At 53.0% G+C, this 114,802-nt stretch carries 105 protein-coding genes, 6 tRNA genes and 4 pseudogenes (2 of these 115 only partly in view); 40 read left to right on the top strand and 75 right to left on the bottom strand.

The genetic code is table 11. The annotated features are described in order from the left end of the window. On the bottom strand, window positions 1-634 hold the 5' portion of the coding sequence (fepB, locus tag ACE15A_RS16140; RefSeq protein ID WP_264165272.1) for a Fe2+-enterobactin ABC transporter substrate-binding protein. The gene continues 287 nt to the left of window position 1, outside the view; the window shows 634 of its 921 coding nt (coding positions 1-634); its start codon is at window positions 632-634; its stop codon lies beyond the left edge, outside the window. A gap of 219 nt (window positions 635-853) precedes the next feature. Here fepB and entC point away from each other — a divergent pair, with 219 nt between their 5' ends. The 7 genes from entC to ACE15A_RS16105 all read left to right on the top strand — a co-directional run bounded on the left by entC (window position 854) and on the right by ACE15A_RS16105 (window position 8,239). Beyond that, window positions 854-2,029: an isochorismate synthase EntC gene (gene entC / locus ACE15A_RS16135; protein WP_064055896.1), complete on the top strand. Its 1,176-nt coding sequence runs from the start codon at window positions 854-856 to the stop codon at window positions 2,027-2,029. Between the two features lie 9 nt (window positions 2,030-2,038). Further along, window positions 2,039-3,649, top strand: coding sequence for a (2,3-dihydroxybenzoyl)adenylate synthase EntE (gene entE / locus ACE15A_RS16130; RefSeq protein WP_023246782.1), 1,611 nt, complete (start codon window positions 2,039-2,041; stop codon window positions 3,647-3,649). 13 nt (window positions 3,650-3,662) lie between these two features. After that, entirely contained in the window at window positions 3,663-4,520 is an 858-nt protein-coding gene (locus ACE15A_RS16125; protein ID WP_023246783.1) for an isochorismatase, read from the top strand. Next, window positions 4,520-5,275 (top strand): 2,3-dihydro-2,3-dihydroxybenzoate dehydrogenase EntA, encoded by a 756-nt coding sequence (gene entA / locus ACE15A_RS16120; protein ID WP_053508450.1) that lies wholly within the window; start codon window positions 4,520-4,522, stop codon window positions 5,273-5,275. Before ACE15A_RS16125 ends, entA begins: the two co-directional genes overlap by 1 nt. Before the next feature lie 2 nt (window positions 5,276-5,277). Further along, on the top strand, window positions 5,278-5,691 hold the full coding sequence (gene entH, locus ACE15A_RS16115) for a proofreading thioesterase EntH (protein WP_023246785.1): 414 nt from the start codon (window positions 5,278-5,280) through the stop codon (window positions 5,689-5,691). A gap of 181 nt (window positions 5,692-5,872) precedes the next feature. Then, on the top strand, window positions 5,873-7,978 hold the full coding sequence (gene cstA, locus ACE15A_RS16110; protein WP_023246786.1) for a pyruvate/proton symporter CstA: 2,106 nt from the start codon (window positions 5,873-5,875) through the stop codon (window positions 7,976-7,978). A gap of 63 nt (window positions 7,979-8,041) precedes the next feature. Then, window positions 8,042-8,239 (top strand): YbdD/YjiX family protein, encoded by a 198-nt coding sequence (locus tag ACE15A_RS16105; protein ID WP_000460619.1) that lies wholly within the window; start codon window positions 8,042-8,044, stop codon window positions 8,237-8,239. Window positions 8,240-8,274: 35 nt separating this feature from the next. On the opposite strand, the gene ACE15A_RS16100 is transcribed toward ACE15A_RS16105, so the two are convergent. Beyond that, window positions 8,275-9,363 (bottom strand): oxidoreductase, encoded by a 1,089-nt coding sequence (locus ACE15A_RS16100; protein WP_053508446.1) that lies wholly within the window; start codon window positions 9,361-9,363, stop codon window positions 8,275-8,277. A 126-nt stretch (window positions 9,364-9,489) separates the two neighbouring features. Here ACE15A_RS16100 and ACE15A_RS16095 point away from each other — a divergent pair, with 126 nt between their 5' ends. Next, entirely contained in the window at window positions 9,490-10,650 is a 1,161-nt protein-coding gene (locus ACE15A_RS16095) for a pyridoxal phosphate-dependent aminotransferase (RefSeq protein ID WP_053508445.1), read from the top strand. Here the strand turns inward: ACE15A_RS16095 and ACE15A_RS16090 are convergent, their stop codons facing one another. The 4 genes from ACE15A_RS16090 to dsbG all read right to left on the bottom strand — a co-directional run bounded on the left by ACE15A_RS16090 (window position 10,651) and on the right by dsbG (window position 14,610). Beyond that, a complete protein-coding gene (locus ACE15A_RS16090; RefSeq protein WP_053508443.1) occupies window positions 10,651-11,268 on the bottom strand; it encodes a ParB/RepB/Spo0J family partition protein in 618 nt (205 codons plus the stop codon). Further along, a complete protein-coding gene (locus ACE15A_RS16085) occupies window positions 11,241-12,476 on the bottom strand; it encodes a phosphoadenosine phosphosulfate reductase (protein ID WP_053508441.1) in 1,236 nt (411 codons plus the stop codon). The genes ACE15A_RS16090 and ACE15A_RS16085 overlap by 28 nt, the downstream gene beginning before the upstream one ends. A 165-nt stretch (window positions 12,477-12,641) precedes the next feature. Then, window positions 12,642-13,547 (bottom strand): LysR family transcriptional regulator, encoded by a 906-nt coding sequence (locus ACE15A_RS16080; protein WP_053508439.1) that lies wholly within the window; start codon window positions 13,545-13,547, stop codon window positions 12,642-12,644. A gap of 316 nt (window positions 13,548-13,863) precedes the next feature. Continuing rightward, the gene (gene dsbG / locus ACE15A_RS16075) at window positions 13,864-14,610 is read right to left on the bottom strand and encodes a thiol:disulfide interchange protein DsbG (RefSeq protein WP_053508437.1); all 747 of its coding nucleotides are present in this window, start codon (window positions 14,608-14,610) and stop codon (window positions 13,864-13,866) included. A gap of 440 nt (window positions 14,611-15,050) precedes the next feature. Between dsbG and ahpC the strand changes: the two genes are divergently transcribed. After that, complete coding sequence (gene ahpC, locus ACE15A_RS16070) at window positions 15,051-15,614, top strand: alkyl hydroperoxide reductase subunit C (RefSeq protein WP_000052802.1); 564 nt, start codon at window positions 15,051-15,053, stop codon at window positions 15,612-15,614. Window positions 15,615-15,855: 241 nt separating this feature from the next. After that, on the top strand, window positions 15,856-17,421 hold the full coding sequence (ahpF, locus tag ACE15A_RS16065) for an alkyl hydroperoxide reductase subunit F (protein WP_053508435.1): 1,566 nt from the start codon (window positions 15,856-15,858) through the stop codon (window positions 17,419-17,421). A gap of 76 nt (window positions 17,422-17,497) precedes the next feature. Here ahpF and uspG read toward each other — a convergent pair whose 3' ends face one another. Next, entirely contained in the window at window positions 17,498-17,926 is a 429-nt protein-coding gene (gene uspG / locus ACE15A_RS16060; protein WP_000278499.1) for a universal stress protein UspG, read from the bottom strand. 223 nt (window positions 17,927-18,149) lie between these two features. Between uspG and ACE15A_RS16055 the strand changes: the two genes are divergently transcribed. Then, window positions 18,150-19,388 carry a zinc-dependent alcohol dehydrogenase gene (locus tag ACE15A_RS16055; protein WP_053508433.1) on the top strand — a complete coding sequence of 413 codons (1,239 nt, stop codon included), beginning with the start codon at window positions 18,150-18,152 and terminating at the stop codon, window positions 19,386-19,388. 82 nt (window positions 19,389-19,470) lie between these two features. Here ACE15A_RS16055 and rnk read toward each other — a convergent pair whose 3' ends face one another. The 9 genes from rnk to citC form a co-directional block, all read right to left on the bottom strand. Next, a complete protein-coding gene (rnk, locus tag ACE15A_RS16050) occupies window positions 19,471-19,881 on the bottom strand; it encodes a nucleoside diphosphate kinase regulator (RefSeq protein ID WP_000089752.1) in 411 nt (136 codons plus the stop codon). Window positions 19,882-20,115: 234 nt separating this feature from the next. Further along, window positions 20,116-20,922, bottom strand: a complete 807-nt coding sequence (gene rna / locus ACE15A_RS16045; RefSeq protein ID WP_053508431.1) for a ribonuclease I — start codon at window positions 20,920-20,922, stop codon at window positions 20,116-20,118. A gap of 109 nt (window positions 20,923-21,031) precedes the next feature. Next, window positions 21,032-22,495, bottom strand: a complete 1,464-nt coding sequence (gene citT, locus ACE15A_RS16040; RefSeq protein ID WP_023246796.1) for a citrate/succinate antiporter CitT — start codon at window positions 22,493-22,495, stop codon at window positions 21,032-21,034. Window positions 22,496-22,532: 37 nt separating this feature from the next. After that, window positions 22,533-23,429 (bottom strand): triphosphoribosyl-dephospho-CoA synthase CitG, encoded by an 897-nt coding sequence (gene citG, locus ACE15A_RS16035; RefSeq protein ID WP_053508428.1) that lies wholly within the window; start codon window positions 23,427-23,429, stop codon window positions 22,533-22,535. Continuing rightward, entirely contained in the window at window positions 23,401-23,952 is a 552-nt protein-coding gene (gene citX, locus ACE15A_RS16030) for a citrate lyase holo-[acyl-carrier protein] synthase (RefSeq protein WP_053508427.1), read from the bottom strand. Before citX ends, citG begins: the two co-directional genes overlap by 29 nt. Window positions 23,953-23,955: 3 nt before the next feature. Continuing rightward, on the bottom strand, window positions 23,956-25,485 hold the full coding sequence (gene citF / locus ACE15A_RS16025; RefSeq protein WP_064055894.1) for a citrate lyase subunit alpha: 1,530 nt from the start codon (window positions 25,483-25,485) through the stop codon (window positions 23,956-23,958). A gap of 9 nt (window positions 25,486-25,494) precedes the next feature. Next, window positions 25,495-26,403 carry a citrate (pro-3S)-lyase subunit beta gene (gene citE / locus ACE15A_RS16020; protein ID WP_053508425.1) on the bottom strand — a complete coding sequence of 303 codons (909 nt, stop codon included), beginning with the start codon at window positions 26,401-26,403 and terminating at the stop codon, window positions 25,495-25,497. After that, window positions 26,400-26,696 carry a citrate lyase acyl carrier protein gene (gene citD / locus ACE15A_RS16015; RefSeq protein ID WP_023246801.1) on the bottom strand — a complete coding sequence of 99 codons (297 nt, stop codon included), beginning with the start codon at window positions 26,694-26,696 and terminating at the stop codon, window positions 26,400-26,402. The genes citE and citD overlap by 4 nt, the downstream gene beginning before the upstream one ends. Further along, window positions 26,693-27,769: a [citrate (pro-3S)-lyase] ligase gene (gene citC / locus ACE15A_RS16010; RefSeq protein WP_053508423.1), complete on the bottom strand. Its 1,077-nt coding sequence runs from the start codon at window positions 27,767-27,769 to the stop codon at window positions 26,693-26,695. Before citC ends, citD begins: the two co-directional genes overlap by 4 nt. Window positions 27,770-28,153: 384 nt before the next feature. Here citC and dpiB point away from each other — a divergent pair, with 384 nt between their 5' ends. Continuing rightward, complete coding sequence (dpiB, locus tag ACE15A_RS16005; protein ID WP_023246803.1) at window positions 28,154-29,815, top strand: sensor histidine kinase DpiB; 1,662 nt, start codon at window positions 28,154-28,156, stop codon at window positions 29,813-29,815. Continuing rightward, on the top strand, window positions 29,784-30,464 hold the full coding sequence (gene dpiA, locus ACE15A_RS16000) for a two-component response regulator DpiA (protein ID WP_000138786.1): 681 nt from the start codon (window positions 29,784-29,786) through the stop codon (window positions 30,462-30,464). Before dpiB ends, dpiA begins: the two co-directional genes overlap by 32 nt. A gap of 55 nt (window positions 30,465-30,519) precedes the next feature. On the opposite strand, the gene dcuC is transcribed toward dpiA, so the two are convergent. After that, window positions 30,520-31,905 carry an anaerobic C4-dicarboxylate transporter DcuC gene (gene dcuC, locus ACE15A_RS15995; protein ID WP_023182931.1) on the bottom strand — a complete coding sequence of 462 codons (1,386 nt, stop codon included), beginning with the start codon at window positions 31,903-31,905 and terminating at the stop codon, window positions 30,520-30,522. 379 nt (window positions 31,906-32,284) lie between these two features. Here dcuC and pagP point away from each other — a divergent pair. Both pagP and cspE read left to right on the top strand, forming a co-directional pair. Beyond that, window positions 32,285-32,856 (top strand): annotated as a pseudogene (pagP, locus tag ACE15A_RS15990) (lipid IV(A) palmitoyltransferase PagP). A 187-nt stretch (window positions 32,857-33,043) separates the two neighbouring features. Further along, entirely contained in the window at window positions 33,044-33,253 is a 210-nt protein-coding gene (gene cspE, locus ACE15A_RS15985; protein WP_000034826.1) for a transcription antiterminator/RNA stability regulator CspE, read from the top strand. 56 nt (window positions 33,254-33,309) lie between these two features. Here the strand turns inward: cspE and crcB are convergent, their stop codons facing one another. Beyond that, window positions 33,310-33,693 carry a fluoride efflux transporter CrcB gene (gene crcB / locus ACE15A_RS15980; RefSeq protein ID WP_000939753.1) on the bottom strand — a complete coding sequence of 128 codons (384 nt, stop codon included), beginning with the start codon at window positions 33,691-33,693 and terminating at the stop codon, window positions 33,310-33,312. Window positions 33,694-33,783: 90 nt separating this feature from the next. On the opposite strand from crcB, the gene ACE15A_RS15975 reads away from it, so the two are divergent. Then, a complete protein-coding gene (locus ACE15A_RS15975; protein ID WP_053508417.1) occupies window positions 33,784-34,572 on the top strand; it encodes a deaminated glutathione amidase in 789 nt (262 codons plus the stop codon). A gap of 94 nt (window positions 34,573-34,666) precedes the next feature. Here the strand turns inward: ACE15A_RS15975 and istB are convergent, their stop codons facing one another. Together istB and istA are read right to left on the bottom strand one after the other, a co-directional pair. Next, window positions 34,667-35,464: an IS21-like element IS21 family helper ATPase IstB gene (gene istB / locus ACE15A_RS15970; RefSeq protein WP_000544830.1), complete on the bottom strand. Its 798-nt coding sequence runs from the start codon at window positions 35,462-35,464 to the stop codon at window positions 34,667-34,669. Further along, window positions 35,464-36,636, bottom strand: coding sequence for an IS21-like element IS21 family transposase (gene istA / locus ACE15A_RS15965; protein WP_000952373.1), 1,173 nt, complete (start codon window positions 36,634-36,636; stop codon window positions 35,464-35,466). The genes istB and istA overlap by 1 nt, the downstream gene beginning before the upstream one ends. A gap of 199 nt (window positions 36,637-36,835) precedes the next feature. On the opposite strand from istA, the gene tatE reads away from it, so the two are divergent. Beyond that, on the top strand, window positions 36,836-37,039 hold the full coding sequence (gene tatE, locus ACE15A_RS15960; protein WP_000503937.1) for a twin-arginine translocase subunit TatE: 204 nt from the start codon (window positions 36,836-36,838) through the stop codon (window positions 37,037-37,039). 85 nt (window positions 37,040-37,124) lie between these two features. Here tatE and lipA read toward each other — a convergent pair whose 3' ends face one another. From lipA to ACE15A_RS15905, 11 genes are all read right to left on the bottom strand, one after another. After that, window positions 37,125-38,090, bottom strand: a complete 966-nt coding sequence (lipA, locus tag ACE15A_RS15955) for a lipoyl synthase (protein WP_023246807.1) — start codon at window positions 38,088-38,090, stop codon at window positions 37,125-37,127. 204 nt (window positions 38,091-38,294) lie between these two features. Next, the gene (locus ACE15A_RS15950; RefSeq protein ID WP_023246808.1) at window positions 38,295-39,248 is read right to left on the bottom strand and encodes a YbeF family transcriptional regulator; all 954 of its coding nucleotides are present in this window, start codon (window positions 39,246-39,248) and stop codon (window positions 38,295-38,297) included. A 301-nt stretch (window positions 39,249-39,549) separates the two neighbouring features. After that, window positions 39,550-40,191, bottom strand: coding sequence for a lipoyl(octanoyl) transferase LipB (lipB, locus tag ACE15A_RS15945; RefSeq protein WP_023246809.1), 642 nt, complete (start codon window positions 40,189-40,191; stop codon window positions 39,550-39,552). Window positions 40,192-40,290: 99 nt separating this feature from the next. After that, window positions 40,291-40,554, bottom strand: a complete 264-nt coding sequence (gene ybeD / locus ACE15A_RS15940) for a DUF493 family protein YbeD (RefSeq protein ID WP_000850547.1) — start codon at window positions 40,552-40,554, stop codon at window positions 40,291-40,293. 107 nt (window positions 40,555-40,661) lie between these two features. Beyond that, window positions 40,662-41,873 (bottom strand): D-alanyl-D-alanine carboxypeptidase DacA, encoded by a 1,212-nt coding sequence (gene dacA, locus ACE15A_RS15935; RefSeq protein WP_023246810.1) that lies wholly within the window; start codon window positions 41,871-41,873, stop codon window positions 40,662-40,664. Window positions 41,874-42,012: 139 nt separating this feature from the next. Beyond that, window positions 42,013-43,107, bottom strand: coding sequence for an endolytic peptidoglycan transglycosylase RlpA (gene rlpA, locus ACE15A_RS15930; protein ID WP_053508415.1), 1,095 nt, complete (start codon window positions 43,105-43,107; stop codon window positions 42,013-42,015). A 10-nt stretch (window positions 43,108-43,117) separates the two neighbouring features. Further along, on the bottom strand, window positions 43,118-44,230 hold the full coding sequence (gene mrdB / locus ACE15A_RS15925; RefSeq protein ID WP_000131713.1) for a peptidoglycan glycosyltransferase MrdB: 1,113 nt from the start codon (window positions 44,228-44,230) through the stop codon (window positions 43,118-43,120). Window positions 44,231-44,232: 2 nt separating this feature from the next. Beyond that, the gene (gene mrdA, locus ACE15A_RS15920; RefSeq protein ID WP_000828702.1) at window positions 44,233-46,134 is read right to left on the bottom strand and encodes a peptidoglycan DD-transpeptidase MrdA; all 1,902 of its coding nucleotides are present in this window, start codon (window positions 46,132-46,134) and stop codon (window positions 44,233-44,235) included. 30 nt (window positions 46,135-46,164) lie between these two features. Next, entirely contained in the window at window positions 46,165-46,632 is a 468-nt protein-coding gene (gene rlmH / locus ACE15A_RS15915; protein WP_000776099.1) for a 23S rRNA (pseudouridine(1915)-N(3))-methyltransferase RlmH, read from the bottom strand. A gap of 3 nt (window positions 46,633-46,635) precedes the next feature. Continuing rightward, entirely contained in the window at window positions 46,636-46,953 is a 318-nt protein-coding gene (gene rsfS, locus ACE15A_RS15910; protein WP_001161670.1) for a ribosome silencing factor, read from the bottom strand. Between the two features lie 329 nt (window positions 46,954-47,282). Further along, window positions 47,283-47,891 (bottom strand): adenosylcobalamin/alpha-ribazole phosphatase, encoded by a 609-nt coding sequence (locus ACE15A_RS15905; RefSeq protein ID WP_023246814.1) that lies wholly within the window; start codon window positions 47,889-47,891, stop codon window positions 47,283-47,285. Window positions 47,892-47,988: 97 nt separating this feature from the next. Between ACE15A_RS15905 and cobD the strand changes: the two genes are divergently transcribed. Further along, a complete protein-coding gene (cobD, locus tag ACE15A_RS15900) occupies window positions 47,989-49,083 on the top strand; it encodes a threonine-phosphate decarboxylase CobD (protein ID WP_053508412.1) in 1,095 nt (364 codons plus the stop codon). Here the strand turns inward: cobD and nadD are convergent. From nadD to leuS, 4 genes are read right to left on the bottom strand one after another with little or no spacing between them, the layout of a single operon-like run. Continuing rightward, window positions 49,058-49,699, bottom strand: a complete 642-nt coding sequence (gene nadD / locus ACE15A_RS15895; RefSeq protein ID WP_023246816.1) for a nicotinate-nucleotide adenylyltransferase — start codon at window positions 49,697-49,699, stop codon at window positions 49,058-49,060. The genes cobD and nadD overlap by 26 nt on opposite strands. A 1-nt stretch (window position 49,700) precedes the next feature. Beyond that, window positions 49,701-50,732 carry a DNA polymerase III subunit delta gene (gene holA, locus ACE15A_RS15890; protein WP_023246817.1) on the bottom strand — a complete coding sequence of 344 codons (1,032 nt, stop codon included), beginning with the start codon at window positions 50,730-50,732 and terminating at the stop codon, window positions 49,701-49,703. Further along, on the bottom strand, window positions 50,732-51,322 hold the full coding sequence (gene lptE / locus ACE15A_RS15885) for an LPS assembly lipoprotein LptE (RefSeq protein WP_053508410.1): 591 nt from the start codon (window positions 51,320-51,322) through the stop codon (window positions 50,732-50,734). Before lptE ends, holA begins: the two co-directional genes overlap by 1 nt. 14 nt (window positions 51,323-51,336) lie before the next feature. After that, the gene (gene leuS, locus ACE15A_RS15880; protein WP_053508408.1) at window positions 51,337-53,919 is read right to left on the bottom strand and encodes a leucine--tRNA ligase; all 2,583 of its coding nucleotides are present in this window, start codon (window positions 53,917-53,919) and stop codon (window positions 51,337-51,339) included. A 287-nt stretch (window positions 53,920-54,206) separates the two neighbouring features. Here leuS and ACE15A_RS15875 point away from each other — a divergent pair. Further along, a pseudogene (locus ACE15A_RS15875) lies at window positions 54,207-54,395 on the top strand (D-galactarate dehydratase); the annotation flags it as partial. Between the two features lie 135 nt (window positions 54,396-54,530). Continuing rightward, a complete protein-coding gene (locus tag ACE15A_RS15870; RefSeq protein WP_023246821.1) occupies window positions 54,531-55,004 on the top strand; it encodes a zinc ribbon-containing protein in 474 nt (157 codons plus the stop codon). Window positions 55,005-55,089: 85 nt separating this feature from the next. Here ACE15A_RS15870 and rihA read toward each other — a convergent pair whose 3' ends face one another. The 10 genes from rihA to miaB all read right to left on the bottom strand — a co-directional run bounded on the left by rihA (window position 55,090) and on the right by miaB (window position 65,411). After that, window positions 55,090-56,025, bottom strand: a complete 936-nt coding sequence (gene rihA / locus ACE15A_RS15865) for a pyrimidine-specific ribonucleoside hydrolase RihA (protein ID WP_053508406.1) — start codon at window positions 56,023-56,025, stop codon at window positions 55,090-55,092. A gap of 116 nt (window positions 56,026-56,141) precedes the next feature. Further along, window positions 56,142-56,867: a glutamate/aspartate ABC transporter ATP-binding protein GltL gene (gene gltL, locus ACE15A_RS15860; RefSeq protein WP_000631371.1), complete on the bottom strand. Its 726-nt coding sequence runs from the start codon at window positions 56,865-56,867 to the stop codon at window positions 56,142-56,144. Next, on the bottom strand, window positions 56,867-57,541 hold the full coding sequence (gene gltK, locus ACE15A_RS15855; protein ID WP_000272799.1) for a glutamate/aspartate ABC transporter permease GltK: 675 nt from the start codon (window positions 57,539-57,541) through the stop codon (window positions 56,867-56,869). Before gltK ends, gltL begins: the two co-directional genes overlap by 1 nt. Beyond that, the gene (gltJ, locus tag ACE15A_RS15850) at window positions 57,541-58,281 is read right to left on the bottom strand and encodes a glutamate/aspartate ABC transporter permease GltJ (RefSeq protein ID WP_000020930.1); all 741 of its coding nucleotides are present in this window, start codon (window positions 58,279-58,281) and stop codon (window positions 57,541-57,543) included. The genes gltK and gltJ overlap by 1 nt, the downstream gene beginning before the upstream one ends. A 160-nt stretch (window positions 58,282-58,441) precedes the next feature. Further along, window positions 58,442-59,350, bottom strand: a complete 909-nt coding sequence (locus ACE15A_RS15845) for an amino acid ABC transporter substrate-binding protein (RefSeq protein WP_053508403.1) — start codon at window positions 59,348-59,350, stop codon at window positions 58,442-58,444. 352 nt (window positions 59,351-59,702) lie between these two features. After that, the gene (lnt, locus tag ACE15A_RS15840; protein WP_053508402.1) at window positions 59,703-61,241 is read right to left on the bottom strand and encodes an apolipoprotein N-acyltransferase; all 1,539 of its coding nucleotides are present in this window, start codon (window positions 61,239-61,241) and stop codon (window positions 59,703-59,705) included. A gap of 19 nt (window positions 61,242-61,260) precedes the next feature. Continuing rightward, window positions 61,261-62,139 (bottom strand): CNNM family magnesium/cobalt transport protein CorC, encoded by an 879-nt coding sequence (corC, locus tag ACE15A_RS15835; RefSeq protein ID WP_053508400.1) that lies wholly within the window; start codon window positions 62,137-62,139, stop codon window positions 61,261-61,263. A 132-nt stretch (window positions 62,140-62,271) separates the two neighbouring features. Next, on the bottom strand, window positions 62,272-62,739 hold the full coding sequence (gene ybeY / locus ACE15A_RS15830; RefSeq protein ID WP_053508398.1) for an rRNA maturation RNase YbeY: 468 nt from the start codon (window positions 62,737-62,739) through the stop codon (window positions 62,272-62,274). Further along, window positions 62,736-63,782 (bottom strand): PhoH family protein, encoded by a 1,047-nt coding sequence (locus tag ACE15A_RS15825; RefSeq protein WP_053508396.1) that lies wholly within the window; start codon window positions 63,780-63,782, stop codon window positions 62,736-62,738. The genes ybeY and ACE15A_RS15825 overlap by 4 nt, the downstream gene beginning before the upstream one ends. Before the next feature lie 204 nt (window positions 63,783-63,986). After that, window positions 63,987-65,411 carry a tRNA (N6-isopentenyl adenosine(37)-C2)-methylthiotransferase MiaB gene (miaB, locus tag ACE15A_RS15820; RefSeq protein ID WP_053508394.1) on the bottom strand — a complete coding sequence of 475 codons (1,425 nt, stop codon included), beginning with the start codon at window positions 65,409-65,411 and terminating at the stop codon, window positions 63,987-63,989. Window positions 65,412-65,554: 143 nt separating this feature from the next. On the opposite strand from miaB, the gene ubiF reads away from it, so the two are divergent. After that, window positions 65,555-66,730, top strand: coding sequence for a 3-demethoxyubiquinol 3-hydroxylase (ubiF, locus tag ACE15A_RS15815; RefSeq protein ID WP_053508392.1), 1,176 nt, complete (start codon window positions 65,555-65,557; stop codon window positions 66,728-66,730). A gap of 132 nt (window positions 66,731-66,862) precedes the next feature. On the opposite strand, the gene ACE15A_RS15810 is transcribed toward ubiF, so the two are convergent. The 11 genes and pseudogenes from ACE15A_RS15810 to nagB all read right to left on the bottom strand — a co-directional run bounded on the left by ACE15A_RS15810 (window position 66,863) and on the right by nagB (window position 73,715). Continuing rightward, window positions 66,863-66,937: transfer RNA gene (locus ACE15A_RS15810), tRNA-Gln, on the bottom strand. A 94-nt stretch (window positions 66,938-67,031) separates the two neighbouring features. Continuing rightward, window positions 67,032-67,108: transfer RNA gene (locus tag ACE15A_RS15805), tRNA-Met, on the bottom strand. Window positions 67,109-67,123: 15 nt separating this feature from the next. Then, a tRNA-Gln gene (locus ACE15A_RS15800) sits at window positions 67,124-67,198 on the bottom strand. A gap of 35 nt (window positions 67,199-67,233) precedes the next feature. Then, window positions 67,234-67,308: transfer RNA gene (locus tag ACE15A_RS15795), tRNA-Gln, on the bottom strand. A 23-nt stretch (window positions 67,309-67,331) separates the two neighbouring features. Continuing rightward, window positions 67,332-67,416, bottom strand: a tRNA-Leu gene (locus ACE15A_RS15790). Between the two features lie 8 nt (window positions 67,417-67,424). Continuing rightward, window positions 67,425-67,501 (bottom strand) — tRNA-Met (locus ACE15A_RS15785). A 221-nt stretch (window positions 67,502-67,722) separates the two neighbouring features. Beyond that, a complete protein-coding gene (gene asnB / locus ACE15A_RS15780; protein ID WP_053510829.1) occupies window positions 67,723-69,387 on the bottom strand; it encodes an asparagine synthase B in 1,665 nt (554 codons plus the stop codon). Window positions 69,388-69,675: 288 nt separating this feature from the next. Next, window positions 69,676-70,428, bottom strand: coding sequence for a ribonucleotide monophosphatase NagD (gene nagD / locus ACE15A_RS15775; RefSeq protein ID WP_000153143.1), 753 nt, complete (start codon window positions 70,426-70,428; stop codon window positions 69,676-69,678). 46 nt (window positions 70,429-70,474) lie between these two features. Then, window positions 70,475-71,695 carry a DNA-binding transcriptional regulator NagC gene (gene nagC / locus ACE15A_RS15770; RefSeq protein ID WP_053510831.1) on the bottom strand — a complete coding sequence of 407 codons (1,221 nt, stop codon included), beginning with the start codon at window positions 71,693-71,695 and terminating at the stop codon, window positions 70,475-70,477. A gap of 4 nt (window positions 71,696-71,699) precedes the next feature. Then, window positions 71,700-72,855, bottom strand: a pseudogene (gene nagA, locus ACE15A_RS15765) (N-acetylglucosamine-6-phosphate deacetylase). Window positions 72,856-72,914: 59 nt separating this feature from the next. Next, window positions 72,915-73,715 (bottom strand): glucosamine-6-phosphate deaminase, encoded by an 801-nt coding sequence (nagB, locus tag ACE15A_RS15760; protein WP_023248887.1) that lies wholly within the window; start codon window positions 73,713-73,715, stop codon window positions 72,915-72,917. Window positions 73,716-74,041: 326 nt separating this feature from the next. Between nagB and nagE the strand changes: the two genes are divergently transcribed. From nagE to chiQ, 4 genes are all read left to right on the top strand, one after another. Then, on the top strand, window positions 74,042-75,994 hold the full coding sequence (nagE, locus tag ACE15A_RS15755) for a PTS N-acetyl glucosamine transporter subunit IIABC (protein WP_023248886.1): 1,953 nt from the start codon (window positions 74,042-74,044) through the stop codon (window positions 75,992-75,994). A gap of 210 nt (window positions 75,995-76,204) precedes the next feature. Next, window positions 76,205-77,872, top strand: coding sequence for a glutamine--tRNA ligase (gene glnS / locus ACE15A_RS15750; RefSeq protein ID WP_023248885.1), 1,668 nt, complete (start codon window positions 76,205-76,207; stop codon window positions 77,870-77,872). A gap of 452 nt (window positions 77,873-78,324) precedes the next feature. After that, window positions 78,325-79,731, top strand: coding sequence for a chitoporin (gene chiP, locus ACE15A_RS15745; RefSeq protein ID WP_053510835.1), 1,407 nt, complete (start codon window positions 78,325-78,327; stop codon window positions 79,729-79,731). A gap of 49 nt (window positions 79,732-79,780) precedes the next feature. After that, a complete protein-coding gene (gene chiQ, locus ACE15A_RS15740) occupies window positions 79,781-80,113 on the top strand; it encodes a ChiQ/YbfN family lipoprotein (RefSeq protein WP_023248883.1) in 333 nt (110 codons plus the stop codon). A gap of 49 nt (window positions 80,114-80,162) precedes the next feature. On the opposite strand, the gene tcuC is transcribed toward chiQ, so the two are convergent. From tcuC to ybfF, 8 genes are all read right to left on the bottom strand, one after another. Next, window positions 80,163-81,467: a tricarballylate/proton symporter TcuC gene (gene tcuC, locus ACE15A_RS15735; RefSeq protein WP_053510837.1), complete on the bottom strand. Its 1,305-nt coding sequence runs from the start codon at window positions 81,465-81,467 to the stop codon at window positions 80,163-80,165. 50 nt (window positions 81,468-81,517) lie between these two features. Beyond that, window positions 81,518-82,657, bottom strand: coding sequence for a tricarballylate utilization protein TcuB (tcuB, locus tag ACE15A_RS15730; RefSeq protein ID WP_129382460.1), 1,140 nt, complete (start codon window positions 82,655-82,657; stop codon window positions 81,518-81,520). After that, the gene (gene tcuA / locus ACE15A_RS15725; RefSeq protein ID WP_053529329.1) at window positions 82,644-84,047 is read right to left on the bottom strand and encodes an FAD-dependent tricarballylate dehydrogenase TcuA; all 1,404 of its coding nucleotides are present in this window, start codon (window positions 84,045-84,047) and stop codon (window positions 82,644-82,646) included. The genes tcuB and tcuA overlap by 14 nt, the downstream gene beginning before the upstream one ends. 97 nt (window positions 84,048-84,144) lie before the next feature. Beyond that, the gene (gene tcuR / locus ACE15A_RS15720) at window positions 84,145-85,071 is read right to left on the bottom strand and encodes a tricarballylate utilization LysR family transcriptional regulator TcuR (protein ID WP_053510845.1); all 927 of its coding nucleotides are present in this window, start codon (window positions 85,069-85,071) and stop codon (window positions 84,145-84,147) included. A gap of 116 nt (window positions 85,072-85,187) precedes the next feature. Next, on the bottom strand, window positions 85,188-85,640 hold the full coding sequence (fur, locus tag ACE15A_RS15715) for a ferric iron uptake transcriptional regulator (RefSeq protein WP_023248877.1): 453 nt from the start codon (window positions 85,638-85,640) through the stop codon (window positions 85,188-85,190). 281 nt (window positions 85,641-85,921) lie between these two features. After that, entirely contained in the window at window positions 85,922-86,452 is a 531-nt protein-coding gene (gene fldA / locus ACE15A_RS15710) for a flavodoxin FldA (protein ID WP_001018620.1), read from the bottom strand. 150 nt (window positions 86,453-86,602) lie between these two features. Beyond that, the gene (gene ybfE / locus ACE15A_RS15705) at window positions 86,603-86,896 is read right to left on the bottom strand and encodes a LexA regulated protein (RefSeq protein ID WP_023248876.1); all 294 of its coding nucleotides are present in this window, start codon (window positions 86,894-86,896) and stop codon (window positions 86,603-86,605) included. A gap of 133 nt (window positions 86,897-87,029) precedes the next feature. Next, window positions 87,030-87,800, bottom strand: coding sequence for an esterase (ybfF, locus tag ACE15A_RS15700; RefSeq protein ID WP_053510847.1), 771 nt, complete (start codon window positions 87,798-87,800; stop codon window positions 87,030-87,032). Window positions 87,801-87,984: 184 nt separating this feature from the next. On the opposite strand from ybfF, the gene seqA reads away from it, so the two are divergent. Both seqA and pgm read left to right on the top strand, forming a co-directional pair. Then, complete coding sequence (seqA, locus tag ACE15A_RS15695) at window positions 87,985-88,527, top strand: replication initiation negative regulator SeqA (RefSeq protein ID WP_000848392.1); 543 nt, start codon at window positions 87,985-87,987, stop codon at window positions 88,525-88,527. Window positions 88,528-88,551: 24 nt separating this feature from the next. After that, window positions 88,552-90,192, top strand: a complete 1,641-nt coding sequence (gene pgm / locus ACE15A_RS15690) for a phosphoglucomutase (alpha-D-glucose-1,6-bisphosphate-dependent) (protein ID WP_023248873.1) — start codon at window positions 88,552-88,554, stop codon at window positions 90,190-90,192. Window positions 90,193-90,321: 129 nt separating this feature from the next. Here pgm and ACE15A_RS15685 read toward each other — a convergent pair whose 3' ends face one another. The 10 genes from ACE15A_RS15685 to kdpF form a co-directional block, all read right to left on the bottom strand. Beyond that, window positions 90,322-90,807 (bottom strand): pyridoxamine 5'-phosphate oxidase family protein, encoded by a 486-nt coding sequence (locus tag ACE15A_RS15685; RefSeq protein WP_053510850.1) that lies wholly within the window; start codon window positions 90,805-90,807, stop codon window positions 90,322-90,324. A 64-nt stretch (window positions 90,808-90,871) separates the two neighbouring features. Next, window positions 90,872-92,191 (bottom strand): putrescine-ornithine antiporter, encoded by a 1,320-nt coding sequence (potE, locus tag ACE15A_RS15680; protein WP_129382459.1) that lies wholly within the window; start codon window positions 92,189-92,191, stop codon window positions 90,872-90,874. Beyond that, window positions 92,188-94,386, bottom strand: a complete 2,199-nt coding sequence (gene speF, locus ACE15A_RS15675) for an ornithine decarboxylase SpeF (protein ID WP_023248871.1) — start codon at window positions 94,384-94,386, stop codon at window positions 92,188-92,190. Before speF ends, potE begins: the two co-directional genes overlap by 4 nt. Window positions 94,387-94,765: 379 nt before the next feature. Next, window positions 94,766-94,870 (bottom strand): leader peptide SpeFL, encoded by a 105-nt coding sequence (speFL, locus tag ACE15A_RS15670; RefSeq protein ID WP_015632840.1) that lies wholly within the window; start codon window positions 94,868-94,870, stop codon window positions 94,766-94,768. Between the two features lie 277 nt (window positions 94,871-95,147). Then, a complete protein-coding gene (gene kdpE, locus ACE15A_RS15665; RefSeq protein ID WP_023180512.1) occupies window positions 95,148-95,825 on the bottom strand; it encodes a two-component system response regulator KdpE in 678 nt (225 codons plus the stop codon). Further along, the gene (kdpD, locus tag ACE15A_RS15660) at window positions 95,822-98,500 is read right to left on the bottom strand and encodes a two-component system sensor histidine kinase KdpD (protein ID WP_053510855.1); all 2,679 of its coding nucleotides are present in this window, start codon (window positions 98,498-98,500) and stop codon (window positions 95,822-95,824) included. The genes kdpE and kdpD overlap by 4 nt, the downstream gene beginning before the upstream one ends. After that, window positions 98,497-99,081: a potassium-transporting ATPase subunit KdpC gene (kdpC, locus tag ACE15A_RS15655; protein WP_053510874.1), complete on the bottom strand. Its 585-nt coding sequence runs from the start codon at window positions 99,079-99,081 to the stop codon at window positions 98,497-98,499. Before kdpC ends, kdpD begins: the two co-directional genes overlap by 4 nt. An 8-nt stretch (window positions 99,082-99,089) precedes the next feature. Further along, the gene (gene kdpB / locus ACE15A_RS15650) at window positions 99,090-101,138 is read right to left on the bottom strand and encodes a potassium-transporting ATPase subunit KdpB (RefSeq protein ID WP_053510858.1); all 2,049 of its coding nucleotides are present in this window, start codon (window positions 101,136-101,138) and stop codon (window positions 99,090-99,092) included. A 20-nt stretch (window positions 101,139-101,158) separates the two neighbouring features. Beyond that, the gene (gene kdpA, locus ACE15A_RS15645) at window positions 101,159-102,838 is read right to left on the bottom strand and encodes a potassium-transporting ATPase subunit KdpA (RefSeq protein WP_053510860.1); all 1,680 of its coding nucleotides are present in this window, start codon (window positions 102,836-102,838) and stop codon (window positions 101,159-101,161) included. Beyond that, window positions 102,838-102,927: a K(+)-transporting ATPase subunit F gene (gene kdpF, locus ACE15A_RS15640; RefSeq protein WP_001670793.1), complete on the bottom strand. Its 90-nt coding sequence runs from the start codon at window positions 102,925-102,927 to the stop codon at window positions 102,838-102,840. Before kdpF ends, kdpA begins: the two co-directional genes overlap by 1 nt. 335 nt (window positions 102,928-103,262) lie before the next feature. Between kdpF and ACE15A_RS15635 the strand changes: the two genes are divergently transcribed. Both ACE15A_RS15635 and phrB read left to right on the top strand, forming a co-directional pair. Continuing rightward, a complete protein-coding gene (locus ACE15A_RS15635) occupies window positions 103,263-103,469 on the top strand; it encodes a YbfA family protein (protein ID WP_000401438.1) in 207 nt (68 codons plus the stop codon). A 111-nt stretch (window positions 103,470-103,580) separates the two neighbouring features. Continuing rightward, window positions 103,581-105,002, top strand: a complete 1,422-nt coding sequence (phrB, locus tag ACE15A_RS15630; protein ID WP_053510864.1) for a deoxyribodipyrimidine photo-lyase — start codon at window positions 103,581-103,583, stop codon at window positions 105,000-105,002. Between the two features lie 38 nt (window positions 105,003-105,040). Here the strand turns inward: phrB and ACE15A_RS15625 are convergent, their stop codons facing one another. Further along, window positions 105,041-106,522, bottom strand: a complete 1,482-nt coding sequence (locus ACE15A_RS15625; protein WP_053510865.1) for an MFS transporter — start codon at window positions 106,520-106,522, stop codon at window positions 105,041-105,043. A gap of 328 nt (window positions 106,523-106,850) precedes the next feature. Between ACE15A_RS15625 and ybgI the strand changes: the two genes are divergently transcribed. The 11 genes and pseudogenes from ybgI to ACE15A_RS15570 form a co-directional block, all read left to right on the top strand. Continuing rightward, complete coding sequence (gene ybgI / locus ACE15A_RS15620; RefSeq protein ID WP_023248864.1) at window positions 106,851-107,594, top strand: radiation resistance protein YbgI; 744 nt, start codon at window positions 106,851-106,853, stop codon at window positions 107,592-107,594. A 15-nt stretch (window positions 107,595-107,609) separates the two neighbouring features. Next, complete coding sequence (pxpB, locus tag ACE15A_RS15615; protein ID WP_001188371.1) at window positions 107,610-108,266, top strand: 5-oxoprolinase subunit PxpB; 657 nt, start codon at window positions 107,610-107,612, stop codon at window positions 108,264-108,266. Continuing rightward, a complete protein-coding gene (gene pxpC, locus ACE15A_RS15610) occupies window positions 108,260-109,192 on the top strand; it encodes a 5-oxoprolinase subunit PxpC (RefSeq protein ID WP_023248863.1) in 933 nt (310 codons plus the stop codon). Before pxpB ends, pxpC begins: the two co-directional genes overlap by 7 nt. Then, window positions 109,182-109,931 (top strand): 5-oxoprolinase subunit PxpA, encoded by a 750-nt coding sequence (gene pxpA / locus ACE15A_RS15605; RefSeq protein ID WP_053510868.1) that lies wholly within the window; start codon window positions 109,182-109,184, stop codon window positions 109,929-109,931. Before pxpC ends, pxpA begins: the two co-directional genes overlap by 11 nt. Window positions 109,932-110,239: 308 nt before the next feature. Continuing rightward, on the top strand, window positions 110,240-110,362 hold the full coding sequence (locus tag ACE15A_RS15600) for a hypothetical protein (RefSeq protein WP_044136514.1): 123 nt from the start codon (window positions 110,240-110,242) through the stop codon (window positions 110,360-110,362). A gap of 69 nt (window positions 110,363-110,431) precedes the next feature. Next, the gene (locus tag ACE15A_RS15595) at window positions 110,432-110,998 is read left to right on the top strand and encodes a tyrosine-type DNA invertase (protein ID WP_000824704.1); all 567 of its coding nucleotides are present in this window, start codon (window positions 110,432-110,434) and stop codon (window positions 110,996-110,998) included. Window positions 110,999-111,516: 518 nt separating this feature from the next. Continuing rightward, a complete protein-coding gene (locus ACE15A_RS15590) occupies window positions 111,517-112,257 on the top strand; it encodes a transport protein (protein WP_070804689.1) in 741 nt (246 codons plus the stop codon). A gap of 159 nt (window positions 112,258-112,416) precedes the next feature. Further along, a complete protein-coding gene (locus ACE15A_RS15585; protein ID WP_164984571.1) occupies window positions 112,417-112,554 on the top strand; it encodes a hypothetical protein in 138 nt (45 codons plus the stop codon). Then, entirely contained in the window at window positions 112,544-113,695 is a 1,152-nt protein-coding gene (gene glf, locus ACE15A_RS15580) for a UDP-galactopyranose mutase (RefSeq protein WP_053510225.1), read from the top strand. The genes ACE15A_RS15585 and glf overlap by 11 nt, the downstream gene beginning before the upstream one ends. After that, window positions 113,692-114,589, top strand: a pseudogene (locus ACE15A_RS15575) (glycosyltransferase). Before glf ends, ACE15A_RS15575 begins: the two are co-directional and overlap by 4 nt. A gap of 12 nt (window positions 114,590-114,601) precedes the next feature. Then, window positions 114,602-114,802 carry the 5' end (the start) of a glycosyltransferase family 4 protein gene (locus ACE15A_RS15570; RefSeq protein ID WP_053510222.1) on the top strand. It continues 933 nt past the right edge of the window, so 201 of the gene's 1,134 nt are visible here — the first part of the coding sequence; its start codon is at window positions 114,602-114,604; its stop codon lies off the right edge, out of view.

The raw sequence follows: 114,802 nt of genomic DNA, 5'->3' as shown, positions 1-114,802 counted from the left end.
AGCCTAACTGTACCAATAGCTTGCCCTGTGCTGATTCTGGCGTCCACAGATTGGCGCTATGCGCGGCAGGGGTATACACCAGCGCGCTAACCGGCTGAGGCGGCAGGGCGATTTGCTGTTTTACCGTCGTCAGTTGCGCCTCAAATTTCGCTATTCGCGCGGCGGCCTGTTTCTCCTGACCGGTGATCTCGCCAAGCTGAGTGAGCAAACTCTGCCAGCTTTTATCGTCATAATTGATGACGAGCGTCGGCGCGATAACGGAGAGCTGATCGTAAAGCGCCAGCGCCGAATCGCCGCCAGTGGCGCTAATCAAAATGAGATCCGGCAGTTGCGCGGCGATTGCTTCGGCATTCGGTTCGCCGATGTACAGACGGGCGACATGACGAGCCTTTGCTACGTCACTCCACTGGCGCATAAACCCTTGATCGTCAGCAAAGCGGTTATTCGGGGTAGTGGCACCGCTGGCGACGACGGGCGCATCAATCGCCAGCAGCGAGCCTGTTAACGTCACGCTGGTAGAGACGATACGCGCGGGCTTGTGGTCCAGGGTATGAACGCCGCGGTTGTCCTGGATTTGCCGGGGCCAACCCGCATCCTGGGCTAAGGATATTCCTGAAACAGATAAACCAACCATTAGAAGCAGCAAACGATGAAAGGCGGGAAGTCTCACAATAGCGTCCTGTTATTAATAAAGTTAATGCTTCTCATTTTCATGTTAGCGGCAGCGAGATGCAAGCCTTAGCGCCATTTAAGTCATGACCAGAGTTGACAGAGCGACGTTTTACTCTTAGGTTAGCGCACTAAAAATAGAAATGATAATCATTATTATAAGCCTTTATCATTGGAGGATGATATGGATATGCCACTGGCCGAGGACGCTCAGGAGACAATGGCAACGCTTGCTCCCGACTGCTTTTTCTTCATGTCGCCGTATCGCAGTTTTACCACCTCTGGGTGTTTCGCCCGTTATACCGAGCCTGCGGCCGCCGGGGATTCGCCGGATAGCCCTTTCCAGCAGAAATTGCGCCAGCAGTTTACCGAGGCCAAATCGCAGGGCATCGCCAACCCTATCCTGGTGGGGGCGATCCCCTTTGATACCCGCCAGCCGTCGTCGCTATTTATTCCGATGGAGTGGCGCTGCTTTTCCCGCCAGGAAAAGCAGCGCACGGCGCGTTATTTTACCGACCATCAATCGCTGACGGTGACGGCGCGAAAGGCGATTCCGGAGCAGGATGCTTTTGAAGCGATGGTCGCACGCGCGGCTATGCTGACCGCCACGCCAGATGTCGATAAAGTGGTGCTTTCCCGGCTGATAGATATCACCACTGACATGGCGGTGGATAGCGGAGCATTGCTGGAGCGGATGGTTGCGCAGAATCCAGTTAGTTACAACTTCCATGTGCCGCTGGCGGATGGCGGCGTTCTGCTGGGTGCCAGCCCCGAATTGCTGCTACGCAAAGAGGGCGATAGGTTTAGTTCGCTGCCGTTAGCAGGCTCAGCGCGCCGACAGCCGGATGACGTTCTGGATCGCGAGGCGGGAAACCGACTGCTGGCTTCACAAAAAGATCGCCATGAACATGAGCTGGTGACTCAGGCGATGAAGCAGATCCTGCGCGATCGCAGCACGGAACTGCAATTACCTTCCTCTCCGCAGTTGATCACCACGCCGACGCTATGGCATCTCGGTACGCCGTTTGAGGGCAAGGCCAACGCCGGAGAAAACGCGCTGACGCTGGCCTGTCTGCTGCATCCGACGCCTGCGCTAAGCGGTTTCCCCCATCAGGTCGCGAAAAAGCTGATCGCTGAACTGGAACCGTTCGATCGGGAACTGTTTGGCGGTATTGTCGGCTGGTGCGACGCCGAAGGAAACGGCGAGTGGGTAGTGACGATTCGTTGTGCGAAATTGCACGGTAATCAGGTGCGCCTGTTCGCCGGCGCCGGGATTGTCCCCGCCTCTTCGCCAGTCGGAGAGTGGCGGGAAACGGGCGTCAAACTCTCTACGATGTTGAACGTTTTTGGACTGCATTAAGGAACGATGATGCGTATACCTTTCACCCGTTGGCCGGATGAATTTGCCCGCCGTTATCGTGAAAAAGGCTACTGGCAAGACGTGCCGTTGACCGATATTCTGACCCGCCACGCTGACAGCGACAAGACGGCGGTCATTGAAGGCGAGCGCGCGTTCAGCTATCGCCAGCTCAACCAGGCTGCGGATAACCTGGCCTGCAGTTTACGCCGTCAGGGTATCAAACCTGGCGAAACCGCTCTGGTGCAACTGGGGAATGTTCCGGAACTGTATATCACCTTTTTCGCCCTGTTGAAGCTTGGCGTAGCGCCCGTTCTGGCGCTGTTTAGCCATCAACGCACCGAACTTAACGCCTATGCGACGCAGATCGCGCCGACGCTGGTAATTGCCGATCGCCAACATACGCTGTTCACCGGGGAGGACTTCCTCAACACGTTTGTGGCTGAGCACCGCTCTGTGCGGGTGGTATTATTGCGTAACGACGATGGCGATCACAGCCTGGACGCGGCGATGCGTCAGACGGAGGAAGATTTCACCGCCACGCCATCACCTGCTGACGAGGTGGCCTACTTTCAGCTTTCCGGCGGTACTACCGGCACGCCAAAGCTTATTCCCCGTACCCATAACGACTATTACTACAGCGTGCGCCGCAGCAATGAGATTTGCGGTTTCAACGAGGAGACGCGTTTTCTGTGCGCGATTCCCGCCGCGCATAACTACGCCATGAGTTCGCCGGGCGCCCTGGGCGTCTTTCTCGCCAAAGGAACGGTGGTGCTGGCGACCGATCCCAGCGCCACCCTCTGTTTTCCGTTGATCGAAAAACACCAGATTAATGCCACGGCGCTGGTGCCGCCAGCGGTCAGTCTATGGCTACAGGCTATCCAGGAGTGGGGCGGCAATGCGCCACTGGCGTCATTAAGGTTATTGCAGGTTGGCGGCGCACGGCTTTCCGCGACGCTGGCCGCCCGTATTCCGGCTGAAATTGGTTGTCAGTTGCAGCAGGTCTTCGGCATGGCGGAAGGGTTAGTGAACTATACCCGGCTGGACGATAGTCCGGAACGGATTATCAATACCCAGGGAAGACCCATGTGCCCGGACGACGAAGTGTGGGTGGCGGATGCCGAGGGAAATCCTCTGCCGCCGGGCGAGATTGGCCGTCTGATGACGCGCGGCCCCTATACTTTCCGCGGCTATTTCAACAGTCCGCAACACAATGCCAACGCTTTTGACGCCAACGGCTTTTACTGTTCCGGCGATCTGATCTCCATTGATCAAGACGGTTACATCACCGTCCACGGACGTGAAAAAGATCAGATCAATCGGGGCGGCGAGAAGATAGCCGCCGAAGAGATAGAAAACTTGTTACTGCGCCACCCGGCGGTGATCCATGCGGCGCTGGTCAGCATGGAAGATGAACTGCTGGGGGAAAAAAGTTGCGCATACCTGGTGGTAAAAGAGCCGCTGCGTGCGGTACAGGTACGCCGTTTCCTGCGAGAGCAGGGAGTGGCGGAATTTAAATTACCGGATCGTGTAGAGTGCGTTGCGTCACTGCCGCTGACGCCGGTTGGTAAAGTCGATAAAAAACAATTACGCCAGCGGTTGGCGTCACGTTCACCGCTCTGAAGGAGAAAGAGAGATGGCAATTCCGAAATTACAGTCTTACGCGCTGCCTACCGCACTGGATATCCCGACCAACAAAGTGAGCTGGACATTTGAACCGGAGCGCGCTGCGCTGCTCATCCACGATATGCAGGAGTACTTTGTCAGCTTTTGGGGCCGCAACTGTCCAATGATGGACCTGGTGATTGCCAATATCGCCGCCCTGCGCCAGTACTGTAAAGAGCATCATATTCCGGTCTATTACACCGCTCAGCCGAAAGAGCAAAGCGATGAAGACCGCGCGTTACTCAATGATATGTGGGGACCGGGACTGACGCGCTCTCCGGAACAGCAGAAGGTGGTAGAAGCCTTAACGCCGGATGAGGCGGATACGGTGCTGGTGAAGTGGCGTTATAGCGCGTTTCACCGCTCGCCGCTGGAACAGATGTTAAAAGATACCGGACGCAATCAACTCATCATTACCGGCGTGTATGCGCATATTGGCTGTATGACCACCGCTACCGATGCGTTTATGCGCGACATTAAGCCGTTTATGGTGGCGGATGCGCTGGCGGATTTCAGCCGGGAAGAGCATCTGATGGCCCTGAACTATGTGGCGGGGCGTTCAGGTCGCGTCGTCATGACTGAATCGCTGTTGCCGGCGCCGGTTCCTGCCAGTAAAACGGCGCTGCGGGCGTTGATTCTGCCGTTGCTGGATGAGACCGACGAGCCGCTGGACGATGAAAATCTGATTGATTATGGCCTGGACTCTGTACGAATGATGGGACTTGCAGCGCGCTGGCGTAAAGTACACGGCGATATCGACTTCGTGATGCTGGCGAAAAATCCGACCATTGATGCCTGGTGGGCACTGCTTTCTCGCGAGGTGCAGTAATGCCTGGTATTGATTTTTCAGACCAAACGGTGTGGGTGACCGGTGCGGGGAAAGGGATTGGCTACGCGACGGCGCTGGCCTTTGTCGACGCCGGAGCCAGGGTAATCGGCTTCGATCGTGAATTTACGCCAGCGGATTACCCCTTTACTACCGAAGTTATGGACGTGGCGGATGCCGCGCAGGTCGCTCAGGTGTGCCAGCGCATATTGCAAAAAACACCACGGCTGGATGTGTTGGTCAACGCCGCCGGTATTTTGCGTATGGGAGCGACCGACGCGCTTAGTGTCGACGACTGGCAACAGACATTTGCGGTCAATGTGGGCGGGGCGTTTAACCTGTTTTCGCAAACGATGGCGCAGTTTCGCCGTCAGCGAGGTGGGGCGATTGTCACCGTTGCCTCAGATGCGGCGCATACACCGCGTATCGGTATGAGCGCCTACGGGGCCTCTAAAGCGGCGCTGAAAAGTCTGGCGCTGACCGTAGGGCTGGAACTGGCGGGCTGCGGGGTGCGCTGTAATGTGGTGTCGCCTGGCTCGACCGACACCGATATGCAGCGCGCATTGTGGGTGGGCGAGGATGCCGAACAGCAGCGCATTCGCGGTTTCGGTGAACAGTTTAAACTGGGTATTCCGCTCGGTAAAATCGCCCGTCCGCAGGAGATAGCCAATACCATTTTGTTCCTTGCCTCCGATCTGGCCAGCCACATTACCTTGCAGGATATCGTGGTGGACGGCGGTTCAACATTGGGAGCGTGATGATGATCTGGAAACGACATTTAACGCTGGATGAATTGAACGCCACCAGTCAGAACACGCTGGTGGCGCATCTGGGCATTGTTTACACCCGTCTGGGTGATGGAGTGCTGGAGGCGGAAATGCCCGTCGATACCCGCACTCATCAACCGTTTGGCCTGCTACACGGCGGCGCATCGGCAGCGCTGGCGGAGACGTTAGGATCAATGGCGGGTTATCTGATGACCCGCGACGGGCAGTGTGTGGTCGGGACCGAGTTAAACGCCACCCACCACCGCGTCGTCTCGCAGGGGAAAGTACGCGGCGTTTGCCAGCCGCTGCATCTGGGGCGGCAGAATCAAAGCTGGGAAATTACTCTCTTTGATGAGCAGGGAAGGCGCTGCTGCACCTGTCGCCTGGGAACTGCAGTAATGGGATAGTACTGGCAAAGCAAAATGTAATTGCAGCGTTAACGAAGAAAGGAAGTGATCTGGTTAACACTGTAATGTAAAAAATGAGTAACGCTCCGGTTTTATCATGTTGTTGTGTTGTTAATTACGCTAAAGGTGTTATAGAAACAAAATGTAACATCTCTCTGGAACACGCAAACGGACAACAACTATGAATAAGTCAGGGAAATACCTCGTCTGGACAGCGCTCTCAGTATTGGGTGCGTTTGCCCTGGGCTATATTGCGCTAAATCGTGGGGAGCAGATCAACGCGCTATGGATTGTGGTGGCGTCGGTCTGTGTCTATCTTATTGCGTATCGTTTTTATGGACTCTATATCGCCAAAAAAGTGCTGGCGGTTGACCCAACGCGTATGACGCCCGCGGTACGTCATAACGATGGTCTGGATTATGTCCCGACCGATAAGAAAGTGCTTTTTGGTCACCATTTTGCGGCCATTGCTGGCGCTGGTCCGCTGGTCGGGCCGGTACTGGCGGCGCAGATGGGCTATCTGCCGGGGATGATCTGGCTACTGGCGGGCGTCGTGCTGGCGGGAGCGGTACAGGACTTTATGGTGCTGTTCGTCTCGACCCGGCGCGATGGACGTTCGCTTGGCGAGCTGGTTAAAGAGGAGATGGGCGCGACGGCAGGGGTGATTGCGCTGGTAGCCTGCTTTATGATCATGGTGATCATTCTGGCCGTCCTGGCGATGATCGTGGTGAAGGCGCTGACCCATAGCCCGTGGGGAACGTACACTGTCGCATTCACCATTCCACTGGCGATTTTTATGGGCATCTACCTGCGCTATCTGCGTCCGGGGCGCATCGGCGAGGTGTCGGTCATTGGGTTGGTATTTCTCATTTTCGCTATTATTTCCGGCGGATGGGTGGCGGCAAGCCCAACCTGGGCGCCGTACTTTGACTTTACCGGCGTGCAGCTTACCTGGATGCTGGTGGGGTACGGTTTTGTCGCGGCGGTATTGCCGGTCTGGCTGCTGCTCGCGCCGCGTGATTACCTCTCTACCTTCCTGAAAATTGGTACGATTGTCGGTCTGGCGGTTGGGATTCTGATCATGCGTCCGACGCTGACTATGCCAGCGCTGACCAAATTTGTTGATGGTACAGGACCGGTCTGGACGGGCGACCTGTTCCCGTTCCTGTTTATCACCATCGCCTGCGGTGCGGTATCCGGTTTCCATGCGCTCATCTCCTCCGGCACGACGCCGAAGATGTTGGCCAACGAAGGCCAGGCCTGTTTCATCGGCTACGGCGGGATGTTAATGGAATCTTTCGTCGCTATTATGGCGCTGGTCTCCGCCTGTATTATCGATCCGGGCGTTTACTTTGCGATGAATAGCCCGATGGCGGTACTGGCGCCAGCGGGGACTGCGGATGTCGTGGCTTCTGCTGCGCAGGTGGTCAGCAGTTGGGGGTTCGCTATCACGCCGGATACGCTACACCAGATTGCCAATGAAGTCGGCGAACAATCCATTATCTCCCGCGCAGGCGGCGCGCCAACGCTGGCGGTAGGGATGGCCTACATTTTACATGGCGCGTTGGGCGGCATGATGGATGTGGCGTTCTGGTATCACTTCGCCATTCTGTTTGAAGCGCTGTTTATTCTGACGGCGGTGGATGCGGGTACCCGTGCGGCGCGCTTTATGTTGCAGGATCTGTTGGGCGTGGTGTCGCCAGGGCTGAAACGTACCGATTCGCTGCCAGCGAACCTGCTTGCTACGGCATTGTGCGTGCTGGCGTGGGGCTATTTCCTCCATCAGGGCGTGGTCGATCCGTTGGGCGGTATTAACACCTTGTGGCCGCTGTTTGGCATCGCTAACCAGATGCTGGCGGGTATGGCGCTGATGCTTTGCGCCGTGGTACTGTTCAAAATGAAGCGTCAGCGTTATGCGTGGGTCGCGCTGGTGCCGACGGCCTGGCTGCTGATTTGTACGCTGACGGCGGGCTGGCAGAAAGCGTTTAGTCCGGATGCGAAAATCGGCTTCCTGGCCATTGCCAACAAGTTCCAGGCGATGATCGACAGCGGCAATATTCCGCTGCAGTACACCGAATCGCAGCTCGCGCAGTTGGTATTCAATAACCGTCTGGATGCCGGGCTAACAATCTTCTTTATGGTGGTGGTCGTGGTGCTGGCGGTATTCTCTATTAAGACGGCGCTGGCCGCTCTGAAGATTGATAAACCGACGGCGCATGAAACACCGTATGAGCCGATGCCGGAAAATGTGGATGAGATCGTGACGCAGGCGAAAGGCGCGCACTAATCTTTTTTCATCAATAGCCCTCTCCAGGACAAGGGGAGGGCGTTTGGATGACAGGTGACAACGATGTTCGATACGCTTTCGAAAGCCGGAAAATATCTGGGACAGGCAGCAAAAATGATGATTGGCGTGCCAGACTACGACAACTATGTTGAGCATATGCGCATAACGCATCCGGATCAGACGCCGATGACCTATGAAGAATTTTTCCGCGAGCGGCAGGATGCGCGCTATGGTGGAAAAGGCGGCGCGCGTTGCTGCTGATTGTTGCCAGGCCTGATAAGCGCAACGTCACCAGACTATACCCTGAAAAATTCAACTTTTTCAAACGCCGCACGCAGAGTTGCTGGCGTTAACGTAACCGGCAAATAGTGGATGGATTCGACCGGACGCAGGGTATGTGCGATCACTTTATCGATCTCTGCGGTGTTATGAATATCCACCTCCAGCTCGCTGAGCCGGGTCGGCAGATGAAAACGCCGGTACGCTGCAATCAATTGCGTTAGCACCTCATTTTGTCCCAGCAGCGCGCTTTGTACCAGAATGCCATAAGCCACTTTCGTTCCGTGCAGGAATTTTTCCGTTTGCGGCAGGACGGTCAGGCCGTTGTGTACCGCGTGGGCGGCGGCGACACGGGTATAGCGTTCCCCAAGGCCGCCGACCATACCGCCGCCAGCGATAATCGCGTCTACCACGTCACAAAATTCCTGTGTCAGTCGGTGTTGCTGTTTATCCGCTAATGCCTGTTCGCTGCTTGCCAGCAGGAGATCGCGAATGGCGCACGCGCTGTTAATGCCCAGTCGTACGGTTAATGGCAACGTTTCAGGCTGCGGTGCAAGCACAACGGCTTCATACCATTTCGCCAGCGTATCGCCAATGCCAGCTAACAGATAGTCATCGGGCGCCTGCAGAATAATGCGCGGTTCGACCAGCACCAGAAAATTGGCATCATCAAAAATTTCGAACTGTAACGCCTGTCCCGCGTCGTTATACCAGACGGAAAGCGGTGTCCAGGCAGCGCAGGTTGCCGCGATCGTCGGGATAGCGACAAACGGCAGCGTCAGACGGCGAGCGAGCGCTTTGGCAGTATCAAGCAGTGCGCCGCCGCCGACGCCTATCACCACCTGACGATCGTCGCCGCAGGCGTGCGCCAGTTGGGCAACCTGGCGTTCGCTGCAATGACCGGTAAACCGCAGATGTTTTGCGCCAGCACATTCAAACGCTTCCGGCAGGTAAGGCCGGGCGGCGGCAATCGCGCGTTCGCCGTATACCCAAACGGCGTGGCAAAGCTGTTCCGGCGTGAAAAAATCCGTCAATCTTCCAGGGCTGCCGGCATGGGAAAAATAATTCGCCGGGCCGGTAGCGACGCGGATTTCAGTGTGGTTCATGTTGTGTTGTCCTTAGGGGCTTCTGACTAATGTTATTATATTTAGACATCTAAACGTCTTGATTGCCAAATACTAGCACCGTGTTATAGTGTGTCAACAACCACATCACTGGCGGGTATGAAGATAATGAGAAATAACCCACTGATCCCACAAAGCAAATTGCCCAGTCTTGGTACCACGATTTTTACGCAAATGAGCGCGCTGGCGCAGAAACATCAGGCAATAAATTTATCGCAAGGCTTCCCTGATTTTGATGGTCCTCGTTATTTGCACGAGCGGTTGGCTTACCATGTCGCGCAGGGGGCGAATCAATATGCGCCGATGACGGGCGTGCAGGCGCTGCGGGAGGCCATTGCCGATAAAACGGCGGAAATATATGGTTATCGACCAGATGACGTGAGTGATATCACCGTCACGGCGGGCGCGACCGAAGCGCTGTATGCGGCGATTACCGCGCTGGTGCGGGCAGGGGATGAGGTTATCTGTTTCGATCCCAGTTACGACAGCTATGCCCCAGCCGTGGCGCTCTCCGGCGGCATGTTAAAGCGCATAGCGCTTACGCCGCCGCATTTTAACGTCGACTGGCAGGCGTTTTCGGCGTTGCTTAGCGAGCGCACGCGGCTGGTGATCCTTAATACGCCGCATAATCCCACCGCTACCGTCTGGCGCCAGGCGGATATCGAGGCGCTGTGGCAGGCTATCGGCGAGCGGGAAATTTATGTATTAAGCGATGAAGTGTACGAACATATTTGTTTTGCCGCCGAAGGTCATGCCAGCGTATTAGCGCACCCTCAGTTACGAGAGCGGGCGGTTGCCGTTTCATCGTTTGGTAAAACCTTTCATATGACGGGATGGAAGATTGGTTACTGCGTTGCGCCTGCGGCCATTAGCGCCGAAATACGCAAAGTTCACCAGTACCTGACGTTTTGCGTCAATACGCCGGCGCAACTGGCGCTGGCGGATATGCTGCGCGCCGCGCCGGAGCACTATCGCGCGTTACCCGATTTTTACCGGAAAAAACGCGATGTGCTGGTTAACGCGCTGGCGCAAAGCCGATTAAAAGTGCTGCCCTGTGAAGGTACCTATTTTCTGTTAATCGATTACAGCGCAGTGTCGACGCTAAATGACGTTGAGTTTTGTCAGTGGCTAACTCAAGAAGTCGGTGTTGCCGCTATTCCACTCTCTGTCTTTTGCGCCGCCCCTTTCCCGCATCAGCTTATACGTTTATGCTTCGCTAAACAGGAATCAACGCTGCTGGCCGCGGCAGATCGCCTGTGTAAACTGTAGTTATTTAACCGTCCACGCTCTGGAGAATCGACGGTCTGCAAAAAGCTCCTGCAGACCGTTAATCTGTTTCAGGCGCAAGACTTCATCGGCGTCCATACCTAACTCCTGACTGATTTTGCCTTCGTCCCAGCCCAACTGAGAAAGTTCGCGCACGATTTCGGACATGGCGTGGATCTGGTGGCGCCCGCGTGCGCGATTATGCCGGATGGTTGCCGCCATCCGTTCGTGACGTTCTCTGTCCAGACACGTTACCGGCAGGTAGCCTTTCAGACGCCTGTTCAGGACGGCTTTTCCTTTGCCCAGTTCATGACGGTGAAAACCATCCACAATCTCGTATTCCTCCGCATCGGCCTTTACTACCACAATCGGCTGAGTAAACCCATCTTTTTCAATCGATTTAAGCAGCAGTTTTTTCTCTGGCGGCGCAACGTTATTCGGGTTGTAGTCATTAGGCAAAATATGGTCGTTTTTCACCCACAGAACACAATCGACAGGTTCATCGCGAAAGGGACTAACGCTATGTATCGCCATTCTAAATTCATTAATGGCGGCAATCCTTTCCTCTTCTGGCAACTCAGAGAGAAAGTGAGTTATTTCGGCTGTGAGTCGGTGTTGCATAAGATCCCCCATTGCTGGCGTTTAGCTTTCATGCGTTCGTTATAGCGCTGGTAGCCCTTTGGCTTTGTCGGACTGAATGATAGCGCCCGGCACCAGTAATCATTGTTCAGTAATACTTTGCAGATCCGTCGCCACGACGGCACATCCCGCGATCCGATATCGCCCTGCTGCGTCTGCGGGATCGTGTCCATGCCTTTTTTCTTATACCACTGCAAATAAACGGCGATTTTATTACGGTAATGTTCGGCAGTTACTTCGGGCATACTGTGTAGCAAGAGCAGCGCGTATTCCTCCCAGTTAAGGTGGTCGGGTTTTAAAATTTTCCGGTGGCCGTAAAAATGGCTGTCCTGTCCGGCGTATATTCCTCCGCTAAGTACACCGCTGACTCTGGCGCACATGGCTGCCCAACGCTCAGGTTCGATAACATGATACAGCCATAATCCCTGTCGTTGTTCCGGGCCGAACGGTTCGCAGATACGCATGTAGCGGGACGGTACGCCAGCCTGATACATCAAGTTATACAAAGGGTTACATGGTTTACCTGTTTTGGCGAACCAGGTCCAGATATCTGCGGTTTTCCAGTCATAGATGGGGTAGATATACCAGGTGTGCCCCATGGGGGCTAATGTGGTCCAGGGTTTATCATCAGCAAAACGCAGCTTATGCGAGTTAGCGATAGCGACAAATCGATTATAGGATTCGTCGGAGCGAATACCAACCAGCATAGCGGCAGGGCGCTTTTCTGAAAACCAGTCGGCAAAATCGCGAACGAACTGTTCAAAGGTCATACCGTGTTGGTAAAACGAAAAAAAGGCAGGATCGGTAATCGCATCTTCTGGCGGTTGCCGTACCCAGTCGGCACCCGGCTGCCAACACTGCCACTCCGGCTGGTATTGTGAAAGGGAATTTTGTGTGGTTAAGGGTAATGCGACCCAATAAAAACGCTCAATAACGTCTGCGTAGTGTTCACGTAACGCTTCAATATAGGCGATGGTACAGGAGAATTGCGCTTCCCAGTCAATGAAAAGAACGTGGATCTTTTTATTCATTTTGCGCGCCAACGTTGCCGTCAGGTGCAGCATAAGTCCTGAATCTTTACCACCAGAAAATGAGACGCAGACCCGGGGTAAGGTTTCCAGGGTCCACATTATACGCTCTTGAGCCGCTTCCAGAACATTTTGCTCAAGCGGAACTTTATAAACCGACATCTCTGGATATTCTCCGATGTGTTAACTACAGTACATTCGAAATAATTAACATAAAGGATAAGCTGATTAGATTAACTTGCAATGCTTTATTATATTTGCCAAGTAAATAAATTATATCAATATATACATTGAATTTATATTAATGTCTGTTTGTTGACCTTCTTATTAATGCTTTTTTGTGATGTGCTCAATTAGCTCAGTAAATCCACTATTATTCATCGAAGCTCTATTATACATAAGATAGAGGGGATTAGCAGGGATAGAAAAAGGTGTGGAAATCGTTCTAAGCTTAACCGTCGATTGATAATAAGTCACAATAACCTTTGGTAAAAAACCAATAAGATCTGTCACGCTAATCGTATTGGCAATAGTGATTAGCGACTTACTTTTAAAGCCTATAGTTCTTTCTGCTAATACATGATCAAGAAAAGTCTGATGCTCTTTTACTGCGGCATCATCGGCGGCGATAAGATGAGTAAAAGTTTCTTCCAGCAGCTCTTCAACGCTTGCGCTCTCTCGCAATCGGGGATGGTTTTCACTGCAAACCAGAACGCATTCCACCTTATAAAGGTGCGTACAAACAATGGAACGATTACTGATCGGCGTCATCGAGAGGACAATATCTGCTTTACGGTAGGCGAGAAGATCTTCAGGAGGTTCTTCCGTTGCCAAAATGTCGTGATGTTCAATTTCAACCTGTGGATTTTTACCCAGATATTTAATCAGTTTCAGTAATTGTTTCGTTATCAACAGTTGTGGGCTGTAGATAATAAACTTCTTCTTCAGGCTGGACTGATTCATTATATTAATAGTTTGTTCCAGGCTGTTAAGGTTATTTTCTAAATGATAATGTAAATTAATTCCTGTTACGGTAGGCGTAATTCCTTTACCTGAACGAATAAATAGAGGGTCATTGAATTGCGTGCGCAGGCGTTGCAATGACTGGCTTACGGCAGAAGGTGTAATATAGAGTGTTTCTGCTGCTTTGCTAATGCTTAAATGTTGATAAATACATTCAAATATAACCAACAAGTTAAGATCAAATTTTTTAAGGTCGTAAAGGTTAGCCATAATATCTTCCCGGCGTTATCATGGTATCTTCCATGATTATGACTTAATCTCAATAATTCACCAGAATTATGTTTATTAAACTTAACGTAGAGTTTATTTAAACTAAAATACCACAGTTGTGAATATTTTAGCGAGTAAATAATTACAGTAAAGGCGAACGTAATTTACACACGTAACAATCATTCAGTTAGCCTAAAAAGACTGTGCCGGATGGCATTTTGGTCTGGCGTCGCGTGATGCCTGGACGTGGTGGGCCCGATAAGCGTAGCGCTATCGGGCGTGGTACGGTTAAGCTCCTGCCTTACTGAGTTCTGCGTTAAGGTTGTCCCATCATGGCGTCCAGTTGTGCCTTTTCTGGTAAACCGACGACCTGTTGCAGCGTGTTATCTTTATTCATGTAATAAATTGCCGGCGTCGCGTTAGCGCCAAGATCGTCCATTAACTGCTGATTCTGATTAATGATTTTCATCTGTGTTGGGGGGATGGACGCCGGAACCTCCAGTTTCATCTTTCCTGCGGAAGCCTCATAGTCATGCCAGGTTTTCGCCGGGTCTTTCGCGGCTAAAATCGCTGCGGCTGTGGCCGGGCTTTCCGGTTTAATCACGCCGACCAGTAGTGTGCGTAATTGTACTTTACCGGACTCGACCCACGGACGAGCTTGCTGCCAGAACTGCTTACAATAAGGACAGAAAGGGTCGGCGAAGACATACAGCACCACCGGTGCGTCTTTTTTACCGTCGAGTATCCATGACGCTTTTTCCATTTTCTGCCACATTTCACGTCCGGCTGGAGCGTAAATTTCTTTTTCGATCAAGGCGTTGCTAAGATTTTCACCTTTTTCATTATACATATAGCCGGAAATCGCGTGTTTACCGTCCGGCGTCAGGTAAATCGTGACGCCCATATCCTGATACTTCCCAAGATAGCCCTTCATGCCGCCCGGCGCCTCGAAGGATTTCAGGATAGTTATACCCTGCTTTTCAATGGCCTTAACCGGCGCAGGCAGTTCTTCCGCGTGGGCGAGAATGGGTAGCATAGCAAGCAGCAGTGTACGTTTAATCATATTTTTTCCTTTTAAGATCAAAGCGAAAAGAGTATTAATGATGATGCCTATCGCAGACATAGGTAAGAGCTGGCGTGGTAGGATTGCCCTTTCTGTGCTGGGGTGATGTAATCCTTTTCGCTGTTACAGCCTTTGTTAAGGTAATGTAGAGCGCAACACTTAGCCAGCATATACGCTATGGATTTCGAGTTGCAGGCAATACGCCTGTAATTTGCAAGACGAGTTGTATTGGCTCTGAAGTTACCTACGGGTAGTTCAGGTAATGGGGCCGCCTGTCAGGCGGCCTTTTTACTTTAGATGGCTGACAGGGCGCAGTGTTCACAATGTCGCCCGAATCGGGTTGTTAGTTAACGCTTATTGATTTGATAATGGAAACGCATTAGCCGAATCAGCACAATTTCGTTAACTTACTCCTCAATGAAAACACGGAGGAAGTATAGATGTCCTTAATTAACACCAAAATCAAACCTTTCAAAAACCAGGCGTTCAAAAACGGTGAATTCATTGAAGTCACCGAGAAAGATACCGAAGGCCGCTGGAGCGTCTTCTTCTTCTATCCGGCCGATTTTACCTTTGTTTGCCCGACTGAGCTGGGCGACGTTGCCGACCATTACGAAGAACTGCAGAAGCTGGGCGTAGACGTTTATTCCGTCTCAACCGATACCCACTTCACGCACAAAGCATGGCACAGCAGCTCTGAAACTATCGCAAAAATCAAATATGCGATGATCGGCGACCCGACTGGCGCCCTGACCCGTAACTTCGACAACATGCGTGAAGATGAAGGTCTGGCAGACCGTGCGACTTTCGTTGTTGACCCGCAGGGTATCATCCAGGCGATCGAAGTTACCGCTGAAGGTATCGGCCGTGACGCGTCTGACCTGCTGCGTAAAATTAAAGCAGCACAGTATGTTGCCGCTCACCCAGGCGAAGTGTGCCCGGCGAAATGGAAAGAAGGCGAAGCGACGCTGGCTCCATCCCTGGACCTGGTCGGTAAAATCTAAATTTCCGTCGTCTTTCGCGCCATCGCGGCGTTGGCGTCGCCTGTTCACCCCGGTCACTTACTTATGTAAGCTCCCGGGGATTCTCAGGCTAGCCGTCTTGCTCTGACACGAAATACTTAGGAAATAACCGCATCAATGGGTGCTTGTGCGCCCATTTTATTCAACACCATGATTCAAGATGCATTCAGGCACCGCAAATAAGGCAGCTTGCATGATGATGTTTTAAGCCCAGGAGATACCCATGCTCGACACGAATATGAAAACCCAGCTCAAGGCTTACCTTGAGAAACTGACCAAACCTGTTGAGCTGATTGCTACGCTGGATGACAGCGCAAAATCGGCGGAAATCAAAGAACTGCTGGCTGAAATCGCTGAACTGTCAGACAAAGTTACGTTTAAAGAAGACAATACTCTGCCGGTGCGCAAGCCGTCTTTCCTGATTACGAATCCAGGTTCTCAGCAGGGGCCGCGCTTTGCCGGTTCTCCGCTGGGTCACGAATTTACCTCGCTGGTTCTGGCGCTGTTGTGGACTGGCGGTCATCCGTCAAAAGAAGCGCAGTCGCTGCTGGAGCAGATTCGCGATATTGACGGCGATTTTGAATTCGAAACTTATTATTCACTCTCCTGCCATAACTGCCCGGACGTGGTGCAGGCGCTGAACCTGATGGCGGTGCTGAACCCGCGTATTAAACATACGGCGATTGATGGCGGCACTTTCCAGAACGAAATCACCGAGCGTAACGTAATGGGCGTTCCGGCAGTGTTTGTCAACGGTAAAGAGTTCGGCCAGGGACGTATGACTCTGACCGAGATCGTCGCTAAAGTGGATACTGGCGCAGAAAAACGTGCGGTGGAAGCGCTAAACAAACGTGATGCGTATGACGTGCTGATTGTCGGCTCCGGCCCAGCGGGCGCGGCGGCGGCGGTCTACTCGGCGCGCAAAGGCATCCGTACCGGTCTGATGGGTGAGCGCTTCGGCGGTCAGGTGCTGGATACCGTGGATATCGAAAACTATATCTCGGTGCCGAAAACCGAAGGCCAGAAACTGGCGGGTGCGCTGAAAGCGCACGTCAGCGATTACGATGTTGACGTTATCGACAGCCAGAGCGCAAGCAAACTGGTTCCGGCAGCGGCAGAAGGTGGCCTGCATCAGATTGAAACGGCGTCCGGCGCAGTATTGAAAGCGCGCAGTATCATCATCGCCACCGGCGCGAAATGGCGTAATATGAATGTGCCGGGCGAAGATCAGTACCGCACCAAAGGCGTCACCTATTGTCCACACTGTGACGGTCCGCTGTTTAAAGGTAAGCGTGTGGCGGTTATTGGCGGCGGTAACTCTGGCGTCGAAGCGGCCATCGATCTGGCGGGTATTGTAGAACACGTTACGTTGCTGGAGTTCGCACCGGAAATGAAGGCGGATCAGGTGCTACAGGACAAAGTACGTAGCCTGAAAAATGTCGATATCATTTTGAATGCGCAAACGACGGAAGTGAAGGGCGACGGTTCGAAAGTCGTGGGGCTGGAGTATCGCGACCGCGTCAGCGGCGATATTCATAGCGTCGCGCTGGCCGGGATTTTTGTGCAAATTGGCTTGTTGCCGAATACCAACTGGCTGGAAGGTGCGCTTGAGCGTAACCGCATGGGCGAGATCATTATTGACGCCAAATGTGAAACCAGCGTTAAGGGCGTCTTCGCCGCAGGCGACTGCACCACCGTTCCTTATAAACAGATTATCATCGCCACAGGCGAAGGGGCGAAAGCCTCGTTGAGCGCCTTTGATTATCTGATTCGCACCAAAATCGCATAAAAAGAAGTAGACACACCTGCAAGGTAAGAGGCTGCCCACTGGCAGCCTCTTTTTTTACCTGCTGGTCAGAAGCGAGTTAACGCACAACCAATACCGGCAGCGTCGCATGGCGTACCACGCTTGAGGCGTTAGACCCCAGCAGGTGTGTCGTGATGGACGGATTACGCGAACCGATTACCACGACATCCGCATCCAGCTCTTCGCCCATCTCATTGACGACATCGCGCACGCTACCAAAGCGAACATGCGTTTTAATCCGTGAAGGATCGATGCTGAAGTGTCCCACCATCGTTTGCAGACGCGTTTCCGCCTCATGCTGTAAATGTTCTTCAAAGCGGCGCACGTCGGCGGCAAAGCGGTGCAGGCTCATGCTTGCGGAGCCTGGCAGAACATGCAACAGATGAATGACGCCATCCTGTTGCGCCAGAAACTCAGCGTGGCGAATCGCTTTATCGCTCAGTTCCATTTCAAAAACATCAACCGGCATAATGATTGTCTTATACATACCCGTTACTCCCTGTTAATCAATACTGAACTTATTCAAACATATAATAATATTTCTTTCTGCTATTTGTCTGGCAATTTTAAATATTACGGCAACCTGGCGCTAAAAAAAGCCGTATATTTTCCAGGAAAAATCCTAAAGCCGCCTGTTTTTCCGGCAGTCACCCCGGGATAGCTACCCTTTTATAGACGAACGCGACATTCACCGTTACCCCGGAGGCTGCATGAAAGCATTGACGTATCACGGTCCACATCACGTAAAGGTTGAAAACGTACCCGATCCCGGCATTGAGCAGCCCGACGATATTATTTTGCGTATTACCGCCACCGCGATTTGCGGATCTGATTTGCACCTGTATCGCGGCAAGATCCCACAGGTAAAACATGGCGATATTTTTGGCCATGAATTTATGGGCGAAGTGGTCGAAACCGGGCGGGAAGTGAAGAACATTCAGAAAGGGGAGCGGGTTGTGATCCCGTTCGTCATTGCTTGCGGCGACTGCTTTTTCTGTCGATTACAGCAATATTCGGCCTGTGAAAACACCAACGACGGACACGGCGCGGCGTTGAATAAAAAACAGATCCCGCCGCCAGCGGCGCTGTTTGGCTACAGCCACCTTTATGGCGGCGTTCCCGGCGGGCAGGCCGAATATGTTCGCGTGCCAAAAGGTAATGTCGGCCCATTTAAGGTGCCGCCGCTGTTATCTGACGATAAGGCGCTGTTTCTTTCTGATATTTTGCCTACCGCCTGGCAGGCGGCAAAAAACGCCCAGGTTCAGCAAGGTTCCAGCGTGGCGGTTTTTGGCGCAGGGCCGGTCGGATTGCTGACCATCGCCTGCGCGCGTTTGTTGGGCGCGGAGCAGATCTTTGTCGTGGATCATCATCCCTATCGCTTACGTTTCGCCGAAGAACGTTACGGCGCGATACCGATCAACTTTGATGATGAGAATGATCCGGCGGAAAAAATTATCGAACAGACGGCAGGACACCGCGGCGTGGACGCGGTGATTGATGCTGTAGGCTTTGAAGCGAAAGGCAGTATGACGGAGACAGTGCTGACGAACCTTAAACTGGAAGGCAGCAGCGGTAAAGCGCTGCGGCAATGTATCGCGGCGGTCAGGCGCGGCGGCGTAGTCAGCGTGCCCGGCGTTTATGCCGGTTTTATTCACGGTTTTTTGTTCGGCGACGCGTTTGATAAGGGGCTAAGTTTTAAAATGGGTCAAACCCATGTTCACGCGTGGCTGGGGGAATTATTGCCGCTTATTGAGAAGGGACTGCTGAAGCCGGAGGAGATTGTCACGCACTATATGCCATTTGAAGAGGCGGCGCGCGGCTACGAAATTTTCGAAAAACGCGAAGAAGAGTGCCGGAAGGTCATCTTAGTGCCGGGAGCATCGTCGGTGGAAGCGGCGCAGAAACAGGCGACGGGATTAATCAACCCGATGCCCGGCGGCGTCGTCTGAAATAGGCAGCAATGAAAGGGCTAACGGAAAGAGGATGCGCAGGCATCCTCTGTGTAAACGCGTTAACGCTTATGCAGATGGTTTAACGCAGGAAGTCGCCCGCGGCTTCAGGCTGATATTCGAGTTCCAGCACTTCGAGATGAGTGGAGGCGCCGCCCGGCAGTTCCCAGTGAATGGTGTCGCCGACGCGCAGTCCCAGCAACGCCGCGCCGACGGGCGCCATTACCGAAAGCTGGGTACTGCTGTCCGTCATATTGGCGGGATACACCAGCGTCCGCACGCGTGTTTCACCGTCGCTCAAATTGCGGAATTTAACGCGGCTGTTCATGGTGACGACATCGCTCGGCATCTCTTGTGGCGAACACATTTGCGCGCGATCCAGTTCGGCGTTGAGCGCGTCGGCAATCGGCAGATCCGCATACGCAGGCTGTTCCAGCAGACGATCAATACGTTCGGCGTCAAGGTCGTTAATGATAATAGTGGGTCTGGACATTTCTTACTCCATGTCATCGATACTGCGAGTAGTGCAGGTAAATGGTCCCAAAAGAAAACCCTCACCGTCTGGCGGCGAGGGTTTAGCTCTCATGATGATACTGAGACTTACCCCGTCTTTGAAGTGATTTAGTTCACATTCGGGTAAATCCTCAAACGTCATAGCCTTGAGTGAATTTTAGTCTACATTCGGGCGTGTTCTCAAATTTGGCTACGGTTTTAAACCTCTGTTTCGTCAATAACCGGCTTTATCGATAATAAACTGTTTCCCGCAGTTGCCGGGATGCGGCTGCGGCAGGAATGAGGCGGAGGAGAGCGGAGCGTTAATCATCGACGCCTTTAATGAAAACTGAATCTCTGTTAAATAGGCGGGATTACCATGGCAGTTTACTTTAACGGCTTTGACATTATCCTTGCCCCACATTTGTTCGACTACGTTATCAAACGCGGCGCGGCTAACGGTTTTGCCGTAATTATCCGCCAGAAACTGCCCCAGCGTGCTGCCTTTTATCGCCTTATCCAGCCGTATCATGGTGCCGAAATAGGCATTTGGATCAAACCCGAAACAGGCGCCATGTTTGGCATATTCGTAGCGCTCCAGGCAGGAATTTCCTCCCGCGCCGGGCATTACTTCCCTAAGCGTTGCCGCGATGTCAGGCGAAAGTCCGGGGTCGGGGGCTGCGCATTTCCGGCTGGCCCTGACTTCCGGCAGATTCGGGATTGGCCGCGTCGCACAGCCAAAGCGTTGCCAGCGTCGCTGGTCAACGCCGCGTGCGGCGATAGATTTGGGTAATCCTGGCCACAGGCCGTGGACGGTCAGAAAGTCTGCTTTGCTGGCTGGCTCTTTTTGCAGACGGCACTCATCGGGCTCCCGATGATGGCGTTCATGCTGGCTTTGACAAAAACCGGTTTGCCAGGAAAGCGCCAGCACATAGCCAGTGAAATCACCGTACTGTTGCGCCTGAAGTTCGTCGGCGTTGGCGGCAAAAATCGGGGTTAAGAGGACAGCCAGCAGCGGACTGTAATGCCATATTGTGTTCATGATGAATTCGATAATTTATACACATTATGAATATCACTCATTTAATCATAAAAAATGCCGCTCAGGTGAATCTGACCGGCATCATTTTTAACCTACGTTGGCGAAATGTTTAATTCCACATTGCCAGAATCGGCCAGCCCACCAGCAACAGCATAGCGATATAGATAACGCCAAAGATTGCGCCAAGCCGCCAGTAATCTCTGGATTTCACGTAACCGCAGCCGTAGATAATCACGCCAGGACCGGTGGCATACGGCGTCAGACAGCCCATGATACCGATTGACAGCACCAGCAGAATACACAGTTGTTCCATCGGAACGCCCGGAATACCTTTACCCACCGCCAGAATGACCGGCAGCATGGTCGCGGTGTGAGCGGAAAGGCTGGCGAACAGATAGTGCGCGAAATAGAACACCAGTACCAGTACAATGACGGTCGCATCCGGTGAGAAACCTTCCAGATGAGTGCTCATGGTATTGGCGAACCAGTCAATAAAGCCGGAGCGGGTTAAGCCATTAGCCATGACCACCAGCGTAGCGAGGTTCACCAGGGTGTTCCAGGCGCTGTTGTAACGCGTAATGTCTTTCCACGGCACGACATGCAACGCCAGCATCAGTGAGACGGCCAACAGACCCACGGCGGTAGCGTTGATGATTTTTCCGCCAAAAACCCATAATCCTAAGCTAAGCAGCACCAGGCCAATCAGCGTCCACTCTTTGCGGGACAGACGTCCCATGCTTTTTAACTCGTCGCCAGCCCAGGCCGCGACTTCCGCACTGTGGGTTACTTCGGGTTTATAAAGCACATAGGAGAGCCACGGCGCAACTATCAGTAAAATAATCCCTACCGGCAGAAAGCTGAGAAACCACTGCAGCCAGCTAATCTGGACGCCGGCGATCTTGCTGACGAACTCCAGACCTAACACGTTTGGTGCCGCGCCAGTGACAAACATAGAAGAGCTAAGGCTGGTACTGATCACCATCATCCACATCAAATAACCGCCGATGCGGCGTGCGGAAGGATCGTTTGGAAACGATTTAAACAGCGGCGGCAGGTTTTTGATGACCGGGAAGACAGTACCGCCGGTACGGGCGGTATTGGATGGGGTAAACGGCGCCAGTAAAATATCGATAATGACAATCGCATAGCCGAGCGTCAGCGTGCGTTTGCCCATGAATTTTACCAAAAACAGCGCAATGCGGCGCCCCAGCCCGGTCACTTCGTAGCCCAGCGCGAAAATAAATGCGCCAAAGACCAGCCAGACCGTGGTGCTGGAGAAACCGGCAAGCCCCCATTTCAGCGCCTGTTTACTGGCTTTAAACGCTGGATCGGCCAGTTCTGAAGCATCAAATAGCAGGTAATTGCTGCCGATAACGCAAATGGTTACGGCGATAAAACTGATCGCCGTCGCCGGGATTGGCTCGAGGATCATACCAACAATCATCGCGACGAAAACCGCAAAATAGTGCCAGGCCTGCGGCGGCATACCATCTGGAACAGGAATCAGCAACATGACGCCCATCACCACTAATGGGGCCAACAACTTCCATATATTATCTTTGGATAAAGACATAAATGACTCTCCGGAAAGGATATTTTCTATAATTGTGTTAATGATTAACTTGCGAAATTTGCGCTAAAAACCAGGTCACGATCAGCAGATCGGCGCTACTGCCGGGGCTGAGATTGCGTTCAATGCATTGCTGATCGAACCGGTGGAGATAAACGAGATCGTCAGGAGTCCGTATGCCGCCCTGATGTAATAAGAACGCCGCCTGCTGCTGTAACCAGCGCAGGCCGTCCGCCCCGCCGCGCGACGCGACGTTGGTATCATCGTTAAGCGACATCAGCAGCAGTAAGGTATCAAGCAGTGCCAGTTCCGGATCGCTCCCCTGCGCCAGCAATGCGCGGTAGTGCGGCAGAGCGTGGCGGATGACCAGTGGGTAGCCCGCTTCCGCCTCGCCGCGCGCGCCGGTTAATCCCAGTTGCTGATACAGCCGCTGACCTGCCGTAAGCTGGAGATTGTTCTGGCGCAGTTCGCGCGTGGTCAGGCCGCGGCAAAAGTCGGCGACGGTAGCGCAGAGCGTTTCTGCGGCGATCGGCTGGCGTTGCTGATACAGGCGGCCAATAGCGGCGCACAGTAGTCCCAGTGAGAAAATGCTGCCTTTATGGGTATTGACGCCTGCTGTTGCGCGAAACATCGCCGCTTCACAGGCCATCCCCAATGGACGCAAGCCCGCCAGAACCGACTCTGGTGGCAGGCGCGTGCAACTTGCGCCATATTCCATAAAGCGCGGCAGCCAGTCTCGAATCGCCTCCGCGCTGTGGTGAAAATCCACCAGCGCCATATCTTTGTGCGCGCCGCAGTTTAGCCGGTCTACCAGACCGGGTTTTGGCGATAAATTTACCTCGGTCAGCATGGCGCGCCAGGCCAAATCGGCCCAGGCGTGGTACAGCGACTGAGGCTGAATGGAGGCGTTAGTTGGGTTGGCGGGAATCGGCATCATGCAGCAGCGCCTCCATATGAATCAGTAAATCAGCCAGCGCGTGGGTTTTACCCCGCGCGCATTCAGCCGCGCTTTGCCCGCACAGCAGACATCGGCGGGCGGGAAGCGCGAAATGGTGGCGGGAGAGTATTTCGCCTTCCGCCGTCAGGACATCGATATCCCACAGGCGCCCCAGTGGATAACGCTGTTCAAGCGTAATGGTCGCCTGTTTGAGCGCCTGAGCGGGCGCGTCAATCGCCAGCAACCCTTCCGGTCCGCTGGCGGAAGCCAGTGCAGCCTGCTCCCGGATGGTCCAGCTATACTCTTCTGCCAGCGTGTGCAGGGCAGTCACGCCGTGATTAAAGATCCGGCGGGTTAACGCGCTGTCTTTCATCGGGCCTGGCGCCACCACGGTAAAGGAGACCAGCGGAGTGGCGTGACGGGTAAGCCAGGCGCGCTGTCTTGCTTGTCTCTCATCCCGGCTGGCGAGCAGTTCAGGAATAGAAACGTCGTGACAGGCGGCGAGTTCCGGAAGCAGGCGCATGGCTTATTCCTTCACCTGATGCACCACATCGATCACTGAACCGTCGCGATAACGCACGACAGCAATCACGCGGTCGGTGAATTCGATAGGGCAGGGCTGACCGGTAAGCAGTTGCGCGCGTTCGCGCAGCCATTCAATCGATACCACTTTCATTCCCGCTGCTTTCAGGCGTTCAGCGAGCTCCGGACGCGCCGGGTTGACGGCGATACCGTGATCGGTGACCAGAATGTCGACGCTGGAACCCGGTGTGACGCAGGTGGTGACGTTATCAACCAGCGTTGGGATGCGACCGCGTACCAGCGGCGCGACGATGATGGATAGCGCCGCCGCGACGGCGGTATCGCAGTGACCGCCGGACGCGCCGCGCAGAACGCCGTCGGAGCCGGTCAGCACGTTAACGTTAAAGTAGGTGTCTACTTCCAGTGCGCTCAGCACCACCACGTCCAGACGGTCGACGGAAGCGCCTTTAGAACCCCAGTTGGCGTACTGGTTAGCGCTGATTTCGATATGGTTCGGGTTACGCGCCAGGGATTGTGCAGCGTTACGATCGAAGCTCTGAACGTCAAGCAGTTTGCGGATTAAGCCCTTTTCATGCAGGTCGACCATGGTGGCGGTGATACCGCCCAGCGCGAAATTAGCCACAATGTTGCGACTACGCATTTTGTCTTCCAGGAAGCGGGTGACCGCCAGCGATGCGCCGCCGGTGCCGGTTTGCAGTGAGAAACCTTCGTTAAAGTAGCCGGAGTGAGCAATGACTTCCGCCGCGCTGCGGGCGATCAGCAGTTCACGCGGGTTAGTGGTCATGCGGGTCGCACCAGCGCCGATTTTGTTTGCATCACCGACTTCTTCGATTTGCACGATCAGATCAACCTGATCCTGGGCGATGCTGGCTGGGTTATGCGGGTATGGCAGCAGTTGCTCCGTCAGCATCACGACCTGCTTCGCGCTGTCGGCATCAACCATCGCATAGCCCAGTGAACCGCAACAGGCCTTGCCGGTATAACCGTTAGCATTACCGAATTCATCGCAGGAGGGCACGCCAAGAAACGCAACATCAATATTGAGTTCCCCGCTTTGTACCAGATGCACACGACCGCCGTGGGAGTGAATCTGAACCGGCTCAGCCAGCAGGCCACGAGAAATTTCTTCCGCCAGCGGGCCGCGCAGACCTGACGTGTAGATGCGCCTGACCACCCCGTTACGAATGTGTTCAACCAGCGGCGCATGGCAGTCGCTCAGCGAACTGGAGGCCAGCGTCAGGTTTTTGAAGCCCATCTTCGCGATGGTTTCCATCACCAGGTTAATCGTCAGATCGCCGCCGCGAAACGCGTGGTGAAAGGAGAGAGTCATACCGTCGCGTAAACCGGAACGGTGGATGGCCTCTTCCAGGCTGGCGCACAGTTTGTGGTTGCGCGGTTTTTGCGCTTGTAGATTCAATTTTGCCGCACTTTGGTAAGCGCTCAGTTCGCTTTCAGCGTGACGGCTCCAGGTTGCTACGCGATCCTGGCGTTGAGATTCGTTTTTCTGCGTCATTTTTTTGCCTTATTCTTCGCGAATACCGGAAAGTTCTGCACGGGAGAGCACCAGACGGGCGCGTTCAATCACCGGGCTGTCGACCATCTTGCCGTTAAGGGAAACGACGCCGAGACCTTCGCGGGCGGCGGCTTCTGCGGCTTCAACCACCAGACGCGCATGGGCGACCTCTTTACGCGTCGGCGCATAAAGGTTGTGCAGCAGTTCGATCTGGCGGGGGTTGATCAGTGACTTACCGTCAAAACCCAGTTGTTTAATGTGGGAGGCTTCTTGCAGGAAACCGGCTTCGTTGTTGGCGTCGGAATAGACGGTATCGAAGGCCTGAATACCGGCGGAACGCGCGGCCTGCAAAATGGTGCAGCGGGCGAACAGCAGTTCGGTGCCTTCCGGAGAACGTTCGGTGCGCAGGTTGCGAACATAGTCTTCCGCGCCCAGCGCAATCCCGATCAGCCGTTCAGAGGCGTGGGCGATTTCTACCGCGCGGGTAATACCCAGCGGCGATTCCACGGCGGCTAACAGGCCGGTACTGCCCGGTTCGCGACCGCAGGCGTTTTCAATGCGTAGAATTTCGTTTTCGATGTCAATGACATCCTGCGCGGTGTCGGTTTTCGGTAAACGCACCACGTCCGCGCCGCCGCGCACGACCGCTTCCAGATCGTTGACGCCCCATTCGGAGTCCAGCGCGTTCACGCGGACAATGGTTTCGACGTCACGGTAAAGAGGATGTTGCAGCGCGTGATAAACCAGACGGCGCGCCGCGTCTTTTTCGCGTAATGCAACGGAGTCTTCCAGGTCGAACATCAGCGCGTCGGCCGGATAGATAAACGAATTGCTCACCATCGCCGCGTTGGCGCCCGGTACGAATAACATGCTGCGGCGGGTGCGGGTTTTACGTTGTTGCAGAGAGGCGGAAATCATTGGCGATCCTCCCAGGGCAGAGCGGCAATACCGCTGGCGCGCGCCAGTAGCGTTTCCAGTCGGGCGCGCAAAATGCAGTCCAGAGCGCCTTTATCATCGACGTTCAGTTGCACACCGCGCACATCGTAGCGAGAAAGCACCTCCAGGATAGTGGCGCGAATGGCCTCGCCAAACTGTTTTTCAACGCTACTGTTGATTTGCAGGTCAATATCCTGCGTATCGAGCGGCGCAATGCGTATCATCACATCACCGGACTCAAGCGTGCCTGCGACGGCTAGCTGCTTTATTTTCATTTTTCACCTGTTGCTAATGCGGGGGACTTTTGACGGGCTGCCGCGCTGCCCGGATGGCGTTCGTCCATGCCCTGCAAATAGCGCAGGGTGGCGTCGGGAACCAGCGGCGCGATAGCCGTGAGATCGTGTTTAACCAGCAGCTTGCGTACCCAGGAGGCGGATATCGGCGTCTCCTGGAAGCGAAGCCGCTCTATTTCCACCAGCGCAATGGGTGGGGCAGGAAGCGTTGGCGTCTCCAGCCAGAAACACATATCACGGTTGTACTGGGCGGTAACGGTGCAAAACGGCTCCGTACCGACAAAACGGTGTGTGATGCCAAGCGCGGGCGCCAGATACTGGCGGAAAATCTTCAGGTCGATTTCGGTATAACAGTGATTAATGACGCTCTGCTCTTTAATGAAATAGCAGGGGAACGTCGCACGAGAAATAATGTATTCGGAGCCGCGGTGAACGGTTAAGCGTGGGATATCGGTTGTCCCTTTAAGTACCAGATTGAGTCGGTCTTCATAGGGAAAGCGTGACGTATCCTCTTTGACCAGGAACAGATGCAGCCAGTCGCACTGCGCAGCCGCCTGTTGGATCAGATAGCGATGACCGTGAGTGAAAGGATTGGCGTTCATCACGATACAGCCAATTTTCTTTCCCTCATGACGCAATGTCGCCAGCGATTCCGCATACCGTTTCAGCCGGGTCGCGCTATTTTCCATTAATACCATCACGCCAGGGACGCTGGCTATCGTCGAAAAGCTGCACTGTTTAAACAGCGCTTCGTATTCCGTTTTTGTATAAATAAAAAGATGGGTGCAGTGCCGTTCCCAGGCGAGATTAATCAATTCCGTCGCCAGCGTTAACGCTAAACCTTCGCCGCGTACTGATTCGCTAATGGCCACGCATTTAATGATATTTCCGGCGATACCGCCGCAGGCAATAAGGCGGTTATGACGGGTGACGGTAATAAACACCTCGACGGTGGTATCGACGCTTAAATCATTCTCTTTGAGAAAGCGAGCGATCTCCGCCATTTTTTTATTTTCAGAGCGTTTTACCCGGGTGAATACATTATTGCCAAACATAGTAAGAAATATCCTGGTGATATGCTTGTTGCCACTTTTCTGTATATGTTGCGCTGTGTTGCAACTTGATAACTTTTTCTTTTCAGTCAGAGTGGGAGGGTTTTTATTGCGAATTATTTATTTTTCTCTCTGACGTATACATCGTAAGGAGTATTTTGGAAGTAAATTTTGATTTATTTCACAAAGCGTTAGATGGTTTTTAAGTGTTTTATGGTTTTAAGTTTTTTAATTAATTTAATCGCCATTCCGGCGGTGGGTTTTAGTTGTTTAATTGATTTAATGTGGGGAATCTGTAACGATCGCTTTTTATATGCCTCAAGTTAATTAAAACATTTTTATTACATTTGCGGTAAGTCCGTAGTGAAATGCCCATAAGGAACCTTAATGCCATATCAGAAAAATAAAAAGCTGTTTCCTTTTTTTCGGCAACTCGCGTTTCCGTTACGTATTTTTCTGCTCATTCTGGTGGTTTCTGTTTTCATCGTGGCAGCGCTAGCACAATATTTTTCTGCCAGTTTCGAAGATTATCTGGCGTCCCATGTTCGTGACATGGCGATGAATCAGGCAAAAATTATTGCCTCTAACGACAGCATTATCGCCGCCGTAAAAACCCGGGACTATAAACGCCTGGCGACAATTGCGAATAAACTACAGCGCGGGACGGATTTTGACTATGTGGTGATAGGCGATCGCCACTCGATCCGGCTTTACCATCCGAATCCGAAAAAAATCGGTTATCCCATGCAGTTTACGAAACCCGGCGCGTTGGAAAGAGGAGAAAGTTATTTCATTACCGGCAAGGGCTCGATAGGGATGGCGATGCGCGCTAAAACGCCCATCTTTGACAACGAAGGCAACGTGATCGGCGTTGTTTCAATTGGCTATCTGGTCAGTAAAATCGACTCCTGGCGGCTGGACTTTTTATTGCCGATGGCGGGTGTTTTTGTACTGTTGCTGGTGGTATTAATGCTGCTTTCCTGGTTTTTCGCCGCGCATATCCGCCGACAAATGCTGGGCATGGAGCCGAAACAGATTGCGCGCGTGGTACGCCAGCAGGAGGCGCTGTTTAGTTCGGTCTATGAAGGATTGATCGCCGTTGATCCGGAGGGACATATCACCGCGATTAACCGCAATGCGAGAAAAATGCTGGGGCTGCCGTCGCCGGGGCGTCAGTGGCTGGGTAAGCCGGTAGCGGAAGTCGTCAATCCTGCAGACTTTTTTACCTGCCAGATCGCAGAAAGACGCCAGGATGTGATGGCCAACTTCAATGGCTTGAGCGTCATCGCCAATCGTGAAGCTATCCGCTCCGGCGAGGAACTGCTGGGCGCTATTATTAGTTTTCGCAGCAAGGATGAAATCGCGACGTTGAATGCGCAACTAACCCAGATTAAACAGTATGTTGAGAGTCTGCGCACGCTACGCCATGAGCACCTGAACTGGATGTCGACCCTGAGCGGCCTGCTGCAAATGAAAGAGTATGATCGGGTCAGAGAGATGGTGCAGGGCGAATCGCAGGCGCAGCAGCAACTTATTGATAGTTTACGTGGTGCTTTCGCCGATCGTCAGGTGGCCGGTTTGCTGTTTGGCAAAGTTCAGCGCGCGCGTGAACTGGGGCTCAAGATGGTGATTGTTCCCGGCAGCCAGCTACATCAACTGCCGGAGGGGCTGGATAGCACGGAGTTCGCCGCTATCGTCGGGAATCTGCTGGATAATGCGTTTGAAGCAAGTTTGCGTACACAGGAAGGCGACAAGACCGTCGAACTTTTCCTGAGCGACGAGGGCGACGAGGTGGTGATAGAGGTCGCCGACCAGGGCTGCGGCGTTCCTGAAGCGCTGCGGGAAAAAATTTTTGAACAGGGCGTAAGTACGCGAACCGACGAACCCGGTGAGCATGGTATCGGGTTATATCTGATTGCAAGTTATGTGGGGCGCTGTGGCGGGGTCATTACACTGGAAGATAATGATCCTTGTGGCACCTTATTTTCTTTATTCCTTCCGAAAGTGAAAAAAAACGATGACAGAACCATTAACCCTATTGATCGTTGAGGATGAAACGCTGCTGGCGGAGATGCACGCGGAATATATCCGCCATATTCCTGGCTTTAACCAGATATGGCTGGCGGGCAATCTGGCGCAGGCGAGAATGATGATTGACCGGTTCAAGCCTGGATTAATTCTGTTGGATAATTATCTGCCGGATGGGAAGGGGATTACGCTGCTGCATGAATTAATGCAGTCGCGCTATCCTGGCGGCGTAGTGTTTACGACCGCTGCCAGTGACATGGAGACGGTAGCGGAAGCGGTACGTAGCGGCGCGTTTGATTATCTGGTCAAACCTATTGCTTATGAACGTTTGGGGCAGACGCTGACCCGTTATCAACAGCGCAGACGTATGCTGGCGAGCGCGGATAGCGCAAGCCAGAAGCAGATAGATGAAATGTTCAACGCCTATGCGCGCGGCGAACCGAAAGGGGATTTGCCGACGGGTATTGATGCCTTAACCCTTAATGCGGTGATGAAGCTGTTTGCCGATCCAACAGTACGCCATACGGCTGAAACGGTCGCGCAGGCCTTAACGATAAGCCGCACCACGTCCCGACGCTATCTGGAATATTGTGCGAGTCGGCACCTGATTGTCGCAGAGATTATTCATGGCAAAGTGGGTAGGCCGCAGCGTATTTATCACGGCGGCTAAGCCAGGCTTAAGATGCCGGGACGGTGTTTTACCTCGCCCCGGCGCTTACCGACTATCAGCCGCCAGTGACGGCGGAGGAGGCGCCTGGCACCATAATTTCCGTGGCGATAATGACTATCAACAGACCGACCATGACCGGAACGGACGTGCGTTTCACCACTTCAAACGGTGATATTTTAGCCATCCCGGCGACAGCGACCACCACGCCGGAGACCGGCGAAATCGTGCGCCCCAGGTTTGAGGCTTGTAGCATTGGGATTGATAAATAGGCTGGGTTAATACCGGAGGAGTGCGCCAGTTTAGGAATCATCTCAACAAAAGCGTAAAAAGGCGCATTGCCTGAACCAGTGGTCATCGCGGCCAACATGGTTAAAATCACTAATACCAGCATCAGAATAATGCTGGCGGAGCCAAAAGAGGTGGCGATCGAGATCAGACTTTGGATAAAGCCAATGGTGCTCAGCCCCTGGGCGAAAACGCCCGCCGCGACCAGCAGCATCACGACGCCGGCAAACGCATCCGCCATGCCGCGATAAGCCACTTCCAGACCGGAAAACACATTTTGCGTATTGAAGCCGCGCACGAATTCCAGCACGGCGGCAAGCAGCATACAGATCACCAGGATGGTAATAATGTGTAGCTGAGGCCCCCATTTACCGTCAAAAATCAGTACGCCGATAATGGGCGTGAACGGCAAAAGGGCATAAAACGCAGGGGCAGTTGTGGTAATCTCCGCCACGTCCAGCATCTCATGTGAAATGTTCTCTTTTTTATCCAGATAGCGCTGCCAGAAAAAGTGCGCAATCGCCATACCGATAATTGCGGCGATGGAAATCGGTAGAGTGGTTTTGAACGCAAAGTCGATTAATGGCATTTCCGCCGCTTTTGCGGCTAAAACCACATCGCCAGACGTTGGCGAGAGGATGATGGCGGCCGGAGAGGCGCAAATAGCCGCCGCCGCGCCGCGGCTAATGCCGACGTTTACCATCACCGGGAAGAGTGTGGCCATGAGCAGTACGCCAAGTCCTGTCGCGGAAGAGACGGCCAGCGACATCAGACAGGCGACAAAGTAGGCGGCAATCATTAATAGATAGGGCGAATTGATGTATTGCAACGGCTTCGATGCCAGCTTCACGACCATATCATTCGCGCCGATATGCGTCATATAGGCGGCAAAACCGCACAGCATCATGATCATCATGCCAAGATCGCCGCCGCGACTCATGAGCAAAATTTTGATGTATTCAACAATATCGGTTGCGGTATAGCCAGTACTGGTTTCGCTGGCAGGTAATACGTTATGTCCCATCAGCGCGCTGATAATAAGCAGAACCAGACCGCCGACAAATAAAACGCCAGTGGCGGAATATCCCTTAATGATGTAGCGCGCTACGCCCACAATAACGACGACTCCGATAAGGAGCTCTATAACTGTTAGCATTGTTTCCCCTGTCTTATCGACATCCAGAGTAAAAAATAAGAGCCACAAAAGTGGTATAAAAATGTACCGAATAAAGGATGGCGCCTTACTGATTAAAATCACGGCGCTGTTATTTTTTCATGTCACCGCTAAAGATGAAATATGTTTATACGACATTTTCCGCAGTGCTATAAACATCAATTTATTGTTATTTTATTGTTCTGTTTTTGTGCTTTGTTTTGTGTTATTTGTGAAAACTTAGTAAGGAGCGCGCGACGGTTCTGAGTGCTAAATCAAACGCCGTTAACCCGATACTCTCTCAGGTTATTCTCTGTTTATAGTTTGTTAAGATTTTATTCAGGTTAATGTTGTTATTATCACGGTCGAATTTTTGAACGGTATGTATGTTGTGATGATCATCAGAAAGCATTTTTTTATTATCGCTCTCCTTGTTATGCCATGGCTGGCTATTCCTTCAGTCGCTGCGGCGGATAAAGGGTGGTTTAACACGTTTACCGATAACGTTGCAGAAACGTGGCGACAGCCTGAGCATTATGATTTGTATGTCCCCGCCATTACCTGGCATGCGCGCTTTGCCTACGATAAAGAGAAAACGGATCGCTATAACGAGCGGCCGTGGGGCGTTGGTTTTGGTCAGTCGCGTTGGGACGACAAAGGCAACTGGCATGGCCTTTATATGATGGCCTTTAAAGATTCATTTAACAAATGGGAACCCATAGGCGGTTATGGCTGGGAAAAGACCTGGCGACCGCTGGAAGACGATAATTTTCGCCTGGGATTGGGCTTTACTGCAGGCGTTACAGCGCGTGACAACTGGCATTATATTCCCATCCCTGTGCTGTTCCTTTAGCATCGATAGGCTATGGTCCCGCCACCTTTCAGATGACCTACATTCCGGGTTCGTATAACAATGGAAACGTCTATTTTGCCTGGATGCGTTTCCAGTTTTGACGAGGAATGGCATTCTTCTGTTGTGAATTAAAAAGCCTTAAAAAACAATAAGTAGATAGGGTTAGCTAAAAATTAACGCGATATTTATCACTTTTTCGCAAAGTTCGACTGGACAAAATGCATCACAATTGTTGTACTGGTATCCGACACAGCATTTGTGTCTATTTTTCATGTAAAGGTAATTTTGATGTCTAAGATTAAAGGTAACGTTAAGTGGTTTAATGAATCCAAAGGATTCGGTTTCATTACTCCGGAAGATGGCAGCAAAGACGTGTTCGTACACTTCTCTGCAATCCAGACCAATGGTTTTAAAACTCTGGCTGAAGGTCAGCGCGTAGAGTTCGAAATCACTAACGGTGCCAAAGGCCCTTCCGCTGCAAACGTAACTGCTCTGTAAGCATACGTCCGACAGCAAGATTTCAAAACCCGCCCTTTCGGCGGGTTTTTTTGCGCTTAACGCGCCGCTGCGGCGGAAAATAGCCAGAATGCCAGCGCCGTCATGGCAAACGAACCCAGTAAGTTAATTAGCACATTCAGTAACGCCCAGCCAAAGCGCCCCTCTTGCAGCAAAAATACCACTTCGGCAGAAAAAGTAGAAAAGGTCGTCAGGCCGCCGCAAAAGCCGGTAGTGATGAGCACTTTCCACATCGGATCGATATGTGTCATGCGGTTAAACCAGGCGAACCCCATGCCGATAATAAACGCGCCAAGCAAATTTGCTGTTAGCGTACCGATGGGAATCGCCTGATGGAGCGGGTTAAAACGCATACTTAGCATCCACCGGGCTACGCTCCCCGTTCCACCGCCGATAAAAACTGCTAAAAGAAGCTGTAACACTGCCGAATCCTTTATTTAATTGCTATACAGGAGGAGTGTAACGCCGAACAAGCATAATTGGCGAGTCCTGACAGATGTGTGGGAGGTGATATGTTCGTTGCAGCCGGACAGTTTGTCGTAAGCCCTGTATGGGAAAATAATGCGCAAGTCTGCGTTTCGTTAATGTCTCAGGCGGCGGAGCGCGGCGTATCGCTTCTGGTGCTGCCTGAGGGGATATTAGCGCGAGATGACATCGATCTTGACCTGCCGATTCGCGCCGCGCAGCCGCTGGATGGCGCGTTTATGACGCGGCTTCAGGAAGAAAGCGCTCATAATAATATGACGACGATATTCACTGTCCCTGTCCCGTCAACGCCCGGACGGGCGGTTAATATGTTGGTGGCGTTGCGGGCGGGTAATATTGTCGCGCGTTACGCGAAGCTGCATCTCTATGATGCGTTTTCGATGCAAGAGTCTAAAAGTATTGATGCCGGAGCCCTTATCGCGCCGGTACTGGACGTCGAAGAGTTTAAGGTGGGGCTTATGACCTGTTATGACCTGCGCTTTCCTGACATGGCTCTGGCGCTGGCTTTACAGGGAGCCGACGTATTGGTGCTGCCGACGGGCTGGATTCGCGGCCCGTTGAAAGAGCAGCAGTGGTCGACGCTGCTGGCGGCGAGAGCGCTGGATACCACCTGCTATATGATTGCGGCCGGGGAGTGTGGTAATCGTAATATTGGTCAAAGTCGTATTATCGATCCGTTGGGCGTAACGATAGCGGCGGCTGCCGATCGCCCGGCGCTGATCGTCGCGGAAATATTCAGAGAACGAATAGACCAGGTGCGGGAGCAGCTTCCTCTTTTGCAGCAACGACGATTTGCGCCACCGCAATTATTATGATGTTTTTTTACGCAAGGCTTGATTCACCTTGTTATGTCAACGCCACGATGTTTGACCGTTATTTGCCATTTTCATGCCCGCTAAGATACTTTCGTTACTGATGCTGTCCGCTTTTCACCATTTCATCATCACTGATTGGCGTTGTGTTTTTGGTCAGCACTCCAGCTTTACGTTTCTCTTTTAACCGGTAACTCTCTCCTTTGATATTCAGCGTGGTTGAGTGATGTAGCAACCGATCCAGTATCGCTGTTGCCAGCACGTGATCTCCGAACATTTCTCCCCAGTCTGCGAACCCTTTGTTTGACGTCAGTATGATGCTCGCTTTTTCATATCGACGGTTCAGTAGCCGGAAGAACAGGCTGGCTTCCTCTCTGTTCATCGGCAGATAGCCTATTTCATCCAGGATCAACACCCGGGCATAACTCAGTTGCTGCAGCTGACGCTCCAGACGGTTTTCCTGTTTCGCTTTCATCAGTGTCGCGATCAGTCTGTCCAGTGGCATAAACAGTACCCGATGTCCCGCATCCACCGCTTTCACGCCAAGAGCTATGGCCAGATGAGTTTTTCCGACACCAGGAGGTCCCAGCAGGATCACGTTTTCGCTGCGCTCCACGAACGCCAGACCAGCCAGTTCCCGGACAACCTTACGGTCGATGCCCGGCTGGAAGGTAAAGTCGAACTGCTCCAGCGTTTTGACCCACGGCAGACGAGCCTGCTTCAGCCTGGACTCCATACCGCGCTGATGCCTGCCGTTCCATTCCTGCTGTAGCGCCATGCACAGGAACTCCCGGTAGTTCAGCTCTTTTTTAGCTGCCTGTTCCAGCAGGCTTTCAACGTGATAACTCAGATGCTCCATTTTCAGGCGACTCAGCAGGACTTCCAGCTCATGCATCACAACAGCTCCTCATAGGCACTCAGTGGTCGATGTTCCACCTGACTGACCTGCTGCCAGAGCGGGGCGTGATGCTCCGGCACTGTCTGCCAGCCAGACGATGCCGAACAGAGGCGATGTGAGGCCACCAGTTTCTCATTACTGTAGATCCGCAACTCGTCATCCAGCGATATTCGTATCGATACCGGCTGACCACACAGCGCTTCGGGAACGCTGTAACGATTACCACCAACCTCGATATAGCTGTCCCAGGACACATGGCGGATATCGAAGTAACTGGTATCGAAGTCCGTATCCGGTAACGGCTGCAGATGTTCCTGCTCCAGCGCGAAGCGCTGTTCCGGCGTTTCTTTGAACTGGCGAAGTTCCCGTTTGTCAGCCACATCGGCTATCCATTGCTCCAGTTGTTGATTAACATGAGTGAAGCTGTCGAACCTGCGGTACCGGACGAAGAAGTTCTCCTTGAGGTATTTCACCATTCGCTCAACCTTACCTTTTGTTCTGGCCCTGCGTGGACGGCATGCCCGTGGCAGGAAGTTATAGTGGTCGGCCAGCAACAGGAATCCGGAGTTGAACACGACTTTCCCGTTGTTATTCTTCAGCACCGCAGCCTTCTGGTTATCAACCAGCACCGTTTTCACACAACCACCGAAGTAGCGGAAGGCGCGAACCAGTGATTCGTAGGTATGCTCAGCATCCTGTTTTGGTGCTGCGAAGACATGGAAGCGGCGGGAGAACCCCAGCGTATTAACCGCAAAGTTAACTTTGCACCGTTGCCCGGCAACCTCCACCTCAACTTCGCCCCAGTCGTGCTGGAGCTGGTATCCAGGCTGAGTTTCGAAGCGAACTGTTCTTTTTGACGGACGCATTTTACGTTTGGGCTGGATGTAGTAACGCAGCATGGAACGTCCGCCCGTATAACCCATTGCCTTAATCTCCGCGAAGATAACCTCACTATTCCAGACATTCTCTGCCAGGCGCATGTCGATGTAATCCATAAACGGTTTCAGCTTAACCATTTTGTGGCGGGTCTTTCTGGCTGGCGGTTCAGGGTATTTGAGGTAGCGTCTGACCGTCCGTTCAGAGCAACCAATCTGAGTCGCAATATCGACAATGTACGCGCCCTGCTGGCGCATTTGCTTTATCATGTAAAAGTCCTCTCTGCTCAGCATGTTGATGTCCTTTCTGGTGTGAGAACCTTAAGGAAACAACATGTTGGGGGGAGCGGACAATCCAAATGGTGAATTACCGTCTTATATCACTGGCGCTGACAGTTACAGATTGCTATTGTGTGCGCGCGTCGAAAGACCGTTAATATTCTCAGGTTAATCCGGCGCGTTACGCAGCCTGTTTTTAGTGAAGAAGGTATCTATGGGTGAGATTAGTATTACCAAACTGCTGGTGGTTGCCGCACTGGTTGTTCTGCTGTTTGGTACCAAGAAGTTACGTACGCTGGGCGGAGACCTGGGCACGGCGATTAAAGGATTCAAGAAAGCGATGAACGATGAAGACGCGGGCGTGAAGAAAGACGTTGACGGCGGCGTTCAGGCTGAAAAGCTCTCGCATAAAGAGTAATGGCGCGATGCGCTTGCTCTGCAGAGTAAAAAACCGGCGAGTTGCCGGTTTTTTTCTGCCTGAAATGTAAGCGTGTATTACACGATCATTTCACTTCCATGCCTTTGGCCTGTAGATCAGCATGGTACGAAGAACGCACAAAGGGACCACAGGCAGCATGGGTAAAGCCCATCGCCAGGGCTTCCGCTTTCATCTCGTCAAACTCTTCCGGGCTGACATAACGCTGTACCGGCAGGTGATGGCGGCTTGGCTGTAGATACTGGCCAAGCGTCAGCATGGTGACGCCGTGACGGCGTAAGTCGCGCATAACCTCAATGATTTCTGCGTTGGTTTCGCCTAAGCCGACCATCAGACCCGATTTTGTCGGAATTTGCGGGTGCGCTTCTTTGAAGCGTTCCAGTAATTTCAGCGACCAGTTGTAATCGGCGCCCGGACGTACCTGGCGGTAGATACGCGGCACGTTTTCAAGATTATGGTTAAACACATCCGGCGGCGTTGCGTTAAGGATATCCAGCGCACGATCCATACGTCCACGGAAGTCTGGCACCAGCGTCTCTATTTTTATCTCCGGGCTTTTGGCTCGGATGGCGGTGATACAGTCAGCAAAATGCTGGGCACCGCCGTCACGCAGATCGTCACGGTCGACAGAGGTGATTACCACATAGCGTAGCGCCATGTCGGCGATCGTTTGCGCCAGTTTCTGCGGCTCTTCCGCATCCGGCGCAACAGGGCGGCCATGGGCGACATCACAGAACGGACAGCGGCGGGTGCAAATGGCGCCGAGGATCATAAACGTGGCGGTACCGTGGTTGAAACATTCAGCCAGGTTCGGGCAAGACGCTTCCTCGCAGACAGAATGCAGGCCATTTTTGCGCATTGCGGCTTTGATGCCCTGGATACGGGTAGAATCCGCCGGAAGTTTTATTTTCATCCATTCCGGTTTACGTAGCAGAGCGTCGCGCTCTGTGACCACATTTTTTACCGGGATAAGAGCCATCTTATCGGCATCGCGGTATTTTACACCGCGTTCCATCACAATGGGTTTACTCATAGCGTGCGTGTTCCAGTTGCGAATAACGAAGAAAGCGTTTCAATTCAAGGGAAAGTTGTATTTATCAACTATTTTTGAATTTGTGACACGCAGTATATCATTGATAAGGGCCATAAAGCAGCCTGACAGCCCGGCAAAATGTAAAATAGTTGTTGTTTTGTGCTGTTTGCCCATCTCTTCCGTGACCTGAATGCAACATTTTTGTCAGAACGCCTCACGAATAATATCAATGACGTTCTCCAGCACCGGATCGCGCAGACTCAGTTTATTGTAATGCAGCGAGAACTCGACCTGTTCACTATTCACCGGCACGTAGGGAAGGCGTTCAAGCGGCCAGCAGCGGCTAAATAAGGTGTAGAAGCGGGTGGGCATCAGACCCAGCAGATCGCTGCTGGCGATCAGCGAGGCAATGGTAAAAATATTGTAACTACTAAAACTGATTTGCTGATCGGGAAATGTCTCCTGCAGCCGCTGGCGCAGTAGGGAAAGATTTTGTCCCTCCAGCATCAGAAAGGTGTGATCCGCGCTGTTCAGTTTCTCTTCAGTAATGGCGTTCGCCAGACACGGGTGATGCTGGCGACAGACAATCTCAAGCGTATCGCTAAACAGGACGTGATGCTGAATGCTCCGGTTGTTATAGCTATGGGTATTGATAATGAGATCGGTCTGAAACTGGCTAAGCTGGCTTTCGGCATCGTCTACCGGAATATTGCGCAGCAAAAGCTGAGGATAACGCGTCCTGATGGCCTGATAAATCACCGGCATCACCAGCGCGCCGACCGAAGGCGTCGTGCCAATCGTAATGGTGCGTTGCTTATCATAGCTGCCCGTAAGATCCAGGGCACCAAGAATAGACTCCAGCCCCTGGCTGATGTATTCGTGCAGATGCGTAGCATACGTCGTGGGCGTTACGCCCTGGCCTTTGCGAATAAACAACGGATCGGGAAATATGGTCCGTAATTTTTGAATGGACTGGCTGATAGCTGACGGCGTCAAATTAAGAATTTTCGCTGCATTGACGATCCCTTTATGGACATACACGGCTTCGAAAATCGTCAATAGATTGAGGTCGATATTTCTCAGTGTTCTGAAAATTTGCGGTTTGTCTTGTAGGTGTTGATCGGCAGGCTGTCTTTCTGTCTGATTATTATCACTCACGCTCTGGCTCCGGATTTATTCGTATTATGAATAATAGATGAAATAACATATCTTGCATTTATAAGTTGCTTTAAAAATTGCTCTAATGAATATATCTTTAGTCATTTCAATAAGGTAAGTAACAGCAAGGCCGATATTTTGCTCACGGAAAATTCCTCATCGTGAGGACTGAAGAGACCATGCCGCCTGGCGGGTACCGCAGGGATATAACGAAAATATAGAAAGCGAGGGGAGAAGTAAAGTATTCAAATCATATATGATTAATGACCCATAAATTTCTTGGGCCATTATATTTTACTCATTAAGCGGCGATATATTCATGCGGTGGATTATTTAGCAGGGCTAAAATATTCGCCAGCAAGCGGGGCGCAATATTATCCGTGGTAGCGTCTTCCTTCCATTGCGTTATTTTGGCCATTTCCATTCCGGCATAACCACACGGGTTGATACGTAAGAAAGGGGAAAGATCCATGTTAACGTTTAGTGCTAAACCGTGGAAGGAGCAGCCGCGACGGATACGTAAACCCAGCGAGCAGATTTTCTTTTCACCCACGTAGACGCCCGGCGCATCGGCGCGCGGATGCGCCTCAATACCAATTTCAGCCAGTGTATTCACCACGGTCTGTTCGAGTAGGGTGACTAAATCACGCACGCCCAGTTTACGTCGCTTCAGGTTAAGTAAAACGTACATCACCTGTTGGCCCGGACCATGATAGGTCACCTGCCCCCCTCGATCGCTCTGCACAACGGGAATATCGCCAGGCATCAATATATGTTCCGCTTTACCGGCCTGGCCCTGGGTAAACACCGGGTAATGTTCAACCAACCAGATTTCATCATTGCTGTTTTCATCGCGCATATCGGTAAAGTCATGCATGGCCTGAGAGATAGCCTCATAGGGCCGAAGGCCGAGCTGGCGGACAAGGATTTTATCCTGATACAAAACGGCATCTCCGTAGAGAATGAAAAAAGAGAGGAAAGTATATCACAGCGGGGAAGGCGAGGAGTTACCCGGATAAGACCGGGTAACCGTCTGGATGTATTACAATACCATTCGTACGATATCAATATTGCCCAGTTCTTCGTACAGCGTTTCAACCTGTTCAATATGGGTGGCGTTAATGGTGATAGAGACCGAGTGGTAGTTGCCTTTGCTGCTCGGTTTTACCGTCGGAGAGTAATCACCAGGCGCATGGCGCTGTACCACTTCAACCACCTGATCAACCAGCTCAGGTAACGCCTGCCCCATTACTTTGTAAGTAAATGGCGTAGGGAATTCAAGCAGTTCGTTAAGTTTGGTTTTCATGTCAGCTCCGGCATTACGTAAAAAAATAATAACTCCCGCCTCAGGACGGGAGTTTTACTGATGCATAGTATATGGGGACGAAAATCACACTTTCAAGCGTTCAATTTTTATCCAAACCAGTGATGGAACATTAATTTAATGTAATCAATGATTTTACCGAAGAAGTTCCCCTCCGGGATCTCTTGCAGTACGACTAGCGGACGCTGCTCGATGGTTTTGCCGTCCAACTGGAAGTTGATGGTGCCGACCACCTGGTTTTTCTGCAGCGGCGCGTGCAGTTCCGCAGTATTCAGTACATAGCTCGCTTTCAAATCTTTCATGCGGCCGCGAGGGATCGTCAGGTAAACGTCTTTATCGACGCCCAGCGAGGCGCGATCGGTATTACCAAACCAGGCGGGTTCAGAGGCGAACTCTTTACCAGCCTTCAGCGGATTAACGGTTTCAAAGAAACGGAAGCCCCACGTCAGCAGTTTTTTGCTTTCTGTTTCACGGCCTTTATAGGTCCGTCCGCCCATCACGGCGGAGATCAAGCGCATCTGGCCTTCGGTTGCGGAAGCGACCAGATTATAGCCCGCTTTGCTGGTATGCCCGGTTTTGATGCCGTCCACATTTAGGCTGTTATCCCACAGCAAACCGTTACGGTTTAACTGGCGAATGCCGTTAAAGGTGAACTCTTTTTCTTTATAAACGGCATATTCGTTAGGCACATCGCGAATTAACGCCTGGCCAATCAGCGCCATATCGCGAGCTGAACTGTATTGTCCGTCGGCGTCCAGGCCGTGTACGGTCTGGAAATGGGTATTTTTCAGTCCCAGCGCGTTCACATAGCTGTTCATCAGCCCGACGAAAGCATCCTGGCTACCGGCGGCGAAATCAGCCATCGCCACACAGGCGTCATTGCCGGATTGCAGATTGATGCCGCGTATCAACTGGGAGACCGGTACCTGCATTCCCGGCTTGAGGAACATCAGCGAGGAGCCTTTAAATACCGGATTGCCGGTGGCCCAGGCGTCATTACCGACGGTAACCAGGTCGGTTTCTTTAAATTTACCCGCTTTCATTGCCTGTCCGATGACGTAACTGGTCATCATCTTCGTCAGACTCGCCGGGTCGCGACGTTCGTCGGCGTTTTGTTCCGCCAGAACTTTGCCGGAGTTGTAGTCGATCAGGATGTAGGATTCCGCATCGATCTGCGGAACACCCGGGATCATAGTTTTGATATTCAGGTCATCGGCATGTGCGGCTGAGATAAACGAGGCACAAAGCGCCGTGGTGAGCGCCATGCGCTGCATAAAACGAGCGGAAAAAGTGGTCTTCATGGTCTGAACTACGACGTCCGTGATGAAATTAAAAAAAGAGCCCTACTATAGCAAAAGCATAACTGGCAGGCATCTGACTTTCCGCGTGACTTTGTTAATGTCATTTACAGAAATTGACAGTACAGATGCCTGCAATATGTTACTGCGCGCTGGCGATAAAGGACTGTAATTGTGCTTCTGTTTGCAAACGTTGCTGTAACGCGCTGGCTTCCGTTTTACTGGCAAAAGGCCCCAGTTGAATACGCCAGACCGCGCCGTTTTGCATTACGCGGCCTGGTACACTGAACTGCTGGCTTAAACGCTGTTGGTACTGCTGCGCGCGCGTTTGATCGCTGACGGCACCGACCTGGACGACGAAACGACCGCTCGCCGCGGCGGCAGGCGCGCTAACCGTCGCCGTAGCCGCTGGAGCCGTCACCAGCGCGGAGACCGGCGCTGGCTGTGGAGCCGGCGTCGGTTCGTTACCCTCCAGCACGCCAGGCGCCAGCGTGGTCGGCGCGCCAAGGAAGCCGCTGCTGCTCACCGGCGCGCCGGTAGTATCGTCACTTTTCAATGTGGAATTGCTGACCGGAAGTACGTCGCCTTGCGGTTGCGCAGGCGCTGAGGAGACACTTCCCATGCCGCCGCTTAAATCAGGGCGAGGAGGCAGAGCGTAGGTCTGTTTCGCCACCGTCGTACAGGCCATCCCCGGGCCGGAAAGCGAACCGTCCGGCGCCACGATAATAGGGTCAATCCGTACTTTAGTATTATTCGAGGTATTCAGACGATCGGCTGCCGCGCGGGAAAGAGAGATGACCCGATCGGTGCCATAGGGGCCACGATCGTTAATACGTACGACGATCATGCGTCCGTTGGCAAGGTTGGTAATTCGCGCATAGCTGGGGATGGGCAGCGTCGGATGAGCGGCGGTAAGCTGCATCGGATCAAACATCTCCCCGGAGGCGGTTAAATTACTGCCGGGTTCCGCATCATAAATAGCGGCCAGGCCAGCCTGGCTAAAGCGGGACGGGTCCTGAACGATTTTATAACTTTTACCGTCACGCTGATAATCCTGGTTTGCAGTCGGATTCAGAGGTTCATAACGCGGTTCCGCTCCGCTGATTTCCACCGCCGGACCATTACATACCGCAGGCTGCGGCGCGACGGTGGGTTGCTGCTGACCGCCGTCATTAGTACATGCCGCGAGTAGTACTATCCCTGCCGCGACGCAGATTACAGGCAACTGCTTACGCATTGCGCACCCCTTATACGCTTTTCGACAACATTTTTCTGTGGGTGTGGATCGACATCACAATCCCGAACCCGGCCATCAGCACGATCAGTGCGGAGCCCCCGTAGCTGACCAGGGGTAAAGGTACTCCAACCACAGGCAGAATACCGCTCACCATACCAATATTTACGAAGACATAAACGAATAATATTAACATTAATCCGCCAGCCATCACGCGACCAAATGTAGTTTGCGCTCTGGCGGCAATCCACAGACCGCGCATTATCAGCAAAATATAGAGCGCGAGCAGAATCAGGATGCCCACCAGACCGAGTTCTTCCGCCAGTACCGCGAAGATAAAGTCGGTATGGCGTTCGGGTAAAAACTCCAGTTGCGACTGGGTGCCATGGAGCCAGCCTTTACCGCGCAGGCCGCCTGAGCCAATGGCGATTTTAGACTGAATAATATGATAGCCCGCGCCCAGCGGATCGGTCTCCGGATCAAGGAGCATCATGACACGCTGGCGTTGGTAATCGTGCATCAGGAAGAACCACAAAATAGGAATAAATGCAGCGATCAATACAATGGCGACCCCAATTAAGCGCCAGCTCAGACCAGACAAAAATAGGACAAAGAGACCGGAAAGGGCGACCAGAATAGACGTCCCCAGGTCCGGCTGGGCGGCGACCAGCAGGGTAGGCATAAAAATTAATACCAGGGCGATGGCGGTGTTTTTCAGCGAGGGTGGGCAGACGTCGCGATTAATAAAGCGGGCGACCATCAGCGGCACGGCGATTTTGGCTATTTCCGAAGGCTGAAAGCGAACGATTCCCAGATCGAGCCAGCGCTGCGCGCCTTTGGATATTGCGCCAAAGGCATCAACGGCGACCAGCAGAATGATACAAATGATATAGAGATAGGGTGCCCAGCCTTCATACACGCGCGGCGGGATCTGCGCCATCACCACCATGACCACCAGCCCCATCGCAATCTGGCCAATTTTACGCTCCATCATGCCGATGTCCTGGCCGCTGGCGCTCCAGATGACCAACGCGCTGTAAACCAGTAACGCCAGCAGAATCAGTAGCATCGTGGGATCGATATGAATTTTATCCCAGAAGGTTTTTTTGTTCGGATTATCCGTCATGATTATTGGTCCTCCGCCGCTGCAACCACCGGGTTTTCCGCAGGCAAATGGGTGTTGTTGTCGCCCAGCATGATGTGATCAAGAATTTGGCGCATGATTGTACCTACTGCCGGGCCTGCGCCGCCGTTTTCAAGGATGATCGCGACGGCGACCTGGGGATTGTTATACGGCGCAAAAGCGGTCATCAATTTATGGTCGCGCAGGCGCTCGGCGATTTTATGCGCATTGTACGTTTCGTTGGCCTTCAGGCCAAAGACCTGCGCGGTGCCCGATTTCGCCGCGATTTTATAGGGCGCGCTGGCAAAATATTTATGCGCCGTGCCGTTAGGGCGGTTGGCGACGCCATACATGCCATCTTTCGCAATTTCCCAATAGCCGGAGTGAATATCACCCACCGGCGGCTCATGCGGCTGTACCCACGGCACCTGTTTACCGTTTTCCGCGGTGCTCATTAACAGGTGCGGGACTTTAACTACGCCGTCGTTAATAAGGATCATCAGCGCCTTACTCATCTGAATTGGCGTCGCTGTCCAGTAGCCCTGGCCGATACCCACCGGAATCGTATCGCCCTGATACCACGGTTTTTTAAAGCGTTTCTGTTTCCACTCGCGGGTCGGCATATTACCAGAGCGTTCTTCTGCGAGATCAATTCCGGTATAGTGACCATAGCCGAATTTACCCATCCATTCTGACAGGCGGTCGATCCCCATGTCATAGGCCACCTGATAGAAGAAGGTATCCGCCGACTCTTCAAGGGATTTGGTGACGTTCAGATGCCCGTGGCCCCATTTTTTCCAGTCGCGGTAGCGTTTCTCCGACCCCGGCAACTGCCACCAGCCAGGGTCGAAAAGACTGGTGTTACGGGTGATGACGCCAGCGCTTAAGGCCGATACGGCGACGTAAGGCTTAACGGTAGAGGCCGGTGGGTAGACACCCTGGGTCGCGCGGTTCACTAATGGCGTGTTCGGATCGTTAAGCAGCCCGGAGTAATCTTTGCTGGAGATGCCGTCCACGAAAAGGTTAGGGTCGTAGCTTGGCATGGATACCAGCGATAGCACGCCGCCGGTACGCGGATCGGTGACAATTACCGCCGCGCGGCTGCCTGCCAGCAGCGTTTCAATATACTGCTGGAGTTTGAGATCCAGCGTCAGGTAGATATCGTGCCCTGCTTGCGGCGGCACCTCTTTGAGCTGGCGAATAACGCGACCGCGGTTGTTGACTTCAACCTCTTCATAACCGGTTTGCCCATGCAAAATATCTTCATAGTAGCGCTCAATGCCCAGCTTGCCGATGTCATGGGTGGCGGCGTAGTTCGCCAGTTTGTTTTCTCTGTCGAGGCGCTCGACGTCTTTATCATTGATTTTCGATACGTAGCCGATAACGTGAGTCAGCGCCGATCCGTATGGATAATAGCGGCGTTTATAGCCTTTGACTTCGACGCCTGGAAAACGGTATTGGTTAACGGCAAAGCGCGCGACCTGAACTTCCGTCAGGTTCGTTTTCACCGGAATAGAGGTAAAGCGATGCGAGCGGGCGCGCTCTTTTTTAAAGGCGGCGATATCGTCGTCGTTCAAATCGACCACACTGCGTAGCGCATCCAGCGTTTGCTGAACGTTATCCACCTTTTCCGGCATCATTTCAATCTGATATATAGTGCGGTTCAGCGCAAGGGGAATGCCGTTACGGTCGTAGATTATTCCGCGGCTTGGCGCAATTGGCACCAGCTTGATACGGTTTTCGTTCGAGCGGGTCTGGTAATCGGTAAAACGGAGGATTTGCAGATTATACAAATTGGCGATCAGTACGCCGGTCAGCAGCAAAATACCCAAAAAGGCGACCAGCGCCCGACGCACAAACAGTGCGGACTCAGCCGTATAGTCACGAAAAGAATTTTGTCGTTTCATCCGCTGCTTAATCTTCTCAAGACTTCACGATCACTCACGGTGATAAGGGTGGTTGGTCGTGATGCTCCACGCCCGGTATAAACTCTCCGCGACCAGAACCCGAACAAGCGGGTGAGGGAGCGTTAACGCCGAGAGCGACCAACTCTGTTCCGCTGCCGCTTTGCAGGCGGGAGATAATCCTTCCGGCCCGCCAATCAGCAAACTGACGTCGCGCCCGTCCTGTTTCCAGCGCTCCAGCTCATTGGCTAACTGCGGCGTATCCCACGGCTTGCCTGGAATATCCAGGGTAACAATGCGATTCTTACCGGCGGCGGCCAGCATCTGCTCGCCCTCTTTGTCGAGAATGCGTTTGATATCCGCGTTCTTGCCGCGTTTGCCCGCAGGGATTTCGATCAGTTCAAAGGGCATGTCTTTCGGAAAACGACGCAGATATTCCATAAATCCCGTTTGAACCCAGTCGGGCATTTTCGTGCCGACAGCGACAAGTTGCAGCTTCACGCATTAACTCCAGAGTTTTTCCAGTTCATACAGGCGGCGACTTTCTTCCTGCATGACATGCACAATCACATCGCCCAGATCGACGACAATCCAGTCAGCCGCATTTTCGCCTTCGACGCCCAACGGCAGCATACCGGCCGCGCGCGACGACTGCACAACGTGGTCGGCAATAGACATAACGTGACGGCTGGAGGTGCCGGTACAAATAATCATACAGTCGGTGATACTGGATTTACCCTGAACATCTAAGGCGATGATGTCCTGACCTTTCAGGTCATCAATTTTGTCGATAACAAAATCCTGGAGTGCTTTACCCTGCAAGTTTTCCCCCTGGGTGAATAATTGCGTTATAACGATAGAAAAAAGGCCAACAGGCTGGACCGGTAAGGCGTTGCGAGGTTAACGCTAACCTTCCGGCGGGACGCCGTGTAGTATACCTGAATCAGCGGCGATACCGGGACTTATGTCGCCGGATCGGCGTTTAAAACCAGATTATCATCCCATCCCACGTCACAGAAAGCATCGCCATTTTTGTAAAACAATTTCTGCAAAGCTCTGAAAGGTGAAAATAGCCTGGCTGCGGAGAATAACAGCCTGTCGGGGGCTGTCAATGGGCGAAACCGCTGCGGCGAGAAAAAACGGAAAATTCATCACTCAGGCCGCCAGACGGCACGACTATTTAATACCTTCAGGGTGGCGAACCCTTCGCATATGTCGATTGCGCTCCAGCATCCCTGTTCTACCCGGAAATGCCATAGCGAGGCGGCGGGCATCGCGAGCAGGCGGGCAATCAACAGACTGAGTACGCCCTGATGGCTGACGATCAGCAGGCTCTGGCAATCGCTGAACGCGTCGAGTCGCGAGATAAAGCGCTCTACGCGCTGGGTAAAAGCCTGAAAACCCTCGCCATTGGTCGGAACCGCATTCTGCCAGTCCGTACACCAGGCGGCATAGCTTTCGGCATCTTCATGGGTGAGGTCGCGGTGATGGCGCATTTCCCAGTCGCCGAAATACATCTCATTAAGCTCAGGTAAGATGTGTTGCGGCGCATCCCGGCCCTCCAGTACGAGCCGGGCGGTATGGCGCGCGCGCTCCAGTTCGCTGCATAACACCCTGTCAAATGGCGCGTGGCGCAATAAGGTATGTAGCGTTTTCGCCTGGCCAATCCCTTTTTCCGTTAACGGCGTTGGAGCATGTCCGCTATACAACCCGGCGACATTGGCCTCGGTTTCGCCATGACGCACCAGCCACAATCGCATGGTATCCCTCATGATGGTTAAATGCGCAAAACATGATAATGGCCCTGATTGCGCAACGTTTTTTTCACTAAAATAGCCTTTTTGGGACGGAGGCATAATGGCGTTATTCAACAGCGCGCATGGCGGTAACATTCGGGAAGCCGCGACGGTGTTGGGCATCTCGCCTGACCAGTTACTGGATTTTAGCGCAAACATTAATCCGCTGGGTATGCCTGTCAGCGTGAAACGCGCGCTTATCGACAATCTGGATTGCATTGAGCGCTACCCGGATGTCGATTATTTTCATTTGCACCAGGCGCTGGCGCGTCATCATCAGGTGCCTGCATCGTGGATACTGGCGGGAAATGGCGAGACGGAGTCAATCTTTACCGTGGCGAGCGGCCTTAAACCGCGTCATGCGATGATTGTCACGCCAGGTTTCGCGGAGTATGGTCGGGCGCTGGCGCAAATTGGCTGTGAAATTCGTCGCTGGTCTCTACGCGAAGCGGATGGCTGGCAACTTACCGATGTCATTCTTGAGGCGTTGACGCCCGATCTGGACTGCCTGTTTCTGTGTACGCCCAATAATCCTACCGGCCTGCTGCCGGAGCGTCAGTTATTGCAGGCCATTGCCGATCGCTGCAAATCGCTGAATATTCATCTGATCCTGGATGAAGCGTTTATCGATTTTATTCCGCATGAGACGGGCTTTATTCCTGTTCTTAAAGATAATCCGCATATCTGGGTGCTGCGTTCGCTGACCAAGTTTTATGCCATTCCCGGTCTGCGGTTGGGATATCTCGTCAACAGTGATGACGCGGCGGTGGCGCGGATGCGTCGCCAACAAATGCCGTGGTCGGTTAACGCGCTGGCGGCGCTTGCCGGTGAGGTAGCGTTACAGGATAGCGCCTGGCAGCAGGCGACCTGGCGTTGGTTACGGGAGGAGGGCACCCGGTTTTATCAGGCGCTTTGTCAGATCCCGCTGTTGACGGTTTATCCCGGGCGGGCGAACTATCTGTTGTTACGCTGTGAGCGAGAGGATATTGACCTGCAGCGACGGTTGCTGACGCAGCGGATTTTAATCCGTAGCTGCGCTAACTATCCGGGGCTGGACAGCCGCTATTACCGCGTGGCGATACGCAGCGCTGCGCAAAACGAGCGTCTGCTGTCGGCGTTGCGCAATGTGCTTACCGGTATAGCCCCTGCTGATTGATGTAGTTCAGCACGTTTTCTGGCAACAGATCGTCGCAGGATTCGCCTTTTTCCAGCCGTTCGCGGATGAGGGTCGCGGAAATATTAAGCCAGGGCGTTTCCGCCAGGTAAATTTTACCGGCTGGCAACTGGTGCAGATCGTCCGGCGTATGGGTCAGATGCTGTTCCAGCCACTGTTGGTGTTGCGCCTGCGTCATTTCAAGCGGGTAGCCCGGACGACGACAAACGATCAGGTGAGTGTTATCGAGGATGGTGTCGTAATCATGCCAGGTGGGGAAGTTAAGCAGCGAGTCCTGGCCGATAATAAACGCCAGCGGCGCTTCGGGACCCTGTTCTTCGCGCCATTCTTTCAGCGTTTGCGCAGTGTAAGAGGGCGCGTTTCGCTGTAGCTCGCGTTCATCCAGCGTAAAAAGCGGCTTATCGGCGATAGCCAGCTCCAGCATATATTTACGCTGCGCGCTGGAGGCTTCCGGCTGGGGGCGATGCGGCGGCACATTGTTAGGCATAATAATCACCCGCGATAAGCCGATCAGATTCGCCAGCGTTTCAACAGGTTTAAGATGTCCATAATGCACCGGATCAAAGGTGCCGCCGAATAAAGCCTGTAACGATTTCATATCACCCATCAATAAATACGTCTGCCAGCGCCTTATGGCAAAGCAGGAGCGATAGCCCTTCAAGCTCTGCCCATACTGACTGACCATAATCCTGTTTGAGCGTAATTTCCGTACGCGTCAGTAACTGCACGGCCTGTCGAAGCTGTGTAGGATGGAGACGCTGCAACGCGTCGCCGATCATGGGGCGACGGTTTTGCCAGACCCGGTGTTTATCAAACAGCGTGCGTAACGGCGTATGGGCGGACTGACGTTTGAGATTTACCAGCAGCAGCAGCTCTCGCTGGAGCGTACGCAGTAGAATGACCGGCTCGCTGCCTTCAAGGCGTAGCTGTTGCAGGATATGCAGCGCGCGTTTGCTTTTCCCCATCAGTAACGCATCCACCCAGTGGAAAGGGGTAAAGTGGGCGGCGTCATTGACGGCCTGCTCCACGCGAGGAAGCGTTAACTTACCGTCAGGCCAAAGCAGCGACAGTCGTTCAAGCGCCTGTGCCAGCGCCAACAGATTGCCCTCATAGCAATAGCACAGCAGTTGGTTCGCGGCGTCATCCAGTTGCAAATTCTGCGCTTTCGCTCTGGCGGCAACCCAGCGGGGAAGTTGCGCCTGTTCCGGCGTCTGACAACTGACCTGAACGCTCCGGTCTGCCAGTGCGGTATACCAGGCGGCGTTTTCCTGCGCTTTGGTGAGCTTGTTTCCGCGCACTATTAACAACAGGTCGTCATGCAGTAGGCCGCTCAGCGTGGCGAGTTGCTCATTCATTGCCGCGTTAGGCCCGTTTTCCGGCAGTTGCAGCACCAGCGTTTGACGGCTGGCGAACAGGCTCATCGCCTGGCAGAGTGAGAAAAGCGATCCCCAGTCGGTACTGGGATCGAGAGTAAAAGCGTGGTGCTCTTCGAATCCTTGCGATGCAGCCGCCAGACGAATAGCGTCCTGGCTTTCCTGCAATAGCAGCGGATCGTTGCCCAATAGCAGATATGCCGCGCGCAGCCCTTCTTTGAGCTGCGCGCGGAGTTGTTCAGGATATAACCTGATCATTAGTTACTCAGCGTAGTGGAAACGCGTGCTGGCGTAGAGGCGGGTGCCGCCGTCTCATTGTCTGCGGTAGCCTCCTCTTTTGTCGCCTGAATATCCGCCGCGCGGACGCTGGTCAGCTTACGAATGAGCTGTTCAGCGGCTTTGTCGTACATCTCCTGAACAATCATGGCCTGCTCGTTATCCTTCGCCAACGCCATTTGCGGGTTATCGAAGAACGAACGGTACACTTTCGTGCTGATAGGATAGATGTCATGGCTCGGAATCAATACCGAGGCGTTGACGGTCATTACCATCTGATATTCCGCCGTCTGGCCGTCCTGGAACACTGACGCCGTATCCTGCGAAATAGTCACCGTTCCAAGTCGCAGAGACGGAACGTCTTTGCGCGTTGTGTTTTTATCAAGCAGGTTTACGTTATTCAGCCGTAACTGATTACGTACCGCACGACTTAGCGGACCGTTCGGATCGCCTGAATCGAGGATCATCGTTTTCATTGAAGCCGGGACCTGCGTAGTACTACGCAGATGCCAGCCGCATCCGGCGGTGACCAGCACCGCCAGAGATAACAACAGTGTTACCAGATATCGCACGCTTCCTCCCGCGCTTAGCCAACAACCAGATTGAGGAGTTTACCCGGAACGTAAATCACTTTACGCACGGTAACGCCATCAAGATATTTTGCCACCAGGTGTTCCTGGCCTGCGCGCTCGCGTACCTGTTCTTCGGTAGCATTTACCGGTACGGTGATTTTTCCGCGCACTTTACCGTTTACCTGTACCACAACCAGCGTGGACTCTTCGACCATCGCTTTATCGTCCGCCACCGGCCACGGCGCGTTATCAATATCGCCTTCGCCTTCCAGCGCCTGCCACAAGGTAAAGCAGACGTGTGGCGTGAACGGGTTAAGCATACGCACGACCGCCAGCAGCGCTTCCTGCATCAGCGCTCTGTCCTGCTCGCTTTCCTGCGGCGCTTTCGCCAGTTTATTCATCAGTTCCATAATCGCCGCAATGGCGGTGTTGAACGTCTGACGGCGGCCGATATCATCGGTCACTTTGGCAATGGTTTTATGCACATCGCGACGCAGCGCTTTTTGATCGTCGTTCAGCGTATCTATGTTCAGCGCCGCGACAGAACCTTTAGCGGTGTGTTCGTAAACCAGCTTCCAGACGCGTTTAATAAAGCGGTTTGCGCCTTCTACGCCGGACTCCTGCCATTCCAGAGTCATATCCGCCGGAGAAGCGAACATCATAAACAGGCGTACCGTGTCCGCGCCATAACGTTCAACCATTACCTGCGGATCGATACCGTTATTTTTGGACTTGGACATTTTACTCATGCCAGTGTAGACCAGCTCATGACCCGCTGCGTCTTTTGCTTTTACGATGCGGCCTTTTTCATCGCGCTCGACGATAGCGTCAACTGGCGAAACCCAGTTACGTTCGCCGTTCTCGCCGACATAATAGAACGCATCCGCCAGCACCATGCCCTGACACAGCAACTGTTTAGCCGGCTCGTCAGAGGTTACCATGCCCGCATCGCGCATCAGCTTATGGAAGAAGCGGAAATAAAGCAGGTGCATGATGGCATGTTCAATACCGCCGATGTAGATGTCGACCGGCAGCCAGTAGTTTGCCGCTTTCGAATCCAGCATCCCTTCCTGATACTGCGGGCAGGTGTAACGCGCGTAGTACCATGACGATTCCATAAAGGTGTCGAAGGTGTCGGTTTCACGCAGCGCAGGCATACCGTTAACGGTGGTTTTCGCCCACTCGGGGTCGGCCTTGATTGGGCTGGTGATACCGTCCATGACTACGTCTTCCGGCAGGATCACCGGCAGTTGATCTTCTGGCGTCGGGATCACGGTGCCGTCTTCCAGGGTAACCATCGGGATCGGCGCGCCCCAGTAGCGCTGACGGGAAACGCCCCAGTCGCGTAGACGGTAGTTCACTTTACGTTCGCCAACGCCTTTTTCCGCCAGCTTATCGGCAATGGCGTTAAACGCCGCTTCAAAGGCCAGGCCGTCGAACTCGCCGGAGTTAAACAGCACGCCTTTTTCGGTCAGCGCCTGTTCGGAAAGATCCGGCTCGGAACCGTCGGCAGCCAGAATAACCGGCTTGATGGTCAAACCGTATTTGGAGGCAAATTCGTAGTCGCGCTGATCGTGACCCGGAACGGCCATCACCGCGCCGGTGCCGTACTCCATCAACACGAAGTTTGCCGCCCAGACCGGGATCTCTTCGCCGGTTAACGGATGAATCGCTTTAAAGCCGGTGTCGACGCCTTTTTTCTCCATGGTCGCCATTTCGGCTTCGGCCACTTTGGTGTTACGGCATTCGTCGATGAACGCCGCCAGCTCGGCGTTGTTCGCGGCGGCCTGTTGCGCCAGCGGGTGACCGGCGGCCACCGCCAGGTAAGTGGCGCCCATAAAGGTATCAGGACGGGTGGTATAGACGGTCAGCGTGTTATCGTAACCCTTCACGTCGAAGGTGATTTCCACGCCTTCAGAGCGGCCAATCCAGTTGCGCTGCATCGTTTTCACGGTATCAGGCCAGTGGTCCAGCTTATCCAGATCGCGCAACAGTTCGTCTGCGTAAGCGGTGATTTTGATAAACCACTGTGGGATCTCTTTACGCTCAACTTTGGTATCGCAGCGCCAGCAGCAGCCGTCGATCACCTGTTCGTTGGCGAGAACAGTCTGATCGTTCGGACACCAGTTAACGGCAGAGGTCTTCTTGTACACCAGGCCTTTTTTATACAGCTCGGTGAAGAATTTCTGTTCCCAGCGATAGTATTCCGGGGTGCAGGTCGCCAGTTCGCGGCTCCAGTCATAACCAAAGCCCAACATTTTGAGCTGGTTTTTCATGTACGCGATGTTGTCGTATGTCCACGGCGCCGGCGCAGTGTTGTTTTTCACCGCCGCGCCTTCCGCGGGCAGGCCAAACGCGTCCCAGCCAATAGGCTGCAACACGTTTTTACCTAACATACGTTGGTAGCGGGCGATCACGTCACCGATGGTGTAGTTACGTACGTGGCCCATGTGTAGTCGGCCAGAAGGATAGGGAAGCATCGACAGGCAGTAATACTTCTCTTTGCTCTCGTCTTCGGTCACTTCAAATGTGCGCTTCTCATCCCAGTGAAGCTGTACTTTGGATTCTATCTCTTCCGGGCGGTATTGCTCTTGCATGGCAGCCAGTAGTCCTGTTTTCAATACAGCTACAAATGTAGCTTTAGAGGTGGTGTTTAGATCCGCATAGCATAGCCCAAACGCCCGCGCCAAAACAGGGGTTAGCACATTTGTCGCGTCTGGCGCGCATGAAGCGATGATGCAAAATGTGGCACGACTGCAGCAAATTGCCGTATTTCCTTCCGCCATCTGGCAAATCACTCAAAATAAAATCATATAAAACAGCCTGTTAAAAAATAACATGCCTGTTGATTAGGGAAAGCAGGACTATAGCAAAGGAGTGACCCGTGAAAAAAAATACGGTAATGATTCACCCTTAAGATGGCGTTGTGACGACTATCATGGCGCTCAAGGCTGACGAAACCGCCACGATGTTTATTGATGAACGCGTGATAAGCGCTGTGTTACGTCAGGACGTGCCGTTTGGCCATAAATTCGCAATCTGCGATGTGCCTTTTCATGGCGAAGTTTATAAATAGGGCGAATCAGGCAGGTGGCAGGCGATGCGCGTCAGCCTGACAAGAATTTACAGACTCTGTGGGCAGTCTTGCAAAGCGTAACGTAAATAAGGTCTATTATTATAGGCAGTTAACGATCCGGGAGACGAAGTGATGAATAAAGTTGCTCAGTATTACCGTGAACTGGTGGCTTCATTAAGCGAGCGTTTACGCAATGGCGAGCGCGACATTGATGCGCTGGTGGAGCAGGCGCGCCAGCGTGTGATGCAAACAGGGGAGTTAACGCGAACCGAAGTAGACGAACTGACGCGCGCCGTCAGACGCGATCTGGAAGAGTTCGCTATGAGCTACGAAGAGAGTCAGGACGACAGCGTCTTTATGCGGGTCATTAAAGAGAGTCTGTGGCAGGAGCTGGCGGATATTACCGATAAAACCCAGTTGGAGTGGCGTGAGGTTTTTCAGGATCTCAATCACCATGGGGTTTATCACAGCGGAGAGGTAGTGGGGCTGGGCAATCTGGTATGCGAGAAGTGCCACTTCCATTTAGCGGTTTATACGCCGGATGTGCTGCCGCTGTGCCCGAAATGCGGTCATGACCAGTTTCAGAGAAGACCGTTTGAGCCGTGAGTGGAAGAGCGCCGGTGCGTCTTATCCGGCCTACCAAAAATCGTTCACGTAGGCCGGATATGGCGAAGCTGCCCTCCGGCAAATATTACGCGTAAAACTTCAGCCGCTCAGCCAGCAGATCGACAAATCCTTGCCGGTCGACATCGACCATCACCATGGCGTTAGGTTTATTCCCGGTCAGGAAATAATAATCCACCACCGTCATTCCCTGAGTATATTTTCCCTGCGTTTCGACGCCGACCCAGCGTTCAATCGTCGTGAAAAGCTCTGGTTTTAATAGCCAGGCTATCGTACACGGATCGTGTAGCGGCGCGCCGATAAATCCCCATTTTTCATCTTTGTGATATTCAAAGAAGAAGTCGAGTAGTTCAGCCACGATCGTCGAAATTGGATTGCCGATGTCGCGGAAACGCTCGATATCGGCGGCGTGAATCTGCGCCTTATGGGTGACGTCCAGCCCGGCCATCACCACCGGAATGCCTGACTGGAAGACAATTTCGGCGGCCTCCGGGTCGACGTAAATATTAAATTCCGCAGCGGGTGTCCAGTTACCCAGCGCCATCGCGCCGCCCATGATCACAATACGCGCAATTTTCGCGTGCAGCTCCGGGTGGCTATTGAGCAGCAACGCCACGTTGGTCTGTGGGCCAGTGGCGACGAGGGTGACGGGCTGCGCGCTGTCGCGCAGGGTTTTTGCCATCAGCTCTACGGCAGTGCAGCTTTGCGGCGTGAAAGACGGCTCCGGCAACGCCGGGCCGTCGAGGCCGCTTTCGCCGTGAACGTTATCGGCGATAATCAGCTCGCGCATCAGCGGCTTGAGCGCGCCGCCCGCCACCGGGATATCCGGACGTTTGAGCAGCGTCAGCATCCGCAGCACGTTACGCAGGGTCTTCTCCGGCGTCTGGTTGCCGGCGGAAGAGGTGATCGCTTTCACTTCCAGTTCAGGGGAGGCGAGGGCGAGAACGAGGGCGATAGCGTCATCATGACCCGGATCGCAATCAATAATAATGGGCAGTGCCATTATGGCTCCTTGTAAGTGGTACTTTGTGACAAGGTTAACGCTCGGCTGGATACGTTTCGAGAAGCGAAGAGGTAAAGCGTGAGATAGCGCGCACTCTGACATGCGCGCCGGGAATATTAGTGCAGGATTTTCGCAAGGAAGTCTTTTGCGCGATCGGAACTGGGGTTAGCGAAGAACTCCTCTTTTGGCGAATCTTCGACGATTTTTCCTTCATCCATAAAGATTACCCGGTTAGCCACTTTACGGGCAAAACCCATTTCGTGCGTCACTACCATCATGGTCATGCCTTCATGGGCCAGTTCGACCATGACGTCCAGCACCTCGTTGATCATTTCCGGATCGAGCGCGGAAGTAGGTTCATCGAATAACATGGCAATGGGGTCCATACACAGCGCGCGGGCAATCGCCACGCGCTGCTGCTGACCGCCGGAAAGCTGGGCGGGATATTTATTGGCGTGCGCCGAGAGCCCAACGCGCTCCAGCAGCTTGAGCCCTTTATCGCGGGCGGCGGCCTTATCGCGTTTCAGCACTTTCACCTGCGCCAGCGTCAGGTTTTCGATGATCGACAGGTGGGGAAACAGCTCGAAGTGCTGGAATACCATGCCCACGCGGGAACGCAGTTTCGCCAGGTCGGTTTTTTTGTCGTTCACAATAATGCCGTTAACGGTAATTTCGCCTTTTTGCACCGGTTCCAGACCGTTGACGGTCTTAATCAGCGTGGATTTACCGGAACCCGATGGCCCGCAGACTACCACCACTTCGCCTTTTTTCACTTCTGTTGAACAATCGGTCAGCACCTGAAAGTGACCATACCATTTTGAAACATTTTTCAGGGTAATCATTAAACTGTCCTTTTCTTCAAATAGCTGACCAGCAACGACGCGCTCAGGCTGATAACAAAATAAACGGCGCCGGCGAACAGAATCATTTCGACCTGAGTACCGTCACGCTCGCCGATAGTAGACGCGGTGCGGAAGAAGTCCGCCAGGCTTAGTACATAAACTAAAGAGGTGTCCTGAAATAGCACAATGCCCTGCGTAAGCAACAGCGGCACCATCGCCCGAAACGCCTGCGGCAGAATAATTAGCTTCATCGACTGCCAGTGGGTCATCCCCAGCGCCAGCGCCGCGCTGGACTGCCCGCGGGAAATACTTTGAATACCGGCGCGAATAATCTCGGAATAGTAGGCCGCTTCAAACATGGAGAATGCCACCATCGCGGAGATCAGGCGGATATCGGTTTTCGGCGATAGCCCCAGCACGTTTTGCAGAAAGCCGGGTACAATCAGATAGAACCACAGTAAGACCATGACCAACGGGATGGAACGGAAAACGTTAACATACGCTTTAGCAAACCAGGCGATGGGGGCAAAGCTTGAGAGGCGCATGACGGCCAGAATGGTTCCCCAGACTATCCCCACGACAACGGCGGTGACGGTGATCTTCAGCGTGATGACCAACCCGGCCAGCAGGTAAGGCAGTGAGGGGATAATCGAACTCCAGTCAAATTCGTACATTATTTGCTCCCCACGTTGCCCGGCAGGCGGACTTTGCGTTCAACCAGGCTCATGACCAGCATGATAACGGCGTTAATCAGCACATAGGCCAGCGTAATGGCGGTGAAGGATTCCCAGGCGTGCGCCGAGTAATCCAACAGTTTGCCTGCCTGCGCCGCCATATCCACCAGACCGATGGTTGAGGCGATAGCTGAGTTTTTCACCAGATTCATCATCTCTGACGTCATTGGCGGCACAATAACGCGATAGGCATTCGGCAGCAGGACATAGCGATAAGCCTGCGGCAGCGTTAGCCCCATCGCCAGCGCCGCGTTCTTCTGTCCGCGAGGCAGAGACTGAATAGCGGCGCGCACCTGTTCGCAAACGCGGGCGGCGGTAAACAGTCCCAGACAGATCATTGAGGAGAGGAAAAACTGAATATTGGGATCGAGTTCCGCCTTAAACCACATGCCAAGATCTTCCGGCAACAGTTCAGGCACCACCAGGTACCAGGTGAAGAATTGCACGATCAGTGGCACGTTACGGAACAGTTCTACGTACAATGTGCCCAGTCCGGAGAGGAAACGGTTGGGAACGGTACGTAAAATGCCGAAAATAGATCCTACCAGGAAAGCGATAATCCAGGCGGTAATCGAAAGGGCTACGGTGACCTGAAAACCACTCCATAGCCAGCCAAGATAGGTGGTGTTGCCGAAGGGGGCTTCTTGTAAAAAAATACCCCAGTTCCAGTCTATTGACATACATCTACTCCGAAAAAAAAGGGTAGCAGCGCTACCCTCGAAGATTGTTGCCCGGCGATTTGCGGTTTCAGGCCCGATGGGGAACGACCATCAGGCTTATAGTCTGTCCGTGCTGAGCGACAATCGAGAGGACAGGAGGTCCCGCCCCATTTAGTTTTAGTTAGTTAAGCGCTTTATCATTCGGTGCTTTGAACAGGGCTTTCATCTCGTCAGACAACTCGAAATTCATGTTCAGATTTTTCGGGGGGATCGGATTTTTAAACCACTTATCAAACCACTTCGCCGCTTCGCCGGAGGTTTGCGCCTGGGCGATAGTGTCATCCATTAACTTTTTGAATTGCGGATCGTTTTTACGCAGCATACAGCCGTAGGCTTCCTGGGACTGCGGTTTACCGACAATCTCCCAGTTATCCGGTTTCTTCGCTTTGGCGCGCTCGCCGGCCAGCAACGCGTCATCCATCATAAAGGCGACAGCGCGACCGCTTTCCAGGGTGCGGAACGAGTCACCGTGGTCTTTCGCGCTAATAATGCGCATATCCATCTTTTGCTCTTCGTTAAGCTTATGCAGCAGAATTTCAGAGGTCGTCCCGGAGGTTACGACGACCGCTTTCCCTTTCAGGTCCGGGAAATCTTTAATATCGCCGCCTTTTTTAGTCAGCAGTCGCGTGCCGACGACGAAAATCGTATCGGAGAAGGCAGCCTGTTTCTGGCGTTCAAGGTTATTAGTCGTTGAACCGCATTCAAAATCGAACGTTCCGTTTTGCAACAGCGGAATACGGTTTTGCGAGGTGATCGGGATCAGCTTCACCTGCAGATCGGGCTTGTTAAGTTTCTTTTTTACCGCTTCCACAATGGCGTTGGAGTAGTCCTGGGAATAGCCGACCACTTTCTGCTGGTTGTCGTAATAAGAAAAGGGCACAGATGATTCGCGATGCCCGACGACGATCACGCCATTTTTAGCGATCTTATCCAGGGTGCTACCAGCGGCAGGGGCGCTATCTTCTGCGTGCGCAAGGCCCGCAGACAGTCCCATGACCAGCATTGCTGTGGTTAGCTTACGTAATTGCATATCCAACTCCTTTATCATCTGCGCCGTCGACGCATTGATAGCTATTGTGATGTTGTTATTGCCTGCAACTTGCGCGTGCAGTGTTATATGTGTTTGTTAACATTTAGTGTGGCTTGTTGTAAATATTTTGCTGCGATATTGTTTATTTTTGCGAAGTGCGCCGCACCGTTCAGAGGCAAAAATCCTACATTGCACCGTTCAGGTGCTACCGACGATCGATTTTGGTGCGACCCGGTTGCACAAGCAGCCAGAACAGGTTTGTCATGTATAACAAAGCAATAGACGTGCCAGAATAGGGTAAAAGGGGGATTTCCAGGCCGGATAAGCGAAGCGCCATCCGGCCTGGAAGAGATTATTTCCGCCGTTGCCGCAGACTCATTACCACCGCGCCAAAAGCAAACAGCGCGGTCAGTATCCATAGCGGCCAGTTGCCGGTACGGGCATAGGGGGTTAAACCTGTGGTTGGCGTGACGTTGGTTGTCAGTACCTGGCGAGTGAACTGCGGGATCATCGCCTGGATTTCGCCCTGCGGGCCAATCACCGCCGTAATACCGTTATTAGTACTGCGCAGCAACGGACGCGCCAGCTCCAGCGAACGCATCCGCGCCATCTGGAAATGTTGCCACGGGCCAATGGACTTACCAAACCAGGCGTCGTTAGAAATAGTCAGCAGATAGTCGGTGTCCGGGCGGAAGTTATCCCGCACCTGTTCGCCAAGAATTATTTCATAACAGATTGCCGCCGTCAGCTTATAGTCGTGCGCATGTAACTGCGGCTGGATATAAGGGCCGCGGCTAAAGGAGGACATGGGCAGATCGAAGAACGGCGCCAGCGGACGCAGGATAGACTCCAGCGGAACAAACTCGCCAAAGGGCACAAGGTGATTTTTATTGTAGCGATTGGGCGAGTCATAACTGTATGGATTATCCTTGCCCAGCGTGATAATCGTATTGTAGGTGTCGTATCGATTCTGTTTATTGAGACGCGCATCGACAATACCGGTGATCAGCGTGCTATTTTTTTCGCGTAACATCTCGTCCAGCGAACGAAGGAAGGGCTGCTGATTGATTTCGAGATCCGGAATCGCCGACTCCGGCCAGATAATAATTTGTGATTTGCCTAACTCTGGTCGGGTTTCGTTGAGATAGATTTTTAGCGTATTCAGTAGCTGGTTTTCGTCCCACTTCAGCGACTGCGGGATATCGCCCTGTACCAGCGATACCTGGGTCGTTTTGGCCGGTTCCAGCGTAAACCACTGGATATAGCGTAGTGGAAAGGGCAGAGCAAACAGAATCACGGCGACAGCCAGCGGACGCCAGTTCCGCGTCGCCAATGCCAGCGCTAACAGACCGCTGACCATCATCAGCAGGAAGTTGATCGCTTCGACGCCCATCACCGGCGCCAGACCTTTTAGCGGGCCGTCGACCTGACTATAGCCAAATTGCAGCCAGGGGAAGCCGGTCAGCACCCAGCCGCGTAAAAATTCGGTGATTTGCCATATTGCAGGCGCGGCGATAGCGACGCGCAGCCAGTTGGTTTTTGGCCACAGGCGCGACAAAATCCCGGCAAACAGTCCGGTATACAGCGAGAGATAAGCTGCAAGCAGCACCACCAGAAAAACGTTAACCGGACCCGGCATTCCGCCAAACTGCGCGATACTGACATAAACCCAGTTAATCCCGCTACCGAAAAGTCCGAGTCCCCAGCAATAGCCGATGGCGGCAGACTGGAGCGGGCGGCGATTGAACGTTAAGGCCTGCAGCCCGATAAGCGACACTATCGCTGCGGGCCAGACGTCATACGGAGAGAAAGCCAGTGTTCCGCAGGCGCCGAATAATAACGCCAGCAGCAGGCGAAGACGCTGGCGTTCAATTAACGAGGCAAATGCCATTTTTAGTCCACTATTGCTGTTATTCGTTCAGTTTTGGCTGGGGCGAGTCATCCGGGATTCTGACATGCACCTGAATGATACGGCGACTATCGGCCATCGCCACTTTGAACTGGTAACCATCAATGTCAATGGTTTCGCCGCGGGCCGGTAAATGACCGAACGCCTGCATCACCAGCCCGCCGATGGTATCGACTTCTTCATCGCTGAAGTGGGTGCCGAAAGCGTCATTGAAGTCTTCAATTGACGCCAGCGCGCGAATCGTCCAGGTATGGCGGCTAAGCTGACGGAAGTCGATATCGTCTTCTTCGTCATACTCATCTTCAATTTCACCGACAATCAGTTCGAGGATGTCTTCGATAGTCACGAGGCCGGAAACGCCGCCGAACTCATCAATCACGATCGCCATATGGTAACGCTGGGAGCGGAACTCCTTGAGCATACGATCGACGCGTTTGCTCTCCGGTACGACAACGGCGGGGCGTAACACTTTGTCCATGCTGAAGGCTTCGGCATCGCTGCGCATAAACGGCAGCAAATCTTTGGCCATCAGAATCCCTTCAATGTGATCTTTATCTTCGCTGATCACCGGAAAACGCGAGTGGGCGGACTCGATGATAACATCGAGACATTCGTCCAGCGTCTGGTTGCGTTTCAGGGTAATCATCTGGGAGCGTGGGATCATAATATCGCGAACGCGCTGGTCGGCGATGTCCATTACCCCTTCGAGCATATCGCGCGTATCTTCATCGATAAGCTCGTTCTGCCCGGAATCACGGATCAGCGCCAGCAACTCATCACGGTTTTTAGGTTCACCGTGGAAAAGCTGGCTGAGTAGTAGGGAAAAAAATCCCTTTTTACTGTTTACTGTGTCACTACTGTGTGAATTGTCGTCGCTCATGGCGTCGTATGGGTTCTCATGTTAGTTAATGTGTTGCACATGCGCGTAAATTCAGCACATGGCGGTGTGATACAAGTAGGCCGGAGCATCAGGCATTGTGCCGGATGCTCCGGCCTGCAAGATTTCGGCATCCTATTCCTTCTCGGCAATGTACGGATCCTCATAGCCCATAGCAAGCATAATCTCCGTTTCGAGAGACTCCATCTCTTCCGCCTCGTCATCGTCGATATGATCGTAACCCAGCAAATGCAGGCTACCGTGCACGACCATGTGCGCCCAGTGCGCCTCCAGCGGCTTGCGCTGCTCCTGCGCTTCCTGCTCCACGACCTGACGGCAAATAATCAGATCGCCCAGTAGCGGCATTTCAATGCCTGGGGGCGCTTCAAACGGGAAGGAGAGAACATTAGTGGGTTTATCTTTCCCGCGGTACGTCAAATTAAGGTCGTGGCTTTCGGCCTCATCCACCAGACGGATTGTGACTTCCGCCTCTTCCTGAAACTGCGGAATAACGCCGTCCAGCCAGCGTTGAAACTGAGCTTCATCCGGCAGGCCCGCGTGGTTTTCACAGGCCAACTGTAAATCGAGGATCACCTGGCTCATTTCTGTTCCTGCTCCTGGGCTTCACGCTTACGCTCCGCCGCCTGCGCCGCTTTGCGTTTTTGTTCGGCCTCTTCCCAGGCTTCATAGGCGTTAACAATGCGGGCAACGACCGGATGGCGCACCACGTCTTCGCTGTGGAAGAAGTTGAAACTGATTTCATCTACTTCCGCCAGCACTTCAATGGCATGACGCAAGCCGGATTTGGTATTACGCGGTAGGTCAATCTGCGTCACGTCGCCGGTGATCACCGCTTTCGAGTTAAAGCCGATACGCGTCAGGAACATCTTCATCTGTTCGATAGTGGTGTTCTGGCTTTCATCCAGAATGATAAAGGCGTCGTTTAACGTGCGTCCGCGCATATAGGCCAGCGGCGCGACTTCAATCACATTGCGCTCGATAAGCTTCTCGACTTTTTCAAAGCCGAGCATTTCGAACAGCGCGTCATACAGCGGACGCAGGTACGGGTCCACCTTCTGGCTTAAATCGCCCGGCAGAAAGCCCAGTTTTTCCCCGGCTTCCACCGCCGGACGAGTCAGAAGAATACGGCGAATCTCCTGGCGCTCCAGGGCGTCTACCGCAGCGGCGACCGCAAGATAAGTTTTACCGGTACCCGCCGGGCCGACGCCGAAGGTAATGTCATGATCGAGAATATTGGCGATGTACTGCGCCTGGTTCGGCGTACGCGGTTTAATTACGCCGCGCTTGGTTTTGATATTGATAGCTTTGCCATAGTCAGGCACGCTTTCCGCGCTCTGTTCCAGCACCCGCGCTTCTTTAATCGCCAGGTGAATTTGTTCCGGTTCGATATCCTGAGTCTGGCCGCGCATCGGAGCGGTATCGACATACAGGCTTCGCAAAATATCTGTCGCCGCGGTCACGCAAATCGGACGACCGGTCAGTTTAAAGTGATTGTCACGGCGGTTGATTTCAATACCGAGACGACGTTCGAGCTGTTTAATATTGTCATCAAACGGCCCGCAAAGACTCAATAGACGGGCGTTGTCTGCGGGCTCAAGGGTAATTTCGCGAGTGTCTATATTCAAACCGTTCCTCTTGTATCTGTATCGCCGGACAACGGATGGTTACCGGCCTGTAAGGAAATTATTCACGCCAGTGGGTAAAGGCGCAAGCATTGCAATGAAGATGGGGATGAAGAGGGAAAATTGCAAGGCCCGTCGGGCGACGGGCCATGATCACCAGGCCCGATAAGCGCAGCGTCATCGGGCCTTATTGTCTTTCCTGCAGGATTAAGGCTGGTAGAATCCTACGCCCAGCTCATTTTCTTTACGGGTACGGGCAATGACGGACTCCGGCGTTTCAGCGACGCGCAGCCCCATTTCATCTTCAGTGCGCACCACTTTCCCGCGCAGGGAGTTCGGATAGACGTCGGTAATTTCCACATCGACAAACTTACCAATCATCTCCGGCGTGCCTTCAAAGTTCACCACCCGGTTGTTTTCGGTACGGCCAGACAGCTCCATAATATTTTTACGCGACGTGCCTTCCACCAGAATGCGCTGTGTCGTGCCGAGCATACGGCGGCTCCACGCCATTGCCTGCTGATTGATTCGCTCTTGCAGAATATACAGACGCTGCTTCTTCTCTTCTTCCGGTACGTCATCAACCATATCGGCAGCCGGCGTTCCCGGACGCGCAGAGAAGATGAAGCTGTAGCTCATATCAAAGTTAACGTCGGCGATAAGCTTCATAGTTTTTTCGAAATCATCGGTAGTTTCGCCAGGGAAACCGACGATAAAGTCAGAGCTTATCTGAATGTCCGACCGCGCCGCGCGCAGTTTACGGATGATTGCTTTATATTCCAGCGCAGTATGGGTGCGCCCCATCAGATTCAGCACGCGATCGGAACCGCTCTGTACCGGCAGATGCAGGAAACTGACCAGTTCCGGCGTATCGCGGTACACCTCGATAATATCGTCAGTGAACTCAATCGGATGGCTGGTGGTAAAGCGAATACGGTCAATGCCGTCGATGGCGGCAACCAGACGCAGCAAATCGGCAAAGGTGCCGGTGGTGCCGTCGTAGTTTTCTCCGCGCCAGGCGTTAACGTTCTGGCCAAGCAGGTTGACTTCACGCACGCCCTGCGCGGCTAACTGGGCGATTTCAAACAGGATATCGTCTGAGGGACGGCTGACTTCTTCACCGCGGGTATACGGCACTACGCAGTAAGTACAATATTTATTGCAGCCTTCCATGATGGAAACGAAAGCGGTCGGGCCTTCTGCGCGCGGTTCCGGCAGACGGTCGAACTTCTCGATTTCCGGGAAGCTGATATCTACCACCGGGCTGCGGTCGCCGCGCACGGAGTTAATCATCTCTGGCAGGCGGTGCAGGGTTTGCGGACCAAAAATAATGTCGACGTAATGGGCGCGTTGACGAATGTGCTCGCCTTCCTGGGAAGCCACGCAGCCGCCGACGCCGATAATCAGATCGGGATTCTTCTCTTTTAACAGTCTCCAGCGACCTAATTGATGGAAGACTTTTTCCTGAGCCTTCTCGCGGATTGAGCAGGTATTCAACAGCAGCACATCCGCCTCTTCCGCCACGTCGGTCAGTTGATACCCGTGGGTGGCGTCCAGCAGATCGGCCATCTTCGATGAATCGTACTCGTTCATCTGACAGCCCCAGGTTTTAATATGGAGTTTTTTAGTCATCGACTTGCTCTTGCGAAATAGTGGCTGAAAAGCAGGGCGCATAGTGTAATGCTTTGGCGCGGTTGTGACCAGTATGACTGACGTCAGCCCTAATGGGTAAAAAATCCTGTAAACTTGTCTAAAACGTAACAGGATGAATGACCATGACAAATCAACCAACGGAAATTGCCATTGTCGGCGGGGGAATGGTCGGCGGCGCGCTGGCGCTGGGTCTGGCGCAGCAAGGGTTTACGGTGATGGTAATAGAACATGCCGCGCCTGCGCCGTTTGTGGCTGACAGCCAGCCTGACGTGCGGATTTCGGCTATTAGCGCGGCATCCGTAGCGCTGCTCAAGGGGCTGGGCGTCTGGGAGGCGGTGCAGGGAATGCGTACCCATTCTTATCGGCGACTGGAAACCTGGGAGTGGGAAAACGCCCATGTGGTGTTTGACGCTGCCGAACTCAAGCTGCCACTGTTGGGCTATATGGTAGAGAACAACGTTCTGCAACAGGCGCTATGGCAGGCGCTGGAAGCGCACCCCGGTGTGACGTTGCACGTTCCGGCTTCACTAACGGCGTTGCATCGCCACAATGATGGTTATGCGCTGGAACTGGCCGACGGCGAACGTATTACGCCGAAGCTGGTGATTGGCGCCGACGGCGCGAATTCGCAGGTTCGGCAAATGGCGGGAATTGGCATCCACGCCTGGCAATATGCGCAGTCGTGTATGCTTATCACCGTCAAGTGTGAAAATGCGCCAGGCGACAGCACCTGGCAGCAGTTTACGCCGGATGGGCCGCGCGCCTTTTTGCCGTTGTTTGACGACTGGGCGTCGCTGGTGTGGTATGACGCTCCGGCACGTATTCGCCAGCTACAGGGGTTATCGATGACGCAATTGCAGGTGGAAATTAACCAGCACTTTCCGGCGCGTCTGGGGGCTGTGATGCCTGTCGCGGCGGGCGCGTTTCCGCTAACCCGTCGTCACGCGTTGCAGTATGTGCAACCGGGGCTGGCGCTGGTGGGCGACGCGGCGCATACCATTCATCCGCTGGCCGGACAGGGCGTCAACCTGGGGTATCGGGACGTTGATGCGTTGATTGATGTACTGGCGAATGCCCGTAGCTATGGCGAGTCCTGGGCCAGCTATTCGGTGTTGAAACGCTATCAGATGCGGCGCATGGCAGATAATTTTATGATGCAAAGTGGAATGGATCTGTTTTATGCCGGATTCAGCAATGAGCTGCCGCCGCTGCGTATTTTACGCAATATGGGGCTGATGGCGGCGCAGCGCGCAGGCGTGCTAAAACGTCAGGCGCTGAAGTATGCGCTGGGGTTGTAGTTTGTGTTATGCCGGGTGGCGGCAATACCTTACCCGGTCTGTATTCGCCCGCAGGCCTGATAAGCGTAGCGCCATCAGGCAGTCCGAGTCGCCAGAAAAGCAAAAAGCTCGCCGAAGCGAGCTTTTTAAATGTGGCTGGGGTACGAGGATTCGAACCTCGGAATGCCGGAATCAGAATCCGGTGCCTTACCGCTTGGCGATACCCCAATTTAGTATCAGTAATCATACCGGAATCGAACCGGTGGCTAATACTTCAACAAATTGTTTTCGGATTAGCGGGCGAACCCGATGTTCCTCAATATGGTGGCTACGACGGGATTCGAACCTGTGACCCCATCATTATGAGTGATGTGCTCTAACCAACTGAGCTACGTAGCCAGATAATTTCTTCGATGGCTGGGGTACCTGGATTCGAACCAGGGAATGCCGGTATCAAAAACCGGTGCCTTACCGCTTGGCGATACCCCAATACCGTCGCGGTGAACCGCAAACTCGAAGAAATATGGCTGGGGTACCTGGATTCGAACCAGGGAATGCCGGTATCAAAAACCGGTGCCTTACCGCTTGGCGATACCCCATCCGTACAACGCTTATCGGTGAATGGTGCGGGAGGCGAGACTTGAACTCGCACACCTTGCGGCGCCAGAACCTAAATCTGGTGCGTCTACCAATTTCGCCACTCCCGCAAAAAAGATGGTGGCTACGACGGGATTCGAACCTGTGACCCCATCATTATGAGTGATGTGCTCTAACCAACTGAGCTACGTAGCCATCTTTTTCCGCGTTACCTTATCGGCGTTGCGGGGCGCATTATGCGTATTGAGCCTTGAAGCGTCAACCTCTTTTTCATCGAAAAACGTCGGAAAGTGTCTGTTTGGTTAGGTTGCGAACAGCGTGGCGCAATATTCGGCAATTATTGGTTATTAATCGTTTTTCTGAAAGTGGTTTGCCATAAAAAAAGAGCCCCTAAGGGCTCTTTCGTCATCGTTAATTTACTGGTACGCCGACTGATGCACGCCGACCGCGCGGCCTGACGGGTCATCCATCGTTTTGAATGCTTCATCCCACTCAATGGCTTTGGCGGAAGAACAGGCTACGGACGGGCCGCCGGGTACGCACTCCGCCGCGCTTGGCACCGGGAACAGCTCTTCAAAAATTTCCCGGTACAAGTACGCCTCTTTAGACGACGGCGTGTTGTATGGAAAGCGGAAGCGCGCGGTTTCCAGTTGTTGATCGGAAATCTGTTTCGCCGCCACCTCTTTCAGCGTATCGATCCAACTGTAGCCTACACCGTCAGAGAATTGCTCTTTCTGACGCCACGCGACGCTGGCCGGCAGATAAGACTCGAAGCACTCGCGCAGCACGTGTTTTTCCATCTTACCGTTGCCGCACATTTTATCCTGTGGGTTGATACGCATCGCCACGTCGAGGAATTTTTTATCCAGGAACGGTACGCGCGCTTCCACGCCCCAGGCGGACATCGCTTTGTTGGCGCGGGCGCAGTCATACATATGCAGCGCCTGTAGCTTACGGACCGTCTCTTCATGTAACTCTTTGGCGTTCGGCGCTTTATGGAAGTACAGGTAGCCGCCAAACACCTCATCGGAACCTTCGCCGGAGAGCACCATTTTGATGCCCATCGCTTTGATCTTACGCGACATCAGATACATTGGCGTTGAGGCGCGGATAGTGGTCACGTCATAGGTTTCGATGTGGTAAATTACGTCGCGAATCGCATCCAGACCCTCCTGGACGGTGAAATGAATTTCGTGATGTACGGTGCCGAGGTGGTTAGCCACCTCCTGGGCCGCCTTCAGGTCAGGCGAACCTTCCAGACCCACCGCAAAAGAGTGCAACTGCGGCCACCAGGCTTCGGAGCGCTCCTGATCTTCGACGCGACGGGCGGCGAATTTTTTGGTGATCGCCGAAATAATCGACGAGTCCAGGCCGCCGGAGAGCAGTACGCCGTAGGGCACGTCGGACATCAGGTGGCTTTTCACGGATTCTTCCAGCGCCTGACGCAGCGCGTTTTTGTCGGTGACGTTGTCTTTTACCGCGGCGAACTCAAACCAGTCGCGCTGATAGTACTGGCGGATCTCCCCATCTTTGCTCCACAGGTAGCTGCCCGCCGGGAACTCTTTAATAGTGCGGCAGACCGGCGTCAGCGCTTTCATTTCTGAAGCCACATAGAAGTTGCCGAATTCGTCATAGCCCATATAGAGCGGAATAATACCGATATGGTCACGACCAATCAGATAAGCGTCTTTTTCGCTGTCATACAGGGCGAAGGCGAACATCCCCTGTAAATCGTCAAGGAAATCCGGCCCTTTTTCCTGATATAGCGCGAGGATAACTTCGCAGTCGGAACCGGTCTGGAACGCGTAACGATCGCCATACTCCGCGCGTAACGTCTGATGGTTATAAATTTCACCGTTCACCGCCAGTACGTGGGTTTTTCTGGCGTTATACAGGGGCTGGGCGCCGGCGTTAACATCAACAATCGACAAGCGTTCATGTGCGAGAATCGCGTTATCGCAAGCGTAGATGCCGGACCAGTCCGGGCCGCGATGGCGCATCAGGCGTGACAGTTCAAGGGCTTTTTTACGCAGTTCCACTGCATCTGTTTTGATATCGAATACGCCGAAAATAGAACACATAGCCTTCTCCGTTAATCTGTTGCGTCGTACTTTTTGTGTTTGCTTGATTAAAAAATGCCGCAAAGGCGTGGAAGGCGCAAGGGGTTTACCGTCTGAAAAAGAAAAAACGCAATAGTCATTGTTGATTAGTGAAAAATGATTACGTATTGCGCGAATTTATTGATGGATCTTCAGTTTTATCGTGATTTAATTGAATAATGTTTTTGCTGGTGGCGCCTCGCTATCAGGCCTACGGTTCGAACAACATTGTAGACCTGTAAGCTGCGCGCCATCAGGCAGGTGACCGTTTTAGATAACGTCGATCTCGGCGACGGAAGGGTAAATCCAACTCGGGCGGAACGGCATACTATCAATATCATTGATCGTTGATACGCCAGAAAGTACCAGAATGGTCTCCAGACCGGCCTGGAACCCCGCCAGAATGTCGGTGCGCAGGTTGTCGCCGACGATAACGGTCTCTTCCGAGTGCGCCTGCATTTTGTTTAACGCCGCGCGGATGATCCACGGGCTTGGTTTGCCGACATAAAACGGCTTCCGGCCGGAGATTTTTTCAATGCCTGCGCACAGCGCGCCGCAGGCCGGGTAAAAACCGCGACCGTGAGTATCCGGGTTGGTGGCGATAAAGCGCGCGCCGTTGGCGACGAAAAATGCCGCTTTATGCATCATGTCCCAGTTGTAGGAGCGGGTCTCTCCAACAATGACAAAATCAGGGTTCACATCGGTAATGGTAAAACCCGCTTTATAGAGCTCGTGAATGAGCGCGCCTTCGCCCACGACATACGCTTTCTTACCTTCCTGACGGCGCAGAAAATCGGCTGTCGCCATTGCTGAGGTATAAAACACGCTGTCCGGCACGTTAACGCCAGCGGTGGCAAAACGGTTCGCCAGATCCTGTCCGGTTTGCGACGGGTAATTGGTCAGCAGCACCAGCGGCAGACCTTTTTCCAGAATCCCCGTCAGAAATTCCGCCGCACCGGGTACGGCTACGTTGTCGTGCATCAGCACGCCGTCGATATCGCAGATTACATTCTTGATGGTCATGAACTACCCAGGGAATTTGTGAATAATCCGATACTATAAGAGCGCATCAACTTTCCAGCAAACGTTGCAGCAATGTTCCGTTGAGCATAGCGCGTTTAACTAAGGCAAATGCACCGATAGCGGAACGGTGATCGAGCGTGGAGCGTACCACCGGCAAATTTTTGCGAAATGCCTTCAACGCCTGCGTATTGATGCAGCTTTCAATAGCAGGCAACAGGACTTTATCGGCTTCAGTGATCTCGCCGGCAATGACGATTTTTTGCGGATTAAACAGGTTGATAGCAATGGCGATCGTTTTGCCCAAATGACGGCCGACATGCTCGATAACTTCCGAGGCCAGGCTGTCGCCCTTATTTGCCTCCTTACAGATAGTTTTAATCGTGCAGTCGTCAGGCGGAACACGGCTTTGATAGCCTTGTTTAAGCAAATTCAGCACCCGTTGTTCAATTGCCGCATTGGCGGCAATGGTTTCCAGGCAGCCAAAATTACCGCAGTGGCAGCGCTCGCCCAGCGGTTCCACCTGAATATGCCCAATTTCGCCGACGTTGCCGTTACGGCCAATGAAGATGCGCCCGTTGGAGATAATCCCGGCGCCTGTACCGCGATGGACGCGTACCAGAATGGAGTCCTCGCAATCCTGGCTGGCGCCAAAGTAGTGTTCCGCCAGCGCCAGGCTACGGATATCGTGCCCGACAAAACAGGTGACGTGAAACTGTTTTTCCAGCGCTTCGACCAGTCCCCAGTTTTCAACCTGAATGTGCGGCATGTAACGAATCACGCCGCTTTCCGGATCAACAAGCCCTGGCAGGATCACGGAAATAGCGATCAATTCGCGGATTTTACGCTGACAGCTATCAATAAAGACGGCGATAGTATTGAGCAGCGCGTGTTCCAGCGTCTGCTGGGTGCGCTCCGGCAGCGGATAATGCTCCTCAGCGACCACTTTACTGCTCAGATCGTAAAGCGTTAAGGTGGTATCATGACGCCCCAGGCGAACGCCAATGGCATGGAAGTTGCGGGTTTCCGTGACGATAGAGATAGCGCGGCGGCCTCCGGTGGAGGCCTGCTGATCGACTTCTTTGATCAGCCCGCGTTCAATGAGTTGACGCGTAATTTTCGTTACGCTGGCGGGAGCAAGCTGGCTTTGCTCGGCAATTTGTATGCGCGAGATAGGACCATGCTGGTCAATCAGGCGGTAAACGGCTGCGCTGTTAAGCTGTTTTACGAGATCAACATTACCTATCTGAGCTTGTCCGCCTGGTGTCATATTCTCACTTACTCAAGTCAAACGACCTCGTTACCATTAACGATGGTCTTGATAATTTTAAAATCGTGGGTGAACGCGGTCAGGTTCGCGACTTTACCGGGCGCAATGCTACCGAGATGCTTATCAACACCGATAGCGCGAGCCGGGTAGAGCGTTGCCATGCGCAGCACTTCATCCAAAGCGATGCCGCAATGCGCGACCAGGTTGCGTACGCCTTCAATCATGGTTAAGGAGGAACCGCTCAGCGTACCGTTTTCATCCACACACAGTCCATTGCGGTAGTATATTGTTTTACCTGCGAAAATGAACTGCTCAATGTTGGCCCCCGCCGGTGCGGTGGCGTCTGTCACCAGACAAAGTTTGTCGCCTTTCAGGCGCTTGGCATTGCGAATGTTGGCGTAGTCGACATGCAGACCATCGGCAATAACGCCGCAATAAATATCCGCTTCGTCCAGAATAGCGCCAGCAAGACCGGGCTCACGGCCTGTAATATATGGCATCGCGTTAAACAGGTGAGTCGCAAAGGTAATCCCGGCGCGGAAGCCCGCTTTTGCCTCTTTTAACGTCGCGTTGGAGTGGCCTGCGGAAACCACAATGCCTGCATTTGCCAGTTTAGCGATCACGTCAGCAGGAACCATTTCCGGCGCGAGTGTGACTTTGGTAATGACGTCGGCATTATCGCACAAGAAATCGACCAGCGCAGCGTCTGGTTTACGCACGAAATCAGGATTATGGGTGCCTTTTTTTACCAGATTAAGCCAGGGGCCTTCCAGGTGGAGCCCCAGCGCCTGGTGCGGATGTTTTTCCAGGTACTCGCGCATGACGCGAATGCCCTGTTTCATCAATTCGTCGCTGGTAGTGATAAGCGTTGGCAGAAAGTTAGTACAGCCCGATTTTTCATTGGCTTTCTGCATAATTTCCAGCGTTTCAACGCTGACAGCTTCTGCGGTATCGTTAAACTGCACGCCGCCGCAGCCGTTTAGCTGCACGTCAATAAAACCGGGGGTGAGAATGGCCCCATTCAATGAGCGTTGTTCTATTCCCGGCGGCAGTTCGGCCATCGGACAAACGCGGTCAATCAGGCCATTAGCGACAACAAGCGCATGGTCATCAAGAATTTCGTGACCGGTATAGATCCGGCCCTGGGTTAAAGCATACATTCCGACCCCCGATATCAAAAATTTACCGCCCCGCGTTGACTGTTGGGGCGGAGACAACATTACAGACCTTTAATATTTTCTGCTTCTAATTCATTGAAGTATTTCAATGTCTTAACTTTAAGCTCCATTGTGGAGGGCTCATCGCATACCACAACCGCTTTCGGATGGAGTTGCAGGCAGCTAATGGTCCACATGTGGTTGACGTTGCCTTCAACCGCCGCTTGCAGCGCCTGGGCTTTCTGATGGCCCAGCACCAGAATCATGACTTCTTCCGCATCCAGCAGCGTGCCTACGCCTACCGTCAGCGCATATTTCGGCACCTGGTTTACGTCGCCGTCAAAGAAGCGGGAGTTCGCTACACGAGTATCATGGGTTAACGTTTTGATACGGGTACGGGAAGCCAACGAAGACGCCGGTTCGTTAAAGGCAATGTGACCGTCGTTGCCGACGCCGCCCATAAACAGATGGATTTTACCGTAAGAACGAATTTTTTCTTCATATTGACGGCATTCTGCATCAATATCCGGTGCATTACCGTTGAGAAGATTAATGTTTTCTGCTGGAATATCAACGTGATCGAAAAAATTACGATGCATAAAGCTGTGGTAGCTTTCCGGGTGCTCTTTCGGCAGGCCGACATATTCGTCCATATTAAAGGTGACCACATGCTTAAAGCTGACCTCGCCCGCTTTGTGCATCTCAACCAGCGCTTTATAGGCCGTCAGCGGCGTACCGCCGGTAGGCAGTCCCAGGACAAACGGACGATCGGCGGTCGGTTTGAACGCATTAATACGGTTAACGATATGGCGAGCGGCCCATTTGCCAACCTGTTCTGCGGTATTCAGGGGGATCAGTCTCATTCTTCACCTCAATAATCAATGTCAAAATTTGGCGGATCGTATTAAGCGTAACCTGGATATCCAGGGTTCGCGTTCAATCCGTCCTGATTTTTTGAATCATAAAATAAGTTTTCCGTGTTAGCCAGTGGATGGTAGGGGTGATTACGATATTTAGTGATTATAATCACAAAAAACACGCATTTAATTTGCGAGGCGAATTAATTTTTCACACACTCTGCAGGAGATGATCTCACCGTTCGATTACAGAACATCACGTTTTTAACGTTTGCAGCACAATAAAAAACGGCTTCAAAGAAGCCATATCGGCGTCTCGTAGGGGGAATAAGATGAATATTTTAGGTTTTTTCCAGCGGCTGGGTAGGGCGTTGCAGCTCCCTATCGCCGTGTTGCCGGTAGCAGCGTTGTTGCTGCGATTCGGCCAACCAGATTTGCTGAATATGCCGTTTATCGCACAAGCGGGCGGGTCTATTTTCGATAACCTGGCGCTGGTTTTCGCTATCGGCGTGGCATCCAGTTGGTCTAAAGATAGCGCGGGCGCGGCAGCGCTGGCGGGGGCCGTGGGTTACTTCGTCATGACCAAAGCGATGGTGACGATTAACCCGGAAATTAACATGGGCGTGCTGGCGGGGATTATTACCGGTCTGGTTGGCGGCGCGGTTTATAATCGCTGGTCTGGTATTAAACTGCCTGATTTTCTCAGTTTCTTCGGCGGAAAACGTTTTGTGCCGATCGCAACGGGCTTTTTCTGTCTGGTGCTGGCCGCTATTTTCGGTTACGTCTGGCCGCCGGTACAGCATGGCATCCATGCGGGCGGTGAATGGATTGTTTCTGCTGGCGCGCTGGGTTCCGGTATTTTTGGCTTCATCAACCGTCTGCTGATCCCAACCGGCTTGCATCAGGTACTGAACACCATCGCCTGGTTCCAGATTGGCGAATTCACCAATGCCGCAGGCACTGTATTCCACGGCGACATCAACCGCTTCTATGCTGGCGACGGTACGGCGGGGATGTTTATGTCCGGCTTCTTCCCGATCATGATGTTTGGTCTGCCGGGTGCCGCTCTGGCGATGTATTTCGCCGCGCCGAAAGAACGTCGTCCGATGGTGGGCGGTATGCTGCTGTCTGTCGCGATCACCGCGTTTCTGACTGGCGTAACCGAGCCGCTGGAATTCCTGTTTATGTTCCTGGCGCCGCTGCTGTACCTCCTGCACGCCATTTTGACTGGTATCAGCCTGTTCGTCGCGACGCTGCTGGGTATCCATGCGGGCTTCTCTTTCTCGGCAGGCGCGATTGACTATGTACTGATGTATAACCTGCCAGCGGCCAGCAATAACGTCTGGATGTTGCTGGTGATGGGCGTTGTATTCTTTATCATCTACTTCCTGCTGTTCAGCGCGGTTATTCGTATGTTTAACCTGAAAACGCCGGGCCGCGAAGATAAAGTTGATGAGATGGTAACGGAAGAAGCCAACAGCAACACTGAAGAAGGGTTAACGCAGTTGGCGACCAGCTATATCGCTGCGGTTGGCGGTACGGATAACCTGAAAGCGATCGATGCGTGTATTACCCGTCTGCGTCTGACCGTGAATGACTCTGCTCGCGTCAACGATGCGGCCTGCAAACGCCTCGGCGCTTCCGGTGTGGTGAAACTGAACAAACAGACCATTCAGGTTATTGTCGGCGCGAAAGCGGAATCGATTGGCGATGAAATGAAAAAAGTGGTGGCGCGGGGTCCGGTCGCGGCAGCGTCTGCTGATGCGGCTCACGTTGCAACACCTGCTCCGGCGGCCAAACCCCAGGCGGTGCCGAATGCGGTGACTATCGCTGAGCTGGTCTCTCCGATTACCGGTGAGGTAGTGTCGCTGGATCAGGTACCAGATGAAGCCTTCGCCAGTAAAGCGGTCGGTGACGGCGTGGCGGTGAAACCCACCGATAAAACTGTGGTTTCTCCGGCGGCGGGCACTATCGTGAAAATCTTCAACACTAACCACGCGTTCTGTCTGGAAACCGAAAAAGGCGCGGAGATCGTTGTCCATATGGGTATCGATACCGTCGCGCTGAACGGTCAGGGCTTCAAGCGTCTGGTAGAAGAGGGTGCAGAAGTAACGGCGGGTCAGCCGGTTCTGGAACTGGATCTGGACTTCCTGAATGCCAATGCGCGCTCCATGATAAGTCCGGTTGTTTGCAGCAATATCGATGACTTCAGCGGTCTGGTCATCAAAGCGGATGGTCACGTGGTGGCGGGTCAAACGCCACTGTACGAGATCAAGAGCAAATAATCGCTTCCTGGCCGGATAAGGCGTAAGACGCCATCCGACGATATCACATAAAACATAAGCGGCAGAGGGAAACCTTCGCCGCTTTTTTTTACCGCAATTAGCCCCAATATTTTCTGCAAAGCCACTTTTTAAGTAACTAAAGGTTGTCAGTCTGTCCGGCTTATAAGATCATATGCCGTTATACGTTGTTTACGCTTTGAGGAATCCACGATGAGTGAGGCTGAAGCCCGCCCGACTAACTTTATTCGTCAGATTATTGATGAAGATCTGGCGAGTGGTAAACATACCACTGTCCATACCCGTTTTCCGCCGGAGCCGAATGGCTATCTGCACATCGGCCACGCGAAATCTATCTGCCTGAACTTTGGCATCGCGCAAGATTATCAGGGCCAGTGCAACCTGCGTTTCGATGACACCAACCCGGTAAAAGAAGATATCGAGTACGTTGATTCGATCAAAAACGACGTCGAGTGGTTAGGCTTTCACTGGTCTGGCGATATTCGCTACTCCTCCGATTACTTTGACCAACTGCACGCCTATGCGGTCGAGCTCATCAATAAAGGCCTGGCCTACGTTGATGAGCTGACGCCGGAGCAGATCCGCGAATACCGCGGCACGCTGACCGCGCCGGGTAAAAACAGCCCGTTCCGCGATCGCAGCGTGGAAGAAAACCTTGCGCTATTTGAAAAAATGCGTACCGGCGGTTTTGAAGAGGGTAAAGCTTGTCTGCGTGCCAAAATCGACATGGCGTCGCCATTTATCGTGATGCGCGATCCGGTGCTGTATCGGATTAAATTCGCCGAGCACCATCAGACCGGCACGAAGTGGTGCATCTATCCGATGTATGACTTTACTCACTGCATCAGCGATGCGCTGGAAGGCATTACTCATTCTCTGTGTACGCTGGAGTTCCAGGACAACCGTCGTCTGTACGACTGGGTGCTGGACAACATCACCATTCCGGTTCACCCGCGCCAGTACGAATTCTCGCGTCTGAATCTGGAATACACCGTGATGTCCAAGCGTAAGCTGAACCTGCTGGTGACCGACAAACACGTAGAAGGCTGGGATGACCCGCGTATGCCGACCATCTCGGGTCTACGCCGTCGCGGCTATACGGCGGCCTCCATTCGGGAGTTCTGTAAACGCATCGGCGTCACCAAGCAGGACAACACCATTGAGATGGCGTCTCTTGAATCCTGCATTCGCGAAGATCTGAACGAAAACGCGCCGCGTGCGATGGCGGTGATCGATCCGGTAAAACTGGTTATCGAAAACTATCCGCAGGGTGAGAGCGAAATGGTTACCATGCCTAACCATCCGAATAAACCGGAGATGGGCAGTCGTGAAGTGCCGTTTAGCGGTGAGATCTGGATCGATCGCGCGGATTTCCGCGAAGAAGCTAACAAGCAGTACAAGCGTCTGGTGATGGGCAAAGAAGTGCGTCTGCGTAATGCCTACGTTATTAAAGCGGAGCGCGTAGAGAAGGATGGCGAAGGGAATATCACCACCATCTTCTGTACCTATGATGCCGATACGCTGAGTAAAGATCCGGCTGACGGACGTAAAGTGAAGGGCGTAATCCACTGGGTTAGCGCAGCTCATGCGCTGCCGATTGAAATTCGTCTCTACGATCGTCTGTTCAGCGTACCGAATCCGGGCGCCGCGGAGGACTTCCTGTCCGTTATCAACCCGGAATCATTAGTGATTAAGCAGGGTTATGGCGAGCCGTCGCTGAAAGAGGCGGTAGCAGGGAACGCTTTCCAGTTTGAGCGTGAAGGCTACTTCTGCCTCGACAGCCGCTATGCGACAGCCGATAAGCTGGTCTTTAATCGCACCGTGGGCCTGCGTGATACGTGGGCGAAAGCGGGCGAATAAGCGCAGCGCCATCAGGCAAACGCTGTAAAAAATACCTTGCCAACGCCGCATTCTGCGGCGTTTTTTCTCTGTATTTCTCAGTGGCTTCTCTTTTTTGTGAAGCGAATTAATTATTCTTCGAAAGTTATTATTCTGATAAATGCTTCTTAAGCTAAATGTTATTAGCATCAGGTCAACAAGAGACAATTATTTTCATTCGTATGGAAAATAAGTCAATTTTCTTTCTGACAGTCTGCTTTCCCCACCTGGAGTTGAATGTAACAGAAAGCGATAAAATATGTGCGGTTGCTCATATTATTACATACTGGTTACAGAAAGAGATTGATAATTCGCATCGCGAAAAATAGTCTGTTTAACGTAGTTAATGAGGTTTCTCAGCACTACTTTTTATTTTTATTTTTTCGCTGTTCGCTTTTGTCGACAGCAATTTATACGTCAAAGAGGATTAACTTATGCGTACGTTTAGTGGCAAACGTAGTACGCTGGCTCTGGCTATCGCCGGTATCACAGCAATGTCGGGGTGGATCGTTGTTCCGCAGGCGCAAGCCTCCGGCTTTTTCGACGACTCCACGTTAACGGGCGGCATCTATTATTGGCAGCGTGAACGCGATCGTAAAGATGTGACCGATGGCGATAAATATAAAACAAACCTTTCTCATGCGACCTGGAACGCTAACCTGGATTTTCAGTCTGGTTACGCCGCGGATATGTTCGGTCTGGATATCGCGGCGTTTACCGCGATTGAAATGGCGGAAAACGGCGACAGCGGTCATCCAAACGAAATTGCTTTCTCGAAAAAGAATAAAGGCTACGACGAAGACTATTCCGGCGATAAGAGCGGTATCAGTCTTTATAAAGCCGCCGCGAAATTTAAATATGGCCCGGTCTGGGCGCGCGCCGGTTATATTCAGCCTACCGGACAGACGCTGTTAGCGCCGCACTGGAGTTTTATGCCGGGTACCTATCAGGGAGCGGAGGCCGGCGCAAGTTTTGACTATGGCGATGCGGGCGCGTTAAGTTTCTCCTACATGTGGACTAACGAATATAAAGCGCCGTGGCATACCGAAATGGATAAGTTTTATCAGGCGGATAAAAAAACTAATGTGGATTATCTCCACTCTATCGGCGCGAAGTACGACTTCAAAAATGACCTGGTGCTGGAAGCGGCGTTTGGTCAGTCCGAAGGCTATGTTGATCAATATTTCGCGAAGGCCAGTTATAAATTTGATTTAGGCGGCAATCCGTTCACTACCAGTTACCAGTTCTACGGCGCGCGCGACAAAGTAGATGATCGCAGCGCGAATGATATTTACGACGGTACGGCCTGGCTGCAGGCGCTAACCTTCGGCTACAAAGTCGCGGAAGTGGTTGACCTGCGTCTGGAAGGCACCTGGGTGAAAGCGGACGGTCAGCAGGGCTATTTCCTGCAACGTATGACGCCAACCTACGCTTCTTCAAACGGTCGTTTGGATATCTGGTGGGATAACCGTTCCGACTTTAACGCTAATGGCGAAAAGGCGGTTTTCTTCGGTGCGATGTATGACCTGAAAAACTGGGACCTGCCAGGATGGGCTGTGGGCGCGTCTTACGTTTACGCCTGGGATGCCAAACCGGCAACCTGGCAAAGTAATCCGGATGCTTACTACGACAAAAACCACACTATCGAAGAGTCCTCATACAGTCTGGATGCGGTCTATACCCTGCAGGAGGGGCGCGCCAAAGGCACCATGTTCAAACTGCACTTCACTGAATACGACAACCACTCCAATATTCCAAGCTGGGGCGGTGGTTACGGCAACATCTTTCAGGATGAGCGTGACGTGAAATTTATCGTTATTGCGCCATTCACTATTTTCTGATGTCAGATGTGGCAGGCTGCAGGTCTGCCGCGCTGTTGAGGAACGACCTATGAAAAAAATTTTACTCATCGCCAGCATGACCGCCGGTTTGACGGCCTGTGCGTCATCAACCACGCCGGAAGAAGATAGCCGCCTGAAAGAGGCGTACAGCGCCTGTATCAATACCGCACAGGGCTCGCCTGAGAAGGTAGAGGCCTGCCAAAACGTGCTGAATGTGCTTAAAAAAGACCGCAAACACCAGCAATTTGCTAATGAAGAAAGCGTACGGGTTCTGGACTATCAGCAGTGCATTCAGGCGACGCGTACGGGTAACGATCAGGTGATTACGGCTGACTGCGATAAGGTCTGGCAGGAAATTCGCAGCCATAATAGCGCGCGATAAAGCTTTTTATTGCTGCCCCCGGACGGGGCATTTCCCGTCCGGGGCTTTTTCAGGCTTTATTTTCTGCCGCGATATAGCCGCGACTCAGACGCACAAACAGCATCGCCGTCGCGGCAAGTCCACATAACGCCGCGCACATCAGCCACCAGCCGGGCGAGCTTTTATCGCCGGTTAATTTTACCAGCGCGGTAGAAATGGCCGGCGTCAGGCCGCCAAAAATCGCCGTCGCCAGGCTAAAGGCCAGCGAGAAACCGACGGTACGCACATAGACTGGCATCACTTCGGTTAACGCCGCGACCATTGCACCGTTATACATGCCAAAAAAGAAAGAGAACCACAGCAGTACCAGCGTCATGCGGGTAAAGTCGGGCGCGGCGGTCAGCCATTGCATGACAGGCCAGGTGGTGATCAGCGCCAGTAAAGTAATGCCCATTAACACGGCGCGACGGCCAATCCGGTCGGAAATCGCGCCACCAATGGGTAACCAGATAAAATTGGACACGCCCACCAGCATGGTGACGATCAAACTGTCCCGCGCGCTGAGATTAAGCACGGTTCTGCCATAGGTCGGCGTATAAACGGTGATAAAATAAAACGTTGTGGTGGTCATCGCTACCAGCAGCGTTCCGGCCGTAATAATGCGCCAGTTTTTGGCGATAGTAGCAAAGATTTCCCTGGTGTTGGGGCGATGCTTGCGTTGTAAAAACGCCTCTGTTTCTTGTAATGAACGACGTAAAACAAAAATCAGCGGAATGATCATACAGCCGATAAAGAACGGAATTCGCCAGCCCCATTCCGATATCGCGTCGTGTCCCAGCGTGAGATTCAGGCTATAACCAATCAACGCGGCAACAACGATCGCGACCTGCTGACTGGCGGATTGCCAACTGGTATAAAATCCTTTATTGCCTGGCGTTGCGATTTCGGACAGATAGACCGAAACGCCGCCTAACTCAACGCCTGCAGAAAATCCTTGTAATAACCGGCCCAGCAGCACCAACGCAGGTGCCGCCAGGCCGATCGTTTGGTAGCCGGGGACGAGGGCGATGAGCAACGTACCGCAGCCCATAATCGCCAGTGTCACCATCAGCCCTTTACGACGTCCGATTCTGTCAATATAGGCGCCAAGCACAATCGCGCCGATGGGGCGCATTAAAAAACCGGAGCCAAAGACGGCAAAGGTCAACATTAATGAGGCAAATTCGCTTTCCGCCGGAAAAAACGTTCTGGCGATATAGGTGGCGTAAAATCCGAACAAGAAAAAATCAAACTGTTCAAGAAAATTGCCGCTTGTCACGCGCAGTATTGCGCCGAACGTGCCGGCGCGCGATGTTGCAGGTGTGTGTTGTGCCATAGGGTTTGCTCTCCACTGTCTTTATTGTTTTATGGGTAAGATGCTGCGGGTCAGTTGCCTGTATCCCCCGCATGTTTTCCGCGTCGCCTCTCAACTGCCCATTTGAGTAAGGCCGCGCAGCGGAAAAATCCGTGGGCGAATTTTCCGTAGGGAAGGGTGAGAAAGAGTGCCATCACCACGCCTAAATGGAGCGCCAGCAGTATGCCCATTCCGCTGGTGTCTCTGCCTGCCAGCAGCGCCAGCCCGGTAAGACTGGTTAAGAACAGAAGCAGAATAAAGCCGCGATCCATTGGTTTCTGGCGCGCATCGCCATGTAACGGCGACCGCCGCAGATTGAGCCATAGTAGCCCCGCTGGGCCGATAAGCAGACCGATACCGCCCAGCGTGCCAAGCATGACCGGCAGGCTAAAGAGCGGGTAGGGCGCTTCCCAACCGGCGACGTAGTGATAGCCCGTCGCCACGACTGTGGCGGCAAAACAGAGCATAAAACCGTAAAAGGTAAAGTGATGAAAGCGACGGCGTAGCAGCGTGAACGCATCATCCGCTTCGTTACAGCCTTTGCCGTGTCCACCATCGAGATATTTCAGCGTTAACGCATTGTGCGACGCTTCCGCAATCTCCGCCGAACGCGGTACGCCCGGCGAGATCTCACGCCAGAAGCGGATTAGGGCCACCATAAGCAAACCGATTGCCAGCACAAAAACTGAGCCAAACATCCATGCCAGCAGGCTATGCGGAAAAATTTGATAGAAGTCACCGGCCAACGGCGGATGAATTAGCGACCCTTTCAGCGCCATCGCCAGTAATAAAAAGAGCGTCAGACCGACTATCAGCGCCAGCGCGACGGTGATCCCCGCCCGACGGTATAACGCGCCAAAAGCGGCGGGCTGGGCATACTGTTGATATGTTTCCAGGCGGACTTGCGCCATCGCTTTCGGCACGTTAATGGCAAATTCATGGGGCGGCGCGTACTGGCACGCGTGCAGGCAGGCGCCGCAGTTATGACATAAATTCGCCAGATAATGAACATCGGCTTTACCGAATTCGAGTCGCTGGGTCATCGCCGGAAATACCGCGCAAAATCCTTCGCAGTAGCGACACGCGTTACACACTTGCATGACGCGTTCGACCTCAGCTTCCGGTCCGGTAAGTACGGTGGTCTCAATGATTAATTTTTCAAGCTGTTTCATGATGCGCCTCCTTGTGCGCCGCGCGGGCGGCTTCTATCCCCGCAATGCGGCCAAAGGTTGTGCCGATAGACATGCCTACGCCTGCGGTATACCCCTTGCCCAGTACATTTCCTGCCATCATCTCGCCGGCAACAAACAGGTTGCGGCTTGGATGACCGGCAAAATGTACGGCGGCACGTTCATTGACTTTCAGGCCCAGGTAGGTAAAAGTGATTCCGGGTCGCAGCGCATAACCGTAGTAGGGCGGTGCATCAAGTGGGCGCGCCCAGTGGGTTTTCGCCGGCGTCAGGTTTTTGGTGGCGCAGTTATCAAGCAAGGTATGATCAAAATGACCGGGTTGGCAGGCCTGGTTATACTGCGTGACGGTGCGGGTAAATTTTTCCGCGTCCAGCCCCAACTGGCAGGCCAATTCAGCCAGCGTATTGGCCTGCGCGCCAGGAAAAACCGGCGGCATAAAGTGGCCGATGGCTTTGCTGTCAATAATCGAATAGCCAATTTGTCCTGGCTGTTGGGCAACCAGACGCCCCCAAATGGCGTAACGCTTCGGCCAGAAATCTTCGCCTTCATCATAAAAACGTTCGGCGTCGCGATTCACGACAATACCCAGCGATACGCAATCAACGCGAGTACAAATACCGCCGTCGTACAGCGGCGCCCTGGCATCAATCGCTACGCAGTGCGACTGGGACGGATCGCCAATGATATCCGCGCCGGCATCCATCATAAATTTGAGCAATACGCCCTGGTTAAAACGCGTGCCACGAATCAGAAAATTATCCGCGGGCCATTCGCCGCGCGCGTTTTCTCCCCAGGCCTTCCGCAGCCATTCACGATTTGATTCGAAACCGCCAGCCGCCAGTACGCAGGCTTTGGCAGTAATACGTTCGTTGCCCGCCAGCGCTGCTACGAATTCGCCGTCATGAAGTTCAAGCGCATGAACCGGCGTGTTATAACGAATCTGCACGCCCAGCCGTTCGGCGCTACGGTAATAGGCATTGACGAGCGCTTTCCCACCGCCCATAAAAAATGCATTAGTGCGCGCGACGTGGAGCGCCCCCGATAGCGGCGGTTGAAAGTTAACGCCATGTTTGCGCATCCAGTCGCGGCATTGCGAAGAGGTGCGAATGACCAACCGCGCCAGCGCTTCGTTGGTGTTGCCGTCGGTGACGCGCCACAGATCCTGCCAGAACTCCTCTTCAGGATAGCGTTCCACCAGCACATCCTGCGGCGCATCATGCATACAACGCAGGTTTCGTGTATGCTGAGAGTTTCCGCCGCGCCATTCCCGCGGGGCAGCCTCCAGCAGCAGAACCGATGCGCCCGCTTCCCGTGCGGTCAGGGCGGCGCATAATGCGGCATTGCCTCCGCCTATCACCAGTACATCAACCATCTTATGCTCCCGTACCATTTAACTATTTGTTAAATTTGTAATTAAAATGTATACGGATAAATAAGCGGCGCGCTATCAGGTAGCGCTAAACAGGGGTTTAGTAAGCGTAAAGGGTAGCACCTGGCCATTCGCCGGCGTCGACTAACTGACGCATGACTTTGGTGAGTACCACTCTGGCGGCAAGACCGGCGGGCGTCAGCTCATCATCCGACAGGCTGACTAAAAAGTTGGGGCGGCTGAGTATCGGATTATGGACGCCGATCACGCGTAGCGCGTCGTTATCCAGATGAGAAATCGCCGCGCCGGGCTGTAACGTGGCGCCAAGGCCGTCGCGCACGGCGCGCATCAACAACGCCAGGCCGTCAATTTCCGCAACGATCTCAACGTTAAGCGCATGTTCCTGGCATACAGCGTCCAGCCTGCCGCGCAGTCCGTGTCCCTGGCTCGGCATAATGAGCGGAATGTCTGCCAGTTGTTCAGGCGTGATCGGGTTATCAGGAAGCGCCGCCAGCAGGGCATGGGAGCCAATCAGAAAAAGCTGTTCTTCAAGGATCGGTCTGGCGCTCCAGCGCAGGATTTTATCTTTTTGAAAGACAACGGCTAAATCAATCTGGCGGGTATTAATCATTCTTTCAAGATTACCGGACAAGCTTTCCACCACATGCAGTCGGACATCGGCATAGTTTTCCTGCATGGCATGGATAAAAGGTATACCCAGTATGGAGGCGGTACTGGGGGCCATTCCTACGCTCACATGACCGGAAAGACGTGCTTCTCTTGCGGCGAGAATCGCGTCGTCGGCATGACGCAGGGCGAGTTGTGCCTGTGAATAAAAGGCCAGCCCGGCGTTGGTCGGCGTTACGCCGCGCGAGGTGCGCTGCAACAGACGGATGGCAAGCTCGTTTTCCAGACGGGACATCTGCTGGCTTAAGGCTGAAACGCCAATATCAAGATCCTGCGCGGCGCTACCCATACTGCCGGTTTCAATAATACGCACGAAATAGCGTAACTGGCGAAGCTCCATTCCTGCTCTCCTGAGATGCGATAGCGGTTTTTTTACATTAAATCAACATCAAGCAGCAGGAAAGAGGAGGATATAAAAAAGCCAACCGGGCGGTTGGCTCTTCGAAAGATTTATACTTATTTGGTCGCGTCATCGTGCGCGTGCTCGTCTTCGCGGCAGTCGCCTTCAGCGCAGTGGCCGTAAAGATAGAGGCTGTGATTAGTTAAACGAATACCGTGTCTCGCCGCAATTTCACGCTGGCGCGCTTCAATAGAATCATCACTAAATTCAATCACTTTTCCGCAGTCAAGGCAGATAAGATGATCGTGATGATGCTGTTGCGTCAGTTCAAAAACGGATTTACCGCCTTCAAAATTATGGCGGGTCACGATACCGGCATCGTCAAACTGGTTCAGCACACGGTACACGGTTGCCAGACCGATTTCTTCACCCATGTCGATCAGGCGTTTGTATAAATCTTCCGCACTGACGTGATGGTTATCTGGTTCCTGAAGAACTTCCAGAATTTTTAAACGAGGAAGCGTTACTTTCAGGCCAGCCTTCTTTAATGCGGTATTGTTGTCAGTCATGCGGAATCTGTCCTGTTGCTAAACGATTCACTTCATTAGAGAAGTGGCAGAAATTGCACTCAAGATAATGCGTATCATTATAGGACTGCCATGCCGAAATGAAAACCGCAAGTCTCTCGCAGATGTTAATAAAACTGTGGTTTTGCCTGCAAATTCTGGCGCCACCTGATTACACCCGGACATTGTACAGGGATGGGTGTGAAAGTTACAAATTTGTAGCAATTATTTTGATTGGTCTTGTCTATTGATGCGGCGCAGACGTAATGCTGCGCCGCATAAGATTAGGCGTTGAGGATGTCGTCGAGGTGCAATTCAGCCGAAATTTGCTTGACCCATTTTTCAACACGCTCGGCGGTCAGTTCAGGCTGACGGTCTTCGTCAATCGCCAGGCCGACAAAATGATCGTCATCAGCCAGACCCTTAGAGGCTTCAAAATGATAGCCTGCGGTTGGCCAGTGACCCACAATCGTGGCGCCGCGCGGCTCAATAATGTCGCGAATAGTGCCCAGCGCATCACAGAAGTATTCCGCGTAGTCTTCCTGATCGCCACAGCCAAACAGCGCCACCAGCTTACCGTTAAAGTCAATCTCTTCGAGAGTCGGGAAGAAGTCATCCCAGTCACATTGTGCTTCGCCATAGTACCAGGTTGGGATGCCCAGCAGCAGAATGTCATACCCTTCCAGGTCTTCTTTACTGCTTTTTGCAATGTCATGCACATCGGCAACGTCTTTACCAAGCTGTTTTTGAATCATTTTTGCGATATTTTCGGTATTACCGGTGTCGCTGCCGAAAAAGATGCCAGTGATTGCCATGAGTAAAATAACCTCTTGAAACTTATTGAAATGGTGGTGGCGAATTGCCCACGGATAAGGGCAATCATAGCAGAACAGGCAGATATGCGGAAACAGCAATCACGCGGGACTGCACGCTCTGCTACACGAAATATGAAACAAAACTTGTTTTCAGACTAAACCCTGGCCGCGCAGCGCCATAAGCTGCTTCATTAACATTTCTTCAATGAGCTCGCTGCGGCTAATGTTGCGCGCTTCGGCCAGTTCATTCAGCGCGTCAACAGCTTGTGCGTTGAGTTTTAATTCGACACGCTTGAGGCCACGAACTTTGTCGCGTTTTAACTGGTTACGCTTATTGATGCGTAACTGTTCATCGCGCGAAAGCGGATTCGTTTTAGGTCGTCCCGGGCGACGCTCGTGCGCGAACAGATCTAATGTCGTACGGTCCGTTTGTTCTTTGGCCATGATTTTGGTGACTTCGGGGGAAACAATCAGCCAGGCTTATGCCCGGATGGATAGCGCGCCATCATACATCAGCGAGGAAGCGACGCCAACGCCCACGCGCGTAATCGCGCACAGGCGATGAGTTTTTAATCAGTTAGCGCTTATCGTGCAGATAACGGCGGATGGCGCGCAGAACCGCCTCTGGTTTTTCGGCATGTACCCAGTGGCCCGCGCCGGCTATCACATGCGCGCGCGCCAAAGGGAATTGCGCCAGCAGCGCGTCGCGGTACGCTTCGGTCACGTACGGCGAGTTACCGCCTGGAATAAACAGCGCCGGATGTTCCCAGGCCGGAATGGTTTTCCAGCCGACGATATGCGGATACTGCTCCCATAATACCGGAACATTAAAACGCCATTCGCCTTCAGCCCAGGATTTTAACAGAAACTGGATCACGCCTTCTTCGTTAAGATGCTGGCGCATAATACCTGCCGCCTGTTGGCGGGATGTAGCGTCGGATTCGCTTACGGCGTTAATGGCCGCGAAAATGCGATCGTGGCGGCGAACGTGATAATCCACGGGGGCGATATCAATCGCGACCAGACGATCGATGCGATCGGGCGCCAGCGCCGTCAGCGCCATTACCGCTTTTCCGCCCATGGAATGACCAATAAAAGTCGCTTTCTCGATCTGCTGCGCGTCAAGCGTATCCAGCAGATCCTGGGCCATTGCCGGATAATCCATGACCGGATCGCGCGGCGATAAACCATGATTGCGCATATCGACCTGAATAATGTTGTGATCGGTCACCAGATCGCGCGCCAGTACGCCGAGGTTGTCCAGGCTGCCAAACAGGCCATGAACGAGAACGATGGGGGAATTATTGTGCAGGTTTTGTGCAGATTGCGCTCGGATATTTAATTTCATGGCAAAGTTCTTTTTTTCGCTCTGTCGGGTTAGGGTATTATGTTGACCATTCTGCCACTGGGCTGCAACCTCTAAGGTTTACTCCGAGTTTTTTTGTCAGCCGGGCTTAACGCTATCCGCTGTTGGGATTTGTTCCTATAATCCCAATGACTTGTATTCAGCAAAGACATCGCACTGGATTAAGATGAAAACGATTGAAGTTGATGATGAACTCTATAGCTATATTGCCAGCCACACCAAGCATATCGGCGAGAGCGCATCCGACATTTTACGGCGTATGTTGAAGTTTTCCGCCACGACACAGCCAACTGCTTCGGCGGCGAAAGGGACGCCTGCGGCGCAACCCGTCGCAGAAGCGAAACCGGCCAATCCGGTAAAAGACAAAGTTCGCGCGATGCGTGAGCTGCTGTTGTCTGACGAATATGCCGAGCAGAAAAAAGCGGTCAATCGCTTTATGCTGATTCTGACTACACTCTATTCACTGGATCACCACGCGTTTGCGGAGGCGACGGAGTCGTTGCATGGCCGCACGCGCGTCTATTTTGCGGCGGATGAACAAACGCTGCTGAAAAATGGGAATCAAACTAAACCTAAGCACGTTCCCGGCACGCCGTATTGGGTGATCACCAACACCAACACCGGCCGTAAATGCAGCATGATCGAACATATCATGCAGTCAATGCAATTCCCGGCGGAATTGATTGAAAAGGTTTGCGGAACAATTTAATCCTTGCATTAGAAGGACCAGGCAATGGCAATCCACAACCGCGCAGGACAACCCGCGCAACAAAGTGATTTGATTAACGTCGCCCAACTGACGGCGCAGTATTATGTACTGAAACCGGAGGCAGGGAATGCAGAACATGCCGTGAAATTTGGCACCTCCGGCCATCGCGGTAGCGCAGGTCGTCACAGTTTCAACGAACCGCATATTCTGGCAATCGCCCAGGCGATTGCTGAGGAGCGGACGAAGAACGGCATTACCGGCCCCTGCTATGTGGGGAAAGACACCCATGCGCTCTCGGAACCGGCCTTCATTTCCGTGCTGGAAGTGCTGGCGGCAAACGGCGTAGACGTTATCGTGCAGGAAAATAATGGCTTCACGCCAACGCCTGCCGTGTCAAATGCTATCCTGGTCCATAACAAAAAAGGCGGCCCGCTGGCAGACGGTATTGTGATTACGCCGTCGCATAACCCGCCGGAAGATGGCGGCATTAAATATAATCCGCCTAATGGCGGCCCGGCAGATACCAACGTCACTAAAGTCGTGGAGGACCGCGCCAATGCGCTGCTGGCTGACGGCCTGCAAGGCGTTAAACGTATTTCTCTGGATGCGGCAATGGCCTCGGGTCACGTTAAAGCAGTAGATCTGGTACAACCGTTTGTCGAAGGACTGGCGGATATCGTTGATATGGCAGCGATTCAGAAAGCCGGTCTGACGCTGGGCGTTGATCCGCTGGGCGGCTCCGGTATCGAATACTGGAAACGTATCGCTGAGCATTACAAACTTAACCTGACGTTAGTCAACGATCAGGTTGATCAAACCTTCCGCTTTATGCACCTTGATAAAGATGGCGCGATCCGCATGGATTGCTCCTCCGAATGTGCGATGGCGGGTTTGCTGGCGCTGCGGGACAAGTTTGACCTGGCCTTCGCCAACGACCCGGACTATGACCGTCATGGCATCGTGACGCCTGCGGGGCTGATGAATCCGAACCATTATCTGGCGGTCGCCATCAACTATCTGTTTCAGCATCGCCCACAATGGGGCAAAGACGTGGCCGTCGGTAAAACGCTGGTCTCTTCCGCGATGATTGACCGCGTGGTGAATGATTTGGGACGCAAGCTGGTGGAAGTGCCGGTAGGCTTCAAATGGTTTGTTGACGGTTTGTTCGACGGCAGCTTCGGTTTCGGCGGGGAAGAAAGCGCGGGCGCTTCGTTCCTGCGTTTCGACGGTACGCCGTGGTCTACCGATAAAGACGGTATCATTATGTGCCTGCTGGCGGCGGAAATCACCGCCGTTACCGGGAAAAACCCGCAAGAGCATTACAATGAACTGGCAGCGCGTTTTGGCGCGCCGAGCTATAACCGTCTGCAGGCGGCAGCGACATCGGCCCAGAAAGCGGCATTGTCTAAACTGTCTCCGGAAATGGTGAGCGCCAGCACGCTGGCAGGCGACCCGATCACCGCGCGTCTTACCGCAGCGCCGGGTAATGGCGCATCGATTGGCGGCCTGAAGGTAATGACCGACAACGGCTGGTTCGCCGCGCGTCCATCCGGTACGGAAGACGCTTACAAGATCTATTGCGAAAGCTTCCTGGGGGAAGAACACCGCAAGCAAATTGAGAAAGAAGCCGTTGAAATCGTTAGCGAAGTATTGAAAAACGCCTGATGGGTGATACTGAAGAAAAAGGAGCCGAGAGGCTCCTTTTTTGTATTAACGTCTATTTGCCTGATAGCGCTGTGCTTATCAGGCCTATAAATCGCCCCCAGGCCGGATAAAGCGCTTGTGATGTCTGGCTTATTCGCTCTGAGTCGCCAGATGTCGGCGGCAGGTGAGGGCGTCGCATTCAATACGCACCACGCAAACCGCTTTCATCATATCTTCCCGATAACTGAAGTTTTTTCCCGGATCGGTCTGGCGCATAATGACGTCCAGGCCATAGCGCATCTCCTCGCGCGTTTGCAATATCGATGCCAGCCCGGTGGCGAAAACGCTGGTGTAGGCGTAGCTATAATCACAGGGGTCATCGGCGCGCAGTAATGCGTGGTCGCCGTCCATTTCAATGCATACTGCCGGGTTTTTGCGTAACAGACGCATCTTTTTCCCGGTGCGTGCGCCGTGAAAATAAAATATCCAGCGCCCGTTCTGATACTCATAGCCAAAATTTACGGGGACAACATACGGGCAGAGATTGTCGTTAAATCCTATCCGACACACTTCGTGTTTACCGAGAATAGCCAGTATTTCTGCTATGTCAGTGACTTCCCGTTCTGGATTACTCATTTCTATTATCTTATTCAAAGAGTGAAAATACCCGGACTGCCGTTACCGCAGTCCGGGCACGCCATCAGCCGTGTTTATTTTTCAATTCAAAACGCGGTGAGACCAGGCCATATAACGTCCAGCCGAGGAAGGTCACAATTGAGCCGTACAGCATGGCTTCTTCACCGGAGGAATATAGCGCGTAGAAGCTATACATGGCGCCTACGAAGGCCACGAAGTTAGCGACTTTCGCTTTTGATGACGGCACATTCGCCATTTTCTGAATGATAACCAGCGCGGCCATCGACAGAATATACGGAATAATGTTCGTCACCACCGCCAGGTTAACCAGGACGTTAAACTGACTATTCAGCGACGGGCTAATAGTCATCAGCGACAGGCCAGTCTGAATAATCACAATAATCAACATCCCCTGTACCGGCGCGTCGACTTTCGTTACGCGAGAGAAGACTTTCGGGAAATAGCCTTCGTCAGAGGAGGATTTAAAGACCTGGGCGATAGTGAACTGCCAGCCCAGCAATGAGCCGCAGCAGGACATCACCATCAGCGCCATGATCACTTTACCTACCGCAGGCGTGAACATCTGTGCAAACGCCAGACCAAACGGTGCCGTGGAGTTCGCCAGATCCATGTTTGGCACAATCCCGGCAATCACGTTAGTCGAAACGATATAGATGACCGCCGCGCCCAGCGTACCGCCCAGTACCGCGATGGGGACGTTCTTTTCCGGATTCTCGACCACGTCTGCGTTGGCGCAGGCGGATTCCAGTCCAAGAAATGCCCACAACGTCATCGCGATGGAAGAGCCGACCGCGCTAAAGAACGGAACATGGTGCGGGTTCCATGACGCCACGTACATGCTGGGGCTAAACCAGAACCAGCCGATGATGCACAGGCCGATAACCGGGATGATGACGCCCCAGACGGTAACGCTACTGATCTGTCCGGTGATACGCGCGCCGCCAAAGTTTGCGATGGTACAAATCCATAATACGGCGATAGTCGCTAGCCCGATCTGGATCGGCGTCAGCGCGGCGCCGAACAACTCGGTGCCATAACCGACAGCGGAGATGGCGATAGCAACGTTGGCGATCAGCAGCGAGACGCCGTAGGTATAGTTCGCCATAAAGTTGCCGGATTTACCGAAGGCATATTCGGCGTAGCCGCCCATGCCGCCGGATTTACGGCTAAACATACCGCATTTCGCAAACGCCCATGCCAGCGCCATCGAGCCGACGGCGGTGACCAGCCAGGAGATAATGGATATCGTGCCGACTTCAGACAGTTTGGTCGGTAGCATGATGATCCCGGAACCCATCATGTTGACCATGGTCAGAATTGTGAGCTGCACGACACCCATTTTATTGGATTTAGGTTTACTCATAATTTTTCCTCCTTCAGCAGGGAGCGCTGCGCGTCGCGAGGCTTAATCACGTAGCACCAGACCTGCTTACGGCCGTCGTGTTCTTCGATATAAACGCCCTGCAGTTCAGGCGCAAAGCCCGGCAGCAGGTTGATCCCTTCTTCCAGGGCGCTGAAGTAACGCAGGACAGAACCGCCCCAGATTTCACCCGGAACTACACACAGTACTCCCGGCGGGTAAGGCAGAGCGCCTTCAGCCGCGATACGACCTTCCGCTTCCGGCAGGCGAACCAGTTCGACCTCGCCGCGCAGATAGGCATAGTTGGCCTCTTGCGGATTCATACTGACTTTCGGGAAATGCGATTTACGGAACATCTCTTTTTGCAGTTGTTTCACATTATGCCGCGCATAGAGATCGTGCATCTCCTGGCAAAGCTGACGCAGGGTATAGCCGGCATAACGCGCTTCATGCTGTTTGTAGATGGACGGTAATACTTCCGCTAACGGCGCATCGGCTTCCAGCAGTTTTTCGAAACGAGCCAGCAGAGCGACAAGCTGTTGCAATTTCGCCATGTCTTCTGCCGGTGTCAGCAGGAACAGAATGGAGTTGAGATCGCATTTTTCCGGCACAACGCCGTTCTCGCGCAGGAAGTTGGCGAGGATCGTGGCAGGAACGCCAAAGTCTTCATATTCGCCGCTCGCTGCATTAATGCCCGGCGTGGTGAGCAGCAGTTTGCAAGGGTCGACAAAATACTGATGTTCGGCATAGCCTTCAAACGCATGCCAGTGTTCGCCCGGGACGAAGTGGAAGAAACGCAGATCGCTGGCGATTTCCGACGTCGGGTATGACTGCCACGGCTTGCCGTCAATCAGTTCCGGTACGAACGGACGGATGTGATGACAGTTTTCGAGGATTAATTTACGGGCATCGATGCCGTTGACCACGCAATCCATCCACATATTGCGACCGCTGACGCCTTCGTGCATTTTGGCGTTAACGTCCAGCGCGGCGAACAGCGGATAGAACGGGCTGGTGGAGGCGTGCATCATAAAGGCGTTGTTCATGCGCTTATGCGGAACGTAGCGCGGTTGCCCTTTGATATGGCTATCTTTTTTATGGATCTGCGAGGTCTGGGAGAACCCGGCTTGTTGTTTGTGAACGGACTGCGTCACCAGAATACCCGGATCGTTTTCGTTCAGTTCCAGCAGCAGCGGCGAACAATCGGCCATCATCGGAATAAATTGTTCATAGCCGACCCAGGCGGAGTCAAACAGGATGTAGTCGCACAGATGACCAATTTTATCGACGACCTGACGGGCGTTATAGATGGTACCGTCGTAGGTGCCTAACTGGATGACGGCCAGACGGAACGGACGAGCCTCGCGGGCGCGCTGCGGTGCGACTTCGTTAATCAGCTCGCGCAGGTAATCTTCTTCGAAGCAGTGAGCGTCGATGCCGCCGATAAAACCATACGGGTTACGCGCGGTTTCCAGATAAACTGGCGTTGCGCCCGCCTGCAATAATGCGCCGTGGTGGTTAGATTTGTGGTTGTTACGGTCAAACAGTACCAGATCGCCCGGCGTTAACAGCGCGTTTAGTACGACTTTGTTAGAGGAGGAGGTCCCGTTCAGCACAAAGTAGGTCTTATCGGCGTTAAAGACTTTCGCCGCATGTTGCTGCGCAATGCAAGGTGCGCCTTCGTGAATCAGCAGATCGCCCATAGCCACATCCGCGTTGCATAGGTCGGAGCGGAAGAGCGTTTCGCCAAAGTATTCCACGAACTGATTACCGGCAGGATGACGGCGGAAGAATTCGCCGCCCTGGTGCCCCGGGCAGTCAAATGCGCTGTTGCCCTGGTTGACATAATCCACCAGCGCGCGGAAAAACGGCGGACGTAACTGCGTTTCGTAATGGCTTGCCGCGGTTTCCAACTGGCGGCCATAGAAAGCAGTACGGGATTCATTATATTCGAATACACCAGAGATACGCGGCAGATACTCAGGCGGTACGCGCCCTTCGTCATGTGTCGCGACAAAGACGGGAATACCGTAACCCGTTGCGTCTATTTCATCGAGTTTTCCTCGTTCAATATCGTCGATGGATAACACGATGGCAGCCACGTCGATGAAACGACTCTCATCAACATTTACAATATTACGCTGTGTAGAAAAACAATCCGGGCAATGACGGCTAACGGCAATTTTTAATTCTGACATTTTTTCATCTCTTTATTTCAGGTAATAGCAGGCCCTCAATTTCTCGAATGAGAAACTGATTCTTCCGGAAAAAATAAAAGCTATCCCGCTGATAAAAAATCAGTAAATTAGCTTTATTTTAGATGTAATAAACCCTAACCCGTCCGGTCGCAGGAAATACAGGATTTAAGAGGTTGAGTACTACGATATACAGGCGGAAACCGTGATAACTAAAACTGCGCTGAGTCGGAATTTCTTCTGTCAGACCAGGTGGTTACCGGGATTGGCGTAAAGGAATTACCGTACTGCTGCTTTTAACAATTCGAGTTATTTAGGCAATAGACCTGAATGACATAAGGGTCGGAAAGACCTGTATGCTGAAGTACCCGTAGCAGAAAAACTACCGGGCATTAAAAAAATGAAAGTCGAAACTATTACGGTGGGCAAACATCATAATATGCGTTGTCCGCCTTATATGGGGCATAAAACGATTATTATTTTCCATTTTGAGATCCTTTCATTGATTTATTGAAAGCATGGATATTTTATCCAGGAAGCGCCAGCGATCTGTGAACCAGATCAACAAAAAACGATCATTTGAAAAATAATTAGTCGGCGATTATGCATATCGTGCTGTGAGATAATAAGTTGTTTATTCAATGTTAATTAAATGTTTTTTATATTCTCCATAAAATATAATATCGCCGCGAAAATAATTATTCGCGGTACCGAAAATAAATGACATAAAAGTTATAATTTATTTAAAAATAATGAATAGCTATTCATGGCATAAAGCGATAGCCAATTCCTGTTTCGGTAATAAAATGGCGTGGACGGGTGGGATCTTGTTCCAGTTTCTGGCGTAAATGTCCCATATAGATGCGCAAATAGTGGCTATGCTCCACGGCGTTAGGGCCCCAGACCTGGTTTAATAACTGCCGTTGGGTTAATACTTTGCCGGCATTATTGAGTAATACCGCCAGCAGGCGGAACTCAATCGGCGTCAGATGGATTTCTTCGTCGCCACGGTGGATCAACCGTGCGGCGAGATCGACCGTCACGCTGGAAAAGCGGACGATCGGATCGGCGCAAGGGCTGGCGGCGTGCCGTCGCAGCGCGACACGCAAACGCGCCTGCAACTCGCCAATGCCGAATGGCTTGCTCAGGTAATCGTCAGCTCCGGCGTCAAGCGCGGCAATCTTATCGCTTTCTTCGCTGCGGGCGGAAAGGACAATCACCGGTATTGCGCTCCACTGACGCAGGTCGCGAATGAAATCGATTCCGTCGCCGTCCGGCAGGCCGAGATCGAGAATAATCAGGTCGGGCTTTCGCGTGGCGGCTTCCAGTAAACCACGTTGTAATGTTTCAGCTTCATACACGCGCAGGCCGTCGCCTTCCAGCGCGGCGCGCAGAAAGCGGCGGATGGCCTGTTCATCTTCAACAATCAGAACGTTTGTCACATATCCTCATGAAAATCATCAAGTTCAGGTGGCTTTCCTTGCGGCAGCGTAACACGGAAACAGGCGCCGCCCTGCGGTCGATTATAGGCGGTAAGCGTGCCGCCGTGTACCTCTACGATAGCATGGCAAATCGCCAGCCCCACGCCGGGAACGGCGGACTCTTTGTTGCCGCGGGCGAACTTATCGAAAATCATCTGTTCCTGCCCCGCAGGAATACCCGGACCGTTATCCCAGACATCCAGTTGTAAACGATTGTCCTTAACCGCAGCATCAATGCCGATACTGGCCTGCGGTCCGGCGTACTTAACCGCGTTTTCCAACAAGTTGATCAGGACACGCTCAAATAAGGGGCCATCGACATGGATAAGCGTTAACTGTTGCGGCAGCGACAGGGTAATCGGATGCAATAAACCCGGTTCTAACATCTGTAACGCGCTCCCGACGACCTCTTCCAGCGTGAGCCACTCTTTCTTAAGATTAAACCCGCCGGACTGAATACGCGCCATATCCAGCAAATTATTCACCAGCCGGGTAGTATTGAGAATATGCTGGCGGATTTCACTGGCCTGACGCGCGTGGGGCGATCCTGCGCTGGCTAAATCCAGCGTCAGAATTTCCGCCTGGCCGAACAATACCGTCAGCGGCGTGCGTAAATCATGCGACAGCGCCGCCAGCAGCGCATTGCGAATACTTTCGCGCTCGCTGGCGAGACGCGCCTGTTCTTCGCTGGCGGTCAGCGCCAGTCGTTCCAGCGCGTTGGCGACAAGCAGAGTGAATGTTTCCAGCAGGCGTTGCTGCTCCGGCACCATTAACTGACGCAAATTACCCGGTTCGACGATAGCCAGACCGTGCGTTTTATCGGCGCTTTTCAGCGGCAGGATTTGATAAGGCACGCCAGGGAGGGTATCGGTGCCTGCGCCGGCAGGCTGGCCTTTATCAAAACTCCAGCGTGCAATCGCGTCGTCCCACGGCGTTATGCCTTGCTGGTGGGTGAGAGGCAGCAACTTACCGTTAGCATCAGGTAATAAAATTTGGCTGCGCGCCTGAAACGTCGAGGCGATAAACCGCTCGCTGGTAGCGGCGATATCATGTTCGCTACGCCCGACGGCCAGCGCTTTAGACATTTCATATAAATGGCGGGTACGCTGTTCCCGATAACGGGCGACGCGCGCCTGATAGCGCACCCCAGCAGTAAGATTGCCAATTACCAGACCTACCGTCAGCATCACGGCAAAGGTCAGTAAATACTGCACGTCCGAAACGGCGAGCGTACCGCGTGGCGCGATAAAAAAGAGATCGAAACTCGCCACGTTAATCACCGTCGCCACCACCGACGGCCAGCGTCCGTAAAGCAGCGCAATCACCACTACGCCCAGCAAATAGAGCATCACCAGATTGGCGGCGTCGAAAGTGACAAGCCACTGCATAGCGATAAGCGTGGTGATGGCGCAAAGCGCCACGGCGACCAGACAGCCCTGAATCTGTCCACGCCATTTCTCTTTGAAAGTTCGGTTATCAGGTGCTTGCGTCAACGCGCGGGCAGGGGGGTCTTCCAGCGCGACGATCACCTGATCGAGATCCGGCGCGCGCCTGGCAAGACGGTCGGCGAAAGCGTCGCGTCGCCACCAGCGTCGCGACGCCGGACGGCCCATTACGATTTTCCCCAGATTATGCTCGCGGGCATAGCGCACGACCGCTTTCTCTTCGGCGGGATCGGACAGGGTGGCGGTTTCCGCGCCAAGTTCCTGCGCCAGGCGCAGCGCGCTTAAAATAGCCCGCCGTTGCTTTTCCGGTAAGCGGTGTAACGTCGGCGTTTCGACATAGACGGCGTGCCAGACGCTGCCGAGCCGGGAGGCCAGACGCGCCGCGGTACGCACCAGTTTTTCGCTGCCGGTGTTATGCCCGATACACAGTAAAATCGCATCGCGGGTATGCCATACTTTTTCTTCGCCCGGATGCGCGCGCCAGGCGCGCATCTGATCGTCCACGCGATCGGCTGTCCGGCGCAGCGCCAGCTCGCGTAGGGCGATCAGATTTCCCTTGCGGAAAAAATGTTCAATAGCGCGTTCCGCCTGACCGGCGATATACACTTTACCTTCGTTGAGCCGTTGGCGCAGATCGTCGGGCGGCAGATCGACCAGTACGATTTCATCGGCGGCATCGAAAAAGGGATCGGGGACGGTTTCGCGCACCTGAATCCCCGTGACGCCGCTTACCACATCGTTCAGACTTTCCAGGTGTTGTACGTTCACGGTGGTAAAAACGTCGATTCCCGCTTCCAGCAACTCTTCAATATCCTGCCAGCGCTTAGGATGGCGTGAGCCAGGCGCGTTACTGTGCGCCAGCTCATCCATTAAAATCAGCGCTGGACGCCGGGCGAGGGCGGCATCCAGGTCAAATTCGCGAATTTGCCGCCCCCGGTGCGTGTGACGTTTTGGCGGCAGGACGGTCAGCCCGTCAAGCAGTGCGGCGGTCTCTTTACGGCCGTGTGTCTCTACCACGCCGATCACCACATCCAGCCCCTGCGCTCGCAGCCGCTGCGCTTGTGCCAGCATCGCCCAGGTCTTTCCGACGCCTGCGCAGGCGCCGAAGAAAATTTTCAACTTCCCCCGGTGGGGCGGGGGCGTTTGTTCCAACAAGCGATCCGGGTCAGGACGCAAGGGTTCGTCGTTCATTTCGCTTTGTGTCCCTGTAGCGCATCCAGCGCCAGATTAAGCTCAACAATATTTACCACCGGTTGCCCAAGAAAGCGCGTCAGCGGCCTGTGCGTATATTCTGCAACCAGTTGCGCCACCTGTTCAACGGGAAGCTGGCGAGCCGCCGCCACGCGGGGGATTTGCCATGCCGCGGCGTCGGGCGTCAGGTTATTATCCAGCCCGCTTGCCGACGCCGTCGCCAGCTCAACCGGAACCGCGGAGCCCGCCTGGGGGTTAGCGGCGCGTAGCGCGGCGACGCGGGCCTGTATTTGCGCATCCAGTTCGGGATTGTTGGCGGCCAGGTTGCTCCCGCCCGACGCCAGTGGATTATAAGGCATATCGGCGGTGGCGGAGGGCCGGCCATGAAAATAGCCCGCGGCGGTAAACGATTGTCCGATAAGCGCTGAGCCGCGTATCACATTGCCTTTATGAATCAGCGATCCATTAGCCTGCCAGGGAAACCACCACTGCCCCAGCGCCGTGGTCAGAAGCGGATACACGCCGCCGGTCAATAACAGCAGAAATAACATTGTCGAAAAAGCAGGACGTAAACCGATCATCATACACCTCACGCCAGACCCAGCAGGGTCAGCAGCACATCAATTACTTTGATGCCAATAAACGGCACCACCAGACCACCCAGACCATAGATCCATAAATTACGGCGCAGCATGGCCGACGCTGAGAGCGGTTTATAACTCACGCCTTTTAATGCCAGTGGGATCAGAAAAATAATAATCAGGGCGTTAAAGATCACCGCGCTCAGAATGGCGGAGTTCGGCGAATGCAGACCCATCACGTTGAGCGCGTTTAGCTGCGGGTAGGTAGCGGCAAACGCGGCGGGAATAATGGCGAAATATTTCGCTACATCATTCGCGATACTAAAAGTGGTGAGCGAGCCGCGCGTCATCAGCATCTGCTTACCAATATGCACCACTTCAATCAACTTGGTCGGGTTAGAGTCCAGATCCACCATATTACCGGCTTCTTTTGCTGCCTGGGTACCGGAGTTCATCGCCACCGCGACGTCGGCCTGCGCCAGCGCCGGGGCATCGTTAGTGCCGTCGCCGGTCATGGCGACCAGCCGTCCTTCCGCCTGATATTGACGGATCAGCGCCAGCTTGGCTTCCGGCGTGGCTTCGGCAAGAAAATCGTCCACACCGGCTTCGGCGGCAATCGCTGCCGCCGTCAGGCGGTTATCGCCAGTGATCATCACCGTTTTAATGCCCATCTTTCGTAGCTGGGCGAAGCGTTCTTTAATGCCGCCTTTAACGATATCCTTGAGGGCGATAACACCCAGTACGCGCGAGCCTTCCACTACCACCAGCGGCGTCGCGCCAAGACGTGCCACGTTCTCGACGTTTTGCTCGACATCGGCGGGAAAATGGCCGCCATTGCTCTCGACATGACGACGAATCGCGTCCACCGAGCCTTTACGGATCATTCGGTTATCGATATTAATTCCACTCATGCGGCTTTGCGCGGTAAACGGAACAAAGGTGGCATGAAGCGACTGCACATCGCGTTCACGCAGGTTAAAGCGCTGTTTGGCGAGGATCACAATGCTGCGGCCTTCCGGCGTTTCGTCGGCCAGCGAAGCGAGTTGCGCGGCGTCAGCCAGCGTGCGTTCGTCCACCCCCCGGGCGGGAATAAAATCGGACGCCTGGCGGTTGCCGAGCGTGATAGTGCCGGTTTTATCCAGCAGCAGCACGTCGACATCGCCCGCGGCTTCTACGGCGCGGCCGCTGGTGGCAATTACGTTCGCGCCCAACATTCTGCTCATTCCGGCAACGCCAATGGCGGAGAGTAGCCCGCCGATGGTGGTGGGGATCAGACACACCAGCAACGCCACCAACACGGTGACGCTGACCGCGTTTTCGCCCCAGGCAGAGAAGGGCCACAGGGTGGCGGTCGCCAGTAAAAAGACAATGGTCAGGGCGATGAGTAAAATCGTCAGGGCAATTTCGTTAGGCGTTTTCCGCCGCTGCGCGCCTTCCACCATCGCGATCATCCGGTCAAGAAAGGTTTCACCAGGATTGACGCTACAGGCAATCACCAGCCAGTCGGAAAGAATTCGCGTGCCGCCGGTGACAGAGGCGAAATCGCCGCCGGACTCGCGGATCACGGGCGCAGATTCGCCGGTAATCGCACTTTCATCCACCGAGGCGCCGCCTTCGATTACCTCGCCGTCACAGGGAATAATATCGCCCGCTTTGACCAGTACAATGTCGCCTTTACGCAGTTCAGCGGCGGGAACGTTATCCGCCTGCGCATCATGGCGCGGGGCGCGCAGGCGGCGAGCGAATGCGGTCTTTTTCACCCCTTTCAGACTGTTTGCCTGGGCTTTGCTGCGGCCTTCCGCCAGCGCTTCGGCAAAATTGGCGAACAGTACGGTGAACCATAGCCACAGGCTGATCACCCCTGTGAACAAGGCGCTTCCCGCTGTTTGTCCTGTTACCATAGCGAGCGTTAACAGGGTGGTTAGTACGCTGCCTGCCCAGACCACAAACATCACCGGGTTACGCCACTGGGCGCGTGGGCTTAATTTTTTTACGGCATCCGTTAGTGCCTGTACGAATAAAACAGGTTCAAACAGCGCCAGTTGCTTGCGACTCATATCAATGTACTCCGCATCGCTCAAGGTAAAGAGAAATGTTCCGCTACCGGACCAAGCGCCAGGGCAGGAATAAACGTCAGCGCGCCGACCAGCAGTACCGTGCCGATGAGCAGTCCAATAAATAGCGCGCCGTGGGTCGCCAGCGTTCCCGGACTAGCCGGCTGGGCTTTTTTACTGACCAGCGATCCGGCGATGGCCATGACAGGAATAATCACGCCGAAACGTCCGACGAACATGCAGAACGCCAACAGACAGTTCCAGAAAGGGGAGTTAGTGCTCAGACCCGCAAAGGCACTACCGTTGTTATTGGCCGCAGAGGAGACGGCATACAGCACTTCGCTAAAACCGTGCGGGCCAGGGTTTAGCATTGCGCTGCGCCCGGCATCCGTCATCATTGCCAGCGCCGAACCCAACAAGACCAGCATCGGCGTGACCAGAATCGCCAGCGCGGTCATCTTCATTTCGCGCACGTCGATTTTTTTCCCCAGATACTCCGGCGTGCGGCCGATCATCAGCCCAGCGATGAACACCGCCAGCAGGACAAACAGCAACATGCCGTACAGACCTGAACCGACGCCGCCGAAGACCACTTCGCCAATTTGCATCAGCCACATCGGCACCATACCGCCCAGTGCGGTAAACGAGTCGTGCATGGCATTTACCGCCCCGCAGGATGCCGCGGTAGTGACGACGGCAAACATGCTGCTGGCCAGCACGCCAAAGCGGGTTTCTTTACCTTCCATGTTGACGCTACTGTCCGCGCCTGCCGCCAACAGATGTGGATTTCCCTGAACTTCCGCCCACATCACTACCGCTACGCAGACAACAAAAATGAATGACATTGCCCACAGTAGTGCGCGTCCCTGACGGCGATCGCCCGCCGCTTCGCCAAAGGCGAAACAGAGCGCGGCTGGAATCAAAAATATCGCCAGCATCTGCGCCAGATTAGTAAGCGCGGTGGGGTTTTCGAACGGATGCGAAGAGTTGGCGTTAAAGAAACCGCCGCCGTTGGTGCCAAGCATTTTGATCGCCTCCTGCGAAGCAACCGGCCCCATCGGCAAGAGCTGTTTAGCGCCTTCAAGGGTGGTAATGGGCTGATAAGCCGACAGGTTTTGCAGTACGCCTTGTTGAATAAAAAACAGCGCGATAATTAACGCGACAGGAAATAATATCCATAGCGTAATACGTACCAGATCTTGCCAGGCATTACCCAGCGTGTGCATATTCTGGCGCGTAAAGGCGCGGATAAGCGCAAAAACCACCGCAATCCCGGTCGCCGCCGACAGGAAGTTTTGCACCGTTAGCCCCGCCATCTGGCTAAAGTAGCTCAGCGTGCTTTCGCCGCTGTAGGCTTGCCAGTTGGTATTGGTGACAAAGCTGACGGCGGTATTCAGCGCCAGATCCCAGGGCAGCCCCGGTAGCCGCTGCGGATTTAAGGGTAGCCACTCCTGCCAGAATAGCAGGCAAAACAGGATGCCCAGTCCCAGCAGATTGAGCGTCAGTAACGCCAGTAAATACTGACGCCAGTTCATTTCGTGGTCGGTAATGCCAAGAGTCCGCCAGAGGACACGCTCAACGCCAGCCACGCCCGGCAACGGAACGGCGGCGATGAGCCTTGCCAGGCCCGAACCCAACGGTTTCGCCAGTACAAATAAAATCAGTAAAAAACTGGCGATCAGTAAAAATCCTTGCGCGGCCATCAGAACGCCTCCGCATTAATCAGGGCATAGACCAGATAACCCAAAAGTAAGAAAACCAGCACGATGCCGGTTATCACGCCTGCACTCACAGAGCACCTCCAGTGGCATTGTTTTACTCCTGAGAAAGGTAATTTTTTGGCTGCAAAGATTTCGCAAAAATTGGCGGGCGGAGTGTAAAAAAAATATAAAAATGGCAAAGACCATTATTTAACTAATGATTAGTATTAATTTAACTTTTTTGTAACTAATTTACGCTTTAAATGTAAATCTGCTGGAAAAGCGAGAAAATAAGTGGTCGGATGAGTAGTAAAATTACACCGAAAGCGGTACTATTTTAATCAGGTAACGAGGTTCAATTTTTCGGTGCTATTCACCGATTCAATCTATACCGAGGCGGGTAGCGTCGGTATAAAGGGGGAAACGTATGGAACACTATAAAGACTATCCGGCGCATGTCATTTTTGTCCGTCGTGCTTTCGCGGTGACCGCAGGCGTGCTGGCGCTGCCGGTGATGCTCTTCTGGAAAGACCGCGCGCGTTTTTATAGTTATCTGCACCGTGTCTGGTCGAAAACCAGTGATAAACCGGTGTGGATGGCGCAGGCTGAAAAAGCCACCTGCGACTTTTATTAATCGCGACCAGCCTGAAAAACCGTCAGCCGCTACGCTGGCGGTTTTTTTATGCGCCAGGGTCTACACTGTTTAACGCTATTCTGCCGTGACGTTTCATCTTTCAGGAGTTGTATGCCCACCCATTTAGTCTGGTTCAGGCGCGATCTGCGTTTACAGGATAACCTTGCGCTGGCCGCCGCCTGCCGCGATGCATCCGCGCGGGTGCTGGCGCTTTATATTTCCACCCCCGCGCAGTGGCAGGCCCATGATATGGCGCCGCGGCAGGCGGCATTCATCAGCGCGCAGCTCAGTGCGCTACAGACGGCCCTTGCAGAGAAAGGGATTCCGCTGCTGTTTCATGAAGTGGCGGATTTTAACGCCAGTATTGAGACGGTCGAAAACGTTTGCCGACAGCATGACGTCAGCCATCTGTTTTATAACTATCAGTATGAGATTAACGAGCGTCAGCGTGATGCGGCGGTGGAAAAAACGCTGCAATCTGTCATCTGCGAAGGCTTTGACGATAGTGTGATTCTGGCGCCTGGCGCGGTGATGACCGGCAATCATGAAATGTATAAAGTTTTTACGCCGTTTAAAAACGCCTGGTTGAAACGGCTAAAAGAGGATATCCCGCCGTGCGTTCCGGCCCCGAAGAGCCGGGCAAGTGGCGCACTTTCTACACCCTTAACGCCAGTCTCGCTTAACTACCCGCAACAGGCGTTTGACGCCGCGCTTTTCCCGGTTGAAGAAAACGCGGCCATCGCGCAGTTACGTCAGTTTTGTGCGCAGGACGCAGACGGGTATGAGTCACGGCGCGATTTCCCTGCGGTTGAAGGCACCAGTCGGCTTTCCGCCAGCCTGGCGACTGGTGGCCTGTCGCCGCGACAGTGCCTGCACCGATTATTGGCGGAGCAGCCGCAGGCGCTGGATGGCGGACCGGGAAGCATCTGGTTGAATGAACTCATCTGGCGGGAATTTTACCGTCATTTAATGACCTGGTATCCGGCATTATGCAAACACCAGCCGTTTATCCGCTGGACAAAACGCGTCACGTGGCAGGAGAACTCACACTATTTTCAGGCATGGCAGAAAGGCGAAACCGGTTATCCCATTGTCGATGCGGCGATGCGCCAGCTTAACGCGACGGGCTGGATGCATAACCGTTTACGCATGATTACCGCCAGCTTTCTGGTGAAAGATCTGCTGATTGACTGGCGGTTGGGGGAGCGCTATTTCATGTCGCAGCTCATTGACGGCGATCTTGCCGCCAATAATGGCGGCTGGCAGTGGGCCGCCTCAACCGGTACTGATGCCGCGCCTTATTTTCGTATTTTTAATCCCACGACCCAGGGGGAAAGGTTCGATCGCGACGGCGAATTTATCCGTCGGTGGCTACCGGCGTTACGCGATATCCCCGGAAAAGCAATTCACGAGCCGTGGCGGTGGGCAGAAAAATCGGGAGTCGCACTTGATTATCCTCGGCCCATTGTGGATCACAAACAGGCGAGAATCGCGACGCTTTCCGCCTATGAAGCAGCGAGAAAAGGGGCGTAATGCAGGCCCGGTAGTGCAGACTACCGGGCATTTTGATGTCAGGGTTCGACGACCAGCGAGCGTTTTTTGAATTTGAAGGACTGATACAGCCAAATCAGCAGGACAACGCCTACGCAGGCTAAAGCGCCCCAGGTGATCTGTTCAAAAACATCGATATAGGCGTTGATGGTGTAATTAACCGCGCCGCTGGCGTCGAAGGCGCTTTGCGAGGTCTGATCAGCGATGACGCCTGCCAGATAGTTAGCTATCGCGCCGGACAGCAGCATATAAATTCCGGTTAATACGCCAGTGACGCCGGGGATGTCAATGCGCGTAATTTGCGACATGGCGACCGGGTCGATAAACAGCTCGGCAAAGCCCATCACCGCCAGCCCCAGCACCATTAGCGGCATTGAAGAGTGCCCATAAGCGGCGGACCAGCGCGCGCTCAGGGTCAGAATGCAGAATCCGGCGCTCATCAGACCGAGACCCAGCGCGAATTTTCCCCAGATACGCACGGTGCGATTACCGCTTACGCTCTCTTTAACCAGCCAGGCCAATACGACCCCACACAGCATCACGGCAAAGGCGTTCACCGACTGGAACATGGCGGTGGGAACGGAATAGCCCAGAATATCGCGGTTCACAAAGCGGTCGATATACAGGCTGATAGAACTGCCGCCCTGCTGAGCAAACGCCCAGAACAGCATACTGAACAGGGTCAGGGTGACAATCAGCCCCAGCTCTTTGCGCTGTTTTGCCGTTTGCGCCTGGCGATAAATTTTTGTCAGCACGCCCAGGCCGATCGCGGTCGCCACGATTAAGGCATAGACTGACCATTCTTTCCAGAATAGAACGGTAATCAGCAATGGCGCCGCTACCAGCAGAATTAACAGCCAGCCCCAGTTCGGCAACAGGTAGTTTCTGGCACACAACACGGCTTTATTAACGCCGGTGGTGTGGGTGAAATGACGATTCCCACACAAGAAGATCACCAGTCCCGCCAGCATACCAATGGCGGCGAGCGCAAAGCCCATTGCCCAACTGTATTCCTCTTGCACATAGCCGCAGGCGATAGGGGCCACGATCGAACCAATATTGCCCGCCGCGTAAAGCAGCGAGAACCCGCCGTCGCGGCGCGGATCTTCCGGCTGGTACAGTTCGCCCAGCAGGCAGCTAATATTCGATTTAAACAGGCCGTAGCCGCAGACAATGATCGCCAGCGACAGATAAAGAAATGTCGGCGCGATCTCACTGGCGCCCAGCACTAAATGACCGACCGCCATTAAAAATGCGCCCAGCATGACTGCCATTCGGTTGCCAAGCACCTTATCCGCCAGATAGCCGCCAAGAATCGGCGTTACGTAGACCAGCGAACAATAAGCGCTGAATAACTCATAGGCGTGGTTATCGTCGTATTTTAGCTGATTGGTGAGATAAAGAATCAACAGGGCGCGCATACCATAAAAGCTGAAGTACTCCCAAATTTGCAGGGCGACAACGTAGTAAATGGCGCGGGGTTGAGATGCTTGTTTATTCATCGTATTTCCGGGATAGAGGCGCTGTGGCAAGAAATAGACATTCTCAGATAATGCCTTTCTTTGTGGACTTATTAAGCCTGCCGTATCGCCGTGTTTCCTTAAAGTTACCAACTTGATACAGAACTGATTTCTTCTGCAATATGCGTTCTGATTGCATAAATATACATGAAACCGATCGTGTTTTGCTAAGTAATTTGCACCAAACCAGGGGGTGATTGTTTCTTGATGTGTCAAACAAATGTTTATCGACGAACTGCTAACGGGAGGCTATGTTAACGGAGGCTGAACCCGTAATGGGAAAGCAGAACGTGGGTTAAAGGAAGCGATGATGAAAAACACCGAGCTGGAACAACTGATTAACGACAAGCTGAACAGTGCGGCGATAAGTGATTATGCGCCGAATGGTTTACAGGTCGAAGGAAAAGAGACGGTACAGAAAATCGTTACCGGCGTGACCGCAAGTCAGGCGCTGCTCGATGAGGCGGTGCGTTTGCAGGCCGATGCGGTCATTGTTCATCATGGTTACTTCTGGAAAGGCGAGTCTCCGGTTATTCGCGGCATGAAACGCCGTCGCTTAAAAACGTTACTGGCAAATGATATTAACCTTTACGGTTGGCATCTGCCGCTGGATGCGCACCCTGAACTGGGCAACAATGCGCAGTTGGCGACGCTATTGGGTATTACCGTGAAAGGAGAGATTGAGCCGCTGGTGCCGTGGGGGGAGCTCTCAATGCCGGTGCCGGGGCTGGAACTGGCCTCATGGATTGAAGCGCGTTTGGGGCGTAAACCGCTATGGTGCGGCGATACCGGGCCAGGGAATGTCCAGCGTGTCGCCTGGTGTACCGGCGGCGGACAAAGTTTTATTGATAGCGCCGCCCGCTTCGGCGTTGACGCCTTTATTACCGGCGAGGTGTCTGAACAGACCATTCATTCCGCGCGCGAACAGGGGCTGCATTTTTATGCCGCCGGGCACCATGCCACTGAACGCGGCGGTATTCGCGCCCTGAGCGAATGGCTGAACGAAAACACGGAGTTGGATGTGACGTTTATTGATATCCCTAACCCGGCATAACTGAGAGGCAATAAAGTGCAGCGAGCGCGTTGTTATCTGTTAGGCGAAACGGCGGTCGTCCTGGAACTTGAACCGCCAATTACGCTGGCGAGCCAGAAACGCATCTGGCGTCTGACGCAGCGTCTGGTCGATATGCCGAACGTGGTGGAAGCGATTCCTGGGATGAACAATATCACCGTGATCTTGCGGGAACCGCAAACTCTGGCGCTGGATGCGATTGAGCGTCTGCAGCGCTGGTGGGAAGAGAGCGAGGCGCTGGAGCCGGACTCGCGTTCGGTTGAGATCCCGGTGATCTATGGCGGCGCAGGCGGGCCGGATCTGGCGGCGGTGGCGCGGCACAGCGGTTTGAGTGAAAAGCAGGTCGTGGAGCTACATGCGTCCGTTGAGTATGTCGTCTGGTTTTTAGGCTTTCAGCCTGGCTTTCCCTATCTTGGGAATTTACCAGAACCGCTCCATATGCCCAGACGCGCGGAGCCGCGCCTGCAGGTTCCGGCAGGTTCTGTCGGCATCGGCGGCGCACAGACGGGTATTTATCCATTATCCACGCCGGGCGGCTGGCAACTGATCGGCCTCACGCCGTTGAAGTTATTCGATCCGATGCGGGAGCCTCCGGTTCTGCTACGCCCTGGCGATAGCGTACGCTTTGTGCCGCAAAAGGAGGGAATATGCTGAATATTATTCGCGCGGGGATTTACACCTCCGTGCAGGACAGCGGGCGTCACGGTTTTCGTCAGTCGGGACTGAGCCACTGCGGCGCGCTGGATAAACCCGCCTTTCAGACCGCTAATCTCCTGGTCGGGAACGATGCGAATGCCCCGGCGCTGGAAATCACTCTCGGTCAACTGGTCGTCGAGTTTGAAAATGAGACCTGGTTCGCTCTTACCGGCGCGGGCTGCGAGGCGCAGTTGGATAATCAACCGGTCTGGACAGGCTGGCGATTGCCGGTAAAAGCGGGCCAGCGTCTCACTCTGCATCGACCGCTTCACGGGATGCGTAGCTATCTGGCGGTGGCGGGCGGTATTGCTGTGCCGGAGGTGATGGGCTCTTGCAGTACCGATCTGAAGTCCGGTCTCGGTGGGCTGGAAGGGCGGCTGCTAAAAGATGGCGATCGGCTGGCGACGGGCAAACCATCGCGGCAGTTTAGCGGGCCGCAGGGCGTGAAACAGTTACTGTGGGGTAATCGCATTCGCGCGCTGCCGGGGCCGGAATACCGTGAGTTCGATCGCGCATCGCAAGAAGCGTTCTGGCGTTCGCCGTGGCAACTCAGTCCGCAAAGTAATCGCATGGGCTATCGTTTGCAGGGACAATCGTTAACGCGGACAACGGATCGCGAACTGCTGTCGCACGGTTTGCTGCCCGGTGTCGTGCAGGTGCCTTACAACGGTCAACCTATTGTGCTGATGAATGATGCCCAGACTACCGGCGGCTATCCGCGTATTGCCTGCATCATCGAGGCGGATATGTACCATCTGGCGCAAATCCCGCTAGGGCAACCGATCCATTTTGTGCAATGTTCGCTGGAAGAGGCGCTCAACGCGCGTCGCGAGCGTCAGCGCTATCTGGAACAGCTTACCTGGCGACTTCAGCATGAAAATTGATTTAAATGCGGACGTGGGCGAAGGTTGCGCCAGCGACGGCGAATTATTAACGCTGGTCTCCTCCGCCAATATCGCCTGTGGTTTTCACGCCGGCGATGCGCAAACCATGCTGACCTGCGTGCGCGAGGCGCTGAAAAACGGCGTGGCGATCGGCGCGCATCCCAGCTTTCCGGATCGGGATAATTTTGGGCGGACGGCGATGGTTTTGCCGCCGGAAATGGTATACGCCCAGACGCTGTACCAAATCGGCGCGCTGGGGGCGATTGCTCAGGCGCAAGGCGGCGTGATGCGCCATGTCAAACCGCACGGTATGCTCTATAACCAGGCGGCGAAAGATCCCCGTCTGGCACAGGCGATTGCGAAAGCGGTACACGACTATGATCCGTCATTGATTCTGGTTGGACTGGCGGGCAGTGAGTTGATCCGAGCCGGTGAGCGCTATAGTCTGACGACGCGGCAGGAGGTGTTTGCCGAGCGCGGCTATCAGGCCGACGGTAGCCTGGTGCCGCGCACGCAGCCTGGCGCGCTGATTCACGACGAAGGGCAGGCGCTGGCGCAAACGCTGGATATGGTGCAAACCGGGAGAGTGAAAAGCGTTACTGGCGTGTGGACGACTGTCACGGCGCAAACGGTGTGCATTCATGGCGACGGCGAGTATGCGCTTGCGTTCGCACGCAGGCTACGCGTCGCGTTTAATGCGTGTAATATACACGTTATTGCCGGAGAGCCAGACGATTGAAGCTATTATATTCCGTCTGCTAAAGTTTATCGTATACCGCTCACTTAATGTTAAGAAGGGGGATTTATTCAATATTACATAAATCCCCTCTTAATATATTATTTTAAAAATAACTCAGTGATGCTGTAATAGTCAGTATGACGAGTTTATTGTTGTCAGCAGCAGAATTTTTGAAAATCTTTATGAGATTGTTAGCTATCGCCATCTAATTAAATGTCCGGGGCGGGTAAGTTACCTGACTCTTTATAAACACTTTCTGATTGATTTACCTCACGATAGCCTCATTTTTAGCATTTATATTCCTCGTCATGATGACTTATCAGGAGACTGAAGCCAGATTGATTCGCTGTTTTACTATCACGTCATGGATAGCGTGCCAGATTGCCAGGTATATGGATTTTAAGCTGTTTACGCGTAACAACTTTTTTTAGCGAAAATTAAACTCATCTGATCAGTGATTTTTTAGTATATTACTCATTTTGTTATGATGGATTTGTTTTGTGAAAAGAAAATATCTTACTCAAGAAGAGATCGAAAAACTGCTGTCAGCGACTGACAGAATGCCCTTCCCGGAAAGAAACCGCTGCTTAATCCTGATGGCGTTTATTCATGGCTTCCGGGCCAGTGAGTTGCTGGGGCTGCGCTTATCGGATATTGATCTTGCAGGGAGACAGCTTTATATCCGGCGCCTCAAAAATGGCTTTTCAACGTGTCACCCCCTCCTTCCTGATGAGTATAACGTACTGAAAAGCTGGCTCAGGGCCAGGAAGTATCTTGAGAAAGGAGCTGACGGAGACTGGCTGTTCCTGTCGCTGCGGCGGCATCCGCTCAGCAGGCAACAATTTTTTTACATACTCCGTGAGGCAGGGCGGCTGGCCGAATTAACGATAGCGCCACATCCTCATATGCTGCGACATGCCTGCGGCTACGCCCTTGCTGACAAAGGGATTGATACACGACTCATACAGGACTATCTGGGACACAGGAATATCCAGCACACCGTAAGATACACCGCAAGTAACGCCGGGCGCTTTCATGGAATATGGCGAAAAAAACGCCGGGTATGACCGTACGTTCTGACTCATATTGTTAAATCAAAGAGAGGTCTGTTCAGGGACGAACTGACTTACAGAATAAATATATAAATCAACTGATTGCTATGTTTTTCACTGGTCTTTTCGTACTCCGCTCAGGGTGCAATTACCCTGCGGCAGAGGAATTTATTGCCAGGGATGCTGACGGCCTGTGCAGCCGAAAAGCAAATCCGGGCAGGATGTCAGAGTGCTGTGTTCAGGCTGGGGCCAGACGTCATTTTTTATACAGATATGGAATGGCTCCCGGCCCACGAAAGGGTGCGGACATTTTGTTTCCACAATTCGAAGCTGTTGCTGTTGCTGCGCATTGCCGGGCTGGCAATAGCCTGAGGAGAACAATCTGATGACGTAAGAATATGCAGGAATGTCCACCAGACGGGGGCGCACCGGTAAGTACCGGTACAGCACGGGAGCAAAAATATTTTTGATCCTGCTGACGGTATTCACTGTCGCAGCGCTGTTCGGCCTGTACCAGGTCCTGACGTACTGATATGCAGACGTTAACCAGGGTACTGCCGCCTCTCCGGCTGATTATGTTTTGTCAGTCAGGAGAAAATCCTGCGCAGTTTCCGGATACCGGCGGTCTTTGCGTGGAAGACAGCGTTCGTCTCAGGACACCAGAAGGGCTGCTGGATCGGTTGCGCCGGTGGCCAGGCGCGATGGTGATATCCGCCGGACGACCATCAACCCAGCTTTTACTGTGGCAACAGGTTTTTCAGCGTTATCCGCGGACAGTGGTTTTTTGCAGCAGTAACGCGTTTTTACCGGTTGACGTCAGTGTGGAAGGTTACTTCCGCCATCTGAGGCTGATTAAATGCGCCATGCCGGTAAGGGTTCTGGCCAGAATGGCTGAGCTGGCCATGTGGTCATCAGTACAGACATCGCCTTACGTGGAGGAGATGAAGAACGTGTTGAGCGTGCCGGAACTGGTGATGGAAATAAACAGCCGCACTCTGGTCCGGTTACTGTCAGAGCGTCTGCCAAAACAGGGGCGGCGGGTGCTGGGATTACTGTTATCAGGCTGTAGCCCGGAAATGACGGCCCGTATGCTGGGGACCGGCGTGAGGCAGGTCTGGCTCGCGGAGCAAACGCTGAAACAACGCTGGGATATACCGGCAGGAGTACCGCTACCTGATGCGGTAAGAATAAGGATGCCGGATGTCAATCCGGACATCAATCAACCGATTGCTTTGGTAAAAGCCGGGGCAGGTAACGCATCGGATTTACGCTGACAGCGCGTTCAGGTTATGCCCCGCAGTATTCAGAATCATTCTGTTACGTTCTGAGTAATTTATTTTACGCCAAAGAAATATGGCATTCATCGTTGTCTGGAAATACAGCGGAACGTGTGTCGTTAATGAATTTGTAACCAGTGCGAAGGTTTACGCGCTGTGGCGGTAGCGTGGAATTATCTGGATGCGTTGAGTAAATTTCATTTTACCCTGCTGATATTACTGAAAATGGTTCTGGATAAACTGTTTAACATTATCTGTGTCTGCGAACAGAGTGATAAAAATAATGAAGCGTAATAAGATATTAATTGTAGGTGCTGGCCTTTCAGGCGCAGTAATTGCACGCCAGTTAGCTGAGCAGGGACATATAGTCAATATTATTGATCAACGTTCACACATCGGTGGTAACGCTTATGATGCCCGCGATGAGCAAACGGGTATCATGGTGCACGTTTATGGTCCTCATATTTTTCATACTGATAATGAAACAGTATGGGATTATGTGAATAAATATGCCGAGATGATGCCTTATATTAATAAGGTTAAAGCCACTGTAAACGGTCAGGTATTTTCTCTACCCATTAATCTTCATACCATAAATCAATTTTTTGGTGTCGCCTGCTCACCTGATGACGCCAGGAAATTACTGCTTCAAAAATGTGATCGCACCATTCTGGAACCACAGAATTTTGAACAACAGGCCTTGCGTTTCATTGGTGAAGAGTTATATGAAGCCTTTTTTAAAGGTTATACCATTAAACAATGGGGACTTCATCCTTCCGCGTTACCTGCTTCTGTATTGAAACGTATCCCTGTTCGCTTTAATTATGATGATAACTATTTCAATCATAAGTTTCAGGGAATACCAAAATTTGGTTATACACAAATGGTCAAGTCCATTGTCGAACACGAAAATATCACTGTTGAACTATGTCGCTCCTTCGCTCAGGAAATGCGGACAGATTATGATCATGTTTTTTTCAGTGGTGCGCTGGATGCCTTTTACTCCTGTCAATATGGCCGACTGGAATATCGTACATTAGACTTTAAAAAAATCCTTTGCCAGCAGGATTATCAAGGATGTGCAGTAATGAATTATTGTTCAATAGATATTCCTTATACTCGAATTACTGAGCACAAATATTTTTCTCCGTGGGAGAAACATGAAGCTTCAATATGTTATCAAGAATATAGCCGGGAATGTGAAGCTGATGATATACCTTACTATCCTGTCCGCAGAGCGGATAAAATGGATTTGCTGAATAAATATCTATCGCGTGCTAAAAAAGAAAAAAATATTACTTTCATTGGTCGTCTTGGCACTTATCGTTATCTCGATATGGACATCACGATAGCTGAAGCATTACAGACGGCGGACGTATACTTAACGTCGCTACATGAACAAAAAGAAATGCCAGCTTTTACAGTTTCTGTTTGATGAAGTGTACTGCGCTAATCGTCACTTTTAACCGTCTTGAAAAATTAAAAAAAAAGCATGCGAGAGACGGTTGAGGCGGGATTTTCCTCCATTGTTATCGTTAATAATGGCTCAAGCGACGGCACCAGGGAATGGCTCTCTTCATTAAGTGAACCTGGCATCACTATACTTAATCTTAATAATAATCTTGGCGGTGCTGGCGGATTTAAAATCGGTAGTCAATATATATGCTCACATAGTAATGCCGATTGGGTATTTTTCTATGATGATGATGCTTATCCGGAAATTAATATTTTAAAACATTTTTCGCTATTAGATACATCAAGCTATCGTATATTTATGTCACAAGTTCAGGACACTGATGGGCGGTCTTGTCGGATGAATTTACCTTTTATCAGGGTTCCATCTACGGTGTTTGAGACTATTTATTACGCGATGCGTCCAGAGAAGTTTTCTCCAGCGAAAACTCAGGTTACTGATGTTCAAACTGTATCATTCGTTGGTATGGTTATTGATCGAAAGGTATTGAATAACCATCTTAACGATATCCATGATGAACTTTTCCTTTATTATGATGATTTTTTCTTTGGTTATAAATTAGTATTATCCGGACGGAAAATTCGTTACTCTCCAGAAATTAAATTTACCCATGATGTATCCATTCAGGGCAGATGTATCTGCCCTGAATGGAAAGTATATTATCTTTGTAGAAATTTGTTGCTGCTGAGAAAACTTTTACCCGTTCCCAGGATATTCAGTGTTCTTTCTGTAGTGCTACGCCTCTCTAAATACCTCGCCATTTTGCCATGGCAGCGTAAGAAATTGCTTTATCTATATTTTATCTGGCAAAGAATACTTCATGGACTTAAAGGTATTAGTGGGAAATATCATTAGCAGGACGAAGAGATGAAAAGGTTATGTTATTTTGTGAATTCAGACTGGTACTTTGATTTACATTGGATAGAACGTGCAATAGCGGCAAGGGATGCGGGATATGAAATTCATATCATAAGTCATTTTATTAGTGAAGAGATTATAAAAAAATTTAAAACGCTTGGTTTTATTTGTCACAATGTGTCTCTTGTTGCTCAGTCGTTTAATGTGTTT

Origin of the sequence: Salmonella sp. HY31 (assembly GCF_042604575.1) — a bacterium.
Taxonomy (GTDB): Bacteria; Pseudomonadota; Gammaproteobacteria; order Enterobacterales; family Enterobacteriaceae; genus Salmonella; species Salmonella diarizonae.
This window is presented reverse-complemented; position numbering and strand designations above follow the sequence as displayed.

What these genes read in the sequence shown, in the direction of transcription:
- entC (WP_064055896.1), top strand. Translation starts at nt 854, where the DNA reads ATGGATATGCCACTGGCCGAGGACGCTCAGGAGACAATGGCAACGCTT.
- entE (WP_023246782.1), top strand. Translation starts at nt 2,039, where the DNA reads ATGCGTATACCTTTCACCCGTTGGCCGGATGAATTTGCCCGCCGTTAT.
- ACE15A_RS16125 (WP_023246783.1), top strand. Translation starts at nt 3,663, where the DNA reads ATGGCAATTCCGAAATTACAGTCTTACGCGCTGCCTACCGCACTGGAT.
- entA (WP_053508450.1), top strand. Translation starts at nt 4,520, where the DNA reads ATGCCTGGTATTGATTTTTCAGACCAAACGGTGTGGGTGACCGGTGCG.
- entH (WP_023246785.1), top strand. Translation starts at nt 5,278, where the DNA reads ATGATCTGGAAACGACATTTAACGCTGGATGAATTGAACGCCACCAGT.
- cstA (WP_023246786.1), top strand. Translation starts at nt 5,873, where the DNA reads ATGAATAAGTCAGGGAAATACCTCGTCTGGACAGCGCTCTCAGTATTG.
- ACE15A_RS16105 (WP_000460619.1), top strand. Translation starts at nt 8,042, where the DNA reads ATGTTCGATACGCTTTCGAAAGCCGGAAAATATCTGGGACAGGCAGCA.
- ACE15A_RS16100 (WP_053508446.1), bottom strand. Translation starts at nt 9,363, where the DNA reads ATGAACCACACTGAAATCCGCGTCGCTACCGGCCCGGCGAATTATTTT.
- ACE15A_RS16095 (WP_053508445.1), top strand. Translation starts at nt 9,490, where the DNA reads ATGAGAAATAACCCACTGATCCCACAAAGCAAATTGCCCAGTCTTGGT.
- ACE15A_RS16090 (WP_053508443.1), bottom strand. Translation starts at nt 11,268, where the DNA reads ATGCAACACCGACTCACAGCCGAAATAACTCACTTTCTCTCTGAGTTG.
- ACE15A_RS16085 (WP_053508441.1), bottom strand. Translation starts at nt 12,476, where the DNA reads ATGTCGGTTTATAAAGTTCCGCTTGAGCAAAATGTTCTGGAAGCGGCT.
- ACE15A_RS16080 (WP_053508439.1), bottom strand. Translation starts at nt 13,547, where the DNA reads ATGGCTAACCTTTACGACCTTAAAAAATTTGATCTTAACTTGTTGGTT.
- dsbG (WP_053508437.1), bottom strand. Translation starts at nt 14,610, where the DNA reads ATGATTAAACGTACACTGCTGCTTGCTATGCTACCCATTCTCGCCCAC.
- ahpC (WP_000052802.1), top strand. Translation starts at nt 15,051, where the DNA reads ATGTCCTTAATTAACACCAAAATCAAACCTTTCAAAAACCAGGCGTTC.
- ahpF (WP_053508435.1), top strand. Translation starts at nt 15,856, where the DNA reads ATGCTCGACACGAATATGAAAACCCAGCTCAAGGCTTACCTTGAGAAA.
- uspG (WP_000278499.1), bottom strand. Translation starts at nt 17,926, where the DNA reads ATGTATAAGACAATCATTATGCCGGTTGATGTTTTTGAAATGGAACTG.
- ACE15A_RS16055 (WP_053508433.1), top strand. Translation starts at nt 18,150, where the DNA reads ATGAAAGCATTGACGTATCACGGTCCACATCACGTAAAGGTTGAAAAC.
- rnk (WP_000089752.1), bottom strand. Translation starts at nt 19,881, where the DNA reads ATGTCCAGACCCACTATTATCATTAACGACCTTGACGCCGAACGTATT.
- rna (WP_053508431.1), bottom strand. Translation starts at nt 20,922, where the DNA reads ATGAACACAATATGGCATTACAGTCCGCTGCTGGCTGTCCTCTTAACC.
- citT (WP_023246796.1), bottom strand. Translation starts at nt 22,495, where the DNA reads ATGTCTTTATCCAAAGATAATATATGGAAGTTGTTGGCCCCATTAGTG.
- citG (WP_053508428.1), bottom strand. Translation starts at nt 23,429, where the DNA reads ATGATGCCGATTCCCGCCAACCCAACTAACGCCTCCATTCAGCCTCAG.
- citX (WP_053508427.1), bottom strand. Translation starts at nt 23,952, where the DNA reads ATGCGCCTGCTTCCGGAACTCGCCGCCTGTCACGACGTTTCTATTCCT.
- citF (WP_064055894.1), bottom strand. Translation starts at nt 25,485, where the DNA reads ATGACGCAGAAAAACGAATCTCAACGCCAGGATCGCGTAGCAACCTGG.
- citE (WP_053508425.1), bottom strand. Translation starts at nt 26,403, where the DNA reads ATGATTTCCGCCTCTCTGCAACAACGTAAAACCCGCACCCGCCGCAGC.
- citD (WP_023246801.1), bottom strand. Translation starts at nt 26,696, where the DNA reads ATGAAAATAAAGCAGCTAGCCGTCGCAGGCACGCTTGAGTCCGGTGAT.
- citC (WP_053508423.1), bottom strand. Translation starts at nt 27,769, where the DNA reads ATGTTTGGCAATAATGTATTCACCCGGGTAAAACGCTCTGAAAATAAA.
- dpiB (WP_023246803.1), top strand. Translation starts at nt 28,154, where the DNA reads ATGCCATATCAGAAAAATAAAAAGCTGTTTCCTTTTTTTCGGCAACTC.
- dpiA (WP_000138786.1), top strand. Translation starts at nt 29,784, where the DNA reads ATGACAGAACCATTAACCCTATTGATCGTTGAGGATGAAACGCTGCTG.
- dcuC (WP_023182931.1), bottom strand. Translation starts at nt 31,905, where the DNA reads ATGCTAACAGTTATAGAGCTCCTTATCGGAGTCGTCGTTATTGTGGGC.
- cspE (WP_000034826.1), top strand. Translation starts at nt 33,044, where the DNA reads ATGTCTAAGATTAAAGGTAACGTTAAGTGGTTTAATGAATCCAAAGGA.
- ACE15A_RS15975 (WP_053508417.1), top strand. Translation starts at nt 33,784, where the DNA reads ATGTTCGTTGCAGCCGGACAGTTTGTCGTAAGCCCTGTATGGGAAAAT.
- istB (WP_000544830.1), bottom strand. Translation starts at nt 35,464, where the DNA reads ATGCATGAGCTGGAAGTCCTGCTGAGTCGCCTGAAAATGGAGCATCTG.
- istA (WP_000952373.1), bottom strand. Translation starts at nt 36,636, where the DNA reads ATGCTGAGCAGAGAGGACTTTTACATGATAAAGCAAATGCGCCAGCAG.
- tatE (WP_000503937.1), top strand. Translation starts at nt 36,836, where the DNA reads ATGGGTGAGATTAGTATTACCAAACTGCTGGTGGTTGCCGCACTGGTT.
- lipA (WP_023246807.1), bottom strand. Translation starts at nt 38,090, where the DNA reads ATGAGTAAACCCATTGTGATGGAACGCGGTGTAAAATACCGCGATGCC.
- ybeD (WP_000850547.1), bottom strand. Translation starts at nt 40,554, where the DNA reads ATGAAAACCAAACTTAACGAACTGCTTGAATTCCCTACGCCATTTACT.
- dacA (WP_023246810.1), bottom strand. Translation starts at nt 41,873, where the DNA reads ATGAAGACCACTTTTTCCGCTCGTTTTATGCAGCGCATGGCGCTCACC.
- rlpA (WP_053508415.1), bottom strand. Translation starts at nt 43,107, where the DNA reads ATGCGTAAGCAGTTGCCTGTAATCTGCGTCGCGGCAGGGATAGTACTA.
- mrdB (WP_000131713.1), bottom strand. Translation starts at nt 44,230, where the DNA reads ATGACGGATAATCCGAACAAAAAAACCTTCTGGGATAAAATTCATATC.
- mrdA (WP_000828702.1), bottom strand. Translation starts at nt 46,134, where the DNA reads ATGAAACGACAAAATTCTTTTCGTGACTATACGGCTGAGTCCGCACTG.
- ACE15A_RS15905 (WP_023246814.1), bottom strand. Translation starts at nt 47,891, where the DNA reads ATGCGATTGTGGCTGGTGCGTCATGGCGAAACCGAGGCCAATGTCGCC.
- cobD (WP_053508412.1), top strand. Translation starts at nt 47,989, where the DNA reads ATGGCGTTATTCAACAGCGCGCATGGCGGTAACATTCGGGAAGCCGCG.
- nadD (WP_023246816.1), bottom strand. Translation starts at nt 49,699, where the DNA reads ATGAAATCGTTACAGGCTTTATTCGGCGGCACCTTTGATCCGGTGCAT.
- holA (WP_023246817.1), bottom strand. Translation starts at nt 50,732, where the DNA reads ATGATCAGGTTATATCCTGAACAACTCCGCGCGCAGCTCAAAGAAGGG.
- leuS (WP_053508408.1), bottom strand. Translation starts at nt 53,919, where the DNA reads ATGCAAGAGCAATACCGCCCGGAAGAGATAGAATCCAAAGTACAGCTT.
- ACE15A_RS15870 (WP_023246821.1), top strand. Translation starts at nt 54,531, where the DNA reads ATGAATAAAGTTGCTCAGTATTACCGTGAACTGGTGGCTTCATTAAGC.
- rihA (WP_053508406.1), bottom strand. Translation starts at nt 56,025, where the DNA reads ATGGCACTGCCCATTATTATTGATTGCGATCCGGGTCATGATGACGCT.
- gltL (WP_000631371.1), bottom strand. Translation starts at nt 56,867, where the DNA reads ATGATTACCCTGAAAAATGTTTCAAAATGGTATGGTCACTTTCAGGTG.
- gltK (WP_000272799.1), bottom strand. Translation starts at nt 57,541, where the DNA reads ATGTACGAATTTGACTGGAGTTCGATTATCCCCTCACTGCCTTACCTG.
- gltJ (WP_000020930.1), bottom strand. Translation starts at nt 58,281, where the DNA reads ATGTCAATAGACTGGAACTGGGGTATTTTTTTACAAGAAGCCCCCTTC.
- ACE15A_RS15845 (WP_053508403.1), bottom strand. Translation starts at nt 59,350, where the DNA reads ATGCAATTACGTAAGCTAACCACAGCAATGCTGGTCATGGGACTGTCT.
- lnt (WP_053508402.1), bottom strand. Translation starts at nt 61,241, where the DNA reads ATGGCATTTGCCTCGTTAATTGAACGCCAGCGTCTTCGCCTGCTGCTG.
- corC (WP_053508400.1), bottom strand. Translation starts at nt 62,139, where the DNA reads ATGAGCGACGACAATTCACACAGTAGTGACACAGTAAACAGTAAAAAG.
- ybeY (WP_053508398.1), bottom strand. Translation starts at nt 62,739, where the DNA reads ATGAGCCAGGTGATCCTCGATTTACAGTTGGCCTGTGAAAACCACGCG.
- miaB (WP_053508394.1), bottom strand. Translation starts at nt 65,411, where the DNA reads ATGACTAAAAAACTCCATATTAAAACCTGGGGCTGTCAGATGAACGAG.
- ubiF (WP_053508392.1), top strand. Translation starts at nt 65,555, where the DNA reads ATGACAAATCAACCAACGGAAATTGCCATTGTCGGCGGGGGAATGGTC.
- asnB (WP_053510829.1), bottom strand. Translation starts at nt 69,387, where the DNA reads ATGTGTTCTATTTTCGGCGTATTCGATATCAAAACAGATGCAGTGGAA.
- nagD (WP_000153143.1), bottom strand. Translation starts at nt 70,428, where the DNA reads ATGACCATCAAGAATGTAATCTGCGATATCGACGGCGTGCTGATGCAC.
- nagC (WP_053510831.1), bottom strand. Translation starts at nt 71,695, where the DNA reads ATGACACCAGGCGGACAAGCTCAGATAGGTAATGTTGATCTCGTAAAA.
- nagB (WP_023248887.1), bottom strand. Translation starts at nt 73,715, where the DNA reads ATGAGACTGATCCCCCTGAATACCGCAGAACAGGTTGGCAAATGGGCC.
- nagE (WP_023248886.1), top strand. Translation starts at nt 74,042, where the DNA reads ATGAATATTTTAGGTTTTTTCCAGCGGCTGGGTAGGGCGTTGCAGCTC.
- glnS (WP_023248885.1), top strand. Translation starts at nt 76,205, where the DNA reads ATGAGTGAGGCTGAAGCCCGCCCGACTAACTTTATTCGTCAGATTATT.
- chiP (WP_053510835.1), top strand. Translation starts at nt 78,325, where the DNA reads ATGCGTACGTTTAGTGGCAAACGTAGTACGCTGGCTCTGGCTATCGCC.
- chiQ (WP_023248883.1), top strand. Translation starts at nt 79,781, where the DNA reads ATGAAAAAAATTTTACTCATCGCCAGCATGACCGCCGGTTTGACGGCC.
- tcuC (WP_053510837.1), bottom strand. Translation starts at nt 81,467, where the DNA reads ATGGCACAACACACACCTGCAACATCGCGCGCCGGCACGTTCGGCGCA.
- tcuB (WP_129382460.1), bottom strand. Translation starts at nt 82,657, where the DNA reads ATGAAACAGCTTGAAAAATTAATCATTGAGACCACCGTACTTACCGGA.
- tcuA (WP_053529329.1), bottom strand. Translation starts at nt 84,047, where the DNA reads ATGGTTGATGTACTGGTGATAGGCGGAGGCAATGCCGCATTATGCGCC.
- tcuR (WP_053510845.1), bottom strand. Translation starts at nt 85,071, where the DNA reads ATGGAGCTTCGCCAGTTACGCTATTTCGTGCGTATTATTGAAACCGGC.
- fur (WP_023248877.1), bottom strand. Translation starts at nt 85,640, where the DNA reads ATGACTGACAACAATACCGCATTAAAGAAGGCTGGCCTGAAAGTAACG.
- fldA (WP_001018620.1), bottom strand. Translation starts at nt 86,452, where the DNA reads ATGGCAATCACTGGCATCTTTTTCGGCAGCGACACCGGTAATACCGAA.
- ybfE (WP_023248876.1), bottom strand. Translation starts at nt 86,896, where the DNA reads ATGGCCAAAGAACAAACGGACCGTACGACATTAGATCTGTTCGCGCAC.
- ybfF (WP_053510847.1), bottom strand. Translation starts at nt 87,800, where the DNA reads ATGAAATTAAATATCCGAGCGCAATCTGCACAAAACCTGCACAATAAT.
- seqA (WP_000848392.1), top strand. Translation starts at nt 87,985, where the DNA reads ATGAAAACGATTGAAGTTGATGATGAACTCTATAGCTATATTGCCAGC.
- pgm (WP_023248873.1), top strand. Translation starts at nt 88,552, where the DNA reads ATGGCAATCCACAACCGCGCAGGACAACCCGCGCAACAAAGTGATTTG.
- ACE15A_RS15685 (WP_053510850.1), bottom strand. Translation starts at nt 90,807, where the DNA reads ATGAGTAATCCAGAACGGGAAGTCACTGACATAGCAGAAATACTGGCT.
- potE (WP_129382459.1), bottom strand. Translation starts at nt 92,191, where the DNA reads ATGAGTAAACCTAAATCCAATAAAATGGGTGTCGTGCAGCTCACAATT.
- speF (WP_023248871.1), bottom strand. Translation starts at nt 94,386, where the DNA reads ATGTCAGAATTAAAAATTGCCGTTAGCCGTCATTGCCCGGATTGTTTT.
- speFL (WP_015632840.1), bottom strand. Translation starts at nt 94,870, where the DNA reads ATGGAAAATAATAATCGTTTTATGCCCCATATAAGGCGGACAACGCAT.
- kdpD (WP_053510855.1), bottom strand. Translation starts at nt 98,500, where the DNA reads ATGAACGACGAACCCTTGCGTCCTGACCCGGATCGCTTGTTGGAACAA.
- kdpC (WP_053510874.1), bottom strand. Translation starts at nt 99,081, where the DNA reads ATGATCGGTTTACGTCCTGCTTTTTCGACAATGTTATTTCTGCTGTTA.
- kdpB (WP_053510858.1), bottom strand. Translation starts at nt 101,138, where the DNA reads ATGAGTCGCAAGCAACTGGCGCTGTTTGAACCTGTTTTATTCGTACAG.
- kdpA (WP_053510860.1), bottom strand. Translation starts at nt 102,838, where the DNA reads ATGGCCGCGCAAGGATTTTTACTGATCGCCAGTTTTTTACTGATTTTA.
- ACE15A_RS15635 (WP_000401438.1), top strand. Translation starts at nt 103,263, where the DNA reads ATGGAACACTATAAAGACTATCCGGCGCATGTCATTTTTGTCCGTCGT.
- phrB (WP_053510864.1), top strand. Translation starts at nt 103,581, where the DNA reads ATGCCCACCCATTTAGTCTGGTTCAGGCGCGATCTGCGTTTACAGGAT.
- ACE15A_RS15625 (WP_053510865.1), bottom strand. Translation starts at nt 106,522, where the DNA reads ATGAATAAACAAGCATCTCAACCCCGCGCCATTTACTACGTTGTCGCC.
- ybgI (WP_023248864.1), top strand. Translation starts at nt 106,851, where the DNA reads ATGAAAAACACCGAGCTGGAACAACTGATTAACGACAAGCTGAACAGT.
- pxpC (WP_023248863.1), top strand. Translation starts at nt 108,260, where the DNA reads ATGCTGAATATTATTCGCGCGGGGATTTACACCTCCGTGCAGGACAGC.
- pxpA (WP_053510868.1), top strand. Translation starts at nt 109,182, where the DNA reads ATGAAAATTGATTTAAATGCGGACGTGGGCGAAGGTTGCGCCAGCGAC.
- ACE15A_RS15600 (WP_044136514.1), top strand. Translation starts at nt 110,240, where the DNA reads ATGATGACTTATCAGGAGACTGAAGCCAGATTGATTCGCTGTTTTACT.
- ACE15A_RS15590 (WP_070804689.1), top strand. Translation starts at nt 111,517, where the DNA reads ATGCAGACGTTAACCAGGGTACTGCCGCCTCTCCGGCTGATTATGTTT.
- glf (WP_053510225.1), top strand. Translation starts at nt 112,544, where the DNA reads ATGAAGCGTAATAAGATATTAATTGTAGGTGCTGGCCTTTCAGGCGCA.